Annotated in this window: 117 protein-coding genes and 1 tRNA gene (1 of these 118 only partly in view); 26 read left to right on the top strand and 92 right to left on the bottom strand. The window is 69.2% G+C overall.

Annotation, left to right across the window (positions count from 1 at the left end; translation table 11 throughout):
- Together ACZ45T_RS00590 and ACZ45T_RS00585 are read left to right on the top strand one after the other, a co-directional pair.
- Positions 1–262: the final stretch of a nucleotide sugar dehydrogenase gene (locus tag ACZ45T_RS00590; RefSeq protein WP_468435898.1), read on the top strand. 968 nt of this gene lie to the left of the window's left edge; 262 of the gene's 1230 nt are visible here — the last part of the coding sequence; its start codon lies off the left edge, out of view; its stop codon occupies positions 260–262.
- Positions 263–381: 119 nt separating this feature from the next.
- Positions 382–855, top strand: coding sequence for a hypothetical protein (locus tag ACZ45T_RS00585; RefSeq protein WP_468435896.1), 474 nt, complete (start codon positions 382–384; stop codon positions 853–855).
- Between the two features lie 85 nt (positions 856–940).
- Here the strand turns inward: ACZ45T_RS00585 and ACZ45T_RS00580 are convergent, their stop codons facing one another.
- The 4 genes from ACZ45T_RS00580 to ACZ45T_RS00565 all read right to left on the bottom strand — a co-directional run bounded on the left by ACZ45T_RS00580 (position 941) and on the right by ACZ45T_RS00565 (position 5529).
- A complete protein-coding gene (locus ACZ45T_RS00580; RefSeq protein ID WP_468435894.1) occupies positions 941–2065 on the bottom strand; it encodes a GuaB3 family IMP dehydrogenase-related protein in 1125 nt (374 codons plus the stop codon).
- A gap of 224 nt (positions 2066–2289) precedes the next feature.
- Positions 2290–3789 carry an IMP dehydrogenase gene (gene guaB / locus ACZ45T_RS00575; protein ID WP_468435892.1) on the bottom strand — a complete coding sequence of 500 codons (1500 nt, stop codon included), beginning with the start codon at positions 3787–3789 and terminating at the stop codon, positions 2290–2292.
- 150 nt (positions 3790–3939) lie between these two features.
- Entirely contained in the window at positions 3940–4569 is a 630-nt protein-coding gene (locus ACZ45T_RS00570) for a sigma-70 family RNA polymerase sigma factor (RefSeq protein ID WP_360891086.1), read from the bottom strand.
- A 348-nt stretch (positions 4570–4917) separates the two neighbouring features.
- A complete protein-coding gene (locus ACZ45T_RS00565) occupies positions 4918–5529 on the bottom strand; it encodes a response regulator transcription factor (RefSeq protein ID WP_003948568.1) in 612 nt (203 codons plus the stop codon).
- 379 nt (positions 5530–5908) lie between these two features.
- Between ACZ45T_RS00565 and ACZ45T_RS00560 the strand changes: the two genes are divergently transcribed.
- The gene (locus tag ACZ45T_RS00560) at positions 5909–6235 is read left to right on the top strand and encodes a WhiB family transcriptional regulator (RefSeq protein WP_031145825.1); all 327 of its coding nucleotides are present in this window, start codon (positions 5909–5911) and stop codon (positions 6233–6235) included.
- Between the two features lie 192 nt (positions 6236–6427).
- Here ACZ45T_RS00560 and ACZ45T_RS00555 read toward each other — a convergent pair whose 3' ends face one another.
- A complete protein-coding gene (locus ACZ45T_RS00555; RefSeq protein ID WP_468435889.1) occupies positions 6428–7327 on the bottom strand; it encodes a LysR family transcriptional regulator in 900 nt (299 codons plus the stop codon).
- Positions 7328–7418: 91 nt separating this feature from the next.
- Between ACZ45T_RS00555 and ACZ45T_RS00550 the strand changes: the two genes are divergently transcribed.
- From ACZ45T_RS00550 to ACZ45T_RS00540, 3 genes are all read left to right on the top strand, one after another.
- The gene (locus ACZ45T_RS00550) at positions 7419–8105 is read left to right on the top strand and encodes an MOSC domain-containing protein (protein WP_468436974.1); all 687 of its coding nucleotides are present in this window, start codon (positions 7419–7421) and stop codon (positions 8103–8105) included.
- A gap of 31 nt (positions 8106–8136) precedes the next feature.
- Positions 8137–8910 carry an SDR family NAD(P)-dependent oxidoreductase gene (locus ACZ45T_RS00545; protein ID WP_468435886.1) on the top strand — a complete coding sequence of 258 codons (774 nt, stop codon included), beginning with the start codon at positions 8137–8139 and terminating at the stop codon, positions 8908–8910.
- Positions 8911–8983: 73 nt separating this feature from the next.
- A complete protein-coding gene (locus ACZ45T_RS00540; protein ID WP_468435884.1) occupies positions 8984–9697 on the top strand; it encodes an ester cyclase in 714 nt (237 codons plus the stop codon).
- A gap of 90 nt (positions 9698–9787) precedes the next feature.
- Here the strand turns inward: ACZ45T_RS00540 and groL are convergent, their stop codons facing one another.
- Both groL and groES read right to left on the bottom strand, forming a co-directional pair.
- Positions 9788–11416 carry a chaperonin GroEL gene (gene groL / locus ACZ45T_RS00535; protein ID WP_468435882.1) on the bottom strand — a complete coding sequence of 543 codons (1629 nt, stop codon included), beginning with the start codon at positions 11414–11416 and terminating at the stop codon, positions 9788–9790.
- A 112-nt stretch (positions 11417–11528) separates the two neighbouring features.
- Positions 11529–11837, bottom strand: coding sequence for a co-chaperone GroES (gene groES, locus ACZ45T_RS00530; protein WP_007265952.1), 309 nt, complete (start codon positions 11835–11837; stop codon positions 11529–11531).
- A 347-nt stretch (positions 11838–12184) separates the two neighbouring features.
- On the opposite strand from groES, the gene ACZ45T_RS00525 reads away from it, so the two are divergent.
- The 4 genes from ACZ45T_RS00525 (at position 12185) to ACZ45T_RS00510 (ending at position 17054) form a co-directional block, all read left to right on the top strand.
- A complete protein-coding gene (locus ACZ45T_RS00525; protein WP_468435880.1) occupies positions 12185–12865 on the top strand; it encodes a response regulator transcription factor in 681 nt (226 codons plus the stop codon).
- Positions 12866–12911: 46 nt separating this feature from the next.
- The gene (locus ACZ45T_RS00520; RefSeq protein ID WP_468435878.1) at positions 12912–14255 is read left to right on the top strand and encodes a sensor histidine kinase; all 1344 of its coding nucleotides are present in this window, start codon (positions 12912–12914) and stop codon (positions 14253–14255) included.
- Between the two features lie 100 nt (positions 14256–14355).
- Positions 14356–15651, top strand: a complete 1296-nt coding sequence (locus tag ACZ45T_RS00515) for an LCP family protein (RefSeq protein ID WP_468435876.1) — start codon at positions 14356–14358, stop codon at positions 15649–15651.
- The gene (locus ACZ45T_RS00510; RefSeq protein ID WP_468435875.1) at positions 15639–17054 is read left to right on the top strand and encodes an FtsW/RodA/SpoVE family cell cycle protein; all 1416 of its coding nucleotides are present in this window, start codon (positions 15639–15641) and stop codon (positions 17052–17054) included. Before ACZ45T_RS00515 ends, ACZ45T_RS00510 begins: the two co-directional genes overlap by 13 nt.
- Positions 17055–17663: 609 nt before the next feature.
- Here ACZ45T_RS00510 and ACZ45T_RS00505 read toward each other — a convergent pair.
- Genes ACZ45T_RS00505 through ACZ45T_RS00495 form a run of 3 tightly spaced genes read right to left on the bottom strand, consistent with a single transcriptional unit; the run spans position 17664 to position 18583 of the window.
- Positions 17664–18188 carry a DUF6584 family protein gene (locus tag ACZ45T_RS00505; protein WP_468435874.1) on the bottom strand — a complete coding sequence of 175 codons (525 nt, stop codon included), beginning with the start codon at positions 18186–18188 and terminating at the stop codon, positions 17664–17666.
- Between the two features lie 37 nt (positions 18189–18225).
- The gene (locus ACZ45T_RS00500) at positions 18226–18435 is read right to left on the bottom strand and encodes a hypothetical protein (protein ID WP_468435873.1); all 210 of its coding nucleotides are present in this window, start codon (positions 18433–18435) and stop codon (positions 18226–18228) included.
- Entirely contained in the window at positions 18428–18583 is a 156-nt protein-coding gene (locus tag ACZ45T_RS00495) for a hypothetical protein (RefSeq protein ID WP_468435872.1), read from the bottom strand. The genes ACZ45T_RS00500 and ACZ45T_RS00495 overlap by 8 nt, the downstream gene beginning before the upstream one ends.
- A 179-nt stretch (positions 18584–18762) precedes the next feature.
- Here ACZ45T_RS00495 and ACZ45T_RS00490 point away from each other — a divergent pair, with 179 nt between their 5' ends.
- A complete protein-coding gene (locus ACZ45T_RS00490; protein WP_468435871.1) occupies positions 18763–19521 on the top strand; it encodes a GntR family transcriptional regulator in 759 nt (252 codons plus the stop codon).
- A 364-nt stretch (positions 19522–19885) separates the two neighbouring features.
- Here the strand turns inward: ACZ45T_RS00490 and ACZ45T_RS00485 are convergent, their stop codons facing one another.
- Positions 19886–20797, bottom strand: coding sequence for a polysaccharide deacetylase family protein (locus tag ACZ45T_RS00485; RefSeq protein WP_468435870.1), 912 nt, complete (start codon positions 20795–20797; stop codon positions 19886–19888).
- Entirely contained in the window at positions 20794–21750 is a 957-nt protein-coding gene (locus ACZ45T_RS00480; RefSeq protein WP_468435869.1) for a polysaccharide deacetylase family protein, read from the bottom strand. Before ACZ45T_RS00480 ends, ACZ45T_RS00485 begins: the two co-directional genes overlap by 4 nt.
- A 106-nt stretch (positions 21751–21856) precedes the next feature.
- On the opposite strand from ACZ45T_RS00480, the gene ACZ45T_RS00475 reads away from it, so the two are divergent.
- Positions 21857–23041: a class I SAM-dependent methyltransferase gene (locus ACZ45T_RS00475; protein WP_468435868.1), complete on the top strand. Its 1185-nt coding sequence runs from the start codon at positions 21857–21859 to the stop codon at positions 23039–23041.
- Here ACZ45T_RS00475 and ACZ45T_RS00470 read toward each other — a convergent pair.
- From ACZ45T_RS00470 to tsaB, 6 genes are read right to left on the bottom strand one after another with little or no spacing between them, the layout of a single operon-like run.
- A complete protein-coding gene (locus tag ACZ45T_RS00470) occupies positions 22941–23513 on the bottom strand; it encodes a DUF6193 family natural product biosynthesis protein (protein ID WP_468435867.1) in 573 nt (190 codons plus the stop codon). The genes ACZ45T_RS00475 and ACZ45T_RS00470 overlap by 101 nt on opposite strands.
- On the bottom strand, positions 23506–24189 hold the full coding sequence (locus ACZ45T_RS00465) for a hypothetical protein (RefSeq protein ID WP_468435866.1): 684 nt from the start codon (positions 24187–24189) through the stop codon (positions 23506–23508). Before ACZ45T_RS00465 ends, ACZ45T_RS00470 begins: the two co-directional genes overlap by 8 nt.
- Before the next feature lie 42 nt (positions 24190–24231).
- Positions 24232–24486 carry a hypothetical protein gene (locus ACZ45T_RS00460; RefSeq protein ID WP_468436972.1) on the bottom strand — a complete coding sequence of 85 codons (255 nt, stop codon included), beginning with the start codon at positions 24484–24486 and terminating at the stop codon, positions 24232–24234.
- 14 nt (positions 24487–24500) lie between these two features.
- Entirely contained in the window at positions 24501–25667 is a 1167-nt protein-coding gene (tsaD, locus tag ACZ45T_RS00455; protein ID WP_468435864.1) for a tRNA (adenosine(37)-N6)-threonylcarbamoyltransferase complex transferase subunit TsaD, read from the bottom strand.
- Entirely contained in the window at positions 25660–26139 is a 480-nt protein-coding gene (rimI, locus tag ACZ45T_RS00450; protein WP_202203724.1) for a ribosomal protein S18-alanine N-acetyltransferase, read from the bottom strand. The genes tsaD and rimI overlap by 8 nt, the downstream gene beginning before the upstream one ends.
- A 20-nt stretch (positions 26140–26159) precedes the next feature.
- Complete coding sequence (tsaB, locus tag ACZ45T_RS00445; RefSeq protein ID WP_468435862.1) at positions 26160–26822, bottom strand: tRNA (adenosine(37)-N6)-threonylcarbamoyltransferase complex dimerization subunit type 1 TsaB; 663 nt, start codon at positions 26820–26822, stop codon at positions 26160–26162.
- Between the two features lie 108 nt (positions 26823–26930).
- Between tsaB and ACZ45T_RS00440 the strand changes: the two genes are divergently transcribed.
- Positions 26931–27491, top strand: a complete 561-nt coding sequence (locus tag ACZ45T_RS00440) for a hypothetical protein (RefSeq protein ID WP_468435859.1) — start codon at positions 26931–26933, stop codon at positions 27489–27491.
- A gap of 45 nt (positions 27492–27536) precedes the next feature.
- Here ACZ45T_RS00440 and ACZ45T_RS00435 read toward each other — a convergent pair whose 3' ends face one another.
- The 8 genes from ACZ45T_RS00435 to ACZ45T_RS00400 form a co-directional block, all read right to left on the bottom strand.
- Positions 27537–27722 carry a hypothetical protein gene (locus tag ACZ45T_RS00435; protein ID WP_468435857.1) on the bottom strand — a complete coding sequence of 62 codons (186 nt, stop codon included), beginning with the start codon at positions 27720–27722 and terminating at the stop codon, positions 27537–27539.
- 116 nt (positions 27723–27838) lie between these two features.
- Positions 27839–28417 (bottom strand): tRNA (adenosine(37)-N6)-threonylcarbamoyltransferase complex ATPase subunit type 1 TsaE, encoded by a 579-nt coding sequence (tsaE, locus tag ACZ45T_RS00430; protein ID WP_468435855.1) that lies wholly within the window; start codon positions 28415–28417, stop codon positions 27839–27841.
- Positions 28365–29636, bottom strand: a complete 1272-nt coding sequence (locus tag ACZ45T_RS00425; protein ID WP_468435853.1) for an alpha/beta fold hydrolase — start codon at positions 29634–29636, stop codon at positions 28365–28367. The genes tsaE and ACZ45T_RS00425 overlap by 53 nt, the downstream gene beginning before the upstream one ends.
- Positions 29581–30717, bottom strand: coding sequence for an alanine racemase (alr, locus tag ACZ45T_RS00420; protein WP_468435850.1), 1137 nt, complete (start codon positions 30715–30717; stop codon positions 29581–29583). The genes ACZ45T_RS00425 and alr overlap by 56 nt, the downstream gene beginning before the upstream one ends.
- Positions 30718–30896: 179 nt before the next feature.
- Complete coding sequence (locus ACZ45T_RS00415) at positions 30897–32300, bottom strand: NAD(P)H-hydrate dehydratase (RefSeq protein ID WP_468435848.1); 1404 nt, start codon at positions 32298–32300, stop codon at positions 30897–30899.
- 35 nt (positions 32301–32335) lie between these two features.
- Positions 32336–32704, bottom strand: a complete 369-nt coding sequence (locus tag ACZ45T_RS00410; RefSeq protein ID WP_468435846.1) for a holo-ACP synthase — start codon at positions 32702–32704, stop codon at positions 32336–32338.
- Between the two features lie 22 nt (positions 32705–32726).
- Positions 32727–34574, bottom strand: a complete 1848-nt coding sequence (gene glmS / locus ACZ45T_RS00405; RefSeq protein ID WP_468435844.1) for a glutamine--fructose-6-phosphate transaminase (isomerizing) — start codon at positions 34572–34574, stop codon at positions 32727–32729.
- 120 nt (positions 34575–34694) lie between these two features.
- Positions 34695–35468: a hypothetical protein gene (locus ACZ45T_RS00400; protein WP_468435842.1), complete on the bottom strand. Its 774-nt coding sequence runs from the start codon at positions 35466–35468 to the stop codon at positions 34695–34697.
- Between the two features lie 302 nt (positions 35469–35770).
- Here ACZ45T_RS00400 and coaA point away from each other — a divergent pair, with 302 nt between their 5' ends.
- Together coaA and ACZ45T_RS00390 are read left to right on the top strand one after the other, a co-directional pair.
- Positions 35771–36820, top strand: a complete 1050-nt coding sequence (gene coaA, locus ACZ45T_RS00395) for a type I pantothenate kinase (RefSeq protein ID WP_468435840.1) — start codon at positions 35771–35773, stop codon at positions 36818–36820.
- 72 nt (positions 36821–36892) lie between these two features.
- Positions 36893–37858, top strand: coding sequence for a DUF389 domain-containing protein (locus ACZ45T_RS00390; protein WP_468435838.1), 966 nt, complete (start codon positions 36893–36895; stop codon positions 37856–37858).
- Positions 37859–37861: 3 nt separating this feature from the next.
- On the opposite strand, the gene glmM is transcribed toward ACZ45T_RS00390, so the two are convergent.
- From glmM to ACZ45T_RS00195, 39 genes are all read right to left on the bottom strand, one after another.
- Entirely contained in the window at positions 37862–39220 is a 1359-nt protein-coding gene (gene glmM, locus ACZ45T_RS00385; RefSeq protein WP_468435836.1) for a phosphoglucosamine mutase, read from the bottom strand.
- Positions 39221–39355: 135 nt separating this feature from the next.
- Positions 39356–39877 carry a 30S ribosomal protein S9 gene (gene rpsI, locus ACZ45T_RS00380; protein ID WP_189733342.1) on the bottom strand — a complete coding sequence of 174 codons (522 nt, stop codon included), beginning with the start codon at positions 39875–39877 and terminating at the stop codon, positions 39356–39358.
- A 42-nt stretch (positions 39878–39919) separates the two neighbouring features.
- Positions 39920–40363 carry a 50S ribosomal protein L13 gene (gene rplM / locus ACZ45T_RS00375; protein WP_073912858.1) on the bottom strand — a complete coding sequence of 148 codons (444 nt, stop codon included), beginning with the start codon at positions 40361–40363 and terminating at the stop codon, positions 39920–39922.
- 231 nt (positions 40364–40594) lie between these two features.
- Positions 40595–41890 carry a glycosyltransferase family 87 protein gene (locus ACZ45T_RS00370; RefSeq protein WP_468435833.1) on the bottom strand — a complete coding sequence of 432 codons (1296 nt, stop codon included), beginning with the start codon at positions 41888–41890 and terminating at the stop codon, positions 40595–40597.
- An 18-nt stretch (positions 41891–41908) separates the two neighbouring features.
- Entirely contained in the window at positions 41909–43537 is a 1629-nt protein-coding gene (locus ACZ45T_RS00365; RefSeq protein WP_468435831.1) for an ABC-F family ATP-binding cassette domain-containing protein, read from the bottom strand.
- Between the two features lie 92 nt (positions 43538–43629).
- A complete protein-coding gene (truA, locus tag ACZ45T_RS00360) occupies positions 43630–44481 on the bottom strand; it encodes a tRNA pseudouridine(38-40) synthase TruA (RefSeq protein ID WP_468435829.1) in 852 nt (283 codons plus the stop codon).
- 86 nt (positions 44482–44567) lie between these two features.
- Complete coding sequence (rplQ, locus tag ACZ45T_RS00355; protein ID WP_468435827.1) at positions 44568–45032, bottom strand: 50S ribosomal protein L17; 465 nt, start codon at positions 45030–45032, stop codon at positions 44568–44570.
- Positions 45033–45165: 133 nt separating this feature from the next.
- Positions 45166–46188: a DNA-directed RNA polymerase subunit alpha gene (locus tag ACZ45T_RS00350; protein ID WP_008739666.1), complete on the bottom strand. Its 1023-nt coding sequence runs from the start codon at positions 46186–46188 to the stop codon at positions 45166–45168.
- 150 nt (positions 46189–46338) lie between these two features.
- Positions 46339–46743 (bottom strand): 30S ribosomal protein S11, encoded by a 405-nt coding sequence (gene rpsK, locus ACZ45T_RS00345; protein ID WP_003956432.1) that lies wholly within the window; start codon positions 46741–46743, stop codon positions 46339–46341.
- Between the two features lie 54 nt (positions 46744–46797).
- Positions 46798–47178 (bottom strand): 30S ribosomal protein S13, encoded by a 381-nt coding sequence (rpsM, locus tag ACZ45T_RS00340; protein ID WP_007265919.1) that lies wholly within the window; start codon positions 47176–47178, stop codon positions 46798–46800.
- Between the two features lie 198 nt (positions 47179–47376).
- Positions 47377–47490: a 50S ribosomal protein L36 gene (rpmJ, locus tag ACZ45T_RS00335; RefSeq protein ID WP_003956441.1), complete on the bottom strand. Its 114-nt coding sequence runs from the start codon at positions 47488–47490 to the stop codon at positions 47377–47379.
- Between the two features lie 74 nt (positions 47491–47564).
- Positions 47565–47786 carry a translation initiation factor IF-1 gene (infA, locus tag ACZ45T_RS00330; RefSeq protein ID WP_003956442.1) on the bottom strand — a complete coding sequence of 74 codons (222 nt, stop codon included), beginning with the start codon at positions 47784–47786 and terminating at the stop codon, positions 47565–47567.
- Positions 47787–47924: 138 nt separating this feature from the next.
- Positions 47925–48776 (bottom strand): type I methionyl aminopeptidase, encoded by an 852-nt coding sequence (map, locus tag ACZ45T_RS00325; RefSeq protein WP_468435825.1) that lies wholly within the window; start codon positions 48774–48776, stop codon positions 47925–47927.
- Between the two features lie 168 nt (positions 48777–48944).
- Positions 48945–49592: an adenylate kinase gene (locus tag ACZ45T_RS00320; protein ID WP_319725412.1), complete on the bottom strand. Its 648-nt coding sequence runs from the start codon at positions 49590–49592 to the stop codon at positions 48945–48947.
- Positions 49592–50905: a preprotein translocase subunit SecY gene (secY, locus tag ACZ45T_RS00315; RefSeq protein ID WP_468435822.1), complete on the bottom strand. Its 1314-nt coding sequence runs from the start codon at positions 50903–50905 to the stop codon at positions 49592–49594. The genes ACZ45T_RS00320 and secY overlap by 1 nt, the downstream gene beginning before the upstream one ends.
- 186 nt (positions 50906–51091) lie before the next feature.
- Positions 51092–51547 (bottom strand): 50S ribosomal protein L15, encoded by a 456-nt coding sequence (gene rplO, locus ACZ45T_RS00310; protein ID WP_008739693.1) that lies wholly within the window; start codon positions 51545–51547, stop codon positions 51092–51094.
- 1 nt (position 51548) lies between these two features.
- Complete coding sequence (gene rpmD / locus ACZ45T_RS00305; RefSeq protein ID WP_053682614.1) at positions 51549–51731, bottom strand: 50S ribosomal protein L30; 183 nt, start codon at positions 51729–51731, stop codon at positions 51549–51551.
- Positions 51731–52336, bottom strand: a complete 606-nt coding sequence (gene rpsE / locus ACZ45T_RS00300; protein WP_030298218.1) for a 30S ribosomal protein S5 — start codon at positions 52334–52336, stop codon at positions 51731–51733. The genes rpmD and rpsE overlap by 1 nt, the downstream gene beginning before the upstream one ends.
- Before the next feature lie 45 nt (positions 52337–52381).
- Entirely contained in the window at positions 52382–52765 is a 384-nt protein-coding gene (gene rplR, locus ACZ45T_RS00295) for a 50S ribosomal protein L18 (RefSeq protein WP_030008471.1), read from the bottom strand.
- A gap of 2 nt (positions 52766–52767) precedes the next feature.
- Entirely contained in the window at positions 52768–53307 is a 540-nt protein-coding gene (rplF, locus tag ACZ45T_RS00290; RefSeq protein ID WP_327415808.1) for a 50S ribosomal protein L6, read from the bottom strand.
- A gap of 20 nt (positions 53308–53327) precedes the next feature.
- Positions 53328–53726, bottom strand: a complete 399-nt coding sequence (gene rpsH / locus ACZ45T_RS00285; RefSeq protein WP_007265911.1) for a 30S ribosomal protein S8 — start codon at positions 53724–53726, stop codon at positions 53328–53330.
- A gap of 223 nt (positions 53727–53949) precedes the next feature.
- On the bottom strand, positions 53950–54135 hold the full coding sequence (locus tag ACZ45T_RS00280) for a type Z 30S ribosomal protein S14 (RefSeq protein ID WP_003956452.1): 186 nt from the start codon (positions 54133–54135) through the stop codon (positions 53950–53952).
- A gap of 5 nt (positions 54136–54140) precedes the next feature.
- The gene (rplE, locus tag ACZ45T_RS00275) at positions 54141–54692 is read right to left on the bottom strand and encodes a 50S ribosomal protein L5 (RefSeq protein WP_030388859.1); all 552 of its coding nucleotides are present in this window, start codon (positions 54690–54692) and stop codon (positions 54141–54143) included.
- Positions 54692–55015: a 50S ribosomal protein L24 gene (rplX, locus tag ACZ45T_RS00270; protein WP_031146581.1), complete on the bottom strand. Its 324-nt coding sequence runs from the start codon at positions 55013–55015 to the stop codon at positions 54692–54694. Before rplX ends, rplE begins: the two co-directional genes overlap by 1 nt.
- A gap of 2 nt (positions 55016–55017) precedes the next feature.
- Positions 55018–55386, bottom strand: a complete 369-nt coding sequence (gene rplN / locus ACZ45T_RS00265) for a 50S ribosomal protein L14 (RefSeq protein WP_008739701.1) — start codon at positions 55384–55386, stop codon at positions 55018–55020.
- 106 nt (positions 55387–55492) lie between these two features.
- A complete protein-coding gene (gene rpsQ, locus ACZ45T_RS00260; RefSeq protein WP_030008467.1) occupies positions 55493–55774 on the bottom strand; it encodes a 30S ribosomal protein S17 in 282 nt (93 codons plus the stop codon).
- Positions 55774–55998, bottom strand: a complete 225-nt coding sequence (rpmC, locus tag ACZ45T_RS00255; RefSeq protein WP_008739703.1) for a 50S ribosomal protein L29 — start codon at positions 55996–55998, stop codon at positions 55774–55776. Before rpmC ends, rpsQ begins: the two co-directional genes overlap by 1 nt.
- On the bottom strand, positions 55998–56417 hold the full coding sequence (gene rplP, locus ACZ45T_RS00250) for a 50S ribosomal protein L16 (protein ID WP_008739704.1): 420 nt from the start codon (positions 56415–56417) through the stop codon (positions 55998–56000). The genes rpmC and rplP overlap by 1 nt, the downstream gene beginning before the upstream one ends.
- A gap of 5 nt (positions 56418–56422) precedes the next feature.
- Positions 56423–57265, bottom strand: a complete 843-nt coding sequence (gene rpsC, locus ACZ45T_RS00245) for a 30S ribosomal protein S3 (protein ID WP_008739710.1) — start codon at positions 57263–57265, stop codon at positions 56423–56425.
- Positions 57265–57612, bottom strand: a complete 348-nt coding sequence (rplV, locus tag ACZ45T_RS00240; RefSeq protein WP_266938741.1) for a 50S ribosomal protein L22 — start codon at positions 57610–57612, stop codon at positions 57265–57267. Before rplV ends, rpsC begins: the two co-directional genes overlap by 1 nt.
- Before the next feature lie 43 nt (positions 57613–57655).
- Positions 57656–57937, bottom strand: a complete 282-nt coding sequence (gene rpsS / locus ACZ45T_RS00235; RefSeq protein WP_008739713.1) for a 30S ribosomal protein S19 — start codon at positions 57935–57937, stop codon at positions 57656–57658.
- A gap of 12 nt (positions 57938–57949) precedes the next feature.
- Positions 57950–58786: a 50S ribosomal protein L2 gene (rplB, locus tag ACZ45T_RS00230; RefSeq protein ID WP_069921522.1), complete on the bottom strand. Its 837-nt coding sequence runs from the start codon at positions 58784–58786 to the stop codon at positions 57950–57952.
- Positions 58787–58825: 39 nt separating this feature from the next.
- The gene (gene rplW / locus ACZ45T_RS00225; protein WP_030154694.1) at positions 58826–59149 is read right to left on the bottom strand and encodes a 50S ribosomal protein L23; all 324 of its coding nucleotides are present in this window, start codon (positions 59147–59149) and stop codon (positions 58826–58828) included.
- Positions 59149–59799 carry a 50S ribosomal protein L4 gene (rplD, locus tag ACZ45T_RS00220; RefSeq protein WP_030725940.1) on the bottom strand — a complete coding sequence of 217 codons (651 nt, stop codon included), beginning with the start codon at positions 59797–59799 and terminating at the stop codon, positions 59149–59151. The genes rplW and rplD overlap by 1 nt, the downstream gene beginning before the upstream one ends.
- A gap of 4 nt (positions 59800–59803) precedes the next feature.
- Positions 59804–60448, bottom strand: coding sequence for a 50S ribosomal protein L3 (rplC, locus tag ACZ45T_RS00215; RefSeq protein ID WP_007265899.1), 645 nt, complete (start codon positions 60446–60448; stop codon positions 59804–59806).
- 14 nt (positions 60449–60462) lie between these two features.
- Complete coding sequence (gene rpsJ / locus ACZ45T_RS00210) at positions 60463–60771, bottom strand: 30S ribosomal protein S10 (RefSeq protein WP_003948644.1); 309 nt, start codon at positions 60769–60771, stop codon at positions 60463–60465.
- A 479-nt stretch (positions 60772–61250) separates the two neighbouring features.
- Positions 61251–62348 carry a hypothetical protein gene (locus ACZ45T_RS00205; RefSeq protein WP_468435813.1) on the bottom strand — a complete coding sequence of 366 codons (1098 nt, stop codon included), beginning with the start codon at positions 62346–62348 and terminating at the stop codon, positions 61251–61253.
- A gap of 117 nt (positions 62349–62465) precedes the next feature.
- On the bottom strand, positions 62466–65099 hold the full coding sequence (locus ACZ45T_RS00200) for an N-acetylmuramoyl-L-alanine amidase (protein ID WP_468435811.1): 2634 nt from the start codon (positions 65097–65099) through the stop codon (positions 62466–62468).
- A gap of 122 nt (positions 65100–65221) precedes the next feature.
- Entirely contained in the window at positions 65222–67027 is a 1806-nt protein-coding gene (locus tag ACZ45T_RS00195) for a hypothetical protein (protein ID WP_468435809.1), read from the bottom strand.
- 159 nt (positions 67028–67186) lie between these two features.
- Here ACZ45T_RS00195 and ACZ45T_RS00190 point away from each other — a divergent pair, with 159 nt between their 5' ends.
- Positions 67187–68890 (top strand): hypothetical protein, encoded by a 1704-nt coding sequence (locus tag ACZ45T_RS00190; RefSeq protein WP_468435807.1) that lies wholly within the window; start codon positions 67187–67189, stop codon positions 68888–68890.
- 93 nt (positions 68891–68983) lie between these two features.
- Here the strand turns inward: ACZ45T_RS00190 and ACZ45T_RS00185 are convergent, their stop codons facing one another.
- The 6 genes from ACZ45T_RS00185 to rfbB all read right to left on the bottom strand — a co-directional run bounded on the left by ACZ45T_RS00185 (position 68984) and on the right by rfbB (position 74322).
- On the bottom strand, positions 68984–69883 hold the full coding sequence (locus ACZ45T_RS00185; protein WP_468435804.1) for a glycosyltransferase family 2 protein: 900 nt from the start codon (positions 69881–69883) through the stop codon (positions 68984–68986).
- 6 nt (positions 69884–69889) lie between these two features.
- Complete coding sequence (locus ACZ45T_RS00180) at positions 69890–70342, bottom strand: DUF2304 family protein (protein ID WP_468435802.1); 453 nt, start codon at positions 70340–70342, stop codon at positions 69890–69892.
- Complete coding sequence (locus ACZ45T_RS00175) at positions 70339–71028, bottom strand: glycosyltransferase family 2 protein (RefSeq protein WP_468435800.1); 690 nt, start codon at positions 71026–71028, stop codon at positions 70339–70341. The genes ACZ45T_RS00180 and ACZ45T_RS00175 overlap by 4 nt, the downstream gene beginning before the upstream one ends.
- 68 nt (positions 71029–71096) lie before the next feature.
- Entirely contained in the window at positions 71097–72431 is a 1335-nt protein-coding gene (locus ACZ45T_RS00170; protein ID WP_468435798.1) for a lipopolysaccharide biosynthesis protein, read from the bottom strand.
- Positions 72428–73348, bottom strand: a complete 921-nt coding sequence (gene rfbD / locus ACZ45T_RS00165) for a dTDP-4-dehydrorhamnose reductase (RefSeq protein ID WP_468435796.1) — start codon at positions 73346–73348, stop codon at positions 72428–72430. Before rfbD ends, ACZ45T_RS00170 begins: the two co-directional genes overlap by 4 nt.
- A complete protein-coding gene (rfbB, locus tag ACZ45T_RS00160) occupies positions 73345–74322 on the bottom strand; it encodes a dTDP-glucose 4,6-dehydratase (protein WP_468435794.1) in 978 nt (325 codons plus the stop codon). The genes rfbD and rfbB overlap by 4 nt, the downstream gene beginning before the upstream one ends.
- A gap of 82 nt (positions 74323–74404) precedes the next feature.
- Here rfbB and rfbA point away from each other — a divergent pair, with 82 nt between their 5' ends.
- Both rfbA and rfbC read left to right on the top strand, forming a co-directional pair.
- The gene (rfbA, locus tag ACZ45T_RS00155) at positions 74405–75283 is read left to right on the top strand and encodes a glucose-1-phosphate thymidylyltransferase RfbA (RefSeq protein ID WP_468435792.1); all 879 of its coding nucleotides are present in this window, start codon (positions 74405–74407) and stop codon (positions 75281–75283) included.
- Positions 75280–75879 (top strand): dTDP-4-dehydrorhamnose 3,5-epimerase, encoded by a 600-nt coding sequence (rfbC, locus tag ACZ45T_RS00150; protein WP_468435790.1) that lies wholly within the window; start codon positions 75280–75282, stop codon positions 75877–75879. Before rfbA ends, rfbC begins: the two co-directional genes overlap by 4 nt.
- Positions 75880–75954: 75 nt before the next feature.
- On the opposite strand, the gene ACZ45T_RS00145 is transcribed toward rfbC, so the two are convergent.
- The 5 genes from ACZ45T_RS00145 to rpsL all read right to left on the bottom strand — a co-directional run bounded on the left by ACZ45T_RS00145 (position 75955) and on the right by rpsL (position 80891).
- Positions 75955–76314: a hypothetical protein gene (locus tag ACZ45T_RS00145; protein ID WP_468435788.1), complete on the bottom strand. Its 360-nt coding sequence runs from the start codon at positions 76312–76314 to the stop codon at positions 75955–75957.
- A gap of 218 nt (positions 76315–76532) precedes the next feature.
- Positions 76533–77726: an elongation factor Tu gene (tuf, locus tag ACZ45T_RS00140; protein ID WP_031146566.1), complete on the bottom strand. Its 1194-nt coding sequence runs from the start codon at positions 77724–77726 to the stop codon at positions 76533–76535.
- 148 nt (positions 77727–77874) lie between these two features.
- On the bottom strand, positions 77875–80007 hold the full coding sequence (gene fusA, locus ACZ45T_RS00135) for an elongation factor G (protein ID WP_468435785.1): 2133 nt from the start codon (positions 80005–80007) through the stop codon (positions 77875–77877).
- 39 nt (positions 80008–80046) lie between these two features.
- The gene (gene rpsG, locus ACZ45T_RS00130; RefSeq protein ID WP_007265894.1) at positions 80047–80517 is read right to left on the bottom strand and encodes a 30S ribosomal protein S7; all 471 of its coding nucleotides are present in this window, start codon (positions 80515–80517) and stop codon (positions 80047–80049) included.
- A gap of 2 nt (positions 80518–80519) precedes the next feature.
- On the bottom strand, positions 80520–80891 hold the full coding sequence (gene rpsL, locus ACZ45T_RS00125; protein WP_007265893.1) for a 30S ribosomal protein S12: 372 nt from the start codon (positions 80889–80891) through the stop codon (positions 80520–80522).
- A gap of 373 nt (positions 80892–81264) precedes the next feature.
- Between rpsL and ACZ45T_RS00120 the strand changes: the two genes are divergently transcribed.
- The 6 genes from ACZ45T_RS00120 (at position 81265) to ACZ45T_RS00095 (ending at position 89552) form a co-directional block, all read left to right on the top strand.
- Complete coding sequence (locus ACZ45T_RS00120; protein WP_468435783.1) at positions 81265–83772, top strand: YfhO family protein; 2508 nt, start codon at positions 81265–81267, stop codon at positions 83770–83772.
- A gap of 86 nt (positions 83773–83858) precedes the next feature.
- Positions 83859–84566, top strand: a complete 708-nt coding sequence (locus ACZ45T_RS00115; protein WP_468435781.1) for a Crp/Fnr family transcriptional regulator — start codon at positions 83859–83861, stop codon at positions 84564–84566.
- Between the two features lie 108 nt (positions 84567–84674).
- On the top strand, positions 84675–85424 hold the full coding sequence (locus tag ACZ45T_RS00110) for a hypothetical protein (protein WP_468435779.1): 750 nt from the start codon (positions 84675–84677) through the stop codon (positions 85422–85424).
- Positions 85421–87559 (top strand): hypothetical protein, encoded by a 2139-nt coding sequence (locus ACZ45T_RS00105; RefSeq protein WP_468435777.1) that lies wholly within the window; start codon positions 85421–85423, stop codon positions 87557–87559. Before ACZ45T_RS00110 ends, ACZ45T_RS00105 begins: the two co-directional genes overlap by 4 nt.
- Positions 87560–87576: 17 nt before the next feature.
- Entirely contained in the window at positions 87577–88608 is a 1032-nt protein-coding gene (locus tag ACZ45T_RS00100; RefSeq protein ID WP_468435775.1) for an SPFH domain-containing protein, read from the top strand.
- Positions 88605–89552 (top strand): M48 family metalloprotease, encoded by a 948-nt coding sequence (locus tag ACZ45T_RS00095; protein ID WP_468435773.1) that lies wholly within the window; start codon positions 88605–88607, stop codon positions 89550–89552. Before ACZ45T_RS00100 ends, ACZ45T_RS00095 begins: the two co-directional genes overlap by 4 nt.
- A 63-nt stretch (positions 89553–89615) precedes the next feature.
- Here ACZ45T_RS00095 and ACZ45T_RS00090 read toward each other — a convergent pair whose 3' ends face one another.
- The 11 genes from ACZ45T_RS00090 to ACZ45T_RS00040 all read right to left on the bottom strand — a co-directional run bounded on the left by ACZ45T_RS00090 (position 89616) and on the right by ACZ45T_RS00040 (position 104057).
- Positions 89616–93515, bottom strand: coding sequence for a DNA-directed RNA polymerase subunit beta' (locus tag ACZ45T_RS00090; protein ID WP_468435771.1), 3900 nt, complete (start codon positions 93513–93515; stop codon positions 89616–89618).
- Between the two features lie 97 nt (positions 93516–93612).
- A complete protein-coding gene (gene rpoB, locus ACZ45T_RS00085) occupies positions 93613–97095 on the bottom strand; it encodes a DNA-directed RNA polymerase subunit beta (RefSeq protein ID WP_468435769.1) in 3483 nt (1160 codons plus the stop codon).
- A gap of 585 nt (positions 97096–97680) precedes the next feature.
- The gene (gene rplL / locus ACZ45T_RS00080) at positions 97681–98064 is read right to left on the bottom strand and encodes a 50S ribosomal protein L7/L12 (RefSeq protein WP_468435767.1); all 384 of its coding nucleotides are present in this window, start codon (positions 98062–98064) and stop codon (positions 97681–97683) included.
- A 110-nt stretch (positions 98065–98174) separates the two neighbouring features.
- Positions 98175–98705 (bottom strand): 50S ribosomal protein L10, encoded by a 531-nt coding sequence (rplJ, locus tag ACZ45T_RS00075; RefSeq protein ID WP_008739730.1) that lies wholly within the window; start codon positions 98703–98705, stop codon positions 98175–98177.
- A gap of 341 nt (positions 98706–99046) precedes the next feature.
- Positions 99047–99985: an SCO4651 family lipoprotein gene (locus tag ACZ45T_RS00070; RefSeq protein ID WP_468435765.1), complete on the bottom strand. Its 939-nt coding sequence runs from the start codon at positions 99983–99985 to the stop codon at positions 99047–99049.
- Between the two features lie 36 nt (positions 99986–100021).
- The gene (locus tag ACZ45T_RS00065; RefSeq protein ID WP_468435763.1) at positions 100022–100984 is read right to left on the bottom strand and encodes an SCO4651 family lipoprotein; all 963 of its coding nucleotides are present in this window, start codon (positions 100982–100984) and stop codon (positions 100022–100024) included.
- A gap of 182 nt (positions 100985–101166) precedes the next feature.
- Positions 101167–101895, bottom strand: a complete 729-nt coding sequence (gene rplA, locus ACZ45T_RS00060) for a 50S ribosomal protein L1 (RefSeq protein WP_468435761.1) — start codon at positions 101893–101895, stop codon at positions 101167–101169.
- 89 nt (positions 101896–101984) lie between these two features.
- A complete protein-coding gene (rplK, locus tag ACZ45T_RS00055) occupies positions 101985–102419 on the bottom strand; it encodes a 50S ribosomal protein L11 (RefSeq protein WP_030710298.1) in 435 nt (144 codons plus the stop codon).
- 165 nt (positions 102420–102584) lie between these two features.
- Positions 102585–103511, bottom strand: coding sequence for a transcription termination/antitermination protein NusG (gene nusG, locus ACZ45T_RS00050; protein WP_468435759.1), 927 nt, complete (start codon positions 103509–103511; stop codon positions 102585–102587).
- A gap of 85 nt (positions 103512–103596) precedes the next feature.
- Positions 103597–103878 (bottom strand): preprotein translocase subunit SecE, encoded by a 282-nt coding sequence (gene secE / locus ACZ45T_RS00045; protein WP_030388883.1) that lies wholly within the window; start codon positions 103876–103878, stop codon positions 103597–103599.
- Positions 103879–103984: 106 nt separating this feature from the next.
- Positions 103985–104057, bottom strand: a tRNA-Trp gene (locus ACZ45T_RS00040).
- A 193-nt stretch (positions 104058–104250) separates the two neighbouring features.
- Here ACZ45T_RS00040 and ACZ45T_RS00035 point away from each other — a divergent pair.
- Positions 104251–105477 carry a pyridoxal phosphate-dependent aminotransferase gene (locus ACZ45T_RS00035; RefSeq protein WP_468435757.1) on the top strand — a complete coding sequence of 409 codons (1227 nt, stop codon included), beginning with the start codon at positions 104251–104253 and terminating at the stop codon, positions 105475–105477.
- A gap of 387 nt (positions 105478–105864) precedes the next feature.
- Complete coding sequence (locus ACZ45T_RS00030) at positions 105865–106884, top strand: adenosine deaminase (RefSeq protein ID WP_468435755.1); 1020 nt, start codon at positions 105865–105867, stop codon at positions 106882–106884.
- On the opposite strand, the gene ACZ45T_RS00025 is transcribed toward ACZ45T_RS00030, so the two are convergent.
- The 5 genes from ACZ45T_RS00025 to ACZ45T_RS00005 all read right to left on the bottom strand — a co-directional run bounded on the left by ACZ45T_RS00025 (position 106874) and on the right by ACZ45T_RS00005 (position 111015).
- Positions 106874–107290: a hypothetical protein gene (locus ACZ45T_RS00025; protein ID WP_360890908.1), complete on the bottom strand. Its 417-nt coding sequence runs from the start codon at positions 107288–107290 to the stop codon at positions 106874–106876. The genes ACZ45T_RS00030 and ACZ45T_RS00025 overlap by 11 nt on opposite strands.
- 16 nt (positions 107291–107306) lie before the next feature.
- A complete protein-coding gene (locus ACZ45T_RS00020; RefSeq protein ID WP_468436969.1) occupies positions 107307–108422 on the bottom strand; it encodes a UDP-N-acetylmuramate dehydrogenase in 1116 nt (371 codons plus the stop codon).
- Positions 108419–108820 carry a DUF3291 domain-containing protein gene (locus tag ACZ45T_RS00015; protein ID WP_468435753.1) on the bottom strand — a complete coding sequence of 134 codons (402 nt, stop codon included), beginning with the start codon at positions 108818–108820 and terminating at the stop codon, positions 108419–108421. Before ACZ45T_RS00015 ends, ACZ45T_RS00020 begins: the two co-directional genes overlap by 4 nt.
- A gap of 59 nt (positions 108821–108879) precedes the next feature.
- Complete coding sequence (locus ACZ45T_RS00010; RefSeq protein WP_468436967.1) at positions 108880–110313, bottom strand: MFS transporter; 1434 nt, start codon at positions 110311–110313, stop codon at positions 108880–108882.
- A gap of 132 nt (positions 110314–110445) precedes the next feature.
- Positions 110446–111015 carry a TetR/AcrR family transcriptional regulator gene (locus ACZ45T_RS00005; protein WP_468435751.1) on the bottom strand — a complete coding sequence of 190 codons (570 nt, stop codon included), beginning with the start codon at positions 111013–111015 and terminating at the stop codon, positions 110446–110448.
- Positions 111016–111501 lie beyond the last annotated feature (486 nt).

Here is a 111501-nt window from a genome sequence, read left to right as displayed (position 1 = left end):
CTCCCCGGCCCGCGAGATCGCCAGCCGCCTCCTCGACCTGGGGGCGCTGATCAGCTACCACGACCCGTACATCGCGGGCTGGCGGGTCAGGGACCAGCCGGTCCCCCGTGCCGAATCGTTGTACGAAGCCGCCGCCAACGCCGATCTGACGATCCTGCTCCAGCACCACCGCACGTACGACCTTCAAGGTCTGGCCGTGAAGGCCCAGTTGCTGCTGGACACCCGGGGCGCCAGCCCGGCGGGCGCGGCCCACCGGCTCTGAGCATCGAAAATCCCCCCTGTGAATGTCCGCCGCGGCTGCTAGCCTGCGTCGTCACTTATCTCGCACATACGTCCCCCTGGACAGATGTGCCCCACGCATCCCTGGGGGGGATTTCCCAAATGAGCCAGAACTTCACGCCGCCCGCGCCCGACTCCTTCACCGCGGCCCCCGCTCCGGCCCCGGCCCGCACCGGCAACATCGGCCTCGGCATCGTCGCGGCCGTCGTCGCGGCCCTGGTCGCGGCCGGTGCCTACGGCGGCATCATGAACGCCATCGACCGCGAGATCGGCTACGCCGCGATCGGCGTCGGCCTCCTCGTCGGCCTCGCCGCCGGCAAGGTCGGCGGCCGCAACCCGATCCTGCCCGTGGTCGCCGCCGCGCTCTCCGTCGGCGCCGTCTACCTCGGCCAGGTGTTCTTCATCGCCCTCGCGATCGCCGACTACGGCAAGGTCGGCGTGGGCGAGGTGTTCAGCGAGGTCGGCATCGGCGGCCTGAACGACCTCTGGAAGGAGAGCGTGGACTTCATGTCCTACGTCTTCCTCGGCATCGGCGGCTTCGCCGCCTTCGGTGCGGCCAAGAAGGTCGGCGACTGACGTTCGGCGAGCGAGCCGACGCCGGAGGGCCGGCACCCCGTGCGGGGTGCCGGCCCTCCGGCGTACTGACGTACGGGCGAAGCGGTCAGCGGCTGTGCTGCGAGTCCGCGATCGTGACCTCGACCCGCTGGAACTCCTTGAGCTCGCTGTAGCCGGTGGTGGCCATCGAGCGGCGCAGGGCGCCGAAGATGTTCATCGAGCCGTCCGGGGTGTGCGACGGGCCGGTGAGGATCTCCTCGGTCGTGCCGACCGTGCCGAGGTTCACCTTCTTGCCGCGCGGCACGTCCTCGTGGACGGCCTCCATGCCCCAGTGGTTGCCCTTGCCGGGCGCGTCGGTGGCACGGGCCAGCGGGGAGCCCATCATCACGGCGTCCGCGCCGCAGGCGACGGCCTTCGGGATGTCGCCCGACCAGCCCACGCCGCCGTCGGCGATGACGTGCACGTAGCGGCCGCCGGACTCGTCCATGTAGTCGCGGCGGGCCGCGGCCACGTCCGCGACGGCGGTCGCCATCGGGACCTGGATGCCGAGCACGTTGCGCGTGGTGTGCGCGGCGCCGCCGCCGAAGCCGACCAGGACACCCGCGGCGCCGGTGCGCATCAGGTGCAGGGCCGCCGTGTAGGTGGCGCAGCCGCCCACGATGACCGGGACGTCGAGCTCGTAGATGAACTGCTTGAGGTTCAGCGGCTCGGCGGCGCCGGAGACGTGCTCCGCCGACACGGTGGTGCCGCGGATCACGAAGATGTCCACGCCCGCGTCCACGACCGCCTTGGAGAACTCGGCGGTGCGCTGCGGGGAGAGCGCGGCGGCGGTGACGACGCCCGAGTCGCGCACCTCCTTGATGCGCTGGCGGATCAGGTCCGCCTGGATCGGCGCGGAGTAGATCTCCTGGAGGCGGCGGGTGGCGGCCTCCTCGTCCAGCTCCGTGATCTCGTCGAGCAGCGGCTGCGGGTCCTCGTAGCGGGTCCACAGGCCTTCGAGGTTCAGCACGCCGAGGCCGCCGAGCTCGCCGATGCGGATCGCGGTCTGCGGGGAGACGACCGAGTCCATGGGTGCGGCCAGGAAGGGGAGCTCGAAGCGGTACGCGTCGATCTGCCAGGCGATCGAGACCTCCTTCGGGTCCCGGGTACGCCGGCTCGGGACGATGGCGATGTCGTCGAACGCGTACGCCCTGCGGCCGCGCTTGCCGCGCCCGATCTCGATCTCAGTCACGTGTGGTGGCCTTTCCTCTGGGTCTGCCCGTCCAGTATCCCCGAACCCCGGCGGCCCGCGTTCCGGTGACCGCTGTACGGACGCCGATCCAGCCCCGCCACCACCCAGCCCCGCCACCACCCAGCCCCGCCGGCGTTTGAGGCGCGGGGGTCCGGGGGCGGAGCCCCCGGCAACGGCGAGAGGCGGGCCCGGAAACCCGGACCCGCCTCCTGCGCTAACCGCTGCTACCCCTTACGGGAGTAGTTCGGCGCTTCCACCGTCATCTGGATGTCGTGCGGGTGGCTCTCCTTGAGCCCCGCCGAGGTGATCCGCACGAAGCGGCCCCGGTCCTGCAGCTCCGGCACGGTGCGGCCGCCGACGTAGAACATCGACTGGCGCAGGCCCCCGACGAGCTGGTGCACGACCGCCGAGAGCGGGCCGCGGTACGGCACCTGGCCCTCGATGCCCTCGGGGATGAGCTTGTCGTCGCCGCCCACGCCCTCCTGGAAGTAGCGGTCCTTGGAGAAGGACTTCTGCTCCCCGCGGGACTGCATCGCGCCGAGCGAGCCCATGCCGCGGTAGGACTTGAACTGCTTGCCGTTGATGAAGAGCAGCTCGCCCGGGGACTCCTCGCAGCCCGCGAGCAGCGAGCCGAGCATCACCGTGTCGGCGCCCGCGACCAGGGCCTTCGCGATGTCGCCGGAGTACTGGAGGCCGCCGTCGCCGATGACCGGGACGCCGGCCGCCTTGGCGGCGAGCGAGGCCTCGTAGATCGCGGTGACCTGCGGGACGCCGATGCCGGCGACCACGCGGGTGGTGCAGATGGAGCCGGGGCCGACGCCGACCTTGATGCCGTCACAGCCGGCGTCGATCAGCGCCTGGGCGCCGTCGCGGGTGGCGACGTTGCCGCCGATGACGTCCACGCCGGAGTTCGACTTGATCTTCGCGACCATGTCGCCGACCAGGCGGGAGTGACCGTGGGCGGTGTCGACGACGATGAAGTCGGCGCCCGCCTCGATCAGGGCCTGGGCGCGGTCGTACGCGTCACCGGCGACGCCGACGGCGGCACCGACGAGCAGCCGGCCGTCCTTGTCCTTGGCGGCGTTCGGGTACTTCTCGGCCTTGACGAAGTCCTTGACCGTGATGAGGCCCTTGAGGATGCCCGCGTCGTCGACCAGCGGCAGCTTTTCGATCTTGTGGCGGCGCAGCAGCTCCATGGCGTCCACGCCGGAGATGCCGACCTTGCCGGTGACCAGCGGCATCGGGGTCATGACCTCGCGCACCTGGCGGCTGCGGTCCGACTCGAAGGCCATGTCGCGGTTGGTGACGATGCCCAGGAGCTTGCCCGCCTGGTCCGTCACCGGGACGCCGGAGATGCGGAACTTCGCGCAGAGCTGGTCGGCCTCGCGCAGGGTCGCGTCCGGGTGCACCGTGATCGGGTCGGTGACCATGCCGGACTCGGAGCGCTTGACCAGGTCGACCTGGTTGGCCTGGTCGGCGATGGAGAGGTTGCGGTGCAGTACGCCGACGCCGCCCTGGCGGGCCATCGCGATGGCCATGCGGGCCTCGGTGACCTTGTCCATGGCGGCGGACAGCAGCGGAACGTTCACGCGCACGTTGCGCGAGATGAGGGAAGAGGTGTCGATCGCATCAGGCGACATGTCCGACGCGCCCGGCAGCAGCAGCACGTCGTCGTAGGTCAGTCCGAGCGTGGCGAATTTGTCGGGCACTCCGTCGGCGGTCATGACACCTTCCCAAATGGTCTTGCTCAGCGCGGATGTCCATGCTAACGGGATACCGACGCGTCTCATTCCACGACCAAGGTCAACCACAAGATTCGTAGCTTCCTACGGCGATGGCGGCGGGGATCACTCCGGTTGTCGCCGCGAGGATTCCTACTGCTCGGCGAGCGCGCGCAGCCTGCTGAGCGCCCGGTGCTGGGCCACCCGCACGGCTCCGGGGGACATCCCGAGCATCTGCCCGGTCTCCTCCGCGGTCAGCCCGACAGCCACCCGCAGGACGAGCAGCTCGCGCTGGTTCTCCGGCAGGTTCGCCAGCAGCTTCTTGGCCCAGGCGGCGTCACTGCTGAGCAGCGCCCGTTCCTCGGGGCCCAGCGAGTCGTCGGGCCGTTCCGGCATCTCGTCGGACGGCACGGCCGTGCTGCCCGGATGCCGCATGGCGGCCCGCTGCAGGTCGGCGACCTTGTGCGCGGCGATGGCGAAGACGAAGGCCTCGAAGGGCCGCCCGGTGTCCCGGTAGCGCGGCAGCGCCATCAGGACGGCGACGCAGACTTCCTGCGCCAGGTCCTCCACGAAGTGACGAGCATCACCCGGAAGCCGCGACAGCCGGGTGCGGCAATAGCGGATCGCGAGGGGGTGCACGAAGGCGAGCAGGTCGTGCGTGGCCTGCTCGTCGCCCTCCACCGCCCGGCGTACGAGCGCGCTGACACCCCCGGCACTGCCGCCTTTGGCGGCGCCGGTCGGGCCTGTGGCCGCGGGGGACCCCTGGGCCTCGTCGTCGCGCATCAATCCATGGTGCCTTGGCGCGGGAGCATCCGCGGCACCGTGGTCCTTGTTGTGCATCGAAGCGTTATGAGCGGGTGCGCCGGAACCCATCATCTGCACCCTCCCCTCCCGCTCGGCCGAATAGTCCCCGAGAGACTCCACACCCTCAAGGATGCGGCATCGCGCACGAAGCGAGACGTCCCCCGGATTGTGCCCCGCCAACCCCCGGGTGCGCACCGGGTACGGCGGGACAGGGCTACACCGAAAACGAGGGCGGCGCGCCGCCCCGTCCGCCGCCGGCGGACGGGACCGCTCTCGACGGTCCGCTGTGGGCGGCGGACCGGGCCGGGCCCGGCCGCGACCCGGAGGTCAGCGGACCAGACCCCAGCGGAAGCCGAGCGCCACCGCGTGTGCGCGGTCCGAGGCGCCGAGCTTCTTGAACAGCCGGCGGGCGTGCGTCTTGACCGTGTCCTCGGAGAGGAAGAGCTCGCGCCCGATCTCCGCGTTGGACCGGCCGTGACTCATGCCCTCCAGGACCTGGATCTCGCGCGCGGTGAGGGTGGGCGCGGCGCCCATCTCGGCCGAGCGGAGCCGGCGCGGGGCCAGCCGCCAGGTCGGGTCGGCGAGTGCCTGGGTGACCGTGGCCCGCAGTTCGGCGCGCGAGGCGTCCTTGTGCAGATAGCCCCGGGCGCCGGCCGCGACCGCGAGGGCCACGCCGTCCAGGTCCTCGGCGACCGTCAGCATGATGATGCGGGCACCGGGGTCGGCCGAGAGCAGTCGACGGACCGTCTCCACACCGCCCAGCCCGGGCATCCGTACATCCATCAGAATCAGGTCGGAGCGGTCGGCACCCCAGCGGCGGAGGACTTCCTCGCCGTTGGCAGCCGTCGTCACACGCTCGACGCCGGGCACGGTGGCAACCGCGCGACGGAGCGCCTCTCGGGCAAGCGGGGAGTCGTCGCAGACGAGGACGGATGTCATGACCGCCCTCCGCAGCTGCTGATGCGCGTCACCTTGAGCCTCCAGGCTGGTACGTATCGTCACCTGTGCGGTCGATGCCCCCGGACACCTGTCCGAGAACTTATTGGTTCAACCGCCTTCGCACTCTCAACGATGGTCACTCGAAAGAGTTACGGGTCGGACGGACACCTTCGGCACTCTACGTGAGGAAGCGAACACGACGTCGGCGCCACAAGCCAGCTGTCCTTCATCTGGAGCTATGCCCTATTTGGCGGCTTTCCTTCCCTTTGGCGCATGTCTGAGGCTAGATTCCCAATGAGTCATATTTACATCTACTACGACAGTAGGTGTGGAGACATGGACCGTATCCGCCTCAGTACCGGCACCAAGAGGACTCCCCATGGCAGATTTCTCCCGCCTCCCCGGACCGAACGCCGACCTGTGGGACTGGCAGCTGCTGGCTGCCTGCCGCGGGGTCGACAGCTCCCTCTTCTTCCACCCGGAAGGCGAGCGGGGCGCGGCCAGGAGCGCGCGCGAGGCCTCGGCTAAAGAGGTCTGCATGCGATGCCCGGTGCGCGCGGAATGCGCCGCGCACGCACTCGCCGTCCGCGAGCCCTACGGGGTGTGGGGCGGCCTCACCGAGGACGAGCGCGAGGAACTGATGGGCCGCGCCCGGCATCGCCTGATCCCCGCGTCGAGTGCGATCGGACCGATCGCGCCGCACTGAGAGCTGTAGAAACGTCTGAAGGAACGTTTCTTCGAATCGACCGCAATCACCTGCACGCTCGGGCGTGTCGCCACCCGGCCCGGGATTTCACGCGTTCGGCCGTACGTAGCCCGTACGTGCGGCCGGCGCGCGGCCCGGGACGAGGTGTCGGCGCACCCGCCGCGTGCCGTCGGCGCACCCCGCCGCGTGCGGTCAGCGCCTGGCGGCCCGCTCCAGCTCGGCCAGGGTCGCGGCCACGGCCGGCACCCGGGCCAGGTCGGGCAGGGTCAGCGCCACGACCTCCCGCTCGACGGCGGGTTCCACGGCCACCGTGCTCACGCCCTTGGCCCGTACGGACTCCACCGCGAGCTCCGGCAGCACCGCGACGCCCAGCCCCGCGCCGACCAGGCCGACCACCGCCGGGTAGTCGTCGGTGGCGAAGTCGATGCGCGGGGTGAAGCCCGCGCCCTCGCACACCTCCACCAGATGGCGGCGGCAGCGCGGACAGCCCGCGATCCAGGGCTCGTCGGCCAGCTCCGCCATGCCCACGCGTTCGGCCCCGGCCAGCCGGTGACCCTCGGGGACCAGCCCCACGAGCCGGTCGGTCAGCAGCGGCCGCACCACGAGGTCGTCCCACTCCGCCGCGGAGCCGGCCGCCCCGCCGTAGCGGAAGGCCAGCGCCAGGTCGCAGTCGCCCTCGCGCAGCATCTCCACCGAGCGCGGCGGCTCCGCCTCGACCAGCGAGATGCGCGTCCCCGGATGCTCGGCGCGCATCGCCGCGAGCGCGGTGGGCACCAGCGTGGAGCTGCCGCTGGGGAAGGACACGAGCCGGACCCGGCCGGCGCGCAGCCCGGCGATGGCGGCGACCTCCTCCTCGGCCGCCGTCAGCCCGGCCAGGATCCCCGCGGCATGCCGGACCAGGGCCTCGCCGGCCTGGGTCAGCCGCATCTCGCGGCCGGTGCGGATGAGCAGCGGGGTTCCGGCCGATTGTTCGAGTGCCTTCATCTGCTGGGAGACGGCGGGCTGGGTGCAGCCGAGCTCTCGTGCGGCGGCTGAGAAGGATCCGGTCCCGGCGACAGCGCGCAGTACCCGGAGATGACGTGCCTCAATCACCCTTCGAGCATAAGGCCTACTTTGATTGTCGCGCGAATGTCTTCGTAACACTTTGGGTCGGAAAGCCCCTACCGTGGTCCTTATGGGCACCATGCATGTGATTTCCGTGAACCTCGGCCGCGCCACGGCCGTCGACTACACGGACGCGGAGGACGGGATGACGGGCATCGGCAAGCGCCCGGTCCCCGGCCCGGTCCGCGTCCTCGCCCCCGGGCTCAAGGCCACCGGCCTCGGCAGCGGCCTGGAGGGCGACGCCGTCTGCGACCGCCGCTTCCACGGCGGCGACCACCAGGCCGTCTACGCGTACGCCCGCGAGGACCTGGACCGGTGGGAGCGCGAGCTGGGCCGCGAGCTGCCCGGCGGGATCTTCGGCGAGAACTTCACCACCTCCGGCATCGACCTGAGCACCGCGCGGCTCGGCGACCGCTGGCGGGTCGGCGCGGACCTCGTCCTCGAAGTGGCCTCGGCCCGCATCCCGTGCCGCACCTTCCAGGGGGCCCTGGGCGAGGACGGCTGGGTCAAGCGGTTCACCCAGGAGGGCCGGCCGGGCGCGTACCTGCGGGTGATCCGGGAGGGCTCGGTCTCGGCCGGCGACCCCATCGAGATCATCCACCGGCCCGACCACGAGGTGACGGTGGCGTTCTGGTTCCGCGCCTTCACCACCGAGCGCTCGCTGCTGCCGCGCACCCTGGCGGCGGGTGCGGCGATGCGGCCGGAGGCCCACGAGCACGTGCACCAGTACATGGAGAAGTACGGGGCCGAGGCCGGGGCGAAGTAAGGCCGTTACCTCACTCGTCTAGGTTGCGCCTATGACGACTGCGTTGATTACGGGATCCACGGCGGGCATCGGCGCCGCCTTCGCCCGGCGGCTGGCCGCCCAGGGGCACAACCTGGTGCTGGTGGCGCGCGACACCAAGCGACTCGGCGAGCAGGCCACCGAGCTGCACGACCGGCACGGCATCGAGGCCGAGGTGCTGGCCGCCGACCTCTCCACGGAGGAGGGCATCGCGGCTGTCGAGCAGCGCCTCGACGACCGTACGCACCCCGTCGACCTGCTGGTCAACAACGCGGGCTTCGGCAACAAGGGCCGCTACCTCGAAGTCTCCATGGCCGACGAGCTGACCATGCTGAAGGTGCACATCGAGGCGGTCCTGCGGCTGACTTCGGCGGCCACGGCATCGATGCGCTCGCGCGGTCGCGGCGGCGTGATCAACGTGGCTTCGGTGGCCGCCTTCGTACCCCGCGGTACGTACGGGGCGAGCAAGGCCTGGGTCGTGCAGTTCACCCAGGGCGCGGCGCGGGACCTGTCCGGGTCCGGGGTGCGGCTGATGGCGCTGTGCCCCGGCTTCGTGCGGACGGAGTTCCACCAGCGCGCCGGCATGGGCACGGACAACATCCCCGGCTGGCTGTGGCTGGACGCCGACAAGCTGGTGGCCGCGGCCCTGGCCGATCTGGCGCGGGGGAAGACGGTGTCGGTCCCGGACCCGCGGTACAAGGCGCTGATGGGCGTGGTGAAGCTGACGCCGCGCGGGCTGCTGGGCGGGGTGTCCTCGCGTACGGGCCGCAAGTACGGGCCGCAGTAACCCGTCGGTACGACCAGCCGAACGGGCGAAATCTCCCTAAACTGGACATGTCCATCCAGCCCGGGAGACCGCCATGACATTCGTACAGATAATCGATTACAAGACCAGCCGGCAGGACGACCTCAACCAGCTGCTCGACCGGTACGTCTCGCAGAGCCAGGGCAAGCGCACCGTCACCCACAGCATCGTGGGCAAGGACCGCGAGAACGAGAACCACTTCGTGGACGTGGTCGAATTCCCCTCGTACGAAGAGGCCATGAAGAACTCTCACCTCCCTGAGACGGACAAGATGTTCCAGGAGATGGTGGCCCTCTGTGACGGGATGCCCAGCTTCACCAACCTGGACGTGGTCCGCGACGAGAACCTCAACAAGATGCTCGTGGACCGAATGTTCGACGAGTTGGCCGTCACCGGGGACCGCGCCATCGCCGAGGAGATCTTCTCCTCCGACTACGTCGACCACGACATCTTCAAAGCCGACCCCGACGCCCAGGGGATCGACGGCCTGATGGCGGACCTGAACATGTGGCGGTCCGCTTTCGAGATGTCCTTCACCAAGGACCAGCAAATCGCCGAAGGCGACTTCGTCACCACCCTGTGGACCTGGAACGCGACGCACACGGGTGAGTTCATGGGCCTCGCGCCGACCGGCAAGAAGGTCAGCGCGACCGGCTCGACGACCTTCCGCTGCAAGGACGGCATGATCGCCGAGACCTGGTGGCACTACGACATCATGGGCATGATGCGGCAGCTGGGGATGGACCCGATGAAGTCGATGGGTTCATGAGCCCCCGACCCTGAACCGGGGCAACGGGAAGGCCCCCGCCCCGCCGTACGAAACGGCGGGACGGGGGCCTCTCGTGTACCAGCGACAGCGTCAGTGGCTGTGGCCGTGACCGTGGCCGTGACCGGCGTCGCCCTCGTCCTCCGCCGGCTTCTCGACGACCAGGGTCTCGGTCGTGAGCAGCAGCGAGGCGATGGAAGCGGCGTTCTCCAGCGCGGAACGGGTGACCTTCACCGGGTCGATGACGCCGGCCTTGACCAGGTCGCCGTACTCGCCGGTGGCGGCGTTGAAGCCCTGGCCCTTGTCGAGCTCGGCGACCTTCGAGGTGATGACGTAACCCTCGAGACCGGCGTTCTCGGCGATCCAGCGCAGCGGCTCGACGGCGGCGCGGCGCACGACCGCGACACCGGTGGCCTCGTCGCCCGACAGGCCGAGGTTGCCCTCGAGGACCTTGACGGCGTGGACGAGAGCGGAGCCACCGCCGGAGACGATGCCCTCCTCGACCGCGGCGCGGGTCGCCGAGATGGCGTCCTCGAGACGGTGCTTCTTCTCCTTGAGCTCCACCTCGGTGGCGGCGCCGACCTTGATGACGCAGACGCCGCCGGCGAGCTTCGCCAGCCGCTCCTGCAGCTTCTCGCGGTCCCAGTCCGAGTCGGTGGACTCGATCTCGGCCTTGATCTGGTTGACGCGACCGACGACGTCCTCGTGGCTGCCGCCACCGTCGACGATGACCGTGTCGTCCTTGGTGATCGTGACGCGGCGGGCGGAGCCCAGTACGTCCAGACCGGCCTGGTCGAGCTTGAGGCCGACCTCCTCGGCGATGACGGTGGCACCGGTGAGGGTGGCCATGTCCTGCAGCATCGCCTTGCGGCGGTCACCGAAGCCCGGGGCCTTGACGGCGACCGCGTTGAAGGTGCCGCGGATCTTGTTGACGACGAGGGTGGAGAGCGCCTCGCCCTCCACGTCCTCGGCGATGATCAGCAGCGGCTTCGAGGCGCCGGCCTGGATGACCTTCTCGAGCAGCGGCAGGAGGTCCTGGATGGAGGAGATCTTGCCCTGGTTGATCAGGATGTACGGGTCGTCGAGGACGGCCTCCATACGCTCCTGGTCGGAGACCATGTACGGGGAGAGGTAGCCCTTGTCGAAGGCCATGCCCTCGGTGAACTCCAGCTCCAGGCCGAAGGCGTTGGACTCCTCGACGGTGATGACACCGTCCTTGCCGACCTTGTCCATCGCCTCGGCGATGAGCTCGCCGACCTGCGAGTCCTGCGCGGAGAGCGCGGCCACGGCGGCGATGTCGGACTTGTCCTCGATCGGGCGGGCGGTCGCGAGGAGCTCCTCGGACACGGCCTTGACCGCGGCGTCGATGCCCTTCTTCAGGGCGGCCGGGGACGCGCCCGCGGCGACGTTGCGCAGACCCTCGCGGACCAGCGCCTGGGCCAGCACGGTGGCGGTGGTGGTGCCGTCACCCGCGATGTCGTTGGTCTTGGTCGCCACCTCCTTCACGAGCTGCGCGCCCAGGTTCTCGTACGGGTCGTCCAGCTCGACCTCGCGAGCGATGGTGACACCGTCGTTGGTGATGGTGGGGGCGCCGAACTTCTTGTCGATGACGACGTTGCGGCCCTTGGGGCCGATCGTCACCTTCACCGTGTCGGCAAGCTTGTTGACGCCGCGCTCGAGGGCGCGACGGGCGTCCTCGTCGAACTTCAGGATCTTCGCCATGGGAGCGGTTCAGCCCTCTCGAAAACTCGGGTTTAACGAACTGCGCCCCTCGCCGCCCGGCAATCAGCGGGGTGACCAGGGGCGCAGCTCAAAGCAGTACTGATGAAGAGAATTACTTCTCGACGATCGCGAGCACGTCGCGAGCCGAGAGGACGAGGTACTCCTCGCCGCTGTACTTCACTTCGGTGCCGCCGTACTTGCTGTAGAGCACGATGTCGCCGACGTTGACGTCCAGCGGGAGACGCTGGCCGTCTTCGAAGCGACCCGGGCCCACCGCGAGGACGACGCCCTCCTGGGGCTTCTCCTTCGCGGTGTCCGGGATGACCAGGCCGGAGGCCGTGGTCTGCTCGGCGTCGAGCGGCTGGACCACAATGCGGTCCTCAAGCGGCTTGATGGCAACCTTGGAGCTGGCGGTCGTCACGATCCGACCTCCCCCTTCGGAGATCCGGGGTTAACTGTCTGAGGTGGCGACCAGGTCGATCCGTCGTCGCGGGTGCCGGATCTGCCTGTCGCTGTGTTGGCACTCACCGGGGGTGAGTGCCAGGTGCGACACTATTCCGGCGATTAGCACTCGGTCAAGCGGAGTGCCAATTCCCGAGCCCTGGGCGTTGCGCGGAGAAGGCCCTGAACCCCGAAAACACGGGCGTACGGACGTTCGGGATCACTGCTCCCCCTCCCATGACCAGGGCAAACCCAGGCGCACCCGGGCCGGAGCGACCCCCTCCGGTCCCGCGGCTGCTTCGTGCGCCGATATGTGAGGCTTGTGCCGTGCGCATCCTCGTGGTCGAAGACGAAGAAGGCCTCGCCGAGTCCCTACGGCGCGGCCTGTCCGGCGACGGGCACCTCGTCGAGGTCGCGCACGACGGCCACCACGGCCTGGACCTCGCCCTCGCCGGCGGCCCGTACGACGTCGTCCTCCTCGACCTGATGCTCCCGGGCATCAGCGGCTTCGAGATCTGCACCCGCATGCGCGCCCACGGCGACACCACCCCGGTCCTGATGCTCACCGCCCGCGACGGGGAGTACGACGAGGCCGAGGGCCTGGACTCCGGCGCCGACGACTACCTCACCAAGCCGTTCTCCTTCGTGGTCCTGGCCGCCCGCATCCGGGCGCTGGCCCGGCGCGCCGGCGCCGCCGACCGCGGCACCCTCCGGGCCGGCGACCTCTCCCTGGACCCGCAGGGCCGGCGCTGCCGCCGCGGCGACCGGGACATCGAGCTCACCGCCCGCGAACTGGGCGTCCTCGCCTGCCTGATGGAGCAGCCCGGCCGGGCCGTCGCCAAGCAGGACATCCTGGACGAGGTCTGGGACACCCCGCACGGCATCGACCCGAACATCGTCGAGGTGTACGTCTCCTCGCTGCGCAAGAAGATCGACGCGCCCTTCGGCCGCCGCTCGATCCTCACCGTCCACGGGACGGGCTACCGGCTGGCCCCCGACGGTGGCTGACCGCCCCGGGTCCGGTCCGGGACGCCGGCCGCCCGGCCTGATCCGCATGACGGGCCCCAGGGGCACCGTCCGCGCGCGCACCGCGGCGGCCGCCGCCCTCGCCATGGCCGCCGTCCTCGCCACCGGCGGGCTGTGGCTGCACGCCCTGCTGCGGGCCAACCTGCTCGACAACACCACCGACCGCACCGAGCTCGCCGCCCGCAAGGTCGCCGCCCAGCTCGACAACCGGACCCTGCCGCCCGACGGACGGCTGCCCGCGCCCGAGAACGGCGTGGACCTGGTCCTCGTACGGGACGCGGACGGCCGGACGGTGGCCACGACCGGCGACCCGGGGCACACCCCCGCCCGGGGGGACGAGCTGCGGCTCCTCCCCACGCCCGGGGAGGACTCCCGCTCGGCCGTGCTCCCGCCGACGCACCCCGGCGCGGCACGGCGCGCGGTGGTCGTGGTCGCCGCGCCCGGGGCGCACACCGTGTACGCGATGACCGTGCTCGGCGACGTCGACGGCGCGACCCGGGCCGTCGCGATCGGGCTGCTGGCCGGCGCGCCCCCGCTGATCGGCTTCGCGGCGGCCCTGGCCTGGTGGGTGACCGGCCATGCGCTGCGTCCGGTGAGCGCGATCCGGACCGAGCTGGCGGCGGTCACCGCGAGCGAGCTGGACCGGCGGGTGCCCGACCCGGGCGGGGCCGACGAGATCGCGCAACTGGCCCGGACCGTCAACGACACCCTTGACCGGCTGGAGCGCTCCGACGCCCGGCAGCGGCAGTTCACCGCGGACGCCTCGCACGAGCTGCGCAATCCGCTGGCCGCCGTCCGGTCCCGGCTGGAGGTGGCGCTGGCCATGGACCGCCCCGACCGGGAGTCGGTCGCGGCCGCGCTGGCCGATACCGAGCGGCTCCAGCGGATCGCGGCGGACCTGCTCCTGCTGGCCCGCCTCGACGGCGGTCCGGCGCCCCGGACCGAGCCCGTGGACCTGGCCCTGCTGGCCGCGGAGGACGTGGCGCGCCGGGGCGGGTCCCGGGTGACCGTACGGCTGGACGCGCGGGCGCCCGTACCGGCGGCGGGGGATCCGGCTCGGCTGGAGCGGGCGCTGGCCAACCTGGTGGACAACGCGCTGCGCCATGCCCGTACGGAGGTCGTCGTACGGGCGGACACGCGGGACGGCCGGCCGGTGCTGGAGGTCACGGACGACGGCCCGGGCATCCCGGAGGCGGACCGGGACCGGGTGTTCGAGCGGTTCGTACGGCTGGACGCGGACCGGGGCCGGGCCAGCGGCGGCACGGGGCTGGGCCTGGCCATCGCCCGGGAGATCGCGCGGGCGCACGGGGGCGACGTACGCGCGCTGGCGGCGCCCGCCGGGGGCGCGCGGCTGGTGCTGCGGATCCGGTAGGGCTCCTTCAGGACAGGGCCACGGCAGGGCTAGGACAGGGCCAGGACAGGGCCACGACCCTCAGGATTCCTTCAGCGCGGCTACCTCACCATCGACAGGCATGAGCGCGCACCGGAGGAAGACGACGACCCGACCACGCCGCCCGTCCCACCGGCTGTCCCGACGGCGGCGCCTCGCCCGCACCCTGCTGGTCACGAGCTGCGCGCTGCTGGTCCTGGCGGGCGGCGGCGCCTGGTACCTGTACCACGACCTCGCCTCCAGCATCGGCAGCTCGAAGGCCCTCGACGGCGCCGAGAAGTCGAAGTTCGGCGACACCAACATCCTGCTGATGGGCCTGGACAGCCGCCGTGACCAGAACGGCGAGGAGCTGCCGGAGGAGGTCCTCGACAAGCTGCACGCCGGCAGTTCGGACATCGGCGGCTACAACGCGAACACCCTGATCCTGCTGCACGTGCCCGGGGACGGCCGCCAGGCGAAGGCCTTCTCCGTCCCGCGCGACGACTACGTCAACATTCCCGGCCAGGGCAAGGACAAGATCAAGAAGGCGTACGGGCTCGCGAAGGAGAAGAAGCAGGAGCAGCTCGCCGCGCAGGGGGTCAAGGACCGCCGGCAGCTGGAACGGGACGGCCGGGAGGCGGGGCGCAAGGCCCAGATCGAGACGGTGCGGAACTTCCTGGGAGTCCCGATCGATCACTTCGCCGAGCTGAACCTGGCCGGTTTCTACCACCTCGCCGACGCGCTGGGCGGCGTACCGGTGTGTTTGAACAAGGCGGTGAAGGACAAGTATTCGGGAGCCGATTTCCCGGCGGGCCCGCAGACGCTCGACGGTCAGCAGTCGCTCGCCTTCGTCCGCCAGCGGCACGGCCTGGACATGGGCGACCTGGACCGGACGAAGCGGCAGCAGGCCTTCCTCGCGGGCGCGACGAAGAAGCTGAACTCGGCCGGGACCTTCACCGACCCGGTGAAGCTGGTCAAACTGATAGAGGCCGCGAAGAAGGACGTGGTGACGGACGAGGGCTGGGATCTGCTGGCGTTCGTGAAGCAGGCGAAGAACCTGTCCGGCGGCAAAGTGCAATTCACGACACTCCCCATCGAGGGCTTCGGAAGGAACCATGGGGAGGACATCAACGTCGTAGACGATATGAAGATAAAGCGCCTGATAGCCGAGCAGATCGGACCCAAGGCCTCCGCAAGCCCGAGCGCACCGGCCGACTCGTCGGGCTCGACGGGCTCCTCGGGTGCGTCGGGTGCGTCGGGTGCGTCTTCCGGCGGGGCCGGCTCATCGGGTGCATCCGGCTCGTCCGGGCCGGCGTCGGGCGCGCCTGCCGCCTCACCCCCGCCGCCTGCCTCGTCCTCCGCCCCCAAGGACGGTGGCGGCATCCCGTGCGTGGACTGAAACCCCTGACGGCGGCGGGCGCGCGCCGCCGCACCGAGGCGCTGCTCCTGGTCTTCGTCATCGCCATCGCCGTTTTCGGCCACGCCTCGGCGAGCCTCGCCATGAACGACCGGCTGCCGCCGAACCTCGCCGGCTTCACGGTCAGCATGACCCTGCTGTCGCTGGTCGGGCACCTGGGCGTGCGCCGCTTCGCGGCCTACGCGGATCCGCTGATCTTCCCGCTCGCCATGCTGCTGACCGGGCTCGGGCTGGTACTGCTGCACCGGCTCGACCAGGGCTACATCGAGCGCTACAACTCGGACGCGAACGCCCCCGGACAGCTGATGTGGACGGTGGTCGGGGTCGCCGCCTGCATCCTGGTGCTGGCGCTGCTGCGCGACCACCGGCTGCTGCAACGGTTCATCTACATCACGATGGCCGTCGCGCTGGTGCTGCTGATCGCACCGGCCTTCTTCGGCGCGGACACCTACGGCGCGAAGCGCTGGATCAAACTCTTCGGCTTCTCGCTCCAGCCCGGCGAGTTCGTGAAGATCATGATCGCGATCTTCTTCGCCGGGTACCTGGTCATCCACCGGGACTCGCTGGCACTGACGGGCCGCAAGTTCATGGGCATGCGCCTGCCCCCGATGCGCCAGCTCGGCCCGATCATCACCGTGTGGATCGTCTCGATGCTGGTGCTGGTCTTCGAACGCGACCTCGGCACCTCGCTGATCTTCTTCGGTGTTTTCGTGGTGATGCTGTACGTGGCCACCGAGCGCACCAGCTGGATCGTGTGCGGCGTGCTCATGGCCTCGGTGGGCGCCTTCGTGGTCGGCTCGACGGAACCGCACGTCAAGGCGCGCGTGGCGGCGTGGCTCAACCCGCTGTCGTACTACTGGGAGGTGCGGCCCCCCGGGGTCACCTCGGACCAGTCGGCGCAGGCCCTGTTCAGCTTCGGCACGGGCGGCATCTCGGGCACCGGCCTCGGCCTGGGCCACCCCGAACTGATCGCGTTCGCCGGGCGCAGCGACTTCATCCTGACCACGGTGGGCGAGGAACTCGGCCTGGCCGGGGTCATGGCCGTCCTGCTCCTGTACGCGCTCCTGGTGCAGCGGGGCCTGCGCATGGCACTCGGCGCGCGCGACCCCTTCGGCAAACTGCTGGCGGTGGGCCTGGCCTCGGCGCTGGCCCTGCAGGTCTTCGTGGTCGCGGGCGGCGTCACGGGCCTGATCCCCCTGACGGGCAAGGCCCTCCCCTTCCTGGCGAAGGGCGGCTCGTCCCTCCTGGCCAACTGGGTCATGATCGCCCTCCTCCTCCGCATCAGCGACAGCGCGGAACGCCAACGCGAGGCGGACGCCCACGGCCCGGCGGAAACTACGATCACGCCGATGGTGGGGGCGGGGGCGGGGGCGGGGCTTCGGTAGGCGGGAGCCTCGCGGGCGGGATCAGAGATCTGTATGGGGGTTTCCCGTCAGTCTCATCGTCTCTCCGTGTCGGGCCGGTCCCTCAAGGGCGCTCCCTACGGTCGCGTCGCTTCGCGATGGCCTTCGGCCACCCTTGACCGACCGTCCCGCCACGGACATACGAAGACTGCCGGGAAACCCCCAAAGGAACGGGCCGGGTGTTCTTTTTCAGGGACGGGCCGATCAGCGATGGGCGGGCGGGGTTCGGCGGGCAGATCCCCAGGAGCGGGCCCATTCACATCGGATCCGGGGTCTGGGGGTCGGGGCGCGTCAGATCGCTACGCGCTTCTCACGTATCAGCGTCCGACGGCCGTCCGGGGCTGGACATAGGCCGCCACCAATCACTACGCGCTCCTCGACGAAGGCGACTGCTGGCCGTCTGGGGCTGGTGGAGGGTCCGGAGGGGCGATTGCTCACCTCAGCCGAGCTCTACCCGCATCAGAGCGACCTCGTCACAACAAATGCAGGGACAGACAGGTGTAATTGGGGCAAACTGACGGCCCTTTCGGCCGCCTGCTCTCCCTGACCCGAGTACAGCTCGGTATAGCCGCTGTCTGACGCTTGTGACGCCTACCGCCACACCCAACGGACGAAAGTAACGAACCCGACCGCCCAGATGGCCAGGAACATCAGCGCCATCAGAACCACGGCAGCGACGAAGAGACGATCGGCGAGCGAGCTCGTTTCGTGGTCCGGCTCGTCGTCGGGGTCTGGAGAGAACGTGGCCCAGTCGGCGGGCCGGCCGACGTAGTCCGAAGTGGCGCTACGTACGGCCGCCAGCTGTTGTCTTGCGAATTCGGTGCTGGCGACGGATTCAGGCACGCGCCATGACAGTGCCCACATCCGCTGCGGCGACGTGGAGTAGCGCTTCTCGAAAGCGGAAGTCTCCACAGGGTCGCGATCTTCTTCGAGATACATCCACCGCCCCGCTTCCGCCGGCTCTCCGTACAGCCGGTACACCTCGGCCAGGCGGCGCCGCAATTGCAGGTCCTGCGGGTAGGAGGACACCAGACCGCGCAGACGCTGCCGCGCCATGGGGACCCGCCCCGCAGCAAGATCCGCGTCCACGCGCGCGAGGGTCTCGATGAGCGTCATGCGTGCATGATGGCCGACCGCGCCCCAGGGCGGGCTCTCAGCCTGCATCCTCGACGTTGGCAACCGAGGTGGTGAATTCGCGGCCGGATGCGCCACGGATGTAGGCCAGTTCCATCCAGCGCTCGATGCCTGTGCCCGAGACGTTCTCGTTGATCACGGCCATCAGCTCACCCTCGATTCCGGAAGCGATGTCGCGGACACGGCGGCGCAGTAGTCGGTGCGGCACGTACTCGTACTGCTCAGTCATCGGACGCTCCCTGCAAGGTCCTGAGGAAGCGCTCCCAGCCGACCAGCGCCCGGTCCAGCAGATCCGTGCCGGGCTCGCTTATGACCGCCACCCTGACGGGAGAGGCGTCTTCTGTGTCGACGCTGAACACGTCGCGGTGCTGCCGCATGCAGATCACTCCTCACGCGCGAGACAAACTCTCTAGAGATGTATCCACTACAGCCGACCCGGCCCCATCCGTCAATACATCTCTAGAGATCTCAGCCGAAGTAGGTCCCAATGCTGATGCATGCGGCGGCCTACCTCTGGCCCTAGGGTGTCTAGAGAGGGGAAGGAGTGATCGGTTTCGTGACCAGCGACGGCAGCACCCGCCAGCCGAAGTACCAGCGGATCGCTGATGCGCTGAGGACGGCCATCCAGTCGGGTGAGTACGGCCCGGGCGACCGGCTGCCGGGCGAGAACGACCTCATGGCCACTTACGAGGTCGCCCGGATGACCGCACGCCAGGCCCTCGGCGTACTCCAGAACGAAGGCCTCGCGGAGGCGCGGAAGGGTGCCGGCGTCTTCGTCCGAGCGTTCAGGCCCCTGCGGCGGCGCGGGATCCAGCGGCTGGCGCAGGAGCAGTGGGGTTCAGGCCGCTCCATCTGGTCCGCCGATGCCGAGGATCGCGAGCTCGTCGTCGATCAGATCGAAGTGCGCGAGGAAGAGGCGAGCAACCGCGTCTCCGACGCCCTTGGCATTGCCCCGGGGAGTCAGGTGTGGGCACGCAGCCGCCGCTTCGTGCTTGACGGCAAGCCGGTGCTCTTCGCGACCTCGTACCTGCCGTCGGACGTCGTTGCCGCCTCGGCCATCACTCAGATCGACACCGGTCCTGGCGGAACGTACGCGCGACTGGCCGAGCTGGGGCACGAGCCCGTTCACTTCCGAGAGGAAATCCGGTCTCGGATGCCTTCGGCCGGCGAGGCCGAGCGACTGTCGCTCTCCATGGGCACACCTGTCATCCAGATCGTCCGCACCGCGTACGCCGAGGGCGGACGGGCCGTTGAGGTCAACGACATGACTCTGGACTCCGCTTCCTACGTGCTGGAGTACGACTTCGACGCTTAGTCCGCCGCAGCGAGCCCGAGGACCGATCAGGTATCAGCGCCAAACGACCGTCGCCGCCGTCCCGGAGAAGCGCGTAGCGATCTGACGCGCCTACCGAACCGGGCCCGTCCGTCCCTGATCGACCCGTCTTTGAAAGCTCGGACCGGCCCGTTCCTTTGGGGGTTTCCCGACAGTCTTCGTATGTCCGTGGCGGGACGGTCGGTCAAGGGTGGCCGAAGGCCATCGCGTAGCGACGCGACCGTAGGGAGCGCCCTTGAGGGACCGGCCCGACACGGAGAGACGATGAGACTGACGGGAAACCCCCATACAGATCTCTGATTCCGCCTGAGGGACTCCCGCCCACCCCCGACCCCGCCCCGCCCCCCTACAGGTAATCCTCCAAGCGCCCTATCCGGTACCCCTGTTCCTGGATGCGCTGGAGCATGCGGGTCGTCATCTGGGTTTCCGTCGAGCCCTTGAGTTCGGACGGGCCGCGGAAGTGGGCCAGGATGATGTCGCCCGGTTTGAGGGCGGAGCCCTCGGCGTACTGGAAGTTGTTGATCTGCATCGAGACCCGCCACAGGACCAGGGACGAGACCCCGCACTCCGAGGCTGCCCGGAGGGTGTCGTCGTTGTAGTTGCCGAAAGGCGGGCGGAAAAGCGGCGGGCGTTGGCCGAAGCGCTTCTCCAGGCGGTCCTGCTGGCCGCATATCTCCTTCTTCTGCCCCTCGAAGGACAGGGTTCGGAGGTTCGGGTGCGTCAGCGTGTGGTTGTTTATCGTGCTCGCCGAGCCGTTGTCGCGGAGCTTCTCGAAGTGGCCGTAGTCCGGCGAGGCCACGCTGTCCGTCAGGAACATGCTGATCGGCAGCTTCAGGTCGGCCGCCATCTTCAGGAACTCGGGGTCCTTCTCCGCGCCGTCGTCGAAGGTCAGGAAGACGACCTTGTCCTCCGGCGCGACGGGTATTCGGTCTATCACCGGGACCTTGCCCGGGGCCGCCTTCGGGATCTGGGGCTTCTGGGCGGGCTTGGGCGCGTACGCGAGGGGGGCCGTCAGGCCCCACTTCTTGTACGCCTCGTCGGAGGCGGAGCCGGAGGCCGTGGCCGAGGCGGAGGCGGACCCCGGCGACGGCGTGGCGGCGCCCTTCGACTCCTTCGACTCCTTGGCCTCCGGCGGTTCCTGCGTCGCCTTGCGGCCCAGTCGTTCGATGGGCTCCACGCTGTCCCCACACCCCGTCAGGGACAGCGCGAGCGCGCCGGCCGCCAGCGTTCCGGCTACCAACCGGCGCGCGTACTTCACAAGTAGTCCTCCAGCCGAGCCACGGCATATCCCTTGTCCGTGACGGTCTTCATGACATGACGGATCATGTCAGGCATCGTGCCCTTCCAGTCCTCCTTGCCGCGGAAGTGCGTGAGGATGATGTCACCGGGGTGCAGATCGCGGTCCCACTCCCGGTAGTCCATCCGGTTCGTGAACGCCTCGGCGTTCCACAGCGGAACCGCCTTGATGCCGCAGGACTTCGCCGCGCGCAGCGTGTCCTGGTTGTAGTTGCCGTACGGCGGCCGGAAGAGGGTCGGCCGCTTGCCGAACTGCTTCTGGATCGTGTCCTGCTGGCCGCAGATCTCCTCGCGCTGCTTCTCGTACGACAGGCCCGGCATGTAGCGGTGGTTGAGCGTGTGGTTGTTCAGGGTGACGCCGGCGGCCTGCATCTCCTTGAAGTACGGGTAGTTGTCCCGCACGACGTAGTCGCTGAGGAAGGCCGTGTACGGGATCTTCAGCTCCTGCATCATCTTCAGGAACTCGGGATCCTTCTCCGAGCCGTCGTCGATCGTCAGGAAGACGACTTTGTCCTCCGTCGGAATGGTGGTGAAGACCGGCGGGTACTCCTCCTGGTCCTCCACCTCGAAGCCGTCGCGGGTGCTGATCGCGGGCTTCTCCTTCGGCGCCGCCGGAGCGGTGAGCGGCGGCTTGCGCAAGCCCCACTTCTTCGCCGCGGCGATGCGCGCCTGCTGAGCCGCCTTCAGCTTCTCCGCGTAGGAGCCGAGCGCGCCGGCCGCGCCGGCCGCCTCCGCGCCCTTGCCGGCCTTCGCCTTCTCCGCCTTGTCCGGCGTCGCGGACCCGCCGGAGCCGCACGCCGTCCCGAGGGCGGCGACCAGCAGGGCTGCCAGGGCCACCCCGAACCGGCCGCGCGGACCCGCCGCGTACCGGTGACCTTGTTGCGAGTTATCTTCCTTTTGTCCTACTAGCTGCATAGCTGCGCATCCTGGCATCCGACACACCGGCGCCCCGGAAGACACCGCGACAGGGCCCCCACCTTCCTTCGAGTGGCCCACACCGGCCGTCGCCGACAATGGACACGTGACCCCCGAAGACTTCGCCGCCCTCCTCACCCCCGAGGGCCGCGCCCTCCTCGACTCGCTCCGCGACTACGACCCCGCCCAGGAGCTGGCCGTAGCCACCCGGCTGCGCCGCGAGCATCCCGCCGGGCTGGTCTCCGCCGCGCTCGGGCAGGCCCGGCTGCGGCAGCGCGCGGTGGCGAAGTTCGGTGCGGAGGATGCCTTCCGGATGTACTTCACGTCCGGCGGCGGCGAGATGGCCACCCGCGCGTCCGTGGCCTCGTACCGGGCCGAGCGGCTCGCGGCCCTCGGCGTACGCAGCCTCGCCGACCTGTGCTGCGGCATCGGCGGGGACGCCCTCGCCCTGGCGCGGCTCGGCATCCGGGTGCTCGCGGTGGACCACGACCCGCTGACCGTCGCCGTCGCGCGGGCCAACGCCGAGGCGCTGGGGCTGGCGGACCTGATCGAGGTCCGGGAGGCGGATGTGACGGAGGTGGACACCTCCGGCTACGACGCCGTCTTCATCGACCCGGCGCGGCGCGGGGGGCGTGGGCGGATCTTCGATCCGGAGTCCTACTCGCCGCCGCTGTCGTGGGCCGTCGAGACGGCCCGGGCGGCGAAGTACGCCGCCATCAAGATCGCCCCCGGGATTCCGCACGAGGCCGTGCCCGCGGAGGCCGAGGCCGAGTGGATCTCCGACCAGGGTGACGTCAAGGAGGCCGTGCTCTGGTTCGGGACCGCCCCCGGCACCGTGCGCGCCACCCTGCTGCCCGGGCCGCGCGCCCTGCACACCACCGATCCGCTGCCCGATCCGGAGGCCGGCCCGGTGGGCCGCTGGCTCTACGAGCCCGATGGCGCCGTGATCCGCGCGCACCTGGTCGCCGAGGTCGCCGAGCAGCTGGACGGCCGGCTGATCGACCCGACCATCGCCTACATCACCGCCGACGAGCTGCGCGCGACGCCGTACGCGACCGCGTACGAGATCACCGACGTGCTGCCCTTCGGCCTGAAGAAGCTCAAGGCGCTGCTGCGCGAGCGCGGGGTCGGCATCCTGACGGTGAAGAAGCGCGGCTCGGCGATCGAGCCGGAGGAGCTGCGCAGGAAGGTCAAGCCGCAGGGACCGAACTCCGCGACGGTCTTCCTGACCCGGGTGGCGGGAGCCCCGTCGATGCTGATCGGCTCCCCCGCCAAGCCGGGCGGCGCCTAGTGCTGCCCGACACCGCGGGGCCGAAGTCCGGCGGGAGGTGCGCGGTGACGAGGGCGATGGCCTCCTCGGCGGTGTCGGTGTGGGCGATCGCGGTGGCGCTGCGGCGCGGGCGGACCTTGAACCGCCCGTCGTGCAGGGGCTCGATGGCCGACGCCCGCACCTCGTAGGGGAACTCGACACAGCAGCTGAAGAGCAGCGTCCAGTGGCTGGTGTACGGGTAGAGCCGCCCCAGAACGGGGTCGGCGCGCGCTGCCTCCAGGAGGGCGACGAGCGGCGGATACGGCCGGCCGGGCCTGCGGAGCTCGTGGCGGTCCCGCTGCCACCGCGCCGCCAGCACCCTGCTCTCCCAGGCGGCGTCGACCACCGCGGCCGGGCCGCGCAGACGCGCGGCGGACAGATCGGGAAGGTCCGGCTTCGCCCGGAGGGGCCCGTGTCCCCAGTCGGCACGGTGCCCCGCGCCCACCTCAGACATGCCGGTCCGCGAGTTCCGCACCACCGCCGGAAAGCCCCGTGCGCCCTGTGGGCGCAGAAGGCTCCGACGGCCGGAAGGCCCGTAGCGCCCAGCGGTAGTGCGCTCCCGCCTTGGCCAGCCCCAGCAGGCCGGTGATCCACAGGATCATGCCCAGGCCCATGACGTACGCGACCTCGCCGTACGTGTCGCTGCCCGGGCGGGCCGACAGCGCGACCCAGAAGGTCACCCACAGCCCGGTCGCGGCCAGCGCCAAGGAGGCCAGCAGCCAGGTCAGGCTCCGCCCCGGCGCGCGCACCCGGGAGTCGGCGGCCGGATCCCGGTCCACCTCGGCCCACGCGCACAGCAGCCTGCGCACCTGGCGGTCCCGCCGGGCGCCCCAGGCGAACCAGAACCCGGCCGGGATCAGCACGCCGGCGCCGAGGCCGGCGAAGACGAGCCCGAAGAAGACGAAGAACGGGTCGCGCGCCTCGTAGGCCATCAAGCCCATGCCGACGAAGGACCAGCCGAGGGCGAAGACCGCCGAGACGGCCCAGAGCAGCAGCAACCGCCCGATGCCCAGGCTGCGTCGGCTCAGCTCGCGCAGGAAGCGCGCACGGTCGGCCCGTACGACGTCCTGGTCCAGCCAGGCACGCAGGTGCGCGGGAGGCGGCGGAGGCGGCAGGTCACGGTTAGACATGCACATGACCATAACGAGCCGAAGCCCCCGGTCAGCCCCCGGTCAGCCCCCGTCGACCTCCACCGACTCGAACCGCCAGCGGTGCACCGCCCGCGTGATCAAGTCGGCCGCCGGCTCGGGCAGTTCGGGGAGCTCCGCCGCCACGCCCTCGGCCGCCTCCCACCAGGTGATGACCAGCACCCGGTCCTGCGGGGCCCGGAACACCTCGCGGCGCACCGGCTCCCGGGCGAGGACCTGGGCGCGGGCCCACTCCAGCAGCTCGTTGCCCCGGCCGGGGACCGCCCGGGCCTCCCACATCAGCGCGACGGTGCTCACGAGTACAGGTTGTCCTTGCTCAGCTCGTGCACGTGATCGTGGTCGTGGGAGTGGCCGTGGCCGTGAGAGTGGCCGTGTTCGTGGTCGTGGTCGTGGTCGTCGGAGTGCCCGTGCCCGTGGGCACCCGGCACGTGCGGGTCCGTCACCGGCAGCGAGGAGTCCGCCGACAGGTCCCAGTCGGAGGCCGCACGGTTCCGCTTGACCATCTCGGCGCCCAGCGCCGCCACCATCGCGCCGTTGTCCGTGCACAGCCCCGGCCGCGGCACCCGCAGGATGATCCCGGCGTCGTCGCACCGCTCCTGCGCCAGCGAGCGGAGCCGGGAATTGGCCGCCACACCGCCGCCGATCATCAGGTGGTCGACGCCCTCGTCCTTGCACGCCCGGATCGCCTTGCGCGTCAGCACGTCCACCACGGCCTCCTGGAAGGACGCCGCCACATCGCGCACCGGCACCTCCTCGCCCGCGTTCCGCTTCGCCTCGATCCAGCGGGCGACGGCCGTCTTCAGCCCGGAGAAGGAGAAGTCGTACGCCGCGTCGCGCGGCCCCGTCAGCCCGCGCGGGAAGCTGATCGCCTTCGGGTCGCCCTCGCGCGCGAGCCGGTCGATGACCGGACCGCCGGGGAAGCCCAGCTGGAGCACGCGCGCGATCTTGTCGAAGGCCTCGCCCGCCGCGTCGTCGATGGTCGCGCCGAGCGGCCGTACGTCGGAGGTGATGTCCGGCGCCAGCAGCAGCGAGGAGTGCCCGCCCGACACCAGCAGCGCCATCGTCGGCTCCGGCAGCGGCCCGTGCTCCAGCTGGTCCACGCAGATGTGCGAGGCGAGGTGGTTCACCCCGTACAGCGGCTTGCCCAGGGCGTACGCGTACGCCTTGGCCGCCGAGACGCCCACCAGCAGCGCCCCCGCGAGGCCCGGTCCGGCCGTGACCGCGATGCCGTCGAGGTCGCGGGCGCTGACCCCGGCCTCCTTCAGGGCGCGCTCGATGGTCGGGACCATCGCCTCCAGGTGAGCCCGCGAGGCCACCTCGGGCACGACGCCGCCGAAGCGCGCGTGCTCGTCGACGCTCGACGCGATCGCGTCCGCGAGCAGGGTGGTGCCGCGGACGACGCCGACGCCGGTCTCGTCGCAGGACGTCTCGATGCCGAGGACGAGCGGTTCGTCAGCCATTGCTCTCACTGCTCTCAGTTCGTGCTTGTGCGGGGTCGGTCAGTCGCATGACGAGCGCGTCGACGTTGCCGGGCTGGTAGTAGCCGCGCCGGAAGCCGATGGGCTCGAAGCCGAAGCGCTCGTAGAGCTTCTGGGCGCGGGTGTTGTCCACCCGCACCTCCAGCAGCACCTCGGCGCATTCGAAGGCGGTGGCGGCGCGCAGCAGGTCGGTCAGGAGCCGGGCGCCGAGCCCGGTCCCCCACTGGTCGCGGGCGGCCGCGATGGTCTGTACGTCGGCCAGGTCGCCCGCGGCGGCCAGCCCGGCGTAGCCCACCAGGCGGCCGGCCGCGTCTTCCGCGACGACGTATCTGCGCGTGGCCTGCGGGCCGCGGGCGTGGGCCAGCTCGGACCAGAACATCCCGGCGGACCAGGCGTCCTCGGGGAACAGCTCGTGCTCCAGCTCCAGCACGGGCCCGATGTCCCACCAGCGCATCTCGCGCAGCGTGTGGGGGGTCACTGCGGGGTGACCACCTTGTAGTTCTTGGGCACCTGCGCGTCGGGGCGGCGCAGGTAGAGCGGGACCGGCGGAAGGAACTCCTCCCCGGCCGCCAGTCGCTCCGCGGCCAGGGCGGCCAGTGCGGCGGCGGACTGGTGCTCGGGGCCCCGCGCGTCCGTGAAGACGTCCGGGTACAGGAGCGCGCCCTGGCCCACGGCGGGCATCCCCGCGACCTGCTCGGCGATGTCGGCCGGGCGGTCCACGGCGGGGTCGCCGACGCGCGTGCGCGGGTCCTCGTAGCGCGCCCAGTAGACCTCCTTGCGCCGTGCGTCGGTGGCGACGGTGAAGGGGCCCTCGATCCCGGCGGCGCCGGCGGCGTAGGCGAGTCCGTCGAGCGTGCACAGGCCGTGCACGGGCACGCCCAGCACGGCGGCGAAGGTGGAGGCGGTGACGAGGCCGACGCGCAGCCCCGTGTAGGGGCCCGGGCCGACCCCGACGACGATGCCGGTGACGGCGTCGAGCTTCAGTCCGGCCTCGGCGAGCACCTTGTCCACGGAGGGCAGCAGCAGCTCCCCGTGGCGGCGGGCGTCGACCTGGTTCGACTCGGCGAGGACGGACTCGCCGTCGTGCAGGGCGACGGTGACGGCGGGCGTGGCGGTATCTACAGCGAGCAAGAGCACGCGAACAGCCTACGACTCCTGGGGGCGGAGGCCTCGCGGCCGGTCCAACGGCGGCCCGGCTGCTACCTTTCGATCCAGGTGTCGGTCAGGTCGGAGAGGTGGAGCAAGGTGGCACGCAGCAGCTCGGGAATCGTGGCCGGGCTCACCGCCGCGGCAATCGCCGCCGTCGGCTTCCTCGGCTACCAGGCCTCCGCCACGGCCCCCGCGCATCCCCCGAAGGCGGTGCCCGCGCAGGGCCCGGCCCCCGCCCCGAGCCAGTCCGCCGCCAAGCAGGAGCCGGCGAAGGCGGTGCCCGTACCGGCGGGCTCCGGCACCGGAGTGCGCGTCGTGTACTCGGTGGGCCAGAAGCGGGTGTGGCTGGTGGGCGCGGAGGGGCAGGAGCCGAAGTCCTTCGCGGTGATGCCGAGCACGGTGCACCCGAAGCCGGGCAGCTACCTGGTCGGTTCGCGCTCGAACTCGGTCACCGGCTCGGACGGGGTGCCGATCGAGCACGTCGTGCGGTTCGCCAGCGCGGAGGGCGTCGCGATCGGCTTCAGCGCCCGCGCGGACGGCACGACGCCGGAGCCCGACCCGAACAAGAAGACCGGCGGCATCCGCATGACGCGCGCCGACGGCGACGCGATGTGGGCCTTCGCGACGATCAGCTCGAAGATCGTCGTCGTTCCCTGACGGGCCCGGCGGGACGCCGGGGGCATTCACCCGTACGTGTGCGACTCAGGCCGCTTCGGAACCCGGAGCGGCCTCTTCGCGTACGCCCTCCTCCGGTCCGGCCTCGTCCCCCGCGTCCGCACGCGCGGGCGGCGTCGAGACGGCGGTGGCGGCCACTCCGGCGGCGAGCAGCGTCCGCATGGAGACGACGGACGGGCGGGGATCGCGCTGTGCTCCTGCTGGTGCCGACATGGCTGCCTCCTGGACCCCGGGACACCGTACTTAGGCATACCTAAGAAACTCTCCGTACCATGTCACCACGAGCGCCACCAGCAGCGCAATATGTTGCCGACGAGTTGTCGGCACGTTTACTCCGTGGGGACCCCGGCCAGGGCGTCCAGCCCGGCGCCGGCACCCCAGCGCGCCCCGACCCCGCGCACCGAGACCTCCCGTACGTCGTCCAGGACCTCCTCGTGGCCGACCGCCCGCGCGATCACCACGTGCAGCCGGTCGTCGGAGAGCTCCTCCACCTTGCCGTCGCCCCACTCCACGACGACCACGGACTCGGGCAGCGAGACGTCGAGGTCCAGGTCCTCCATCTCGTCCAGCCCGCCGCCCAGGCGGTACGCGTCCACGTGCACCAGCGCCGGCCCGCCGGTCAGCGAGGGGTGGACGCGGGCGATCACGAAGGTCGGCGAGGTCACGGCCCCGCGCACGCCCAGGCCCTCGCCCAGGCCGCGGGTCAGCGTCGTCTTGCCCGCGCCCAGCTCACCGGTCAGCAGCACGAGGTCGCCGGGACGCAGCAGGCCGGCGATCCTGCGGCCCAACTCCTGCATCGCGTCCGGGGAGTCGACGGTGATCCGGGTCTCCGCGCCCTCGGGCCGCACGCCGGCCTCAGGTGCCGGTGCTGCCTGGCTGCGCTGTGCTTCCAGCGGTACTTCTTCCATGCAGGCCAACGTTAGTCGGTGCGGGGACCGGGACCGCCCCGGTGCGCACCAGCAGCCCGGTGAGCAACCGCGTCACGGTCTCCGGTCGCTCCAGCATCATCAGGTGCCCGGTGGACTCCAGGACCACGAGCTCGGCGCTCGGCAGCGCCTCCTTGATGGCCACGCTGTGCCCGGGCGGGGTGATCATGTCCTTGTCCCCCGCGATGACGGTCACGGGGATGTCCGCGAACAGCCGGAGCGCGGCGGTCTTGTCGTGGATCTGGAAGGCCGGGTAGAACTCGGCGACCACGTCGATCGGCGTGGCCTCGATGAGCCGCTCCGCGAAGCGCGCGACGGCCGGATCCACGTCCCGCGAGCCGAACGAGTACATCTTGATCATGCCGGCGAACAGGTCCGCGGTGGCCCGGCGGCCCTTCTCCACCAGCTCCACCTGCGACCCGAGCGCCTTGAGCACACCCGGCAGGACCTTGCGCACGGCGCCCATGCCGACGGCGGGCAGCCCGTACGTCACCTCGGCGAGTCGGCCGCTGGAGGTGCCGACCAGAACCACGCCGGCCACCCGCTCCCGCACGAGCTCGGGGAACTGCTCGGCGAATCCCATGATGGTCATTCCGCCCATCGAGTGACCCACCAGGATCAGCGGGCCCTCGGGCGCGGCGGCGTCGATGACGGCCTTGAGGTCGCGGCCGAGCTGCTCGATGCCCAGCGGCTCGCCGTCCGCCTGGGCCAGGCCGCGCGCGCTGCGGCCGTGGCTGCGCTGGTCCCAGTAGACCGCCCGGACCTGTCCGCGCAGCGCGGCGCGCTGGAAGTGCCAGGAGTCCTGGGACAGGCAGTAGCCGTGGCAGAAGACGACGGTGGCCGGGGGTTCGGCGGCCTTGCGCCGCAGCCGCGGGCGGGGCCGCTTCGGCTCCTCGGGGAGCTCGTCGACCTCGTAGTAGAGCTCGGTGGCGTCCTCGGCGCGGCAGGTTCCCGGGGCGCCGCGCAGGGACCCGTAGTCCCCGGCGGCGTCGAGTGCGAGGCGCGCCTTCATGCGCATGCCGCGCCCGACGGTGATCCGCTCGACCGCGACGCCGGCCGCCGCGCCCGCGGCGATCACACCGATGGCGGCGCCGGCCCAGCCGGCCTTGCGCCAGTTCTCGCTCACGCCGCCGCCCTCACTCCGCTCAGCCGCCCAGGTACACCCGGGGCACGCGTACACCGATACGGGTGACGATCTCATACGCGATCGTGCCCGCCGCTTGTGCCCAGTCCTCGGCGGTGGGTTCGCCGCGCTCCGCGTCCCCGAAGATGACGGCTTCGTCGCCGACGCGGGCGTGGTCTCCGTCCAAGTCGACCACGAACTGGTCCATGGCGACGCGCCCGGCGACGTGACGGACCTTGCCGCCGACGAGCACCGGGCCGGCCCCGGACGCATGGCGCGGAATGCCGTCGGCGTAGCCGGCCGGGATCAGCGCGAGGGTCGTCTCGGCGCCGGTGACGTAGTGGTGCCCGTAGCTGACCCCGTGCCCGGCCGGGACGGTCTTGACCAGCGCGAGGGAGGCCTTGAGGGTCATCGCGGGCCGCAGGCCGAGCTGGGCGGGGGTGCCGAGCTCGGGAGCGGGCGACACCCCGTAGATCGCCAGGCCGCAGCGCACCAGGTCGAAGTGGGACTCGGGGAGCGTGAGGGTGGCCGGCGAGTTCGCGATGTGCCGGACCTCGGGCTCGACGCCCTCCTTCTCGGCGTAGGCGAGCATGTCGCGGAAGGCGGCCAGCTGGAGCTGGATGGAGGGGTGGCCGGGCTCGTCCGCGCAGGCGAAGTGCGACCAGACGCCGGTGACCTGGACGATCCCCTCGGCCTGCGCGGCGACGGCCGCCCCGACGAGCGCCTCCCAGTCGGCGGGCTGGCAGCCGTTGCGGCCGAGGCCGGTGTCGGCCTTGAGCTGGATCCGGGCGGTCCGCCCGGCGGCGCGGGCGGCCTCCCGTACCTCGTCCAGGGCCCACATCCCGCTGACGGACACGTCGACGTCGGCCTCGACGGCCTCCCGCCAGGGCCCGCCGGGGGTCCAGAGCCAGCACATGATCCGCCCCTCGACCCCGGCGGCGCGCAGCGCGAGCGCCTCTTCGGGCGTGGCGGTCCCGAGCCAGGTGGCACCGGCCTCCCGGGCGGCCTTGGCGCACGCCAAAGCCCCGTGCCCGTAGGCATTCGACTTGACCACGGCCATCAATTCGGCCCGGGGCGCCCGCTCGCGCAGTGCGCGTACGTTGTCCCGTACGGCGTCAAGATCGATCTCGGCGTACACGCGCGTCGGTGTCTCGTTCATCCCCCCCAGTCTCTCAGAACCTCCACGGGGGCCTGCCGCTGCACTTGCTGTATTTCAGCCCCTCCGGCGTTTGAGGAGCGGGGTTCGGGGCGGAGCCCCGGTCTTTCAGCCCCGCCGGCCTTTGAGGCGCTGGGGGTCCGGGGGCAGCGCCCCCGGCAACGGCGCCGAGCCCGGCAGAGTCACGGCCGGCGGACGTCCCGCCAAGCTTCCGGCAAAGACTCGGCCACGTCCTGCGCGAGCAGCGGCCCGCCGCGGAGACGGGCCGCCAGGCCGTGGAGGTACGCCGCCACCGAGCCGGCGTCCGCCCCGGACAGCCCGCCCGCCAGCAGCGACCCGGCCAGCCCGGACAGCACGTCCCCGCTCCCGGCGGTGGCCAGCCACGCGGTCCCCGTCGGGTTCACCCGTACAGGGGACTCCCCGGAGGCGACCAGCGTCGTCGAGCCCTTCAGCAGCACCGCCGCCCCGTACCGCCCGGCCAGCTCCCGTACGGCGGCCAGCCGCCCGGCCTCCACCGACTCCCTCGGCACCCCCAGCAGCGCCGCCGCCTCCCCCGCGTGCGGGGTCAGCAGGGTCGGGGTCGTCCGGGCCCTCAGCACCTCCGGGTCCAGCCCGCGCAGCCCGTCCGCGTCGACCAGCACCGGCACCGGCTCCGGGTCCGCCAGGATCCGCGCGACCTCCCCGGCGCGCCCCTCCCCCAGCCCGGGCCCGACCACCCACGCCTGCACCCGGCCCCGCCCGATCAGCGTCTCCGGGAAGCGGGCCAGCACCGCGTCCGCCGCCGGACCCACGTACCGCACCGCGCCCGCGCCGCCCCGCAGGGCTCCCGCCACGGCCAGCACCGCCGCGCCCGGGTACTGCGCGGACCCGGCGACGATCCCGACCACGCCCCGCCGGTACTTGTCGCTCGACGCCGTCGGCACCGGCAGCAGCGCGGCCACATCGGCGTGCTGCAAGGCCTCCACCTGCGGCGTCGGCAGCTCCAGCCCGATGTCGACGAGGTGCACCACCCCCGCTCGCGAGGCCCCGGGGTCGATCAGCAGACCGGGCTTGTACGCCCCGAAGGTCACCGTCACATCGGCCGTGACGGCCGGCTCCCGGGCCTCCCCCGTGTCCGCGTCCACCCCGCTCGGCAGGTCCACGGCCACCACCACCGCACCCGCCGGGATCCGCTCCACGAGCGCGGCCGCCGCCGGCCGCAGCCCGCCCCGCCCGCCGATCCCGAGCAGCCCGTCCAGTACGAGGTCCGCCCGGGCGGGTACGGCGTCCGCCACTCGGCCCCCGGCGGCGCGCAGCGCGGCCAGCCCGCCCGGGTGCATCCGCGCCGGGTCCATGGGTACCGCCGTCACGCCGGCGCCGCGCCTCGCCAGCCGCGCGCCCGCGTACAGCGCGTCGCCGCCGTTGTCCCCGGGCCCGACCAGCAGCACCACCCGCGCCCCGTAGACCCGTCGCCGACGGGCCAGCAGCCCCGCGCAGACGGCGGCCAGCCCGGCCGCCGCCCGCTGCATCAGGGCACCCTCCGGCAGCCGGGCCATCAGCTCCCGCTCGGCGGCCCGTACGGTCTCCACGCTGTAAGCAGTACGCATGGCACCAGCGTGCCGGACGAGGGGCCCGTCGGGGCCTAACCCTCCGCGATCACCACGGCGGAGGCCACACCGGCGTCGTGGCTCAGCGAGATGTGCCAGGACTTCACGCCCAGCGCGAGCGCCCGCGCCTCGACCGTCCCTGACACCCGCAGCCGCGGTTGGCCGGAGTCCTCCACGTACACCTCGGCGTCGGTCCACAGCAGCCCGCCGGGCGCGCCCAGCGCCTTGGCCAGGGCCTCCTTGGCCGCGAAGCGGGCGGCGAGCGAGGCGATTCCGCGCCGCTCGCCGCTCGGCAGCATCAACTCGGAGTCCAGGAACAGGCGCTGCGCCATGTTCGGCGTCCGCTCCAGCGCCGCATCGAACCGCTCGATCTCCGCCACGTCGATCCCGACGCCGATAATCACAACAACAGCCCCGCTTACTCGCTCACTCCACCGTCACCGACTTTGCGAGGTTACGCGGCTGGTCCACCTCGTTGCCCCGGGCGGTCGCCAGCTCGCATGCGAACACCTGGAGCGGCACCGTCGCCACCAGCGGCTGGAGCAGCGTCGGCGTGGCCGGGATCCGGATCAGGTGGTCGGCGTACGGGACGACCGCCTCGTCGCCCTCCTCCGCGATCACGATGGTCCGCGCCCCGCGCGCCCGGATCTCCTGGATGTTCGACACGATCTTGTCGTGGAGCACCGACCGGCCGCGCGGCGACGGCACGACCACCACCACCGGCAGGTCCTTCTCGATCAGCGCGATCGGCCCGTGCTTGAGCTCGCCCGCCGCGAAGCCCTCGGCGTGCATGTACGCCAGCTCCTTGAGCTTGAGCGCGCCCTCCAGCGCCACCGGGTACCCGACGTGCCGCCCCAGGAAGAGCACGGTGTTCTTGTCGGCGAGGGAGCGCGCGAGCTCCCGTACCGGCTCCATGGTCTCCAGTACGGTGTCCACCGCCGCGGCGATGTCCGACAGCTCGCGGATCACCGCCTGGATCTCGTCGCCCCACTTCGTGCCCCGGACCTGCCCGAGGTACAGCGCGACCAGGTAGCAGGCCACCAGCTGCGTCAGGAACGCCTTCGTCGAGGCGACGGCGACCTCCGGACCGGCGTGCGTGTAGAGCACGGCATCCGATTCGCGCGGGATCGTCGACCCGTTCGTATTGCAGATGGCCAGCACCTTGGCCCCCTGCTCGCGCGCGTGCCGGAGCGCCATCAGGGTGTCCATGGTCTCGCCGGACTGCGAGATCGCGACCACCAGCGTCCGCTGGTCCAGGATCGGGTCGCGGTAGCGGAACTCGCTCGCCAGCTCCGTCTCGCACGGGATGCGGGTCCAGTGCTCGATGGCCAGCTTCGCGATCATGCCCGCGTGGTACGCCGTACCGCACGCCACGATCACGACCTTGTCGACCTCCCTGAGCACCGAGACGGGGATGCGCACCTCGTCCAGGGTCAGCGAGCCGCTCGCGTCGATCCTGCCCAGGAGGGTGTCGGCGACAGCCTTCGGCTGCTCGGCGATCTCCTTGAGCATGAAGTAGTCATAGCCCCCCTTCTCGGCCGCCGAGGCGTCCCAGTCCACGTGGTACGCCCGCACGGACGCGGGCGAACCGTCGAAGTTGGTCACCGAGACCCCTTGGCGGCGGAGCTCGACGACCTGGTCCTGCCCCAGCTCGATCGCGGACCGGGTGTGGGCGATGAACGCGGCCACGTCCGAGGCGAGGAAGTTCTCACCCTCTCCAACGCCCACCACCAGGGGCGAGTTCCGGCGCGCGCCGACCACCACGTCCGGCTCGTCGGCGTGCACCGCGACCAGCGTGAAGGCACCCTCCAGCTGCCTGCACACCTGCCGCATGGCCGCCGCGAGATCGCCCGTCGCCGCGAACCGCTCGGCCAGCAGATGCGCCACGACCTCGGTGTCCGTATCGGAATCCAGCCGGTGTCCGCGCTCGGCCAGCTCGGCCCGCAGGGCGGCGAAGTTCTCGATGATGCCGTTGTGCACGACGGCCACGCGCCCCGAATTGTCGAGGTGCGGGTGGGCGTTGACGTCGGTGGGCCCGCCGTGGGTCGCCCACCGGGTGTGCCCGAGCCCCGTGGAACCGGCCGGCAGCGGGTGCCCGACCAGCTCCTTCTCCAGATTGACGAGCTTCCCGGCCTTCTTGGCAGCGGCCAGGCCCCCGTCGGCGAGCACGGCGACCCCGGCCGAGTCGTAGCCCCGGTACTCCAGCCGCTTGAGTCCGGCGATGACCACATCGAGCGCCGACTGCGCTCCCACGTAACCCACAATTCCGCACATAGGCCGCAGCGTACGCCGTAGTTGGCCGTCTGCCCTGTACCTGAACAAGACGAAAAACCCCGCCCCGGCGAATGCGCCGGAGCGGGGTTGACGAACCGTTCGAACGGGCCCTCGGAAGCCTTAGCCGAGCTTCTTGACCTGCGCCTCGATGACCGGCTTCGGCTGCTCGGCGTTGCCGGTCAGGTTGACGCTGCTGAAGGTGGCCAGCGTGCCGCCCTTGCGCACCACCGCGTACTGCCAGGTGGCCTTCTCGCCTTCCTTCAGGTCCATGACGACGGCGAAGGTGAGGGACTCGTCGCCGCCCGCGACCGCGGCACCGGGCGTGACCTTGTCGATCTTCGTCTTCTCGCCCTCGGCGGTGACCGTGTAGCCGCCGGCGCAGGCCGTGGCCGCGGTCTTCAGCGCGGTGAAGGCCTCCTCGGCGCCCTTGCCGTCGTAGGAGTTCAGGGCGACCGAGGTCCTCGTCACGCTGAGGCCCTTCATGGCCGCGTCCAGCTTCTCCTCCATGGTGGCCCCCTCGGCGGCCGGCTTCGGCTTGGAGGTGGCGGCGACCCCCGCGGTGCCGGCGGGCTTGCCCTGCGCCGCGTACGACTGGAGCTGGACCAGCGGCTTGCACTCGGGCTTGTCGCTCTCGGCGGGCTTCTCCTTCGAGGCCGCGGCCGCGGCGGCGTCCTCCTCCACCTTGAACTCCGGCAGGTCGGCCTGCGTGACCAGCAGCGGAGTCAGCTCGGCGGCCGTCTTCCCCTTGGCGGCCGGGGCCGCGGAGGTCGCGGGGGCGGACGCCTTGGCGTCCGACTTGGTGTCGGCCTTGTCGGAGCCGCACGCGGTGGCCAGCAGGGACAGGGACACCGCGGACGCGGTCAGGACGGCACGACGGACAAGAGCGGTACGCACGAAAGATCTCCCCCATGGAGCGGAATGCAGCAGGGCAGCCCGGACGGCACCCCGCCGGAGCGGGGCGCAGGTCTGAACCGCGGTGATCGAAACAATGTACGGGCAGATGGATCACTCGCTCGACATCGGTCGCGGTCGCAACGAATCGTGACCCGGGCGAGACCTCAAGAGACTCCAATCGAAACCGACCGCCGTACAACCGCTCCCGTACCGGCCAGGTCCTGGCCGGTACGGGCCCGCGCCGCTCCACACGTGACCGACCACACCACCCACAACCGCCCCCGAGCGCCGACAATGGCGGTGTGATCACTTCGCCGCCACGAAGCAGCACGCCGGACAACGCAACGGAGCGCACCGGCCGGGACGGGCACCCCACGCGTCCCGCCCACCGCCGGAGCCCCGACGCCTCGCCGTACGTCGACCTCACCCGCGCCGAGTGGAGCGCCCTGCGCGAGCGGACCCCGCTGCCGCTGACCGCCGACGAGGTCGAGCGGCTGCGCGGCCTCGGCGACGTCATCGACCTCGACGAGGTCCGGGACGTCTACCTGCCGCTCTCCCGCCTCCTGAACCTCTACGTCGGCGCCACCAGCAACCTCCGCGGCACCCTCAACACCTTCCTCGGCGACGCGGGCAACGGCCACGGCGCCCAGCAGGGCACCCCCTTCGTCATAGGGGTCGCCGGTTCGGTCGCCGTCGGCAAGTCCACCGTGGCCCGCCTGCTCCAGGCCCTGCTCGCCCGCTGGCCCGAGCACCCGCGCGTGGAGCTGGTCACCACCGACGGCTTCCTCTACCCGATGAAGGAGCTCCAGCGGCGCGGGCTCACCTCCCGCAAGGGCTTCCCCGAGTCCTACGACCGCCGCGCGCTCACCCGTTTCGTAGCCGACATCAAGGCCGGCAAGGACGAGGTCCGGGCCCCGGTCTACTCGCACCTGATCTACGACATCGTGCCGGGCGAGGAGCTCGTCGTGCGCCGCCCGGACATCCTGATCGTCGAGGGCCTCAACGTGCTCCAGCCGGCGCTCCCCGGCACGGACGGCCGCACCCGCGTCGCGCTCGCCGACTACTTCGACTTCAGCGTGTACGTGGACGCGCGCCCCGAGGACATCGAGCGCTGGTACCTGGGCCGCTTCCGCAAGCTGCGCGAGACCGCGTTCCAGAATCCTTTCTCCTACTTCCGCAAGTACACCCAGGTCTCCGAGGAGGAGGCCATGGAGTACGCGCAGACGATGTGGCGGACCGTCAACAAGCCCAACCTGCTGGAGAACGTGGCGCCCACCCGCGGCCGGGCCACCCTCGTCGTGCGCAAGGGCCCGGACCACAAGGTGCAGAAGCTGAGCCTCCGCAAGCTCTAGCGGTTCCGGCGGTTCCGGCGGCTCCAGCGGCTCCGGCAGCTCCGGCGGCCCCGCAGTGGCTATGGTGCGGGAATGCTGCATCTGCGGATGATCACCCCGCGCCACCTCACGGACCAGGTGGTGGAGCTGATCGACCAAACGGTCGGAACCACCCACCTGGTCGTACTGACCGGTGCCGCCCGCGACCCCGAGGGCGATCTCGTGCTGTGCGACGTCGCCCGCGAGGCGGCCGACGAGCTGCTGCAGGAGATGCGCTCGCTCGGCATCGACAAGACCGGTTCGATCGCCGTCGAGAACATCGACCTGTCGATCTCCAAACGCGCCGACGACGCGGAGGAGGAGGCACCGGGCGAGGCCGCCGACGCGGTGGTCTGGGAACAGCTCGCCGAGTCGACGCACGAGGAATCCACCCTCACGATCACCTACAGCGCCTTCATGATCGTGGCGACGATGATCGCGGCCTGCGGCGTGGTCCTCGACAACGCGATCCTGATCGTGGGCGCCATGGCGGTCGGCCCGGAGTTCGGCCCGCTCGCCGGCATCTGCACGGGCCTGGTGCAGCGCCGGCCGAGGCTCGCCGGACGTTCCCTCTTCGCGCTGGTGGTCGGCTTCGCGGCGGCGATCGTGGCGACGACGGTCTTCAGCCTGGGGATGGACGCGCTCGACCTCTTCCACGAGGGAATGCTCGACAACCCCCGGCCGAACACCAGCTTCATCTGGCAGCCCGACCCGTTCTCCTTCGTCGTGGCGCTGCTCGCCGGCGTGGCCGGCATGCTGTCGCTGACGTCGGCGAAGGCCGGTGCGCTGGTCGGCGTGGCGATCTCCGTCACCACCGTCCCGGCGGGCGCCAACGCCGCCGTGGCCCTCAGCTACGGAGGTTTCGCCCAGATGTGGGGCTCGGCCGTCCAACTGGCGGTCAACCTGGGCGGCATCATCCTCTCCGGCACGCTCACCCTCATCGCCTGGAAACTGCTGTGGCGCACCCAGCACGACCGGATGTTCCGGAAGCCGGGTGCGCCACGGCGCACGAACGGTTAGCGCCTAGCCGAGCGCCGACTTCACGACGTCCGCGAGCCGCCCGGCGACCGCGCGGGCCTGCTCGATGTCGGCAGCCTCGACCATCACCCGTACGAGCGGCTCCGTACCGGAGGGGCGCAGCAGCACCCGCCCGGTGGTGCCCAGCTCGCGCTCGGCGTCGGCCACCGCCGCGGCCAGTTCCGCGGAGGTGGTGACGCGGGACTTGTCCACGTCGGGAACGTTGATCAGCACCTGCGGCAGCCGCTGCATCACGCCCGCCAGCTCGGCGAGGGACTTGCCGGTGGCCGCGACCCGCGCCGCCAGCAGCAGGCCGGTCAGCGTGCCGTCACCGGTCGTCGCGTGGTCGAGGATGATCACGTGGCCGGACTGCTCGCCGCCGAGCGCGTAACCGTGCTCCTTCATCGACTCCAGCACGTACCGGTCGCCGACGCCGGTCTGTACGACCTGGATGCCCTCGCCCTCCATGGCCAGCTTGAAGCCCAGGTTGGACATCACGGTGCCGACCACGGTGTTCTCGCGCAGCTGCCCGGCCTCGCGCATGGCCAGCGCCAGCACCGCGAGGATCTGGTCGCCGTCGACCTCCGCGCCGGTGCCGTCCACGGCCAGGCAGCGGTCCGCGTCACCGTCGTGCGCGATGCCGAAGTCGGCGCCGTGCTCGACCACGGCGGCCTTGAGCAGGCCGAGGTGGGTGGAGCCGCAGCCGTCGTTGATGTTCAGGCCGTCCGGCTCGGCGCCGATCGTGACGATCTCCGCGCCGGCCCGGGTGAAGGCCTCGGGCGAGACGAAGGCGGCCGCGCCGTGCGCCTCGTCCAGGACGACCTTCAGGCCGTCGAGGCGGTTCGGCAGCGCGCCCATCAGGTGGCCGACGTACTTCTCGAAGCCCTCGGTGTAGTCCGAGACCCGGCCGACGCCCGCGCCGGTGGGCCGGTCCCAGGGAGCGCCGGTGCGGTGCTCCTCGTAGACGGACTCGATGCGGTCCTCCAGCTCGTCGGCGAGCTTGTGGCCGCCGCGCGCGAAGAACTTGACGCCGTTGTCGGGCATGGCGTTGTGGCTGGCGGAGAGCATCACGCCGAGGTCGGCACCCAGCGCACCGGTGAGATACGCCACCGCCGGGGTGGGCAGCACACCGACGCGCAGGACGTCCACGCCCGCGCTCGCGAGGCCGGCCACGACCGCCGCCTCGAGGAATTCGCCGGAGGCCCGGGGATCCCGGCCGACCACGGCGGTGGCCCGGTGGCCCGCGAAGGTGCCCGCTTCGGCCAGTACGTGGGCAGCCGCCACGGAGAGGCCGAGCGCGAGCTCCGCCGTCAGATCCGCATTGGCGACGCCGCGTACACCGTCCGTCCCGAAGAGTCGTCCCACTGTTGTCCTCCCGAGTTTCCGCTTCGCGTGTGACCGCTTGTGACTGGTATTTGCCGCTTGTGGCGGTAAACGAACCGCCCCGGCAGCACAGAGAGTGCTGCCGGGGCGGTTTCGTTGCAGAACAGCAGGCGCAGATTAACGCTTGCTGTACTGCGGAGCCTTACGGGCCTTCTTGAGACCGGCCTTCTTGCGCTCGACCGCACGGTCGTCGCGGGAGAGGAAGCCGGCCTTCTTCAGCGCCGGGCGGTTGTTGTCCACGTCCGCCTCGTTCAGCGCACGGGCCACACCGAGGCGCAGGGCGCCGGCCTGGCCGGACACGCCGCCACCCGCGATGCGGGCGATGACGTCGTAGCGGCCGTCAAGCTCGAGGAGCTTGAAGGGCTCGTTGACTTCCTGCTGGTGCACCTTGTTGGGGAAGTAGTCCTCAAGGGTGCGACCGTTGATCTTCCACTTGCCGGTGCCCGGAACGATCCGGACGCGGGCGATGGCGTTCTTGCGACGGCCCAGGCCGGCAGCCGGCTGGGGGTCGCCGAAGCGACCGGCAAGGGACTCGGAGGTGTAGTCGCCCTCGACGACGACCTCAGACTCGCTGGTGTACTCCTCGACGTTGCCCTCGAACTCGTCGACGGGGGTCGTCTCGGCGGTGGTCTCGGCCACGATGCTCCTCAGAATTTTCTACGTCTTAGGGGGTGGCCGGAACTACTGCGCGACCTGGGTGATCTCGAACGGCACCGGCTGCTGGGCAGCGTGGGGGTGCTGGTCGCCCGAGTAGACCTTCAGCTTCGAGAGCATCTGACGGCCCAGGGTGTTCTTGGGGAGCATGCCCTTGATGGCCTTCTCGACGGCCTTCTCCGGGTTGTTCGCCAGGAGGTCGTCGTAGCGCACCGAGCGGAGACCACCCGGGTAGCCGGAGTGGCGGTACGCCATCTTCTGGGTCGCCTTGTTGCCGGACAGGTGAACCTTGTCGGCGTTGACGATGATGACGAAGTCGCCCATGTCCATGTGGGGGGCGTAGGTCGGCTTGTGCTTGCCCCGCAGGAGGGCAGCGGCCTGGGTCGCCAGACGGCCGAGGACAACGTCCTGGGCGTCGATGACGAGCCACTGGCGCGAGATGTCGCCGGGCTTGGGGCTGAACGTACGCACGCGTATGCCTTCGCTTCTTCAGTGGTGGTATCCCAAGGGCGCAAGCCCCACGGGAAGGTCCTGACAGGGTCACCACGGACGATCACGACAGCCCTCGCTCACATCGGGGACGCAACCCGTGTGAACCGCTGGTCATCGGTCCGGTGGACCGGCGCAAGGCCCTTTCACGTGAGAATGAGAAAGCCAATACGCATAACAAACCAGCAGGGTACCCAAGCAGACCCTTACGGGTCAAAACGCGGTCCGCGATGCCGATTCTGCTGGCGTCGCGGCGCACTCCGGTTCGGTCCTGGGTGGGGACTCCGCAGTTGTTACGGGTCCCAGAGTAACCCGACCGGAGCGCAGCGCACGACGCACCAGCAGACTCGCGAGCCCGCACAGGGTGGCGCAGTCCTTGAAGGCGCGCCGTTTGTGCGCCAGCTCCGAGGGCCACGGGATCAGGGCCACCTGCGGCGTCAGGGCCAGCCAGAACCAGGGCGAGCGGGGCATCGAGCCCGGCCGCACCGCCGAGGCCAGCAGCAGCGGGAGCACCACCAGGAGGTAGTGGTCGAAGGACGGCCGCGACACCAGGAATGCGGCGAGCATCACCATGCAGGCGGTCTCCACGAGCCGCAGTTCGCCCCGGTCGGCCCCGTCACCCTCGGCGGAGTCCGGCCGCCGCCAGCGCGCCCAGGCCCCCCACAGCCCCGCCGCGGCCCCGGCGAAGGCGACCAGCAACGCCAGCGGCTCCGGCACCCCCAGCCGCGGCAGCACCGCGATCGGCGAGGCGTCCCAGGGCAGCGCGTACGCGTCCTGCCCCTGGAGCAGGAACGGCAGGGTCTTGGTGAAGAACAGCATCGGGCTCGGCATCATCAGCGCCCCGGCCAGCGAGAGCCCCAGCGGCACCAGCACGGCCGCGGCCAGCCCCCGCCACTGCCGGGCGATGAGGAACAGCAGCCCGATCGGCACCAGCATCGGCTTGCACGCGATCGCCACCCCGACCACCACACCGGCCGCGACCCACGACCGCCGCTGCGCGAGCAGCAGCGCCACCGGCAGCGCGGCCGCCGAGATGGCGGTCCAGTTGCCGATCAGCACGAGGTTCACGTACGGCTTGTAGGCGAGGGCGAACACCGCGAAACCGCCGAACGCGAACCGCGAGCGCAGCGGCACCGAGAACATCCGCAGCGCGGCCAGCCAGCCGATGCCGATCAGCCCCGACATCCCGACCGGCAGCAGCCACCGCAGCACCTGGTGCGGCAGCAGCGCCTCCGGAATCGCCATGATCACGGCGCTGGGGAGGTACAGGAAGCGCTTGTCCTCGTACGGCGACCCGCCCGCCAGCAGCGTCTCCGCGGCCTTGACCACGAAGGCGTTGTCGGAGCCCCAGTTCGCCCGCAGGCTCGTGGAGACGCAGACCCCGAGGAGCACCGCGAGGGAGACGACCTGCCAGGACCGGGAGGCCGGCCGCAGCAGCCAGTCGACCAGCCGGTTCCCGGATCTCGGGTCCTCCTGCTTCATGAGCCAGATGCCAGGCCTCAGGCCCACGACGCCTCTCCTTCGGTGCTAGCGCTTGCGCTCGACTCTACGTTCGTCCCAGACGGGTTCCTGAGTCTCCCGCACAACACCGTCCGAACCGAAGACCAGGTAACGGTCAAATGTGCGCGCGAACCACCGGTCGTGCGTGACGCACAGCACAGTGCCCTCGTACGCCTCCAGGCCGTCCTGGAGCGCCTCCGCGGACTCCAGGTCCAGGTTGTCCGTCGGCTCGTCCAGCAGCAGCGCCGTGGTGCCGGCCAGCTCCAGCAGCAGGATCTGGAAACGCGCCTGCTGGCCGCCCGAGAGCTTCTCGAACGGCTGCTCGCCCTGGCGCTCCAGCTCGTACCGGCGCAGCACCCCCATCGCCGCGCCCAGGGGCTTGGCGGCCTCCGTCCACAGGATGTCGACGAGGGTGCGCCCGAAGAGCTCGGGATGGGCGTGGGTCTGCGCGAAGTGCCCGGGGACCACCCGCGCGCCCAGCTTCCACGTGCCCGTGTGCTTGACGTCCTCGCCCGCCAGCAGCCGCAGGAAGTGCGACTTGCCGGAGCCGTTCGAGCCGAGCACCGCGACCCGCTCGCCGTAGAAGACCTCCAGCGAGAAGGGCTTCATCAGGCCGGTGAGCTCCAGGTTCTCCACGGTGAGCGCGCGTACGCCCGTACGCCCGCCCTTGAGCCGCATCCGGATGTCCTGCTCGCGCGGCGGCTCCGGCGGCGGGCCGGCCTCCTCGAACTTCTGGAAGCGGGTCTGCATCGCCCGGTACCGCGAGGCCATGTCGGGGCTGCTCGCGGCCTGGTTGCGCAGCCGCAGCACCAGGGCCTTCAGCCGGGCGTGCTCCTCGTCCCAGCGCCGCTTGAGCTCCTCGAAGCGGGCGAAGCGCTCCTTGCGGGCCTGGTGGTACGTGTCGAAGCCCGCGCCGTGCACCCAGACGTCCGTGCCCATCGGGCTCGGCTCCAGGCTGATGATCTTCTCGGCGGCCCGGGACAGCAGCTCCCGGTCGTGCGACACGAACAGCACCGTCTTGCGGGTGGCCTTCAGCTGCTCCTCCAGCCACCGCTTGCCCGGGACGTCCAGGTAGTTGTCCGGCTCGTCGAGCAGCAGCACCTCGTCCGGCCCGCGCAGCAGCGCCTCCAGGACCAGCCGCTTCTGCTCACCGCCGGACAGCGTGCGCACCTCGCGGAACTGCGCCGAGTCGTACGGGATGGCCAGCGCGGCCATGGTGCAGACGTCCCACAGGGTCTCCGCCTCGTAGCCCTGGACGTCGGCCCAGTCGCTGAGCGCCTGCGCGTAAGCCATCTGCGCGGCCTCGTCGTCGACCGTCAGGATCAGCTGCTCGGCCCGGTCCACGGCCCTCGCCGCCTCCCGGATCCGCGGCTGCGCCACCGATACCAGCAGGTCACGCACGGTCGTTTCGTCGCGTACGGAGCCCACGAACTGCGACATCACGCCCAGGCCGCCGCTCACGGTGACCGCGCCGCCGTGCGGCTGGAGCTCGCCGGAGATCATCTTGAGCAGAGTGGTCTTGCCGGCCCCGTTCGCCCCGACCAGGGCGACGACCGACCCCTCCCCCACGCGGAAGGAGACGTCCGGGAGCAGTACCCGCCCGTCGGGAAGGTAGTACTCCAGGTGGCTGGCTTCGAGATGTCCCATGCCGGGCATTGTCCAGGTCCGCCGCCGATCCGCCCAAACGGATTAGCCGGACACCGCCCGACGGCCGACACCGCCCGCCGGCCGTCGGCAGCAGCCGGCGGTCAGCAGCAGCCGGCGCCCGGCAGGGTCCGCATGTTGCGCGCTTCCTTGCTGCGCGCGGCCAGCAGCTCGTCGGCCGGGTAGCCGACCTCCTCCAGGGTCAGCCCGTGCGGCTTGACGACGTGCACCGAGGAGTCCCGTACGGCGGCTTCCAGCACCTTGCCGGGCCAGTCGGTGGGCCGGTGCCCGTCCCCGACGTGCAGCAGGGCGCCCACCAGCGAGCGGACCATGTTGTGGCAGAAGGCGTCGGCGCGGACGGTCGCGGTGATGATCCCGTCCTCGGCGCGCTCCCAGCTGAGCTGCTGGAGCGTACGGATGGTCGTGGCGCCCTCGCGCTTCTTGCAGTACGCGGCGAAGTCGTGCTCGCCCAGCAACGGGGCGGCGGCCTCGTTCATGGCGTCCACGTCGAGCGGCCACTGGTGCCACAGCACGTGGCCGCGGCGCAGCGGGTCGACGCCGCCCTGGTGGTCGCCGACGCGGTAGGCGTAGCGGCGCCAGATGGCCGAGAAGCGCGCGTTGAAGCCCTGGGGGGCCTCGGCGACCTTCCACACCCGGATGTCGTGCGGCAGCCGGCCGGCGAGGCGGCGCAGCAGCTTGTCGTGGTGCTCGGCCCACACCTCCTCGGCCAGGTCGAACTGCGCGACCTGCCCGCGGGCGTGCACGCCCGCGTCGGTACGTCCGGCCACGGTCAGCTCGACCGGGTCGGGCAGCCGCATCACGGTCTGCAGGGCCGACTCCAGCTCGCCCTGCACGGTCCGCAGCACGCGCTGCTTCGCCCAGCCGGAGAAGTCCTTGCCGTCGTACGACAGGTCCAGCCGCACCCGGACGTGCCCGGGCTCCACCTCGTCACTCACGTGACAGATCCTCTCAGAATGGCAAACGGGCCCGCCCCGTGAGGGGCGGGCCCGTTCAGAGCCGTTCAGCGTGATCCCGGAGGGGATCAGGCCTCCTTGGTCTCCTCGGTGGCGGGAGCCTCGGCGGCCTCCGCCTCCTTGACCGCGCGCTTGGTGGCGGCCTCGGCCTCACCGGTGGCCTGCTGGGCGACCGTAAGGGCCTCGACCAGCTCGATCACGGCCATCGGGGCGTTGTCGCCACGACGGTTGCCGATCTTGGTGATGCGCGTGTAACCACCGGGGCGGTTCTCGTAGCGCGGGGCGATCTCGGTGAACAGCGTGTGCACGATGCTCTTGTCCGTGATCGTCTGCAGCACCAGGCGACGGTTGTGGATGTCGCCCTTCTTGGCCTTGGTGACCAGACGCTCGGCGTAGGGACGCAGGCGGCGGGCCTTGGCCTCGGTGGTGGTGATGCGGCCGTGCTCGAAGAGCGCCTTCGCGAGGTTCGCGAGGAGGTGCTTCTCGTGCGCGGCGCTGCCGCCCAGACGGGCACCCTTTGCGGGACGCGGCATGGTGTTACTCCTTCATATCTGCACCGGCCGTGTCAGGTACCGGTGTCAGTTCCCCCGAGGCGGATGCCGCGGGAAAGTTCACACCCGGCCGGCGGTCGGGGCCCAGGGCCCCAGCCGCCGGCGGCGGGGAAAATCAGTACTGCTCGGTCTCGACGAAACCGGCGTCCGCGTCGTCGTCGGCGCCGAAGGCGTCGGCGGCGGCGGTCGGGTCGAATCCGGGCGGGCTGTCCTTGAGGGCCAGGCCCATGCCGGCCAGCTTCGCCTTGACCTCGTCGATCGACTTCGCACCGAAGTTGCGGATGTCGAGCAGGTCGGCCTCGGAGCGGGCGACGAGCTCACCCACGGAGTGGATGCCCTCGCGCTTGAGGCAGTTGTACGACCGAACGGTGAGCTCGAGCTCCTCGATCGGCAGCGCCAGGTCGGCGGCCAGGGCGGCGTCCGTCGGGGACGGGCCCATGTCGATGCCCTCGGCGTCGATGTTGAGCTCGCGCGCCAGACCGAACAGCTCGACCAGGGTCTTACCGGCGGACGCCATGGCGTCGCGCGGGCGCATGGCCTGCTTGGTCTCGACGTCGACGATCAGCTTGTCGAAGTCGGTGCGCTGCTCGACTCGGGTCGCCTCGACCTTGTAGGTGACCTTGAGGACCGGGCTGTAGATGGAGTCGATCGGGATGCGACCGATCTCCTGGCCCAGCTGCTTGTTCTGGACGGCGGAGACGTAGCCGCGACCGCGCTCGACGGTCAGCTCCATCTCCAGCTTGCCCTTGCCGTTGAGCGTGGCGAGGACCAGGTCCGGGTTGTGCACCTCGACACCGGCCGGGGGCGCGATGTCGGCAGCGGTGACCAGGCCGGGACCCTGCTTGCGCAGGTACATCACGACCGGCTCGTCGTGCTCCGAGGAGACGACCAGCTGCTTGATGTTCAGGATGATGTCGGTGACGTCTTCCTTGACACCCGGCACGGTGGTGAACTCGTGCAGGACGCCGTCCACGCGGATGCTGGTGACAGCGGCACCCGGGATCGAGGACAGGAGCGTGCGGCGCAGGGAGTTGCCGAGGGTGTAGCCGAAGCCCGGCTCCAGCGGCTCGATCACGAACCGCGAGCGGTACTCGTCGACGACCTCTTCGGTCAGCGAAGGACGCTGAGCGATAAGCATGTCTGTGTTCCTTCATTCGTGGACGCCCACTATTTGACGCCCGACGGGATGCCGTACCGGAGTACGGCTACTGCAAGGGTACGGGCGGCACGCCCCCCGAAGGGGTCGTACCGCCCGGACACTCAAGAACGCACAGGTGCGTCCGCTGCGTCAGACGCGGCGGCGCTTCGGCGGGCGGCAGCCGTTGTGCGGGGTGGGGGTGACGTCCTGGATCGAGCCGACCTCGAGGCCAGTGGCCTGGAGGGAGCGGATCGCGGTCTCGCGGCCGGAGCCCGGACCCTTGACGAAGACGTCAACCTTGCGCATGCCGTGCTCCTGCGCGCGGCGGGCGGCCGACTCGGCGGCCATCTGCGCGGCGAAGGGGGTGGACTTGCGCGAGCCCTTGAAGCCGACGTGGCCGGCGGAGGCCCAGGAGATCACGTTGCCCGAGGGGTCCGTGATCGAAACGATGGTGTTGTTGAACGTGCTCTTGATGTGGGCGTGCCCGTGAGCGACGTTCTTCTTTTCCTTGCGGCGCACCTTCTTGGCAGCGCCCTGACGACCCTTGGGGGGCATCTAAATCTCCTACGGGAGGTGGTCGGTCCTACAGCGCAAGACCGCTGAACAGGACTACTTCTTGCCCGGCTTCTTCTTACCGGCGATCGCGCGACGCGGGCCCTTGCGGGTACGCGCGTTCGTGCTGGTGCGCTGACCGTGCACCGGCAGGCCACGACGGTGGCGGATGCCCTGGTAGCACTGGATCTCGATCTTGCGACGGATGTCGCCCTGGATCTCGCGGCGGAGGTCACCCTCGGTACGGAGGTTGGCGTCCACGTACTCGCGGATCTTGACGAGGTCCTCTTCGGCCAGGTCACGAACGCGGGTGTTCGGGTTCACGCCGGTGGAGGCGAGGATCTCCTTGGACCGGGTGCGCCCGATACCGAAGACGTAGGTGAGTGCGATCTCCACGCGCTTTTCGCGCGGGATGTCAACACCGGAAACGCGTGCCACAAATGGCTCCTGTGTGTTCGGGGGTCTTCCGCAGAACCACTCCCGACCGCCGACCGCCCTTGATGGATGGTGGTACGTCCGGGTCCCCGGCCCCCGCCGGAGGTACCGCCGGCCCTGGTGAGGGCTGGGCGGGTTCTGCGTATGTACGTTTTCTTACGTCGCGCGAAGAACTGCGGAAGGCAGGTCGGTCGGCGTGCGTCAGCCCTGGCGCTGCTTGTGGCGCAGGTTGTCGCAGATGACCATGACCCGACCGTGACGGCGGATCACCTTGCACTTGTCGCAGATCTTCTTGACGCTCGGCTTGACCTTCATGTTGGTGAGGTTCTCCGGGTCAGTGCCACCACCCGCGCCGGGACAAGTCGCCCAGGCGGGAGTGAAGACAAGATCTACTTGTATCGGTAGACGATCCGGCCACGCGTCAGGTCGTACGGAGACAGCTCCACGACGACCCGGTCATCAGGGAGGATGCGGATGTAGTGCATGCGCATCTTGCCGCTGATGTGCGCGAGGACCTTGTGACCGTTCTGGAGTTCCACCTTGAACATCGCGTTCGGGAGGGACTCGATCACGGTGCCCTCGATTTCGATGGCACCTTGCTTCTTGGCCACGCTTCGCCTTTCGAATCGGCTACCTTGATCGGCCTCGCGCGCCATGCAGGCATGGAAGTGCACGAGAGCCGACGAGTCAGTCTACGTCAGGGCACCCAGAAAGACGAATCCGGAAAGTTTGCCCCAGAGTGTAGATCATTACGCCAGAGGGTCCGGAGCCGTGGTGACTCCATACTCCGCCAGCTTCGCCTTGCCGCAGTCCGGGCTGGTCAGGACGATGGGGCCGTCCTCGGTCAGCGCGATGGAGTGCTCCCAGTGCGAGGACCAGGTGCCGTCCGTCGTGATGACCGTCCAGTCGTCCGCCAGGACCTCCGTCTGGGCGGTGCCCAGGGAGACCATGGGCTCGATCGCCAGGCAGAGGCCCGGGACCAGCTTGATCCCCTTGCCCCGCTTGCGCGAGACGTAGTTCAGCAGGTGGGGGTCCATGTGCATCTCGGACCCGATGCCGTGGCCGCCGTAGTCCTCGATGATCCCGAACTTGCCGAGGCTGTGCTCACCGGTGGTGGGGCGGGGCTGGCGCTTGATGTACGTCTCGATGGCCTTGGAGATGTCCACGAGGCGGTTGCCGAGCTTCATGGCGGCGATCCCGGCCCACATGGACTCCTCGGTCACCCGGGACAGCTCCAGGAGCTCAGGGGCGTGCCCGGTGCCCACGAAGGCGGTGTACGCGGCGTCGCCGTGCCAGCCGTCCACGATCGCGCCGGCGTCGATCGAGATGATGTCGCCGTCCTTGAGGACCGTCTTGTCGTCCGGGATGCCGTGGACCACGACCTCGTTCACCGAGGTGCAGATCGTCGCGGGGAAGCCGCCGTAGCCGAGGAAGTTCGACTTGGCCCCGGCGTCCGAGATGACCTTGCGGGCGACCATGTCCAGATCCCGCGTCGTGGCGCCCGGCACGGCCGCCTCACGGGTCGCCGCGTGGATCGCGGCGACGACCAGCCCCGCCTCGCGCATCTTCGCGATCTGCTCGGGGGTCTTGATCTGGACCATGTAGAACAGCCTTCCCTTTTTTGCGGCTAAACCGCCGCCGCTCTCGCGGAGGTGGTTGATCTCCGCTGTGCTACCTCAATTATTGGCTGATGGCGTACGAAGCCGCGTCATGCAGACGGCCGCGGCGCCCCGAGGGACACCGCGGCCGTACCTGCACACAAAGGGTTACTACTTCTTCAGGGCGTCCATCGCGCGCTTCGTGACGTCCGCGACCTCACCGAGGGCCGGGATGGTCACCAGCAGGCCCTGGGCCTTGTAGTAGTCGATGATCGGCTCGGTCTGCGTGTGGTAGACCTCGAGCCGGTTGCGCACCGTCGCCTCGGAGTCGTCTCCGCGCTGGTACAGCTCGCCGCCGCAGGTGTCGCAGACACCCTCGGCCTTCGGCGGGGCGTACGTCACGTGGAAGACGTGCGAGGAGTCGTTGCGGCAGATCCGGCGACCGGCGATCCGCTTGACGACCTCGTCCTCCTCGACCTCGAGGTCGAGGACGGCGTCGAGCTTCATGCCCTCGGCCTGGAGCATCACGTCGAGCGCCTCGGCCTGCGAGACGTTGCGCGGGAAGCCGTCGAGCAGGAAGCCGCCCACGGCGTCGGGCTGCTCCATCCGGTCCTTGGCCATGCCGATGGTCACCTCGTCGGGGACCAGGTCGCCGGCGTCCATGTACGCCTTCGCCTGCTTGCCCAGCTCGGTGCCCTGGCTGATGTTGGCCCGGAACAGGTCGCCCGTGGAGATGTGCGGGATCGACAGGTTCTTGGCAAGGAACGCGGCCTGCGTTCCCTTGCCCGCACCGGGCGGTCCGACGAGGACGATTCGCATCAGCGGAGGAACCCTTCGTAATTACGCTGCTGGAGCTGGCTCTCGATCTGCTTCACGGTTTCCAGACCCACACCCACGATGATCAGGATGCTCGTCCCGCCGAACGGGAAGTTCTGGTTCGCTCCGAAGCCGGCCAACGCCATCGTCGGCACAAGAGCGATGAGACCCAGGTACAGCGACCCCGGCCAGGTGATCCGGTTGAGTACGTAGCTGAGGTACTCGGCGGTGGGTCGACCGGCGCGGATGCCCGGGATGAACCCACCATACTTCTTCATGTTGTCTGCAACTTCCTCGGGGTTGAACGAGATCGCCACGTAGAAGAACGCGAAGAAGACGATCAGGAGGAAGTACACCGCGATGTAGTACGGGTGGTCGCCCTTGACGAAGTGCTTCTGGATCCAGGTGGCCCAGCCCGCGGTGGAACCGCTGAACTGTACGACCAGCGCCGGGATGTAGAGCAGCGACGAGGCGAAGATGACGGGGATGATGCCCGCCTGGTTCACCTTGAGCGGGATGTAGGTCGACGTACCGCCGTAGGCACGGCGGCCGATCATGCGCTTCGCGTACTGGACCGGGATCCGGCGCTGCGCCTGCTCGACGAAGACCACCAGGCCCACCATCGCGAGGCCCACCAGCATGACGACGCCGAACTCGACCCAACCGTCGGCGATCTTGCCCTGGAGCTTGATCTGCCAGAGGGCGCCGATGAAGCCGGCGGCGATCGAGATGAACATGAGGATCGACATGCCGTTGCCGATGCCGCGGTCGGTGACGAGCTCACCGAGCCACATGACGACGCAGGTACCAGCGGTCATGGTGACCACCATGACGACCGTGGTGAAGATCGACCGGTCGGGGACGATCTGGCTGGCGACCTGGCAACCCTGGAACAGGGCGCCGGTGCGGGCGGTGGCGACGAGGCCGGTGCCCTGCAGGATCGCGAGCGCGACCGTCAGATAGCGCGTGTACTGAGTGATCTTCGCCGTGCCGGACTGGCCCTCTTTTTTGAGGGTCTCCAGCTTCGGGATGACCACGGTCAGCAGCTGCAGAATGATGCTCGCCGTGATGTACGGCATGATGCCGAGCGCAAAGATCGTGATCTGCAGCAGCGCACCGCCGCTGAACATGTTGACGAGACCGAACAGCCCATTGCTGCTGCCTGCCTGGTCGACACAGATCTGAACGTTCTTGTAGCTCACGCCGGGAACCGGGATGTGGGACCCGAGCCGGAACAGCACGATGATGCCGAGCGTGAAGAGCAGCTTCTTGCGCAGGTCGGGCGTCTTGAACGCCCGGGCGAACGCGGTGAGCACGGTGCCTCCTGCGACCCCCGCGCTACTGCGTCAAGGGTGACGGTCTGAGGGATCGACGTATACGACAAAGCAAAGGTGCACGCCACCTTACCGGCGAGTGTGCCTTCCTTGGAACGACCAACCGGGGATGCCCCATATGTGAGGCATCCCCGGTCGGGTTTCGAGCTATTTAGTCACTTGATCGTCTTAGACGAGTTCGGTGACAGTGCCGCCGGCAGCGGCAATCTTCTCCTTGGCGGAGGCGGAAACGGCGTCAACCGAAACCTGCAGCGCCACGGAGAGCTCGCCCTGGCCCAGGACCTTGACGAGGCTGTTCTTGCGAACCGCGCCCTTGGCGACCAGGTCGGCCACCGTGACTTCTCCACCCTCGGGGTAGAGAGCGCCGAGCTTGTCCAGGTTCACGACCTGGAACTCGGTGCGGAACGGGTTCTTGAAGCCCTTGAGCTTCGGCAGACGCATGTGGAGGGGCATCTGCCCACCCTCGAAGCGCTGCGGGATCTGGTAACGGGCCTTCTGGCCCTTCGTACCACGACCGGCCGTCTTACCCTTCGACGCCTCACCACGACCGACACGGGTCTTCGCGGTCTTGGCGCCGGGGGCGGGACGGAGGTTGTGGGCCTTCAGCGGGCTGTTCTCAGCCATGTTAGTCAACCTCCTCAACCGTCACGAGGTGGCGGACGGTCTGCACCATTCCGCGGAACTCGGGGCGGTCCTCCTTGACGACCACGTCGTTCAGGCGCTTGAGCCCGAGCGAACGCAGAGTGTCGCGGTGGTTCTGCTTGCTACCGATGTACGACTTCGTCTGCGTGATCTTGAGGCGAGCCATTACGCAGCACCCGCCCCGGCACGTGCACGCAGCAGAGCCGCGGGCGCAACGTCCTCGAGGGGCAGACCACGGCGAGCCGCGATCTCCTCGGGACGCTGCAGGCCCTTGAGCGCTGCCACGGTCGCGTGCACGATGTTGATCGCGTTCGACGAGCCGAGCGACTTCGACAGGATGTCGTGAACGCCGGCGCACTCCAGAACGGCGCGCACCGGGCCACCGGCGATAACACCGGTACCGGGGGAAGCCGGCTTCAGCAGCACGACGCCCGCGGCACGCTCGCCCGTGATCGGGTGAGGGATGGTGCCCTGGATGCGCGGAACCTTGAAGAAGTTCTTCTTGGCTTCCTCGACACCCTTGGCGATGGCCGCGGGAACTTCCTTGGCCTTGCCGTAACCGACACCTACAGTGCCGTCACCGTCGCCCACCACGACCAGCGCGGTGAAGCTGAAGCGGCGACCACCCTTGACAACCTTGGCGACGCGGTTGATCGCGACAACGCGCTCAACGTAAGCGGTCTTCTCGGCGGCAGGGCCACCGTCGCGACCCTTCCGGTCCCGCCGCTCGCCGCCACCGGCACCGCTTCCGCGGCGCTGGGGTCCAGCCATTGGATTACCTCTCTCTGTTACGTCCGTGAGTCCCGGAACCGGGGCTTAGAACTTCAGCCCGGCTTCGCGGGCGGCGTCAGCCAGAGCGGCAATGCGCCCGGCGTATCGGTTGCCACCGCGGTCGAACACGACGGTCTCGACACCCGCAGCCTTGGCACGCTCGGCGACGAGCGCGCCGACAGCCTGGGCCTGCGAGCTCTTGTCGCCTTCGCCACCGCGGATCGAAGCGTCCAGGGTCGACGCCGACGCCAGGGTGTGACCCTGGAGGTCGTCGATGACCTGAGCAACGATGTTGCGGTTGGAACGCGTCACGACGAGGCGCGGACGCTCCGCCGTACCCGAGACGTTCTTGCGGATGCGGATGTGGCGGCGAGCCTTGGCAGCGCGCTTGTACGCGTCGCCCTTGGCGATCTTCACACCGTATGCCATGGCTACTTACCAGCCTTTCCGACCTTGCGGCGGATGACTTCGCCGGCGTACTTGACACCCTTGGCCTTGTACGGGTCGGGCTTCCGCAGCTTGCGGATGTTGGCGGCGACCTCGCCGACCTTCTGCTTGTCGATGCCCTCGACCGAGAACTTGGTCGGCGACTCGACCTTGAAGGAGATGCCCTCGGGCGCCTCCACCAGGATCGGGTGGCTGTAACCCAGCTGGAACTCCAGGTCGGAGCCCTTCGCCAGGACACGGTAACCGACACCGCTGATCTCGAGAGCCTTGACGTATCCCGTGGTCACACCGGTGATCATGTTCGCCACCAGCGTGCGGGACAGGCCGTGCAGGGCCTTGTTCTGACGCTCGTCGTTCGGGCGGGTGACGTTCAGAACGCCGTCCTCACCCTTCACGACCGCGATGGGAGCCTTGACGGTGTGCGAGAGGGAACCCTTGGGGCCCTTCACCGCGACCGTGCTGCCATCGATGGTGACGTCCACACCGGCGGGAACCTGGATGGGGAGCTTGCCGATTCGCGACATTGCTTTTCCTCCGTTCCCGACTACCAGACGTAGGCGAGGACTTCCCCACCTACGCCCTTCTTGCCTGCCTGCTGGCCGGTGAGGAGACCGTGGGACGTGGAGATGATCGCCACGCCCAGGCCGCCGAGCACCTTGGGCAGGTTGGTGGACTTCGCGTACACGCGCAGACCGGGCTTCGAGATCCGCTTGATGCCCGCAATGGAGCGCTCGCGGTTCGGCCCGAACTTCAGCTCGAGGACGAGGTTCTTGCCGACCTCGGCGTCCTCGACCTTCCAGCCGGTGATGAAACCCTCCTGCTTGAGGATCTCTGCGATGTGCGACTTGATCTTGCTGTGCGGCATCACGACGGTGTCGTGGTACGCCGAGTTAGCGTTACGCAGACGCGTGAGCATGTCTGCGATCGGGTCAGTCATGGTCATGAAGTGGCCTTCGGCCTCTCTCGCCGGGGTTTCCTGTATGCGCCATCCCTCTCCCCACTCAGTGGCGGGACGGGTGCGGTGCGGGGACCTACGGCGTAGTAAGTCGTTATGGGCGGCGGACGCCCAACCACACAAGCCTAAGGCATGCGCGGCCGGGCACCCACCGTCCAGATGCTTACCGAGAGTGCCTGGTAGCTCCCAAGTCCTTGCGGACGAGGGGGATTTACCAGGAGCTCTTGGTCACGCCCGGCAGCTCGCCACGGTGAGCCATCTCACGAAGGCACACGCGGCACAGGCCGAACTTGCGGTACACGGAGTGGGGGCGACCGCAGCGCTGGCAGCGGGTGTACGCACGCACACCGAACTTGGGCTTACGGGCAGCCTTCGCGATGAGAGCCTTCTTCGCCATCTCGCTTACGCCTCCTTGAAGGGGAAGCCGAGGTGACGAAGGAGGGCACGGCCCTCGTCGTCGTTGGTCGCCGTGGTGACCACGGTGATGTCCATACCCCGGGTACGGTCGATCTTGTCCTGGTCGATCTCGTGGAACATGACCTGCTCCGTGAGACCGAAGGTGTAGTTGCCACGGCCGTCGAACTGCTTCGGCGACAGACCACGGAAGTCACGGATACGCGGCAGCGCGAGCGACAGCGTACGGTCCAGGAACTCCCACATGCGGTCACCACGGAGGGTGACGTGGCAGCCGATCGGCTGACCCTCGCGCAGCTTGAACTGCGCGATGGACTTCCGGGCCTTCGTGACGGCCGGCTTCTGACCGGTGATCGTCGTCAGGTCCTTGATGGCGCCGTCGATCAGCTTGGAGTCGCGGGCGGCGTCGCCCACACCCATGTTGACCACGATCTTCACGAGACCGGGGATCTGCATGACGTTCTCGTAGGAGAACTCCTCACGCAGCTTGCCCGCGATGTCCTCGCGGTACTTCGTCTTGAGACGCGGAGTGGTAGCCATCAGATGTCCTCACCCGTCCGCTTGGCAACGCGGATCTTGTTGCCCTCGTCGTCGAAGCGGAAACCGACGCGGGTAACGACCTTCTGGCCGTCCTTCTCCACAACCAGCTGAACGTTGCTGACGTGGATCGGCGCCTCGGTGATCACGATGCCACCGGTCTGCGAGCCACCAGCGGTCTGGCCGGCCTTGGTGTGCTTCTTGACCCGGTTGACACCCTCGACGAGGACGCGGTTGTCAGCGGGGAAGGCGACGATGACCTTGCCCTGCTTGCCCTTGTCCTTACCGGTGATGACCTGAACCAGGTCGCCCTTCTTGATCTTCATGCTTACAGCACCTCCGGCGCGAGCGAGATGATCTTCATGAACTTCTTCTCGCGCAGCTCACGGCCCACCGGGCCGAAGATACGGGTGCCGCGAGGGTCGCCGTCGTTCTTCAGAATGACGGCGGCGTTCTCGTCAAAGCGGATGTACGAGCCGTCCTGGCGGCGGCGCTCCTTGACGGTGCGAACGATGACCGCCTTGACGACGTCACCCTTCTTCACGTTGCCACCGGGGATCGCATCCTTGACGGTGGCGACGATGACGTCACCGATGCCCGCGTAGCGGCGACCGGAACCACCGAGAACACGGATGCAAAGGATCTCCTTTGCACCAGTGTTGTCGGCGATACGCAGTCGCGACTCCTGCTGGATCACGTGTATCTCCTGTTTGTCTGCCGGTTCCCGGCGGGGGCCTCACTCCGAAGAGCTACCGCCCCCACCGAGCCTGGCGGAACGAACCTAAGGGAAACCCCTCAGGTGCTTACTTGGCCTTCTCGAGGATCTCGACGATGCGCCAGCGCTTGCTCGCCGACAGCGGACGCGTCTCCATGATGAGGACGCGGTCGCCGACGCCGGCAGCGTTCTGCTCGTCGTGCGCCTTGAGCTTGTTCGTACGGCGGATGACCTTGCCGTACAGGGCGTGCTTCACACGGTCCTCGACGGCGACGACGACGGTCTTGTCCATCTTGTCGCTGACGACCAGACCCTCACGGGTCTTGCGGAAACCGCGCTCGGTCTTCTCAGTCACGTTGTTCTCGCTCATCAGGCGCTCTCCACCGTCTCGATACCGAGCTCACGCTCGTGCATCAGGGTGTAGATGCGAGCGATGTCCTTACGGACGGACTTGAGCCGGCCGTTGTTCTCCAGCTGACCCGTGGCCGCCTGGAAGCGGAGCTTGAACAGCTCCTCCTTGGCCTCGCGCAGCTTGCCAACGAGCTCCTCGTTGCCGAGCTCACGCAGCTCGGACGCCTTGGTTCCCGTCGCCATCACGACTCACCTGCCTCGCGCCGAACAATCCGGCACTTCATCGGAAGCTTGTGAGCAGCGCGGGTGAGCGCCTCACGAGCAATCTTCTCGTTCGGGTAGGACAGCTCGAACATGACCCGACCCGGGTGCACGTTGGCGATCCACCACTCGGGAGAACCCTTACCGGAACCCATGCGGGTCTCGGCAGGCTTCTTCGTCAGCGGGCGGTCCGGGTAGATGTTGATCCAGACCTTGCCGCCACGCTTGATGTGGCGGGTCATCGCAATACGAGCCGCCTCGATCTGGCGGTTCGTCACGTACGCCGGGGTCAGCGCCTGGATGCCGTACTCGCCGAACGTGACCTCAGTACCGCCCTTCGCCATACCACTGCGCTTGGGGTGGTGCTGCTTGCGGTGCTTGACCCTACGAGGGATCAGCATGTCGGTCAGGCCTCCGTTCCGGTGCTCTCGGCCGGAGCGGCGGCGGGAGCGTCGGCCTTGGGGGCCTCGGCACCAGCAGCCTGCTGCGGCTTGCGGCCACCACGGCCGCCGCGCTCGCCACCACGGCCACCACGGCCGGCGGGACGGTCGCCTGCGCCCTGCGCGCCACGGGCCGGGCGGTTACCCGCACGGGCCGCAGCGTTCTCGGCGCGAACCTCGGCGATGTTCTTGACGTCGCCCTTGTAGATCCAGACCTTCACACCGATACGGCCGAAGGTGGTCTTGGCCTCGAAGAAGCCGTAGTCCACGTTCGCGCGCAGCGTGTGCAGCGGCACACGACCCTCGCGGTAGAACTCGGAGCGGGACATCTCGGCGCCGCCGAGACGACCGCCACACTGGATCTTGATGCCCTTGGCGCCGGCCTTCATCGTGCCCTGCATGCTCTTACGCATGGCGCGACGGAAGGAGACGCGGGAGGAGAGCTGCTCGGCAACGGCCTGGGCAACCAGCTGAGCGTCAAGCTCGGGGTTCTTGACCTCGAGGATGTTCAGCTGGACCTGCTTGCCCGTGAGCTTCTCGAGGTCACCGCGGATGCGGTCGGCCTCGGCGCCACGGCGGCCGATGACGATGCCCGGACGAGCGGTGTGGATGTCCACACGCACGCGGTCACGGGTGCGCTCGATCTCAACCTTCGAGATGCCGGCGCGCTCCATGCCGGACGTCATCATCCGACGGATGGCGACGTCTTCCTTGACGTAGTCCTTGTACAGCTTGTCGGCGTACCAACGCGACTTGAAGTCGGTGGTGATGCCGAGCCGGAACCCGTGCGGGTTTACCTTCTGGCCCATTACCGGGAACCTTCCTTGCTGCTGACGACCACGGTGATGTGGCTGGTCCGCTTGCGGATCCGGTAGGCACGGCCCTGCGCACGCGGACGGAACCGCTTCAGGGTCGGGCCCTCGTCCACGAACGCCTCGCTGATGAACAGCGAAGTGGCGTCCGGGTGGTTGTAGTTGTGTGCGGCATTGGCAATGGCGCTGTCAAGCACCTTGCCAACCGGCACGCTCGCGGCCTGCGGGGCGAAACGCAGGACCGCCTGAGCCTCCGTGGCATCCATGCCACGGATAAGGTCCACCACTCGGCGGGCCTTCATGGGCGTGACGCGGATGTACCGCGCCTGGGCCCTGGCTTCCATGGTTGTCCCTTCGGTGTAAGTCATAGTCGTAACCACCCCGCCTTTAGCGGCGCTTCGACTTCCGGTCGTCCTTGACGTGGCCGCGGAAGGTGCGAGTCGGCGAGAACTCGCCGAGCTTGTGGCCGACCATCGACTCGGTGACGAACACCGGGACGTGGGTCTTGCCGTTGTGCACCGCGATGGTGTGACCCAGCATGCTGGGGATGATCATCGAGCGACGGGACCAGGTCTTGATGACGTTCTTGGTGCCGGCTTCGTTCTGGACGTCCACCTTCTTTACGAGGTGGTCGTCGACGAAGGGCCCCTTCTTGAGACTGCGCGGCATCTAAACCCGCTCCTAGCGCTTCTTGTTCGTCTTGCGGCGGCGGACGATGTACTTGCTCGAAGCCTTCTTCGGCGAGCGAGTACGACCCTCCTTCTGACCCCACGGGGAGACCGGGTGGCGACCACCACTGGTCTTGCCCTCACCACCACCGTGCGGGTGGTCAACCGGGTTCATCGCGACACCGCGGACGGACGGGCGAACGCCCTTCCAGCGCATGCGGCCGGCCTTGCCCCAGTTGATGTTCGACTGCTCGGCGTTGCCGACCTCGCCGACCGTGGCGCGGCAGCGCGCGTCGACGAGACGGATCTCACCGGACGGCATACGAAGGTGGGCCATGGTGCCCTCCTTCGCCAGCAGCTGCACGGAGGCACCAGCGGAGCGGGCGAACTTCGCGCCGCCACCGGGACGGAGCTCGATCGCGTGGATCGTGGTACCGACCGGGATGTTGCGGAGCGCGAGGTTGTTGCCCGGCTTGATGTCGGCCGTGGGGCCGTTCTCAATCCGGTCGCCCTGCTTCAGGCTCTTCGGCGCGATGATGTAGCGCTTCTCGCCGTCCGCGTAGTGCAGGAGCGCGATGCGCGCGGTGCGGTTGGGGTCGTACTCGATGTGCGCGACCTTGGCCGGCACGCCGTCCTTGTCGTGACGACGGAAGTCGATCACGCGGTAGGCGCGCTTGTGTCCACCACCCTGGTGGCGAACGGTGATCCGGCCGGTGTTGTTACGGCCGCCCTTGCTGTGCAGAGGGCGAACCAGCGACTTCTCCGGCGTGGACCGCGTGATCTCGACAAAGTCGGCGACGCTGGAGCCACGACGGCCCGGGGTCGTCGGCTTGTACTTGCGGATACCCATTTCTCAGTCCTCGTCCGATTCCGGACGACTAGACCTCCGTTAGGAGGCCTGGCCGCCGAAGATGTCGATTCGGTCGCCCTCAGCGAGGGTCACGATGGCGCGCTTGGTGTCAGCGCGCTTGCCGAAACCGGTCTTGGTGCGCTTGCGCTTACCCTGACGGTTGATCGTGTTGACCCCGGTGACCTTGACCCCGAAGACCGCTTCCACGGCCTGCTTGATCTGGGTCTTGTTGGAGCCGGGCGCGACGATGAACGTGTACTTGTTCTCGTCCAGCAGCGCGTAGCTCTTCTCCGAGACAACCGGCTTGATCAGCAGGTCGCGCGGGTCAGTGAAGGTCTTGCTGGTAACGGTCGCCTCAGACATCAGGCGTCGCTCCCTTCGGTCTCATCGGCCTTGGGGCCAGACACGAAGGACTCGAAAGCGGCCTGAGTGAAGACCACGTCGTCAGAGACGATCACGTCGTACGTGTTCAGCTGGCCCGGCTCCAGGATGTGAACCTGGGGCAGGTTGCGGGCGGACAGCCACGCGGCCTCGTCGGCGCGGTCGACGACCAGGAGCAGGTTCTTGCGCTCCGAGATCTTGCCGAACAGCGTCTTGGCGGCCTTCGTGGAGGCGGCACCCTCGACCACGCCGGTGATGACGTGGATGCGGGAGTGACGCGCACGGTCCGAGAGGGCACCGCGGAGGGCGGCGGCCTTCATCTTCTTCGGGGTCCGCTGGGAGTAGTCACGCGGCTGCGGGCCGTGGACAACGCCACCGCCGACGAACTGCGGCGCACGGGTCGAACCCTGGCGCGCGCGGCCGGTGCCCTTCTGGCGGTACGGCTTGCGGCCACCACCACGGACTTCGCCACGACGCTTGGTCTTGTGCGTGCCCTGACGGGCAGCAGCCAGCTGAGCGACAACGACCTGGTGGATCAGCGGAACGCTGGTCTTCGCGTCGAAGATCTCCGCGGGGAGCTCGACGGTACCGGCCTTGTCGCCTGCCGGCGAAAGGATGTCAATGGTGCTCATTACCTCAAGCCCCCTTGGCCGCGGTACGGACCAGGACGAGGCCGCCGTTCGGACCGGGGACCGCACCCTTGATGAGGAGCAGACCCTTCTCCGCGTCAACCGCGTGGATGGTCAGGTTCTGGGTGGTGACACGCTCGTTACCCATGCGACCGGCCATGCGCATGCCCTTGAAGACACGCCCAGGGGTGGCACAGCCACCGATCGAACCGGGGGAGCGGTGCTTGCGCTGCACACCGTGACCGGCGCCGAGGCCCCGGAAGTTGTGCCGCTTCATGACACCGGCGAAGCCCTTGCCCTTGCTGTTGCCCGTGACGTCAACCTTGACGCCGGACTCGAACACCTCAGCAGTGATCTCCTGGCCGAGCGTGTACTCGCTGGCGTCGGAGGTGCGGAGCTCCACCAGGTGGCGGCGGGGGGTCACGTCGGCCTTGGCGAAGTGACCCTTGAGGGGCTTGTTCACCTTGCGCGGGTCGATCTCGCCGAAGGCGATCTGGACCGACTCGTAGCCGTCGATGTCGTTCGTACGGACCTGGGTAACGACGCAGGGTCCGGCCTTGACCACGGTCACCGGGACGACACGGTTGTTCTCGTCCCAGACCTGGGTCATGCCGAGCTTCTCGCCCAGGACGCCCTTGATCTGCTTTGCCATCTTCTCGACGCCTCTCAGAGCTTGATCTCGATGTCAACGCCGGCCGGAAGGTCCAGGCGCATCAGCGAGTCAACGGTCTTGGGAGTCGGGTCGAGGATGTCGATCAGGCGCTTGTGCGTGCGCATCTCGAAGTGCTCGCGCGAGTCCTTGTACTTGTGCGGCGACTTGATGACGCAGTACACGTTCTTCTCAGTGGGCAGCGGCACCGGGCCCGCGACCGACGCACCAGTGCGCGTCACCGTCTCGACGATCTTCTTCGCCGAGGAATCGATGACCTCGTGGTCGTAGGCCTTGAGCCGGATGCGGATCTTCTGTCCCGCCATGGCTACTCCGTAGTCCTGTCTGTATGTGGAAACGCTCTGGCTCCCGGTTGGCTGCGGGACGGATCCCGCGGCGCCTCCTCCGACCCACGCGGTCGGGCGTGTCGCACTCCCTCTACAGAAAATTCCCATACGGAAATTCCCTCATCCAAGGGGGTGCGGTCCCTGTGACCGCGTTTCGGGGGAGAAACACCCACCGAGTGCCTGGTGGGCACCGTGCTGACACTTCCCAGAAGATTCCCGTACGTCCGTCCCCATTGCTGCCCCGAAAGGCAGATTAAGGACGACGAGTACTGTGGGACTCGCTTCCGGTCCTCCCGGCGGGAGGCGCGCAGCATCGGCACTCAGCCGAGCAACTTGAGTAGTCTGCCATACGAGGCACGTACCTGGCTAATCGGGCCGAAGAGAATACCCCGCCACGCTGAGTGGTCAAACCGCACCACGCGCACAGCGCTCCCGCGCCGGCGGGGCCCCTCCCCCGGTCAGGACCGGCTGATGGTCCCGCACCCCTCGCCCTGGATTCCCTGGCTGCGGTCGTACGGGTCCGTGGCGGGCCCGCTGGGCGCCGGCCCGGGCGGCATGTCGTACGGGAAGTACGGGTGCAGGAAGCCGTCGGCCGCTTCGCAGTCCACGTTCGACCACTCCGCGGTGTAGCGGCGCGCCTGGAGCCGGCCCCGTGTGGTCTCCCAGCGTCCGGGGTCGAGCAGGGCCAGGGTGATCTGCCGGCGCACGATGCTCCGCTGCACGGTCCCGTCCCCCTTCGTCATGGGATGGACGAAGGTGTAGTCCGCTACCACGAGCAGCTCCCCGGGGTCCCCCGCCTCCGCGTGCATGCTGCCGCGCACCTTGACGACGTCGCCGACCGGCTTGACCTTGGCCGGGTCGAAGCGGGTGAAGAGCGTCACGGGGGTGTGCTCCGCGGTGGGAGCCGTCAGGGACTGCTCCAGCCGCTCCGGGACCTCGGGCTGCCGGGGATCGAGGATCGCCAGGGCGGCCGTCGGCCGCTCGCCGCGCAGGGTCGCCGGGTCCAGGTTGGAAGCGATCAGGAACTCCCTGGTCTTCGCCAGCGCGTCCGCGACCCGCTCCTTGGACATGCCGCCCACGGACGTGGCCTCCGGGACCTCTATCCCTGCGGCGCCGTCCGCCCACTGGAGGGCCGGTGAGCCGCGGAAAGGTTCCTTCAGGGTCGGCTGGTCCGGGCGCAACATCGCCGGCGGCGCGGTCGGGCGTACGGACTCCCCGGGCAGCGGAGCGGCCTCCTGCCGGTCCCCGCTCTTCCCGGTGAGCCTGTCGATCACCAGTTCCGGCCGTACGGCGATCAGCGCGAGCCCGGCGATGACCACGACGGCCAGGGCCGCCTTCAGCCGCTTGCGGCCCCTGCGTTCCTGCCACGCGGGCCCCGTGCGCCAGCCCGGCGGCTGCTGGCCCTGCGTGGCGCGCAGCCGCTCGGTCACCATCCGCGCCCGCGCGGAGGGTTCCCGCGGCACGGAGCCCGCTCCGGCGGCGGCCTGCTCCTGGAAGCGGGTCCACTCCTCGTCGGAGACGCCCGGTCTGTGGTCGTCGTTGCTGTCGTTCCCCATGTCCCCACCCTGAGACGTGCCGTGTGCCCTGCGCCCTGCGCCCTGTGCCCTGCATGGCAAAGAGGCTCCGCACCTTACGGTGCGGAGCCTCTCGGATCAAAGAAATGCCAGGTCAGATCACTTGCTGAAGTAACCCGTGATGTCCGCGATCAGGTCCACGGTGCCCGAGTTGTTGTAGAAGCTGACCTTCCCGTCCACGACCGGGACGATCACCAGGTTCGGGATCGTCTGGCCCGCGGAGAAGTTCAGGTTCGACGCGCTCGTGCGGGTGGTCCCGCTCGGGAACACCGACACGTAGCTGTTCGCCGTCGGGTTCGTCGCGGTCACGTTGAGCACGACCGCCTTGACCCCGGTCTCCGGGATCCCCTCGATGCCGGCCACCGGCAGGGTGACGACCTGGCCGCCGCCGACCTTGGCCTGCGGGACGCCCAGACCCTCACGGGTGTCCATCAGACGCTTGGGGCCGATGTTGGTGTGGGTCGCGCCCGCGGTGCTGTCGGAGAAGTAGCCGGTGATGTCGGCGATCAGGTCGACGCTGCCCGCGTTGTTGTAGAAGCTGACCTTCCCGTCCACGACGGGGACGACCACCAGGTTCGGGATCGTCTGACCGGCGGAGAAGTTCAGGTTCGACGCGCTGGTACGGGCGGTCCCGCTCGGGAACACCGAGACGTAGCTCGTCGCCGTCGGGTTCGTCGCGGTCACGTTGAGCACGACCGCCTTGACGCCGGTCGCCGGGATCCCGTCGACGCCCGCCACCGGCAGGCTGATGACGCTGCCGCCGCCGACCTTCGCCTGCGGGACGCCCAGACCCTCACGGGTGTCCATCAGACGCTTCGGGCCGAAGTTGCTGTGCGTGGCGCCCTCACCGCTCGAGGTGAAGTAGCCGGTGATGTCCGCGATCAGGTCGACGCTGCCCGCGTTGTTGTAGAAGCTGACCTTCCCGTCCACCACGGGGACGACCACCAGGTTCGGGATCGTCTGACCGGCGGAGAAGTTCAGGTTCGACGCGCTGGAGCGGATGGTCCCGCTCGGGAACACCGACACGTAGCTGTTCGCCGTCGGGTTCGTCGCCGTCACGTTCAGCACGACCGCGGTGACACCGCTCGCGGGGATCCCGCCGACGCCCGCCACCGGGAGGGTGACGACGCCGCCGCCGCCGACCTTCGCCTGCGGGACGCCCAGACCCTCACGGGTGTCCATCAGGCGCTTGGGGGTGACCGGGACGAACTTGATGTCCTTGACCTCCGCGACGACGGTCACCGGGAGGCTGGTGGCCACCTTGCCGTTCGTCGTGGTCGCCCGGACCTGGAGCTGGTGGCTGCCGAGGGCCAGCGTCGTCGCCGCCGAACGGGCCGTGCCCGCGGTGGTGGCGACCACCTTGTCGTCCACGAGCAGCTCGAACTTGCTCACCAGGGCGCTCGCCGTGCTGGTCTCCCAGCCGAGGGACACCGGACCCGGGGTCTGGAAGGAGGAACCCGGCTGCGCCGGGGCCCCGTTCACCGAGGAGACCTTCAGCTTGGCCGCGGGGCCCGACTGCCGGAGCGCGTCCAGCTGCGGGTAGAGCGAGTTGCCCGGGCACTGGGTGTTGAAGCCGTCCCGGTGACCCGAGAGCGTGTTGAACTCGTACTGCTGTCCCTGGACGAAGTCCTTGCCGAAGTAGTTCTTCTGCGAGGCGCCCGCGGTCAGCATCGTCTTGCCGCTCATGTCGGCGTCGTACTGGCCCAGCTTGTACGCGGCGACCTTGGAGATGGCTTCGAGGGCGGCGGCCGAGGCCCCCGCGCTCGTGTAGTCACCGAGGACGGAGACGCTCGTCGACTCGGAGTTCCAGCCGTAGGCGTGCGCGCCCATCACGGGCTGGTCGACGCCGCCCTGACGGCCCTCGAAGACCGTGCCGCACTTGTCGACGAGGAAGTTGTAGCCGAGGTCCCGCCACCCGTTGGTCTTCACGTGGTAGACGTGCAGGCCGCGGACGATGGCCGCGGACTCGCTGCACTCGTACGGCGCGGAGGCCGCCGTGTGGTGGACGAAGGCCGCCTTGATCTTCGCTCCGGGGAGGTAGACCGGGCCTTCGTTGTTCAGGCTCTCGTCCGCACCCCAGGCGACGCGCGAGACGATCTCGGGCTTGGGCGCCGTCGAGGCCGGTCCGGGAACCGTCGGGGGCTGGGCGGGCGTCGGAACGGGGTCCGCGGCCGGGGCGGCGAAGGCCGCCGGCCCGGCGTTCAGGTCGCCCTTCTTCGCGGCGGAGCTCGCCGAGCCCGGGTCCACCAGGTTCAGCTCCAGTCCGGCGGGGAGCGCGGTGGCGGCCGCGCCTCCACCCAGCCGGACCTCGGCCCCGTCGGACAGGCCGACCCAGACGGGCTCCGTGGAACCGCGGAGCCCCGGGCGCTTGCCGTCGAGGGTCGCCTTGGCCTGCTCCAGGGTGACCCACGCGGACCACTTGCCGGTCTTGGCGTTGCGGGTGCGGGCCTCGATGGCCCCTTCCTTCACCTCGGCGGCGGGGTCGGTCCAGGAGACGCCCAGAAGGCCGAAGGGCTTGGTGTCCTGCTGGGCGAGGACGGTCTTGCCGGTCCCCTTCGGCTTCAGCGCGAGCTTGTGGACCTTGCCCTCGACGGGGCCCCTGGCCTTGCCGGGAGCGCTGTAGCGCTGCAGGCCCTTGTCGTCCAGAGAATCCGAGCCGAAACCGTTGGCGGCTCCCTGGAAGCCCAGGACCGCCACGACTCCGAGCGCGGCAGCCAGTGCCGTACCGCGCACACGACCTAGTCTCAAGTTGTTACCCCAACCCCTGCGTTGCGAACTCACCAGGTGACACCACTGATCCGCCGGATGCTACTGGCACGGATATTCGAGTGGTTCACCGGGGTCCCCGGGCGCGGTCAGCGGTGGCGCCAGAGCACCCAGCCCTGCTGCTTGTTGACCTTGGCGACGTACCAGCCCGCGGGCGCGTGCGGCCATGTGTCCTCCGCCTTGGCGTCCTCGTTCGTCAGCTGGAGCACCGCCGCGTCCGCCTTCGCCGGCGGCTTGTCGCCGTTCTCCAGGTCCTTCGTCCAGACCCGTCCCTCGAACACCTGGTACGACTGGGCCATCCGCAGACCCCAGTCGACGTCCCAGTCCATCACCAGGTTCTCGCCCGGCTTGAGCCCGGAGGACTTGGTGAAACCGGTGGCCTGCGGTTTGCGGTGCTTCGCGTACGGCTCGGCGATGTTCGAGGTGACCGTGGCCGTCGCGTACGCCGCGAACAGGGCCAGCGACACCGCCACGGCCCAGATCACCCGGCGGCCGCCGGCCAGCTTGAAGAGGACGCAGGCGCCGAGCACCAGCAGGGCTCCGGCGATCGTCCGCCACATGTGCAGCTTCGACCACTCCGAGGCCAGGAACAGCGCGTCGGGCATGGCCCACTGGATGATGGCCAGCTTGTAGAGGCCCTTGCCGACCACGATGATCACGAACTCGGCGGTCAGCACGGTGAACACCACCCCGCCCAGCACCAGCCGCAGCAGCGCACCGGCCCGCGCGCGGTACAGCACGGCCATGCCCACCAGGAAGAACGCCGGGACGAGCGGGGCCAGGTAGCGGGCGTAGACCCAGTTGTCGATCCGCGCGTCCGTCGGCAGTCCGGCCGCCGCGGCGAGCGCGATCCCGTACAGCAGGGCGAGCATCACGAAGGAGACCACCCGCGAGGCCCGGGTGAAGCGGGGGCTGAACACGGCGAACACCATCAGCGCTATGGCGAGGGCGCCGAAGCCCCAGGAGGAGACGGAGAAGTACCAGAGCTGCCCGATCGAACGGGTGATCGTGCGGCGCAGCAGGTCGGGGTCCACGAGATTGTCGATGACCTGGGTACCCACCGAGCTCGGCGGCGTGTCCTTGAACTGCGCCTCCAGCCACATGGCGAGCAGCTTGGCGCCGGCCACGGAGACGGCGAGCCCGCCCCACGCGGCGAGCGTCGACCGCAGCGGCGCCCACTTGAAGACGAGCGCGCCCACCAGCACCGCCGCGGTGAGGGCGACGACCACGCCACCGCGGTCGTGCACCGCCATGGAGAAGCCGGCCAGCAGGCCGGTCCCGAGTCCGTACCGGAGGCGGCGGCGCGGCTCGCCCTCGCTCAGCCAGCCGTGCAGGGTGATCAGCCACCCGAGGAGGACCACGGGGAGCAGGGTGTCGGACATGACGAACTCGGAGTAGAAGACCACCGGCGGCATCAGGGCGGCCGCCATGGCGATCAGGACCGAGAGCCCCTTGGGCAGGTCGAGCCTGCGCAGGGCGACGTAGACCAGCGGGAAGACCAGCGCGTTGATCAGCGTGTTGATGCCCATGACCAGCTGGTACGCGGTGACCGGGTTGTCCGTGAACCACATGGACGGGGAGATCAGCAGCGGGTAGCCGCCGGGGATGACCGATCCGACCGGCATCTCCGTCGTCGGCCGTCCCGCGAGCACCCGGGCCAGCACGAGGTAGGAGGCCTCGTCCGCGTGCACCGAGGGATAGCTGTTGCCCCACACCAGGACGAGCCGGAACAGCACCTGCGTCAGGTACCCGGTGACGAGGGTCACCGGCCAGAACCACTTCCACCCGACGAGGGACTGCGCCCGGGCGAGCAGCCGCTCCGTCCTGGGCGACTCCCCGTCCCGTTCAGGGGCGGACGCGGCAGCCGCGTCCCTGGTCTCGGTTGCGGACTGCACCCCTGGCACTTCCTGTTCTGGTCGGGTTTTTCGAGGGCGCACCATCGGTTCTGCGCACGGCCTTCGTCGCGGCAACGGTACCAACTGCCCCGAAGCTCTGGCCCACCGTTGACGCAGAGCAGTCACGCGGGGTATGGGCGGCCAGGTAAATTGGCGGCCATGACTGTCACCGCTCCCGCGCCGGCATCCGTTCCGGCCCCGGCACGCGATCGCCGGGCCTCACGCCGACGTGGCGGCGGGCTTCCCCGCGCCTTCGCCCTCATAGGCGCGGAGATGGTCGCCTCCCTCGGCGCCGCCCTGCTGCTCATCGTCCTGTGCATGCGCATCCGGATCAACCCGATGACGCGGATCGGGCAGGTCAGCGGACTCGCCGGGATCCAGCTGCGGCTGGTGGTCCTGCTGACGGCGACGCTGCTCCTGTACTGGCTCGTCGCCCGGCTGATGCCGGGCGCCGCCGCCCGGATCGGCGCCGCCGCGGTGGCCGGCCTGGCCACGGGCGTGACCGCGTCCGGCAACATCGTGGGCCTGAGCGGGACGCCGTGGCCGATCTACGCGAACTGGGGCGACGTCGGCAACCTCCAGCAGTGGGCGTACGACGTCATCGACGGTGTGCCGCTGCCGCCGGAGTACCCGCCCGGCTTCCCGCACCTGCTCGCCTGGACCGCGGAGACCTTCTTCGACGGCGATGTGCCGAGGGCCTCGAAGTGGGTCATGATCGGCTTCCTCGCGATCACCGGCCCCGCCGCCTACCTGGCCTGGCGGATGCTGCTGCCCCCGCTGTGGGCGCTGGGCATCGGCGTGACGGCGACGCTGCCGCTGGTCGACCCGTACAAGCCGTACTCCCCGCTCGTCCTGATGATCGTGATCCCCGTCTTCGCCAAGCTGGTGCAGGTGGTGCAGCGGTCCGCGGTACTGGGGCGCAGGCGCGCGATCGCGATCGGCGCCGGGCTCGGGCTGCTGCTCGCCGTGCTGTTCCTGCTGTACGCGGGCTGGTTCGTCTGGTCCTCGATCGGCGTGGTCGTGCTCTTCTCGGTGCTGCTCGTCGGCCTGACCCGCTCGGGCGGGGTACGCGGTCTGCTGACCGGGCTGGTGCCGCTGGTGTCGGCCCTCGCGGTCTTCCTCGCGCTGGCCGGCAGCTACCTGGTGGACCTGCTCGGCGCGAGCGGCTCGACCAAGGACACGTACTTCTACTACGACACCGCCAGCGACCCGGGCTACTTCGCCACTTGGGCCGCCTCCACCCCCGGTCCGCTGCGCACCATCGCCTACTCGCCGATCGGGGAGCTCGGCGGTGTCGGTCTCTTCACCATCGTGCTGGTGGCCGGGCTGGGCGTGGCTCTGGGCCTCGGCCTGCGCCAGCCGCTGGTGCTGACCCTGGCGGCGTGCACGGGCAGCGCGTTCGTGCTGCGCTACTGGTACGCCTCGCACATGGAGCGCGACCAGATGGTCCAGCTCTACCCGCGCACGAGCCACCAGATCCTGTACTGCCTGATCGCGCTGACCGGGCTCGCCGTGTACCTCGCGTCCGGGCGGATCCAGGCCTGGATCCGCGCGCACGACGTCGAGGTGCCGCTGGCCGGGCGCGTCCGGCGGGCGTCGGCGAGCCGGCCCCGGTCGGTCGTACTGGGTGCGCTGTGCGCGCTGGGTCTGCTGTTCGGGCTGGCCGGCTCCGCCACGGCGGACGCCTTCATGCCGCGCGACCCCAGGGAGAACTCGGCGGGTCAGCTCGCCTGGTACTCGCACAACGTCCAGCTGCCGAACGGCAAGTGCCCCAAGTTCGCGCAGTGGGGCAAGTGCGAGCCGTACGTCCCGCCGTTCCGCGGCGACACGAGGCCCGAGAAGCCGAAGCCCGCGGAGGACTGACGGGAAGAGGCAACGCGAAACGGCCTGGCGCCGGTCCTGGGACCGGCGGCAGGCCGTTTCTCGTACGGCGGCGTACGCGCGGAGCGGAAGGGCTCAGCTCTGCCCGGAGGTGAAGGCGTGGCGGGCCAGCGTACGGGCGCCCTCGCGCTGCCCGCGGCGCAGCGCACCCGGGAGCATCGTGAGCGCGTGCAGGCGGGAGGCGCTGTGGAAGCGCGCCGCGCGGGCCGCCTTCGGCCAGCCGCGGGCGTCCATGCGCTCGGCCACCGCGGCGAAGTACCGCTCGGCCTCGGCGAAGCGGGTGCCGGAGAAGGCCTGCACCGAGGACTCGCTGACGGCGTGCCGGCGGTACTGGAAGACGGTCGTGGAGTTGTCGATGACCATCTGCTCACCGCCTTCGAGCAGGTCGACCACCAGCGCGAGGTCCTGGATCACCGAGTAGTCGTCCCGGAAGTTCACCTTGCGCAGCACCTCGCCGCGCCAGGCGATCGACGGGAAGTAGAGCCAGTTGCCGCGCAGCACGCTGGCGGCCAGCTCCTCGCCGGCCATCAGCCGGCGGCCCTTGACCTGCGGTGCGTAGAGCCGCTTCTTGGTGTTGTCCGCGAGGCCCTGGGTCACCTGGCCGTCGCCGTCGATCACCTCGACGCCGGGCTGGACCATGCCGATGCCCGGCTGGGCGCCGATGATCCCGCGGACGGTCTCCAGGTAGTGCGGGTGCAGCAGGTCGTCGCAGCCCATGATGACCACGTAGTCGGCCTCGGAGAGCTGTACGCACTTCTGGAAGTTCTTGGTGATGCCGAGGTTCTGCTCGTTGCGCGTGTAGTGGACGCGCTCGTCACCGAGCTGCTCGAACCAGCCGGGTACGTCCGGCTCCTTGCCGTCGTCGATGACGACGAGGCGGAAGTCCGGGTCCGTCTGCGCCAGGACGCTGCGGACTGCGTCCTGCATCAGCTGCACGTCCCCGTAGTAGGGGAGCATGAAGTCGAAGGTCGCCATGGAGCTTCAGGCCTTCACGGAGTCGGAGTCGGAGCCGGCCTTGGCGTTGGCGTCGTCGTCCGCCCCGGCGTTGGCGCCGGTCTGCGCCGGAACCGCGCCGTCCTGCCCGAGGCGCGCGTCGTTGTGCCGTACGCCCTCGTTGATGGCCACCGTCCGGGCGAGGTCGGTGATCTTCTTCTCCAGCGAGCGGAAGCGCAGGAAGGTGTTGAGCGTGAGGAAGCCCATCGCGAGCACCATCACGTACAGCACCAGGTCGGTGCCCCGGCCGACGCCGAGCTGCTGGGCGAGCCAGGTGACGTCGGTCGGGCGGAGCACCGCGTACACGTTGACGACGACGAACGCGGAGAACGCGATGCGCTTCCAGGCCCGGTTCTTCGCCTGGCTCCAGGTCCGGATGAACATCAGTGCCATGGACACCGAGCCGACGATCAGCAGCAGCTGAATCCAGAAGTACTTCATCGACGCCCACGCTCCCGCAGCGAAATGTCAAAAAGGATGTTGACGCCGTTGATCAGGGACTGACCCTTGGCGCGTGAGTAGTCGGTGTACAGGATGTCCACCGGTACCTCGGTGACGCGCAGCGTGGAGCCGGCGAGGAAGCCGACGAGCTCGGACGCGTGGGCCATGCCGTTCATCGTGATGTTCAGCTGCTCGGCGGCCTCCCGGCCCAGCACGCGCAGGCCGTTGTGCGCGTCGGTGAGCTTGAGCTTGCGCGCGGTCGGGCTGACGGCGGCGGCCGTGCGCAGCACGACCTGCTTGATCCACGGCACCTGGCCGTTCTGCTCGATGAAGCGGGAGCCGAGCACCACGTCGGCCTCGCCGCTGCGCAGCACCGCGACCATCGTCTCGACGTCCTTGGTCTGGTGCTGACCGTCGGCGTCGAAGGTGGCGAAGAACTTGGCGCCGGGCTGGGCGAGCGCGTACGTGAGGCCGGTCTGCAGGGCCGCGCCCTGGCCGAGGTTGACGGGGTGGCGGACCAGGTGGGCGCCGGTGGTCGCTATGTGCGCGGCCGAGTCGTCGGTGCTGCCGTCGTCGACGACGACGATGTTGGGGAACGTCTTGCGGGCCCCCTCGACCACGTCGGCGATCACCTGGCCCTCGTTATAGGCCGGTATGACCAGCCAGACATCGTCGTATTGGGACACGGTAGCTCCAGCGGAATGTGGCACATGCGAGTGCACGGTGATCGGTGTGACGTCTTGGGTCGGCATGGTCATCTTCCGACCGCGCCCACGCCCGGGCCGCTTGCGTCGGCCATCTGCCGGGGTCCTTCACCGGCTGCCGCGGCGGCTCCGGGGAAGCTCAGCCTCAGGGCTGCCAGCATAGCGAGCACGGTGGCGGTGGACCCGAGTGCGTAGGCAACGATCACGCGCATGGCCACGTCGCCCGGTGTCAGGGTGATGCCCACCAGGACCGCGGTACCGACGGCCCAGCAGAGCAGCTGCAGGTTGTGCCGCTTGAATACCATGAGCGCCTGTCCGAGCACCATCGCGAACATGTACGCCACGGTGCCGGCGGACAGCAGGAAGAAGTCGAAGCAGCCCAACACCGGCTCCTTGGCGCCGAAGAGCACCTCGATGAGCCAGGGGCCCAGGACCGTGGCGGGTACCCCGCCGAGCAGTCCGAGCGCTCCGACAACCACGCCGATGCGGCGAAGCATCGCCCAGAAGGCCACCCGGTCGCCGGCCGTGAAGGCGGCGCTGAGGCCGCTCAGCAGCGAGGCCTGGAGCGAGCCGAAGACGAAGAGCGGCACCCGCGCCAGGACCAGCGCGCTCATCAGCGCCGCGATCAGGGCGCTGTCGGTCGGAGCCAGCAGCTTGGTGCTCATCACGGCCGCGTTGACGACCAGCTGGGACAGCAGGGTCGCACAGACGAGCAGGCCGAGGCCGTTGCACAGCTCCCGCCAGGCGATCGGCTCGCCCGGTCCGACGGCGCGCAGCAGCGCGGGCAGTGTGACGAGGGTCGCGACGACGGGCGCGACGGCCAGGACCAGGCTGAAGGCCAGTGCCGACTGCAGCCCGGATATCGCGCAGCCGAAGGCGAGCACGATCCGCAGGCCGCCGTCGACGGCGAGCTGGGTGCCGTACGCGCCGAAGCGGCCGAGGCCGGCCAGCACGCCGCGGGTGAGGTAGCAGGCGGCCATGCCGGCGAAGGCACCGCCGAGCGCTGCCACCAGGGCGCGGTCGCCGTGGAAGAGGAGGTCCGCGAGGGGGTCCGCGCCGAGGCCGAGCACGAGCAGGGTGACGCCGAGGATCCCCGCGGTCAGCAGGGCCGCGCGGCGGAGCACCGGGGCGCTGCCCTGGCCCAGGACCGCACGGGCGGAGACGATCCGGGTGAGCTCCTGCTCGATGGGGAAGAAGACGCCGATGCCCACGGACATCACGATGGTCCACAGCACCGACACGTTGGCCATGGCCTCCGTGGACAGGCTGTGACCGGCCACGCCCAGGTGGACGTACGAGGCCGCGCCGAGCACGACGGTGCCGCCGGCCACCGCGACGGTGCCCGGCGGCAGCGCCGCGCTCAGCTTGTTCAGCAGGGCCTTCATCCCGCTCGGCCGTCCCGGGCCTGCTTGGCCAGTGCGGTGTAGCCGGGGGTGGCCAGCGCCTCGGCCAGCTGCTCCCGCCAGTCGGCGAGGGGGGCCAGGCCCGCCTCGTCCCAGCGGTCGTGCGCGAGCACGCTGAAGGCGGGGCGGACGGCGGGGCGTACGAACGCCTCGGAGGTGGTGGGCCGGATCCGCTCGGGGTCGAGCCCGCTCAGCCGGTAGGTCTCGCGGGCCAGTCCCATCCAGGTGGTCCGGCCGCTCGCGGTGCCGTGGTAGATCCCGCCCATGGCCCAGCCCTTCAGGGCGGCCTGGCCGAGCTCGACCAGGTGGCGGGCCAGCGCGTAGGACCAGGTGGGCTGGCCGTGCTGGTCGTCGACCACGTCGAGGGTGTCCCGCTGGGCGGCGAGCTTCAGCATGGTGGCGACGAAGTTCGGCCCGTGCTCGCCGTACAGCCAGGCGGTGCGGACCACGTAGCCGTCCTGCGGCAGCAGTTCGGTCACGGCCTGCTCGCCGACCAGCTTGCTGCGCCCGTAGGCGTTGACCGGGCCGGTCTCGGCGTCCTCCGGGTACGGCTCCGAGGCGTCGCCGGGCAGCACGTAGTCGGTGGAGACGTGGATCAGGCGCACGTGGGCGGCGGCGCAGGCCTCGGCGAGGACGCGTACGCCGGTGCCGTTGACGGCGGTGGCGGCTTCCTCGGCGGTCTCGGCGCCGTCCACGTCGGTCCAGGCGGCGCAGTTCACGACCACGGTGACGTCCTCGACCGCGGCCCGGACGGCGTCCGGGTCGGTGATGTCGAGGTCGCCGCGGCTCAGGCCCACGGCCTCGATCCGGGCGCGCTGCAGAACGGCCAGGACGTCCTGGCCGAGCATCCCGGCGGCGCCGGTGACGAGCCAGCGCCCGGCTCGCGGGTTGGTCCTCACTTCTGCAGGGCCGCCTTCGCCTTCAGCGGCTCCCACCAGGCACGGTTCTCGCGGTACCAGTCGATGGTGGCCTTGATGCCGTCCTCGAAGGTGACCTGCGGGGCGTAGCCCAGCTCGGCGCCGATCTTGCTGATGTCGATGGAGTAGCGGAGGTCGTGGCCCTTGCGGTCCTCGACCTGCTCGACCATCTCCCAGCCGAGGCCGGCGGCCTCCAGCAGGACGCCGGTGAGCTCCTTGTTGGTGAGCTCGGTGCCGCCGCCGATGTTGTAGACCTCGCCCGCGCGGCCCTTGCGCATGGCCAGGTCGATGCCGCGGCAGTGGTCGGAGACGTGCAGCCAGTCGCGGACGTTGCCGCCGTTGCCGTACAGCGGGACCTTCTTGCCGTCCATCAGGTTCGAGACGAACAGCGGGATGACCTTCTCCGGGAACTGGTAGTGCCCGTAGTTGTTGGAGCAGCGGGTGACCACCACGTCCATGCCGTGGGTGCGGTGGTAGGCCAGCGCCAGCAGGTCGGACGACGCCTTCGAGGCGGAGTACGGGGAGTTCGGCACCAGCGGCCACTCCTCGGTCCAGGAGCCCTCGCTGATCGAGCCGTAGACCTCGTCGGTGGAGATGTGGACGAAGCGGCCGACGCCGTGCTTGCGGGCGGAGTCCAGCAGCACCTGGGTGCCCACGACGTTCGTCATGACGAACGGACCCGCGCCGGCGATCGAGCGGTCCACGTGGGACTCGGCGGCGAAGTGCACGACGACGTCGTGGCCGGCCATGACCTGGTCCACGGCCTCGGCGTCGCAGATGTCGCCCTTGACGAAGGTGTATCCGGGGTGGTCCGCGACCGGAGCGAGATTCGCTTCGACACCGGAGTAGGTCAGCTTGTCGAAGACCGTGATCCGGGCCGAGGCATCTGCACCGAGCTGCTGGCGGACGAATTCTGAACCGATGAAGCCGGCGCCGCCGGTCACGAGGATGCGCATAATACGAAGAGTCTAGCCGCCCGCCGAACGTCACATGCCCTGAGCTCGGCTCGCCCATGCCCTCTCGCATAGGGTTCTCCCCATGCGTGGAATCCTCTTGGCCGGTGGCACCGGATCGCGACTCTGGCCGCTGACCCGGGCAGTCTCGAAGCAGCTGCTGCCCGTCTTCGACAAGCCGATGATCTATTACCCCCTGTCCACCCTGGTGATGGCCGGGATCAGCGAGATCCTGATCATCACCACCCCGGACGACCGCGACCAGTTCGAGCGGCTGCTCGGCGACGGCTCGCAGTTCGGCCTGCGGCTGGAGTACGCCGTCCAGGAGCGTCCGGAGGGCATCGCCCAGGCGTTCGTCCTCGGCGCCGACTTCATCGGTGACGAGTCCGTCGCCCTGATCCTCGGCGACAACATCTTCCACGGCAGTGGCCTCGGCACCCGCCTGGCCCAGCACACCGACGCCAAGGGCGGCCGGGTGTTCGCGTACCCGGTGGCGGACCCGACGGCGTACGGCGTGGTCGAGTTCGACGAGACGGGCCAGGCCATCTCCATCGAGGAGAAGCCGGTCAAGCCCAAGTCCCGCTACGCGGTGCCGGGCCTCTACTTCTACGACAACCAGGTCGTCGAGATCGCCCGCGGCCTGAAGCCCAGCGCCCGCGGCGAGCTGGAGATCACCGCCGTCAACGACGCGTACCTCCAGGCCGGTGAGCTGAACGTCACCATCCTCGACCGCGGTACCGCATGGCTGGACACCGGCACCTTCGTCTCGATGGTGCAGGCCTCGGAGTTCGTCCGCGTGATCGAGGAGCGTCAGGGCTTCAAGATCGGCTGCATCGAGGAGGCGGCCTGGCGGGCCGGCCTGATCGACTCCGCGCAGCTGCGCGAGCTGGCCCAGCCGCTGACGAAGAGCGGCTACGGCGACTACCTGCTGACGCTGCTCGACGAGGAGACCGACGCCCGATGAAGTTCCGCGAGCTCTCCATAGAGGGTGCCTTCGAGGTCACCCCGCAGCTGCACGGCGACCCGCGCGGCCTGTTCACCGAGTGGTACCGCTTCGACCGCCTCGCCGAGGTCGTCGGCCACCCGCTGAACCTGGCGCAGGCGAACCTCTCGGTCTCCTCCGCGGGCGTGGTCCGCGGCATCCACTTCGCCGACGTGCCGCGCGGCCAGGCCAAGTACGTGACCTGCGTACGCGGCGCCGTGCTCGACGTCATCGTGGACCTCCGGGTCGGCTCCCCCACGTTCGGCAAGTGGGAGGGCGTCCGCCTCGACGACGTGGACCGCCGCGCGGTCTACATCCCCGAGGGCCTCGGCCACGGCTTCTGCGCGCTGAGCGACGACGCCACGCTGTCGTACCTCTGCTCGGAGACGTTCAACCCGACCGGCGAGCACTCGGTTCACCCGCTCGACGCCGACCTGGGCATCGAGTGGCCGGCCGACGTCCCGCAGCTGTCCGCCCGCGACGAGGCCGCCCCGTCGCTGGCCGACGCCATCGCGACCGGGCTGCTGCCCGACTACGCCGCCTGCAAGGAGTTCACCGAGTCGCTCCGCGTGAGCTGACCCGACGCCTTTGCGCCCGAGGGCCGCATCCCGTTTCCCGGGGTGCGGCCCTCGGTCGTTCCGCGCCGGAACCGGTCAGTGGACGACGGAGAAGCTGCGCCACGGCTGGCTGCCGGGGGCGGTCACGTTCGACGTGGCCACCGGGATGTAGATCCCGTCGGCTTCCTCGGTCTTCTGGCACTTCGGTGTCCGGTACACGACGACGTCCACCAGGCTGTGGTTCTCCACGTGGGCCGCGCCGTGCGGAAGACGGATCTCGTGGCACCCCTGGACGGGAGTGTTCGAGTACCTGACCTCGACCGGGGAGTCGTGGGCGCGGAAGGCGAGTGTGCCCACGGTGGTCCTGCCGGCCGAGCAGGCCGTGACCGTGAGCAGCAGCGCCGCCCCGGTGATGACGCCGGCATGCCGGAGCTGGGCGCCGCCGTGTTCGAACATGGCTCGGTCCTCGTCTGTTCGGTGATATCCGCCGTTGACCGCAGCCTGGCGTGCCGCGCCCCGGGGGGCATCCGCTGCGCGCCCGACGGGATGACGGCCGAACGGGGGAGGACGCCCCGCACACGCCGAAGGGCCCCGCCCCACCGCCGAAGCGGTGGGCCGGGGCCCTTCAGTGCAACTTGGTGCCCGATGAACGAGCTACCAGGTCAGAACCCGAATTACTTCGAGATCTTGGTGACCTGGCCGGCGCCCACGGTACGACCACCCTCACGGATGGCGAACTTCAGGCCCTCCTCCATGGCGACCGGCTGGATCAGCGCGACCGTCATCTCGGTGTTGTCGCCCGGCATGACCATCTCCGTGCCGGCCGGCAGGGTGACGACACCCGTGACGTCCGTGGTACGGAAGTAGAACTGCGGACGGTAGTTGTTGAAGAACGGGGTGTGACGGCCACCCTCGTCCTTCGACAGGATGTAGGCCTGGGCCTCGAACTCGGTGTGCGGCGTGACCGAACCGGGCTTGATGATGACCTGGCCGCGCTCGACGTCCTCGCGCTTGATGCCACGGAGGAGCAGACCGACGTTCTCGCCGGCCTGGCCCTCGTCGAGCAGCTTGCGGAACATCTCGATACCGGTGACCGTGGTGGTGGTCTTCTCTTCCTTGATACCGATGATGTCGACGGTCTCGTTGACCTTCAGGACACCACGCTCGATACGGCCGGTGACGACCGTACCGCGACCGGTGATCGTGAAGACGTCCTCGACGGGCATGAGGAACGGCTTCTCGGTGTCACGCGGCGGGGTCGGGATGGCCTCGTCGACGGCAGCCATGAGGCCGAGAAGCTTCTCGCCCCACTCCTTGTCGCCCTCGAGGGCCTTCAGCGCGGAGACGCGGACGACCGGCAGGTCGTCGCCCGGGAACTCGTACTCGGAGAGCAGCTCACGGACCTCGAGCTCGACGAGCTCCAGGATCTCCTCGTCGTCCACCATGTCGGCCTTGTTCAGGGCGACGACGATGTAGGGGACGCCGACCTGGCGGGCCAGGAGCACGTGCTCCTTGGTCTGCGGCATCGGGCCGTCGGTGGCGGCGACCACGAGGATCGCGCCGTCCATCTGCGCGGCACCGGTGATCATGTTCTTGATGTAGTCCGCGTGACCCGGGCAGTCGACGTGGGCGTAGTGACGCGCCTCGGTCTGGTACTCGACGTGCGCGATGGAGATGGTGATACCGCGCTGGCGCTCCTCAGGAGCCTTGTCGATCTGGTCGAAGGCCGAGGCCTCGTTCAGGTCCGGGTACGCGTCGTGCAGCACCTTGGTAATGGCGGCCGTGAGGGTCGTCTTACCGTGGTCAATGTGACCGATGGTGCCGATGTTGACGTGCGGCTTAGTCCGCTCGAACTTCGCCTTCGCCACGGGGTCCTCCTGGAGAGTGGTTCTGTACGCCTTACTCATCGGCGCCAGGTGATCTTTGCTGGAAAGCCGGTCCCCCGGGGCAACGGGAGTGTTGCTCCTGTTGCCCCAGAGGTTCCGGTGACAAGCCTAAAGCGTGTACTCCGAAGAGTTACTCGCCCTTGGCCTTCGCGATGATCTCCTCAGCGACGTTCCGGGGAACCTCGGCGTAGGAGTCGAACTGCATCGAGTAGCTGGCGCGACCCGAGGTCTTGCTGCGGAGGTCTCCGACGTAGCCGAACATCTCCGAAAGGGGCACGAGGCCCTTCACGAGACGCGCGCCGTGACGCTCCTCCATGGCCTGGATCTGGCCACGGCGGGAGTTGATGTCACCGATGACGTCGCCCATGGACTCCTCGGGCGTGGTGACCTCAACGGACATCATCGGCTCGAGCAGTACGGGGGAAGCCTTGCGCGCGGCCTCCTTGAAGGCCTGCGAACCGGCGATCTTGAAGGCGAGCTCCGAGGAGTCGACCTCGTGGTAGCCACCGTCGAGAAGAATGACGCGGACGCCCGTCATCTCGTAGCCCGCGAGGATGCCGAACTGCATGGCCTCCTGCGCACCGGCGTCGACCGAGGGGATGTACTCCCTCGGGATGCGGCCACCGGTGACCTTGTTCACGAACTCGTACGCCGGACCGTCCGACTCGGTGATCGGCTCGATCGCGATCTGCACCTTGGCGAACTGACCGGTACCACCGGTCTGCTTCTTGTGGGTGTAGTCGTGACGCTCGACGGTCTTGCGGATCGTCTCGCGGTACGCGACCTGCGGCTTGCCGACGTTGGCCTCGACCTTGAACTCGCGCTTCATACGGTCGACCAGCACCTCGAGGTGCAGCTCGCCCATACCGCCGAGGATGGTCTGGCCGGTCTCCTCGTCCGAGTGAACGTGGAAGGAGGGGTCCTCCTCCGCGAGACTCTGGATGGCGACACCCAGCTTCTCCTGGTCACCCTTGGACTTGGGCTCGATGGCGACCTGGATGACCGGAGCCGGGAAGTCCATGGACTCCAGGATCACGGGTGCCTTGTCGTCACACAGCGTCTCACCGGTGGTGGTCTGCTTCAGGCCCATGACGGCGACGATGTCGCCGGCGCCGACCGCGGCGATCTCTTCACGCTTGTTCGCGTGCATGCGGTAGATCTTGCCGATGCGCTCCTTCTTGCCCTTGACGGAGTTCAGCACCGCAGTGCCGGCCTCCAGGCGGCCCGAGTAAACCCGGACGAAGGTGAGCTTCCCGAGGTGCGGGTCGCGCATGATCTTGAACGCCAGCGCCGCGAGGGGCTCCTCGTCGGAAGGCTTGCGCTTCACGACGACCTCGGCGTCGCGGACGTCGTGGCCCTCGATGGCCTCGATGTCCAGCGGCGACGGCAGGTAGCGGATGACAGCGTCGAGCAGGGGCTGAACGCCCTTGTTCTTGAACGCCGTGCCACAGAACACCGCGGTGATCGTGGGCTCGCCCTTGCCCTTGCCGGAGCCGAGGATGATGCGACGGACGGCGGCGTGCAGCTGCTCCACGGACGGCTCGTCGCCGTTCAGGAAGAGCTCCATGATCTCGTCGTCGTTCTCGGCGACGGTCTCGACCAGCTTGCCGCGCCACTCTTCAGCAGCTTCGGTGTGCGTGGCCGGGATGTCGACGATGTCGTACATCTCGCCCTTGGTCGCCTCGGCGGACCAGACGAACGCCTTCATCGTGACGAGGTCGACGACACCCTGGAAGTCAGCCTCGGCACCGATGGGGAGCTGCATGACGATCGGAACCGCACCGAGGCGGTCCTTGATCATGTCGACGCAGCGGTGGAACTCGGCGCCGGTGCGGTCCAGCTTGTTGACGAAGCAGATGCGCGGCACGCCGTAACGGTCGGCCTGACGCCAGACCGTCTCGGACTGCGGCTCCACACCGGCGACACCGTCGAAGACGGTGACGGCGCCGTCGAGGACGCGGAGCGAACGCTCCACCTCGACGGTGAAGTCGACGTGACCCGGGGTGTCGATGATGTTGATCGTGTGGTCAACGTCTTCGAGCGGCCAGTGGCAGGTCGTAGCGGCAGACGTGATGGTGATACCACGCTCCTGCTCCTGCTCCATCCAGTCCATCGTGGCAGCGCCGTCGTGGACCTCACCGATCTTGTACGACACACCGGTGTAGAACAGGATGCGCTCGGTGGTGGTCGTCTTGCCCGCGTCGATGTGGGCCATGATCCCGATGTTGCGGACCTTGGCCAGGTCAAGCGAAGTGGTAGCCATAAGGCTTCGGTCTTCTCTCGGTCTCGATGTGGGGTGGGACTACCAGCGGTAGTGCGCGAAGGCCTTGTTGGACTCGGCCATCTTGTGCGTGTCCTCGCGCTTCTTGACGGCAGCGCCAAGACCGTTGGAGGCGTCGAGCAGCTCGTTCATCAGGCGCTCGGTCATGGTCTTCTCACGACGGGCGCGGGAGTAACCCACGAGCCAGCGGAGGGCCAGGGTCGACTGACGACCCGGCTTGACCTCGACGGGAACCTGGTAGGTCGCGCCACCGACACGGCGGGACTTGACCTCGAGGGACGGCTTGACGTTCTCCAGCGCGCGCTTCAGCGTGATGACCGGGTCGTTGCCGGTCTTCTCGCGGAGGCCTTCCATGGCGCCGTAAACGATGCGCTCGGCGGTGGAGCGCTTGCCGTTCAGGAGGATCTTGTTGATGAGCGACGTCACCAGAGGAGATGCGTAGACCGGGTCGATGATGACCGGGCGCTTCGGGGCGGGGCCCTTACGAGGCATTCTTACTTCTCCTTCTTGGCGCCGTAGCGGCTGCGGGCCTGCTTGCGGTTCTTGACAGCCTGGGTGTCAAGCGCACCGCGGATGATCTTGTAACGAACACCCGGCAGGTCCTTCACACGGCCACCACGCACGAGCACGATCGAGTGCTCCTGCAGGTTGTGTCCCTCACCCGGAATGTAAGCGGTGACCTCGATGCCGGAGGTCAGACGCACACGCGCGACCTTACGGAGCGCCGAGTTCGGCTTCTTCGGGGTGGTCGTGAACACACGCGTGCAGACGCCGCGACGCTGGGGCGAAGCCTCGAGCGCGGGGGTCTTTGTCTTCTCGACCTTGTCCTGCCGGCCCTTACGGACCAGCTGCTGGATCGTAGGCACTACTTCTCCGGTTTCTGTGTGCCGTGTAGTGAAGCTAACCTGGAACATTTGCCGACCCACGCGGTCGGGTGTGTCGGATCCTGCACACCTTCACCAAGGTGAAAGAGGGCGCGGATCGCGGTGTGGTCTTCTCGGCTCTCCGCGGGGTCTTACGCACACGCGGGAGCCCAGGGCACACCCCAGGCACAAGGTCAGAGCGTACCTACCTCACAGAGGTAGGTCAAAACAAATGCCCAGCACGAAAACACGCCGGACGCAAGCGGGAAGTGCCCGCTCGGCGGGTTTGCCCGTCCCGGCGCCCTAAACTGGCGGCTTGCCCGGGCGCGGACACGCGCCAGTCGATCACGCGAGTCGATCAGCAGGGAGCAGGACATTGGGGACCGCGGCACCCGAGCCGGCCACAGTCGACGTCGACACCAGCCCCCCGGCCCCGGACCTGCCGGCCCCACGCAGAGCCGCGCGCAGGACCGCACGCCGGGCCGCCGTCCGCCTCTACGGGCCCCTGCTGGCCTTCCTCATCACCTCGGCCGCCTTCTGCTCGGCCTGGGTCGCCCGCGGCACCTTCCCCTTCGGCGACACCGGCCGCGCCCTCAACGACCAGGCCAACCAGTACGTGCCCTTCCACCGGGCCCTGTGGGACCTCGTCCACGGCCAGGCCGCGGGCGACCTGCTCTTCACCTGGCGCGGCGGATTCGGCCAGCAGTTCCTGTCCGACTACTACACGTACCTCGGCAACCCCTTCTCCTGGCTGGTCGTCCTCGTTCCGCGCGCCCACGTCGACCTGGCCGTCTTCGCGATCACCCCGATCACGATGGGCACCGCCGCCGCCCTGATGACGGTCTACCTGGGCAAGCTGCACCCCGGCCCGTGGTGGCAGCGGGGCGTGCTCGGAGCCACGTACGGCCTGTGCGGCTGGGCGCTCAGCGACGCCTCGTACATCCCGATGTGGCTGTGGGGCCTGGTCGCCCTCCCGATGCTCGGCATCGCCGTCGAGTGGTGCCTGGAGGAGCGCCGCTGGCCGGGCGCGGCCCTGCTCGTCGCGCTCGCCTGGTTCGGGAACTTCTACACCGCGATGATGGCCACGATGGCCGCCTGCGTCCTGCTGGCCATCCGCCTGATCACCCGCGACATGACGGGCAGGCATCGGCTGCGCGCCCTGTGGCGGGCCGGGACGGCCGCCGGGACCGGGATACTGCTCACCCTCCCCCTCCTCCTGCCGTCGTTCCTGTCCAGCGGCTCGGCGCAGCCGACCCAGGCCGCCGCCTTCGACCCCGTCCGCATCGAGATCTTCCTCTCGGGCATGCTCCCGGCGACGCACCTGTGGGGCGGCCGGCCCCGCCTCTACGTCGCCTCGCTCGGCCTGATCCTGGCCGGCGCCTTCGTCCTCAACACCGCCATCGCGAGGAAGACCCGCCTGGTGTGGGCGGCCGCGACCCTGCTCGTGGTCGCCTCCTTCCAGTTCCCGCCCACGCAGTACATGTGGCACGGGCTGGCGGTGCCGAACGGCAACCCGTACCGCGAGGCCTTCGTCTTCAGCGGCATGGTGGTGGTCGTCGCCTGGCTGGCGCTGGCCAACCGGCCGCGCCCGCTGCACCTGGCCCTGGTCGCCGCGCTGCTGGTCGCCGCCACCTTCGTACTGCGCCGCACCGACGACTTCGGCGGCTGGACCTGGCCCGCCGTGCTCGGCGGCGGTGGGGCCTCGCTGCTCGCGCTGGTCCTGCTCTCCCTCGGCGAGAAGCGCCGCCACCTCGTCCCGGTGGCCGCCGCCCTGATGATCGGCGTGGTCTTCGCCGAGTCCACCGTCGCCGCGGCCAACGCGGACGCCCGCCGGGCCCGCGAGCGCTGGGCGAAGCCGACCGTCACCTCGAACCGGTCGATCAACGACCACTTCGAGGCCGTCCGAGGCGTGGACGGCTGGCCCGCCTACCGGACGGATTCGGGCGCGCCGCAGACCTCGTACAACGACGCCCTGGCCCTGCGGGCCGAGGGCCCGCAGTACTACAGCAGCTACCTCCCCGAAGCCACCTACCAGGCCCTGGAGCCCCTCGGCTACGGCTTCAAGAACGACGGCCGGACCTTCTTCGGCGCCGACAACCCCGTGCTCGACGCGATCTTCTCGATCGGCGCACGAGTGCGCCCCGGGGCCGCCCCGGGCACCTGGACCGGCTCGAAGTTCCCGGCGCCCCCGCTGGTCACCGTCCGCACCGGCGGCCACACCTCCCCCAACCCGGCGGACAGCGTCTACGCCCGCCAGGAGAACGTCCTGGGCGCCACCGTCTACCAGGTCCCCCAGGTCACCCGCGGGGGCACCGCCTCCGAGCAGACGTACGCGGCCCGGTGCACCCCCGGCTCCGAGGCCTACTGGTACTCCCCCGCCCTGTACGGCACCGTCCGCGCCGGCGGCGCCGAGAAGCCGCTGGAGGACCTGATGACGGGCGTGACCCCCCTGGGCGCCGTCCCCGCCTCGGGACGGGTCGACGTCACCGTGCGGACCGGTACGCAGGGCGCCGACGCCGGAAACCACCCGCTCGGCTGCCTGGACCGCGCCGCCCTCGACACGGCCGTGTCCCGGCTCACCGCCACGGGGGCCACCTCGGTGGACGTCGGCGGCCACTCGATCAGGGCGACCCTGCCTCCCGGCGGGGAGCGCACCGCCGTCCTCGCGGTGACGGACGTCCCCGGCTGGCAGTGCTCCGCCCCGACGAAGAGCTTCCACGGCCTGCTCTCCGTGACCCTCCCCGCGGGCACGGACAAGGTCTCCTGCACCTTCACCCCGAAGGGCCTCACCCCGGGCCTGGCGGGCGGCGCCCTCGGCCTGATGGTCCTCATCGGCGTCACGGTGACGGGCCTGCGCCGGCGCCGCTCTGCTGGGACCGGCTGACCCCTCCGACGTCAATCCTGTCGTTTCCGCAGCCCGGAGCGCCCCCGGTCAGTACATTGACCGCCCGGAATGATCGGGGGGCTCGCATGGATTCGGCTTATCTCCCGGGCGACGGAGGACTGGACGACCGCGTCCCCTTCCTGGCCCGGCTGGAGATCGAGGACGCCACCGCGTTACGAAAGCTGGGGCGCGAACTGGCGTTCAGCCCCCGGGCTCCGCTGATCCAGCAGCACGAGCCATCGACGCACGTTCTGCTGATCCTCACGGGCTGGACCAAGGTGACCGCCTCCGCGCCCAGCGGCTACCAGGCCCTCCTGGCCCTGCGGGGCCCCGGCGACATCGTCGGCGAATCTGCCGCCGTCACTGGGCGGCCCCGGTCGGCAACCGTCACCGCCCTGGAACCGGTCCGGGCCGCGGCCATCGACCACAACACCTTCCGCGAGTTCCTCGCGCGCTGTCCTTCGGTCGCTCTCACCCTCCTCGGACTCTCCGCCGACCGCACCCGTTTCGCTGACCGGCGACAGCTGGAATTCGCCTCGATGAGCGTGCGCGAGCGCCTGGCAACCCTGCTGCTCGATCTCGTTCGCACACACGGCCGACGTATCGACGAAGGCGTGGAGATCACCGTCCCGCTGACCAAGCAGGAGCTCGCGGGTGCGGTCGGGGCCTCTCGCGAGATGGTGCAACGGCAGCTGAAGGAGCTCCGTGACCGGGGAGTCGTCAGCACGGGACGCCGGGCGCTGGTGATCGTACGACCGGACGTCCTGCGGCGGATCGGCCGCCCCGGCGCCTGAGCGGTCAGTGCACACGGTCACAGTTCCAGTGCGTCGTCTGCCCTCACACCTGCATGTCGCGTGCCCGCACGCTGTTTCCGCACGGCACACGACTCACGAGAGGCAGTCATGACCGACCCGCTCAATCGCAACCTGCTGCTGCTCGACATCGAGAGGTTCAGCGACCGGGACGACGTGGAGCAGGCGTACTTGCGGCGCATGCTCTACGACGTCGTGGAGCGCGTCCTTCAGTCCGCAGGCATTGACCAGACCCACCACCTGCGCGCCGACCGGGGTGATGGCGTACTGGTGATGATCGACGCGAATGCCCCACTGACGGCGCTGCTGCGCGTGCTGCTCACCGAGGCGCCGGCCCAGCTGCGGGCGGTGAACCGAATGGCCTCCAGCACAGCCCAGATCAAGCTGCGCGCGGTGGTGGCCACGGGCTTCGTCACCGTCGACGCCGTCGACGGCTGGGTCGGCTCCGACCTCAACTACGCGTGCCGACTGCTGGACGCCGACACGCTGCGTACTGCGTTGCGCCAGCGGACGGAGGACATCGCCCTGTGCGTCTCCGAGACGGTGTACGCGGGCATCGTGCGGCATGACCACACGGGCATCCCGGCCTCCGCGTTCCACGAGATCGCGGTGGACAGCAAGAACGGCCCGCTGAAGGCCTGGCTCCACGGACCACTGCCGACCGCCGCCCAACCGGCGCCGCCGATGCCCGCAGATTCCGTGGGCGGAGGAGGCGGCGCGGTCGATTTCCGGGGCACGAACAACGGCGTCGTCGCCCAGCAGATCAACGGGACCGTCATCCAGGGCGGTGTGATGCATGGGGGGATCGAGTTCCAGGACCGACCGGGTGAGGGTGCATGAGTTCACCCACGCCCGGAAAGCAACCGGATCAGCAACCGGTGGCGGAGGCAAAGCCGGACTCGGTCGAGGCCGATTCCAAGCAGGGCGGCGCGGAGGGCGCGGCGAAGGAGGAGCCGCGTCCGCAGAAGGCCTGGGACACCCGGCGCGAGCTGGACGCGCACCGCCCGAGATCGCTGGGCTTCGACGGTGTAAACCATGGCGTGGTGGCGGGCCGGATCGCAGGCGACGTGATCACCGGAGGCAAGACCGAGAACTATTTCCTGTTCGGCAGGTCGGGCCCCACCCACGCTTCCGGGGAGGTCCCCGCCGAGGCCTTGGACGATCTCGCCCGAAACTTCGTGAGCGAGGGAACACGCTTCGACGATCTTCTTGACCGTCTCAGGGAAGAACGGGTGTTGGTACTGACCGGTGTGCCGTCCAGCGGACGTCGCACCGCAGCCCTGATGCTGTTGCGCCGGCTCGGCGCCACACCGGTACATACGGTGGACCGGGACGTCTCGCCCGCCGAACTGCTCCCACAGATCCAGAAGGGGGAGGCCACCAGTTACGTCCTGTGCGATCTCGTGACGGGCCGAGCCCAGCCATTGCGCGAAGCGCACCTGCTTTCGCTCCGTGACCGTCTTCGGGATCGCGGTGGCTACCTCGTGATCACCACAGGGCTGCGCCCGTGGGTCGAGGATGATGTGCGCACCTGGCCATGGGACCCACCCTCGGCAGCGGCCTTGCTGCGGGCGCACCTGGAGTCCGAGACAGGCCCCGAGAAGGCCCGTCGGCTCATGGCCCTGCCTGCCGTCTCAGAATTCCTGCCGCGAGGTCATCAGCCGCGGGAAGTCGTTAAGTACGCCAAGGTGCTCGCGCAATTCGCCCTGGGCCAGGTCGATGAATCCGCCTTGCGGGACGCATCGCTGACGGCCCTGGAGGAGCAGGTCCAGGAATGGTTCGCCATGGACGAGGACGCTCTGCACCTGCGGGAGAAGTCGTTCCTGATCGCACTCGCCGCCTTCAACGACGGCCCGTACGCTCTCACAGCCGAACTCAGCGATCTCCTGTTCGACGCACTCCAGCAGACCGCCAACTCGTCGTTGCCACGAGCGGTCCCCGTATTCGGCACCCACATCGGTGACCGCCTGCGTCTGGCGCGGGCCCGCCACTATCCAGAAGAGGAGCTCACCGAGTGGGGCCCGGTCCTCCAGCGCAAGGCCGGGTTCCAGGACAGCCGCACAGCGCTGGTGCTGTTGGGCGAGGTGTGGACGGGGCATCCGTCTGCTCGCCCCGCTCTGGTGGCATGGCTGGGCAAGCTGGCCGTGGACGGACGGCCCTTCGTTCGCACCCGAGCCGCCGCGACGGTGGCGGCGCTGGCCTCGACTGATCTGCCGTCGGCGATGGCTCTCATCATCGAGCCGTGGGCAGTGTCCAAGCACGTCCAGCAACTGATCGGCGCGGTCAGTGCACTGGTTCTCTCCCACCGCGTCGGGGTCCCGCACATCCTGCGGATCATCGACCACTGGACGGCGGACGAGAACCGAAGGCGCTGCTGGGTGGGTGTGCGTGCCCAAGGCTTGGTGGGTGACGAACGGCCAGAGGACGCACTCGCTGCGCTGCGCGTGCAAGCCCGCAAGCAGCATGGCCAGGAAGATGACGACCTGCTGGGTAGCGAGCTGGCCCAGTCGGTGGAGCTCCTCTTGCTCTCGTCGGCCGCCCCCGGGGTATTGGCCGAGGTGCTGCGAACCCTGGACGATCACCGGTCGGTGTTCGAACTCTCGGTCAGAGGGTTCCTCGGTGCCTGCCGGCACGCGGAGGAAGGCGCCGGAGGCCATCCTCTGATCCTCCGCCAATACGCCCGGGCCCGCCTCGACGACGATCCCGCGGCCACCGGAATCCCCAGGCTGTGGAGGTCCGCTCTCGGCGACCGCGATTTCACCCTCGATGCCTTGTCCGTACTTGCCCGATGGGTGCTGACCGCCGACACGAACAGGGAAACGGAATGGGCACTCGCCGACCTGCTCCCGGCCCTGATCACGGGTGAGACCGAGGAGCGGCGCATCGTCCACCTCCTCCGGACGGTACGCGGGGACGACGGAGGCCCCCGGCCGGCTGTCGCCGACCGCCTGCTCGCAGCCCTGCATCTGCGCTGACCTCAAGGAGACCACGGATGTCCTCGACCGCGTTCGACTGGTTACAGCCCGCCGACAGGCACACCGAGCTGATCGACCCGGTGATCAGTGTCCGCCAGCTCGCCCGGCTCAGCCTGCGCCGCAAGCGGCTGACCCGCTTCGACCACTGTCTCGTCTACGCCACCAAGCAGGGCGAGTACACGGTGTTCCACCCGCCGCACCGCCCGAGAACGACCAGTCGCTTCAGCGCCGTGTACGAGGTGGACATGGGTGTCCACTTCGTCCGGGCCGAGCTGCAGCTCCCCAGCACCAACGACGCCCTGGAGTTCCGGGCGGACGTACAGCTGCGCTGGCGCGTGGCGGATCCGGTGCTGTTCGTCTCCAGCGGGCAACGGAACGTGCCGCGCCTCCTGCTCGAACAGCTGGAACGGTCTGCCCGCGGCATCGTGCGACGGCACGCCGTCACCGACAGTGCCTCCGCCGAGTCCGAGCTACTGACCACGGCAGCCGACTGGGCTCCCCTGGGGACGAGTGTCGGCCTGGACACCTCATGGACGCTGCGCCTGCACCGGAACAAGGAGGCGATCGAGCACGAGATCCGCATGCAGGGCATTCAGCACAAGACCAGCGAAGACATCCTCGGGCAAGTACTCGGGGAGCAGGCCGATGCCGCGGAGGAGCGGCGCAAGGCAGCCCTCGTGCGCCTGCGTGCCCAGAAGATCAAGCTGTACGAGAACTACCTGGAGCAGGGCGGCGTGCAGGCCTGGGCCTGGTATCTGAGTCAGCACCCTGAAGATACGAAGGTGGTGATGGCCAACCTCCGAGAGGACCAGAAGAGCCTGGTCGAAGCCCAGCTAGAGCTGGTCACCAAGTTGTTCGACACCTCCTCGGCAGAGAATCACGAGTTGGCCGAACCCCGACGGCACGCGTTCCGCGCACTCAGCGAAGTGCTCACCCAGCGACTACCGGGCAGCTCGGGTGCTGTCGATCCCGATGTCCTGGACGACTCCCCCTCTGGCGACCTGCCACCCGGCTATGGCCGGACCCCCGTCGCACCGGAGAAGGGATGACCGTGCGGCAGCCGTCCGAGCCCGACGACGATCTGGACTACAAGCACGCACCGGGCACCCGCATGCACTACCGGGCCCATCGCTACGCCACCGACCTCGCGACCGTCGGTGCCCTCGCCCTCCACCTGCCCGGCGTCGGGTTCAGCGTGCTGCTGGTCCTGCTGCTGAGCCGGGAGCTTCAATCCGCGACCGGGATTCCTTACGGGATACCGGTGGCGCTCTGGCTGGTAGCCGGTGCCCTCGGCTTCCATCGGCCCACCGAGGCACTCCTCGCCCGCTATCTGCTGCGCCTCCAGCATCCCGCGCCGCACGAGCTCGCCGTTCTGGCACCGGTATGGAGAGAGGTGACGGCCCGCGCCGGGGTGGACGGCAGCCGCTACGAGGTGTGGATCGAGGCGAGCGGGGAGGTCACCGCCACGTCGGCCGGCGGCCACCTCTTGATCGTCACCCGGCACTCCCTGGAGACACTGCCGACCTCGCAGCTGGCGGCCGTACTCGCGCACGAGCTGGGACACCACACCGCGGGCCATACGTGGGCACGACTTCTCAGCTGGTGGTACGCCCTCCCGGGGCGGCTTCTGTGGATGGCCCTGAGGCCGGTCGTACGCTCCGCGCTGCGCGGCACGAAACGGGTCTCCGCCCCAGCCGCGCTGGTGCTGGCGGCGGCTCTGGGATGGATCTCGTACTGGGCAGTGACCAGGACGTTCGGGCTGCCACTGCTGCTGGCGGCGCTCCCCTTCCTGATTGCCGCCGTGGGCCGGCGCGCGGAGCTACGGGCCGACCGCCATGCCGCGGAACTGGGGTTCGCTCCACAGCTCGCCCAGGTGCTCGCCGCACAGCCCGAGGAAGATGAGCCCAGCACACTGCGCCTGCTGCTCTCGTCCCATCCGCATCACCGCACCCGGCTGCACCACCTCCAGCCGCATCTCCGGTCAGCCGGGTAGCGGAACGCCGCAGGGCGGTCACCCTCTTGGGTGACCGCCCTGCGGTTACGTACTCTGCGCGACTCAGCCGTTGTACGGGCCGTAGTCGTAGTCCTCCAGGGGGACAGCCTGGCCGGAGCCGGTGCCGAAGGGCGAGTAGTCGATGTCGTCGTAACCGACGGCCGAGTACATCGCGGCCTTGGCTTCCTCGGTGGGCTCCACCCGGATGTTGCGGTAGCGGGCGAGACCCGTACCGGCCGGGATGAGCTTACCGATGATGACGTTCTCCTTGAGGCCGATCAGGGAGTCGGACTTGGCGTTGATCGCCGCGTCCGTCAGAACCCTGGTCGTCTCCTGGAAGGACGCCGCCGACAGCCAGGACTCGGTCGCGAGCGAGGCCTTGGTGATACCCATCAGCTGCGGACGGCCGGAGGCGGGGTGACCGCCCTCCGTGACCACACGACGGTTCTCGGTCTCGAACTTCGACCGCTCGACCAGCTCGCCCGGCAGGAGCTCCGCGTCGCCGGACTCGATGATCGTCACGCGGCGCAGCATCTGCCGGATGATGATCTCGATGTGCTTGTCGTGGATCGACACGCCCTGCGAGTTGTAGACCTTCTGGACTTCGCCGACCAGGTGGACCTGGACGGCACGCTGGCCGAGGATGCGCAGCACGTCGTGCGGGTTGGTGGCACCCATGGTGAGCTTCTGGCCCACCTCGACGTGGTCGCCCTCGTGCACGATGACCTTGGCGCGCTTCGAGATCGGGAACGCCGTCTCGTCGCTGCCGTCGTCGGGCGTGATGACGATCTTCTTCGTCTTCTCGGTCTCCTCGATCCGCACGCGGCCGGCGGCCTCGGAGATCGGGGCGACACCCTTCGGGGTACGGGCCTCGAAGAGCTCGACGACACGCGGCAGACCCTGCGTGATGTCGTCACCGGCCACACCACCGGTGTGGAAGGTACGCATCGTCAGCTGGGTACCGGGCTCACCGATGGACTGGGCGGCGATGATGCCGACCGCCTCACCGATGTCGACCAGCTTGCCGGTGGCGAGCGAGCGTCCGTAGCAGAAGGCACAGGTGCCGACCGCGGACTCACAGGTCAGGACCGAGCGGGTCTTGACCTCCTCGACGCCGTTGGCGACCAGGGCGTCGATGAGCACGTCACCGAGGTCGACGTTGGCCGGCGCGATGACCTTGCCGTCGATGACGACGTCCTCGGCCAGCATGCGGGCGTAGATCGAGGTCTCGACGTCGTCGGCCTTGCGCAGCACGCCGTCCTCGCCGCGAACGGCGATCTTCAGCTTCAGACCGCGCTCGGTGCCACAGTCCTCCTCGCGGATGATCACGTCCTGCGAGACGTCCACCAGACGACGGGTCAGGTAACCCGAGTCGGCGGTACGCAGGGCGGTGTCCGCCAGACCCTTACGGGCACCGTGCGTGGAGATGAAGTACTCCAGAACGGTGAGGCCCTCACGGAAGGACGCCTTGATCGGACGCGGGATGGTCTCGTTCTTCGCGTTCGACACCAGACCACGCATACCGGCGATCTGTCGCATCTGCATCATGTTTCCTCGGGCACCCGAGTCAACCATCATGAAGATGGGGTTCGTCTTGGGGAAGTTCGCGTTCATCGCCTCGGCAACCTCGTTGGTCGCCTTGGTCCAGATCGCGATGAGCTCCTGCGTGCGCTCGTCCTTGGTGATCAGACCGCGCTCGTACTGCTTCTGGACCTTCTCGTCCATCGCCTCGTAGCCCGCGACGATGGCCTTCTTGGCCTCGGGCACGACGACGTCGGAGATGGCCACGGTGACGCCCGAACGGGTCGCCCAGTGGAAGCCGGCCGCCTTCAGGTTGTCGAGCGTCGCCGCCACGATGACCTTGGGGTAGCGCTCCGCCAGGTCGTTGACGATCTCGGAGAGCTGCTTCTTGCCCACCGAGTAGTCGACGAACGGGTAGTCCTCGGGCAGCAGCTCGTTGAAGAGCGCGCGGCCCAGGGTGGTGCGCAGACGGAAGCTGTCGCCCGGCTGGAACTCCTGCTCGCCTTCCTCGGCGACCGGCGGCACCCAGCCACGCGGCGGGATGGTGCCCACCGGGAAGCGGATGTCGACGGACGACTGGAGCGCGAGCTCGCCGTTGTCGAACGCCATGGTCGCCTCGGCCGTGGAGCCGAACGCGCGGCCCTCGCCCTTGACGTCACGGAGCTCACCGTCGGTGGTCAGGAAGAACAGACCGAGGACCATGTCCTGGGTCGGCATCGTGACCGGACGGCCGTCGGCCGGCTTGAGGATGTTGTTCGAGGACAGCATCAGGATGCGGGCCTCGGCCTGCGCCTCCGCGGAGAGCGGCAGGTGCACGGCCATCTGGTCACCGTCGAAGTCCGCGTTGAACGCGGTGCAGACGAGCGGGTGGATCTGGATGGCCTTGCCTTCGACCAGCTGGGGCTCGAAGGCCTGGATGCCGAGGCGGTGCAGCGTGGGCGCACGGTTCAGCAGAACCGGGTGCTCGGCGATGACCTCTTCGAGCACGTCGTACACGACCGTGCGGCCGCGCTCGACCATGCGCTTCGCCGACTTGATGTTCTGCGCGTGGTTCAGGTCGACCAGGCGCTTCATCACGAACGGCTTGAAGAGCTCCAGCGCCATGGCCTTGGGCAGACCACACTGGTGCAGCTTCAGCTGGGGACCGACGACGATCACGGAACGCGCGGAGTAGTCCACGCGCTTACCGAGAAGGTTCTGACGGAATCGACCCTGCTTGCCCTTCAGCATGTCGCTGAGGGACTTCAGGGGACGGTTACCGGGACCGGTCACCGGACGACCACGACGACCGTTGTCGAAGAGGGCGTCCACGGCCTCCTGAAGCATGCGCTTCTCGTTGTTCACGATGATCTCGGGGGCACCGAGGTCGAGGAGACGCTTCAGACGGTTGTTGCGGTTGATCACGCGGCGGTACAGGTCGTTCAGGTCGGAGGTCGCGAAGCGGCCACCGTCCAGCTGCACCATCGGACGCAGGTCCGGCGGGATGACCGGCACGCAGTCGAGCACCATGCCCTTGGGCTTGTTGCTGGTCTGCAGGAACGCGGAGACGACCTTGAGGCGCTTGAGCGCACGGGTCTTCTTCTGGCCCTTGCCGGTACGGATGATCTCGCGGAGGCGCTCGGCCTCCTCCTCGAGGTCGAAGGACTCCAGACGCTTCTGCAGCGCGGCGGCGCCCATGCAGCCGTCGAAGTACGTGCCGAAGCGGTCACGCAGCTCGCGGTAGAGCAGCTCGTCGCCCTCCAGGTCCTGGACCTTGAGGTTCTTGAAGCGGGCCCACACCTCGTCGAGGCGGTCGATCTCGCGCTGGGCGCGGTCACGGAGCTGCTTCATCTCGCGCTCGGCACCTTCGCGCACCTTGCGGCGTACGTCGGCCTTCGCGCCCTCGGCCTCAAGCTCGCCCAGGTCGGTCTCGAGCTTCTTGGCACGGCCTTCGAGGTCCGCGTCGCGGCGGTTCTCGATCTGCTGGCGCTCGACGGAGACGTGCGCCTCCAGGGACGGGAGGTCGCGGGTGCGGCGCTCGTCGTCCACGAACGTGATCATGTACGCGGCGAAGTAGATGACCTTCTCGAGGTCCTTCGGCGCGAGGTCCAGCAGGTAGCCGAGGCGCGACGGGACGCCCTTGAAGTACCAGATGTGGGTGACGGGAGCGGCAAGCTCGATGTGGCCCATCCGCTCACGGCGCACCTTGGCGCGCGTGACTTCGACGCCACAACGCTCACAGATGATGCCCTTGAAGCGGACACGCTTGTACTTGCCGCAGTAGCACTCCCAGTCCCGGGTAGGACCGAAGATCTTCTCGCAGAAGAGTCCGTCCTTCTCGGGCTTGAGGGTGCGGTAGTTGATGGTCTCCGGCTTCTTGACCTCGCCGTGCGACCAGGTTCGGATGTCGTCCGCGGTGGCAAGGCCGATCCGCAGCTCGTCGAAGAAGTTGACGTCGAGCACTGTGCGTCAATCCCTCTTTCGGGGTCGAGTCTCAATCATGGTCTGAACGGTCCCGGGGATGACGGGGGGCTCTTGAGCGAGCCCCCCGTCAGGCCCGTCAGACCTCTTCGACGCTGCTCGGCTCGCGCCGGGACAGGTCGATACCGAGCTCCTCCGCCGCGCGGAAGACGTCCTCGTCGGTGTCGCGCATCTCGATGGACATGCCGTCCGAGGACAGCACCTCCACGTTGAGGCAGAGCGACTGCATTTCCTTGATGAGCACCTTGAAGGACTCGGGAATGCCCGGCTCGGGGATGTTCTCGCCCTTGACGATGGCCTCGTAGACCTTCACGCGGCCGGTGACGTCGTCGGACTTGATGGTCAGCAGCTCCTGGAGGGCGTAAGCGGCGCCATAAGCCTCGAGCGCCCACACCTCCATCTCACCGAAGCGCTGGCCACCGAACTGTGCCTTACCACCCAGCGGCTGCTGCGTGATCATCGAGTACGGACCGGTCGACCGAGCGTGGAGCTTGTCATCGACCAGGTGGTGGAGCTTGAGGATGTACATGTACCCGATCGAGATCGGGTCCGGGAACGGCTCACCGGAGCGGCCGTCGAACAGACGCGCCTTGCCGGACGGCAGGACCAGGCGGTCGCCGTCACGGTTCGGGATGGTGTGCTCGAACAGGCCCGCGAGCTCGTCCTCACGCGCACCGTCGAACACCGGGGTGGCGACGTTGGTACCCGGCGCGACCTTGTCGGCGCCGATGACCTTCAGCCGCTCGGCCCATTCCTCGCCGAGCCCGGAGACGTCCCAGCCGCGGCTGGCGAGCCAGCCGAGGTGGATCTCCAGGACCTGTCCCGGGTTCATTCGGGACGGGACACCCAGCGGGTTCAGGATGATGTCGACCGGCGTGCCGTCCTCAAGGAAGGGCATGTCCTCGATCGGAAGGATCTTGGAGATGACACCCTTGTTGCCGTGGCGGCCGGCGAGCTTGTCACCGTCGGTGATCTTGCGCTTCTGGGCGACGTAGACGCGGACCAGCTGGTTCACGCCCGGAGGAAGCTCGTCGCCCTCCTCGCGGTCGAAGACGCGGACACCGATGACCTTGCCGATCTCACCGTGAGGGACCTTGAGCGAGGTGTCACGCACCTCGCGGGCCTTCTCACCGAAGATCGCGCGGAGCAGGCGCTCCTCCGGGGTCAGCTCGGTCTCACCCTTGGGCGTGACCTTGCCGACCAGGATGTCGCCGGCGACTACGTCCGCACCGATGCGGATGATGCCGCGCTCGTCGAGGTCCGCGAGGACCTCCTCGGAGACGTTCGGGATGTCCCGGGTGATCTCCTCGGGGCCGAGCTTGGTGTCACGGGCATCGACCTCGTGCTCCTCGATGTGGATCGAGGAGAGGACGTCGTCCTGTACGAGGCGCTGCGACAGGATGATCGCGTCCTCGTAGTTGTGACCTTCCCACGGCATGAACGCGACGAGCAGGTTCTTGCCGAGGGCCATCTCGCCCTCTTCGGTCGCCGGTCCGTCGGCGAGGACCTGGGACTCGACGATCCGGTCACCCTCGTTGACGATGACCTTCTGGTTGACCGAGGTGCCCTGGTTCGAGCGGGAGAACTTGGCGACGCGGTACGTGGTGTACGTGCCGTCATCGTTGGCGACGGTGATGTAGTCGGCCGAGACCTCCTGGACGACACCGTCCTTCTCCGCACGGATCGAGTCACCGGCGTCGACCGCACAGCGGTACTCCATGCCGGTGCCGACGAGCGGGGCCTCCGCCTTGATGAGCGGAACGGCCTGGCGCATCATGTTCGCGCCCATGAGGGCACGGTTGGCGTCGTCGTGCTCCAGGAAGGGGATCATCGCGGTCGCGACGGACACCATCTGGCGCGGGGAGACGTCCATGTAGTCGACGTCGTCGCCGGCGATGTAGTCGATCTCGCCGCCACGACGACGAACCAGTACGCGGTTCTCGGTGAAGCGCATGTCCTCGGACAGGCCGGCGTTGGCCTGGGCGATGACGAAGCGGTCTTCCTCGTCGGCCGTCAGGTAGTCGACCTCGTCGGTGACGACACCGTCGATGACCTTGCGGTACGGGGTCTCGACGAAGCCGAACGCGTTGACGCGGCCGTAGGAGGCGAGCGAGCCGATCAGACCGATGTTCGGGCCTTCAGGGGTCTCGATCGGGCACATGCGGCCGTAGTGCGACGGGTGAACGTCACGGACCTCGAAGCCGGCCCGCTCACGGGACAGACCACCGGGACCCAGCGCCGAGAGACGACGCTTGTGCGTCAGACCCGACAGCGGGTTGTTCTGGTCCATGAACTGGGACAGCTGGCTGGTGCCGAAGAACTCCTTGATGGAGGCGACGACCGGCCGGATGTTGATCAGGGTCTGCGGCGTGATCGCCTCGACGTCCTGGGTGGTCATGCGCTCACGCACGACGCGCTCCATACGAGCCAGACCCGTGCGGACCTGGTTCTGGATGAGCTCGCCGACGTTGCGCAGACGACGGTTGCCGAAGTGGTCGATGTCATCGGTCTCGACCACGATCGAACGGCCGGACTCGCCGGTCGTCTCGGTCTCGCCGGCGTGCAGCTTGACCAGGTACTTGATCGTCGCGATGACGTCGTCGGTGGTGAGCACACCGGCGTCGAGCGGCTCGTCGGCGCCGAGCTTCTTGTTCACCTTGTAGCGGCCGACCTTGGCGAGGTCGTAGCGCTTCGGGTTGAAGTAGAGGTTCTCGAGCAGCGTCTGAGCGGCCTCGCGGGTCGGCGGCTCGCCCGGGCGCAGCTTGCGGTAGATGTCGAGCAGCGCGTCGTCCTGACCCTGGGTGTGGTCCTTCTCCAGGGTGGCGCGCATGGACTCGTACTCGCCGAACTCCTCGAGGATCTGCTCGGTGGTCCAGCCGAGAGCCTTCAGGAGGACGGTGACGGACTGCTTGCGCTTGCGGTCGATGCGGACACCGACCATGTCGCGCTTGTCGATCTCCATCTCCAGCCAGGCACCCCGGGACGGGATGATCTTGGCGGAGAAGATGTCCTTGTCGGACGTCTTGTCGATCGAGGAGTCGAAGTAGACACCGGGGGAACGGACAAGCTGCGACACGACGACACGCTCGGTGCCGTTGATGACGAAGGTGCCCTTGTTGGTCATGAGCGGGAAATCGCCCATGAAGACCGTCTGAGACTTGATCTCTCCGGTCTCGTTGTTCGTGAACTCGGCCGTGACGAACAGCGGAGCCGCGTACGTGAAGTCGCGCTCCTTGCACTCGTCGACAGAGTTCTTCGCCGGCTCGAAACGGTGGTCGCGGAAGGTCAGCGACATCGACCCGGAGAAGTCCTCGATCGGCGAGATCTCTTCGAAGATCTCTTCCAGACCGGACTTGGTGGGGACGTCCTGTCCACTCTCAAGCGCCGACTCGACGCGAGCCTTCCAGGCAGCATTGCCGAGCAGCCAGTCAAAGCTCTCGGTCTGCAGCGCCAGGAGGTTCGGAACCTCGAGGGGCTCCTTGATCTTTGCAAAGGAGATGCGCAGCGGGGCGGTGCTGGCACCGTTGTTCGTATTGGTCGAGGCGTTGCGCGAGGCGGCCAAGAGGGGGTCCTTCCGAGGGCTCGGACTCACTACGCGCGTACCGGTCCCAGCAGACACAGAAGACGGGCCCCCCAAATCTGGTTAAAAATCCAGGTCAGGGCGGTTCAATCAAGTGTGCTCAAGCGTGGGCATGTCCCTGGCGACGGGCAGGGGACAGCTAACAGGCAGCGCAAAGGGTCAGTGTAGCCACTTGGCTCACTGATGTCCAGACCAGGTTTCCGGAAACCGGCAACAGGCCTTCCCCACTCGTTCAACCAACACCGTGTTCAACCAACACTGCGTCCAACGCTGCGGCGCTCGCACACAGAGCGCGTATCAGTACTGCCCTCTTCGTAGTCGATCCATGCCTCGGATCTCGGATCCAGGTGGCCGACCTGTCGACGGGACTGAGAATTGCGCGCCGCGTCCCGTTCGTCAAGGCCCCGTGCTCCGAGCGGATCATCTTCGGACCCTGCTTCGAGACAACGATGATCACCCTACTCCCCAACGAGACCAGGGCAAGTCAGGCACTGCGAGTACGCCAAAGGGCGACCACCCTTACGGGTGATCGCCCTTGGTTGGAGCCTCGGAGAGGCTCCAGAGGTGTTACTTGACCTCGACCGAGGCGCCGGCGCCCTTGAGGGCCTCGGCGGCCTTGTCAGCGGCCTCCTTGGCGACCTTCTCGAGGACGGGCTTCGGCGCACCGTCGACGAGGTCCTTGGCCTCCTTGAGGCCCAGGGAGGTCAGCTCACGCACGACCTTGATGACCTGGATCTTCTTGTCACCGGCGGCGGTGAGGACGACGTCGAACTCGTCCTGCTCCTCGGCGACCTCGGCGGCCGGGCCACCGGCGGCGGGGCCGGCAACGGCGACGGCCGCGGCGGCGGTGACGTCGAACTTCTCCTCGAAGGCCTTCACGAACTCAGAGAGCTCGATGAGGGTCATCTCCTCGAACTGGGCGAGGAGGTCGTCCTGAGAGAGCTTCGCCATGATGGGCGATCCTTCCACTAATTCGGCAGGTGCCGGATGTATATAGAGGCGGGCGTAACGGCCCGCTACGACCCACGCACTAGGCGGCGTGGATCAGTGCGCGAGCCGAATTACTCGGCACCGCCCTGCTCGGCGAGCTTGACGCGAAGCGCTTCCGCGGTGCGGACGAACTTCGACGGCAGCGCCTGGAAGAGCGAGGCAGCCTGAGACTGCTTGCCCTTGAACGCGCCGGCCAGCTTGCTGAGCAGAACCTCGCGGGACTCGAGGTCCGCAAGCTTCTTGATCTCATCGGCGGTGAGCGCCTTACCATCAAGGACACCCGCCTTGATGATGAGGTTCGGGTTGTCCTTGGCGAAGTCACGCAGGCTCTTCGCCGACTCCACCGGGTCACCGGTGATGAAGGCGACCGCGGTCGGACCAGCGAAGTGCTCGTCCAGCGCGGTGATCCCGGCCTGGTTGGCCGCAATCTTGGTCAGCGTGTTCTTCACCACGGCGTACTGGGCGTTCTCACCGAGCGAACGACGCAGCGTCTTGAGCTGCGCGACAGTGAGACCCCGGTACTCGGTCAGCACGGCGGCGTTCGAGCTCTGGAACGCGTCCTTGAGCTCGGCTACCGCGGCAGCCTTGTTGGGCGTCGGCATAGTGCTTCGGCCTCCTTCCGGGTGATGAGGACCGCTCAGAAGGGGCTGGAACATACGAAACGCCCCGGCGCATGCGCACGGGGCGTAAGCTCAACCGAATTGCTCCGGGAGCCTTTCCACGAACACCTGCGCAGGACGTCCGCGCTCAGCGGATCCTTCGGCCGCCGCACCCTTGCGGGCACGGCAACGACCAGCGGTCTTTGGCTTCTGGGGAAGACTACGTGAAGGGGTCCAGCCGAGGCAAATCGCCTCAGGACCGGACCTTGGTGACCGACCTCAGGACCGCCTGAGGTCGGTCCGAGGTCGGCCGGAGGGCGGCCTCGGGTCGCCTCGGGACGGCCTCAGGAGCCGTCGAGGCCCCCCAGTCCGGCGTCCCGCAGCGTCTTGTCGGCCTCCTTCAGCGTTTCCCCGGCCTCCTCCAGCTTCTGGTCGGTCTCCTTCAGCTTCCGGTCGGTCTCCGCGAGGCTCGCGCTGAGGTCGACGACCTGATCGGCCGGCGGCGCCTGGACGGGAGCGGCCTTGCCGAAGTCGGAGAACTTCGCCGTGGTCTTCGTGGAGCCCTTCCCGTCCGTGCTGACGGAGTCGACGCGGACGGGGTAGCCGTCCTTGTCGATCCACAGGTCGACCTCGAGGGTCTTGACGTGCTTCAGGGACTCGTGGAGGTACTGGCGGTTCTTCTCCTCCATGACCTTGGTGGACTCGTCCGCCTTGAGCAGCTCATCGTTGGTGAAGCTGCCCTTGTAGTGCTGGGCGTCGATGCCGTCGGTCTTCTCGGCGCCGACGTGCGTGAGCTTCTCCTGGCCCAGCAGCATCGCGAGGTACTCGGCCGGGTCGTCGTTCAGCCGGACCCCCGGCTTGCCGTCCCTGGACAGGTTCATCCGCATCCAGGTCTTGCCTTCGAGAGGCTCGCCCAGGTGGGTGTAGATGATGTCGCCGATCATGATCGAGCGAGTGTCTTCCTTCTCGCCCTTCAGCGTCACGTCGTGGCTGGACGGGTACCAGCCCTTCGTGCCGGACTGGCCGCTGGTCTTGCCGTCGCTCCCGACGATGGACAGCTCCGCCTTGGCGAACTTGGCGGCCACCGTCTTCAGGTAGGACGCCTTCACCGCTTCCACGGACGAGTGCGCCTTGGCGTCGGCCCCCTTTCCGCCCGCCTTGCCGTCCCCCGCGCCGGCCTTGCCGTCGCCGCAGGCGGTGAGGCCGCCCACGAGCAGTGCGGCACCCGCCATCGCGATACCGGCCCGGTTCCGGACAGCCTTGTTCATCTGGTTCTCCCCCATGAATGGATCTTGTTACTCGTAAAACGCGCGGCTCGCTCAGGCCCCGGCGCCGGCGCCCGCACCGGCCGCGCCCAGCTCCTTGAGCATGCCGAAGAGGTCGAGCGTCTCGTTCTCCGGCGGGGCCTGCACGGTGGCCGCGGAGCCGTAGTCCGAGTAGTAGGCGTCGATGTTCATGGCCCCCTGGGGCATGCCCATGCTGACCTTCATGTGGACCGGGTAACCGTCCTTGTTGACCCAGACGTCCATGTCGTAGCCCTTGATGCCGGCCGTCTTCGTGGCATCGACCAGCTTCTTGCGGTCGGCCTCGGTCAGCGCCTTGGAGGACTCGTTCGCGGCGAGCATCTCCTCCAGGGTCAGGGTGCCCTTGTAGTGCTCGGCGTCCGTGCCCTCGACCTTCTCGGCCCCGAGGTGCTTCACGTTCGGCGAGCTGAGCAGCAGGGCGAGCTGCTTGGCCGGGTCCTGGCTCTGCTCCGCCCCGCCCAGGCCGCCGAACTTCTTCAGCGCCTCGGCGTCTCCCGAGCCCGCGGCGGCGGCGGCGTTCATGTCGAGCTTCATCCAGCGCTTGCCGTCCATGCCCGCGGACATCGGCGAGTCTGCCGGCATCTCCATGAACATGACGTCGTTCTTCATGATCATGCGCATCGAGTCGGCGCTGTCGGCGGCGGTGAGCCCGCCCTTCATGGTGATGTCCATGACGCTCGGGTCCCAGCCCTGGACGCCCGTCATCTCCACGGTGCTGCCGCCGCCGAGGGAGGCGGGCATCGACATGGTCATGCGGACCTTGGCCGACTTGGCGGCCGAGGTCTTCTTGTACGCCGCGGTCAGCGCCTCGGTGGCGTTGCCACCGTCCCCCGGCTTGCCCGGCTGCGCGGACGCACCGGCCGCGGCCTTGCCGGAGTCCTTCTTGTCGCCCTTGTCGTTCTCGCACGCCGTAGCGCCGCCCACGAGCAGTACGGCGGCCAGCGCGGCGCCGACGGTCTTGTTCCGGTACACGGACACGGAGGCCCCCACCCCTTGATTGATCGTTCGGTCAAAGGGACCCTACGTCGCCCCGGTGCCGGATCGCTCGGCCGACCGCCCCGCACCGGTCGATGTGTGGCCCGAAACACGGAAAACGGGCCCCCCGCCACCCCGTGAAGGGAGGCGAGGGGCCCGTTCAGCCACTCAGTGAGCCATCAGGCTCAGACAGCAGCCGGGTCTTCCTCGACGAGGAGGTTCCGGGTGCGGTTGGAGTCCAGCTGGATGCCGGGGCCCATCGTGGTGCTCAGGGCGGCCTTCTTGATGTAGCGGCCCTTCGCGGCGGACGGCTTCAGACGGAGGATCTCGTCCAGGGCCGCGCCGTAGTTCTCGACCAGCTGCTCATCGGAGAAGGAGACCTTGCCGATGATGAAGTGCAGGTTCGAGTGCTTGTCGACGCGGAACTCGATCTTGCCACCCTTGATCTCGGTGACAGCCTTCGCGACGTCCATGGTGACGGTGCCGGTCTTCGGGTTCGGCATGAGGCCACGGGGACCGAGCACGCGGCCGAGGCGGCCGACCTTGCCCATGAGGTCCGGGGTGGCCACAACGGCGTCGAACTCGTTGAGGCGGTTGCCCTTGGCGATCTCGTTGATCAGCTCGTCGTCGCCGACAATGTCGGCGCCGGCGGCTTCCGCGGCCGCAGCACGGTCACCGGTCGCGAAGACCAGGACCCGGGCGGTCTTGCCGGTGCCGTGCGGGAGGTTCACGGTGCCGCGGACCATCTGGTCGGCCTTGCGCGGGTCGACACCCAGGCGGAAGGCGACCTCGACGGTGCTGTCGAACTTGGTCGTGGTGGTCTCCTTGGCGAGACGGACGGCCTCGAGCGGGGCGTACAGCTTCTCCCGGTCGACCTTGGCGTCCGCAGCGCGGAGAGTCTTGCTGCGCTTCACTTCTGCTCCTGTGTTGTTTCTTCAGGCGTGGAGTCGTGGTGCGGACCAGCGCTTGGTCCTACCACTGGTGGTGCTGGAGGGTGGCTGGATCAGCCTTCGACGGTGATGCCCATCGAACGCGCGGTGCCGGAGATGATCTTCACGGCGGCGTCGATGTCGTTGGCGTTCAGGTCGGGCATCTTCAGCTCGGCGATCTCCTTGACCTGGGCGGCCGTGAGCTTCGCGACCTTGGTCTTGTGAGGCTCGCCGGAGCCCTTCTCCACGCCCGCGTGCTTCAGGATGAGGCGCGCGGCCGGCGGAGTCTTGGTGATGAAGGTGAAGGAACGGTCGTCGTAGACCGTGATCTCCACCGGCACGACCATGCCACGCTGCGACTCGGTCGCGGCGTTGTAGGCCTTGCAGAACTCCATGATGTTGACGCCGTGCTGACCGAGCGCGGGGCCGACCGGCGGAGCCGGGTTGGCCGCACCGGCCTTGATCTGGAGCTTGATGAGCCCCGTGATCTTCTTCTTCTTGGGAGGCATTGCTCTCTCCGGGTCCTAGTGAGAGTTTTTCGCCGCCAACCGGTCATCCGGATGGAGGCATACCGCACCACGATAACGGGTATCGGTGCGGGGCTAAAAACCGAGCAGGTCAGACCGCCCTTCACGGGGCGATCTGACCTGTCCGGAAGCGTTGTCTCAGAAGAGTCAGTTCTTCTGGATCTGGTCGAAGCTGAGCTCGACCGGGGTCTCGCGACCGAAGATCTCGACGAGGCCCTTGACCTTCTTCGAGTCGGGGTTGATCTCGTTGATCGTCGCCTGCAGCGTCGCGAACGGGCCGTCGGTGACGGTGACCGAGTCGCCGACCTCGAAGTCCAGGACCTCGATCGTCCGCTTGACGGCGGGCGCGGGCAGACCGGCCTCTTCCGCAGCGGCCTTCGCGGCCTTCTCCTGCGCCTCCGGGGCGAGCATCTTGACGATCTCGTCCAGGGTCAGCGGGTACGGGTCGTACGCGTTGCCGACGAAGCCGGTGACGCCAGGCGTGTTGCGGACGACGCCCCAGGACTCGTTCGTCAGATCCATGCGGACGAGAACGTAACCGGGCAGCTTGTTCTGCCGGACGTTCTTGCGCTCGCCGTTCTTGATCTGGACGATCTCTTCCTCGGGCACCTCGGCCTGGTAGATGAACTCCTCGACGTTCAGCGAGACGGCGCGCTGCTCCAGGTTGGCCTTCACGCGCTTCTCGTAGCCGGCGTAGGTGTGGATCACGTACCACTCGCCGGGGAGGAGACGCAGCTCCTCGCGCAGGGCCTGGATGGGGTCGACGGGCTCGGCGGGCTCGACCGGGGCGGCCTCTTCGGCCTCCTCGTCGACCTCGGCCTCGACCTCGGTCTCGGCGTCGTCGGCAGCCTCTTCGACCTCGGCGTCGTCCTCGACCTCGGCGTCAGCCTCGTCCGCGTCTTCGCCCTCGGCGGACTCGACGTGCATCGCGGCCTCTTCGGCGGCGACACCCGCCTTGGCGTCGGCGCGCTCGGCCTCGTCAGGGTCCACAGCGTCCGCCGCCTCGACGATGTCGAGCGCGTCCTCGACGGACTCGACGGAGTCGTGGCTCGCGTTCAGGTTCGGGTCAGACACGGTGGCTGCTTCTTCCTGGAATACAAAAGGTGGTGGAACATGCGAAAACGGGCGGCACCCATCAAGGCGCCGCCCCCCGCGGGGATCAGCCGAAGACGAACTTGATGGCTTTCTCGAACCCAAAGTCAATCACGGTCACCAGACCGATCATGATGACGACGAAGACAATCACCACAGTGGTGTACGTCGTGAGCTGGTTGCGAGTGGGCCAGACAACCTTGCGGAGTTCCGCGACGATCTGGCGGTAGAAAAGCGCGAGCCGGCCCAGAGGACCCTTCTTGCCGCGCTTGCCGCCCTTGCGGGCCTTCTTCTCGCGAGTCTCGTCCTCGGCGTCAGGCATGTCGATGGAGCCCAGGGCGTCCGTCACGTCTCTCACCTGAATCCGGGTCGTGGCCGTACCGCGCCCGGTTGCGCCGCACGGCGTTGCATCTAAGTACGTACCTGCGCACACACATCCGAGAAGGAGTGTGGAGCAGGGCCGGAGGGACTCGAACCCCCAACCGCTGGTTTTGGAGACCAGTGCTCTACCAATTGAGCTACGACCCTTTGCGTCCCCCAACCTACCGCATCCAAGCGAGTGCACGGAGTGCTCACGCTTTGCAGCGGCTGGCGAGGTCCAACGACAGGTGAGTGTACGTGAACCGGACCCTGACGTCGAACAGAAGCCATCCGGACATGCTCCGGTCCGTTGACTGAAACGGTGTGCGGCGCTTCTTGGCCGTCTGGGACGATTGCCCGCATGACCTCTGCAACGCCTTCCCCCGAGCGCCGGGTGTCCGCCCGTATCGGCGCCATTTCCGAGTCCGCCACCCTCGCCGTCGACGCCAAGGCCAAGGCTCTCAAGGCCGCCGGGCGCCCGGTGATCGGCTTCGGCGCCGGCGAGCCCGACTTCCCGACCCCGGACTACATCGTCGAGGCCGCGGTCGAGGCCTGCCGCAACCCGAAGTACCACCGCTACACGCCGGCCGGCGGCCTGCCCGAGCTGAAGGCCGCGATCGCCGCCAAGACGCTGCGCGACTCCGGTTACGAGGTCGACGCGTCGCAGGTCCTGGTGACCAACGGCGGCAAGCAGGCGATCTACGAGGCCTTCGCGGCCATCCTGGACCCGGGTGACGAGGTCATCGTCCCGGCTCCGTACTGGACCACCTACCCGGAGTCCATCCGTCTCGCCGGCGGTGTCCCGGTCGAGGTCGTCGCCGACGAGACCACGGGTTACCGCGTCTCCGTCGAGCAGCTCGAAGCGGCCCGCACCGAGCGCACGAAGGTCGTCCTCTTCGTCTCCCCGTCCAACCCCACGGGCGCCGTCTACAGCGAGGCCGACGCCGAGGCGATCGGCCGCTGGGCCGCCGAGAAGGGCCTGTGGGTCCTGACCGACGAGATCTACGAGCACCTCGTCTACGGCGACGCGAAGTTCGTCTCGCTCCCGGCGATCGTCCCCGAGCTGGCCGACAAGTGCATCGTCGTCAACGGCGTCGCCAAGACGTACGCGATGACCGGCTGGCGCGTGGGCTGGATCATCGGCCCCCGTGACGTCGTGAAGGCCGCGACCAACCTCCAGTCGCACGCCACCTCCAACGTCTCCAACGTGGCCCAGGTCGCGGCGCTCGCCGCCGTCTCCGGCAACCTGGACGCCGTCCACGAGATGCGCACCGCCTTCGACCGCCGCCGCCAGACGATCGTGCGGATGCTGAACGAGATCGACGGCGTCGTCTGCCCGACTCCCGAGGGCGCGTTCTACGTGTACCCCTCGGTCAAGGCCCTCCTCGGCAAGGAGATCCGCGGCAAGCGCCCCCAGAGCTCCGTCGAGCTCGCCGCCCTGATCCTGGACGAGGTCGAGGTCGCGGTCGTCCCGGGCGAGGCCTTCGGCACCCCCGGCTACCTGCGCCTGTCCTACGCCCTGGGCGACGAGGACCTGGTGGAGGGCGTGTCCCGCGTCCAGAAGCTCCTGGCCGAGGCCAAGTCCTAGCGCGGACGGCAGCACGAACCTGAGCGGCGCCTCCCCGGCCGGGGTAGCGCCGCTCAGGCACATCCAGCGCAGCCGCCCCATCGCACCATCCAGCCCCGACACACCCTCCTGCCCTGCCGCACCATCCAGCCCCGACACACCCTCCTGCCCTGCCGCACCATCCGGCCCAGTTGCCCCACCCAGCCCCGCCGCCCCATCCAGCCCCGCCGGCGTTTGAGGCGCGGGGTCTGGGGCGGAGCCCCAGGGGCTTTCAGCCCCGCCGGCGCTTGAGGCGCGGGTCCGGGCAGCGCCCGGAAGGCCCCCGCAGCGCCCACTCGCACGTTCGAGCAAGCCCCCGATCGGTAAAACCCCCTCCCGCCAAGCGCAGCGGTACGGCAGGATCACCAGATGGAGCACGCACGCGATCTCACGCTTCTGCCGAAAGCCCACCTCCACCTGCACTTCACCGGCTCGATGCGACCATCGACCCTCCTGGAGTTGGCCGACAAGTACGGCGTCCGCCTCCCGGACGCCCTCACCGCCGGCGAGCCCCCGAAGCTCCGCGCCACCGACGAGCGCGGCTGGTTCCGCTTCCAGCGGCTCTACGACGCCGCCCGCTCCTGCCTCCGCGAGCCCGACGACATCCGCCGCCTGGTCCGCGAGGCCGCGGAGGAGGACGTACGGGACGGCAGCGGCTGGCTGGAGATCCAGGTGGATCCCACCTCCTACGCGCCCCTGCTCGGCGGGATGATCCCGGCCGTCGAGATCATCCTCGACGCCGTCGACTCCGCGTCCCGCGAGACCGGCCTCGGCATGCGGGTCCTCATCGCCGCCAACCGCATGAAGCACCCCCTCGACGCCCGCACCCTCGCCCGCATCGCCGTCCGCTACGCCGACCGCGGCATCGTCGGCTTCGGGCTCTCCAACGACGAGCGCCGCGGCATGGCCCGTGACTTCGACCGGGCCTTCGCCATCGCCCGCGAGGGCGGCCTCCTCGCCGCCCCGCACGGCGGCGAGCTCACCGGCCCCTCCTCGGTCCGCGACTGCCTCGACGATCTGCACGCCGCCCGCATCGGGCACGGCGTACGGGCCGCCGAGGACCCCCGCCTCCTCAAGCGGCTCGCCGACCGGCAGATCACCTGCGAGGTCTGCCCGGCCTCCAACGTGGCGCTCGGCGTCTACGAGCGGCCCGAGGACGTGCCGCTGCGCACCCTCTTCGAGGCCGGGGTTCCCATGGCGCTGGGCGCCGACGACCCCCTGCTCTTCGGGTCCCGGCTCGCGGCCCAGTACGAGATCGCCCGCCGCCACCACGCCTTCACGGACGCGGAGCTCGCCGAGCTGGCCCGCCAGTCGGTGCGCGGTTCGGCCGCGCCCGAGGACGTACAGGCCAAGCTGCTGGCCGGGATCGACCACTGGCTCACCGGGTGAGCCGCAGGTCCCCCTCGTAGCAGTCGGCGCGCACCCGGCCGCCGTCCGGGAAGCCGATCTCCAGGTGGGTGCGGCCCTGCTCGGGCAGCGCGAACTCGGCGACCGAGGCGACGGTCTCGCCGAGGTGGCGCAGGAAGGGGTGGTCGCCGAGGTCCTCGCCGACCTCGATGCGGCCCCACTCCCCCATGTCGTACGGCTCGTGCGGTGCGGCCGACTCGACGATGAGGCACTGGTCGGACCCGGTGGTGATCCTGATGGAGTCGCCGACGCTGTCGATCAGCCAGACGTCGAGGGGCGCCTCGGAGCGTTCGCCGTCGCTGACGTGCCAGGACGCGACGACTCGGCTGAGCGTGCGGCCCACGAGCCGGGTGGGGTCCGTACCGGCCCCGTGCAGGGGACAGAGCATGGGCGGCCGGGGCTCCTCAGATGCTGACGCCGACCGTCACCGGCTCGTTGACCAGGGTGACGCCGAAGGCCGCGTGGACGCCCGCGACGACCTCGCGGGCCAGGGCGAGGAGGTCCTCGGTGGTGGCCTCGCCGCGGTTGGTGAGGGCGAGGGTGTGCTTGGTGGAGATGCGCGCGGGGCCGGTGCCGTAGCCCTTGGTGAAACCGGCCTTGTCGATCAGCCAGGCCGCGCTGGTCTTCGTACGGCCGTCGCCGGTGGGGTACGCGGGCGGCGCGGTGTCGGGGCCGAGGCGGTCCTGGACGCGGGCGAGGAAGGCGGCGTAGGCCTCGTCGGTCAGGATCGGGTTGTGGAAGAAGGAGCCGGCCGACCAGGTGTCGTGGTCGGTGGGGTCCAGGACCATGCCCTTGCCGGCGCGCAGGCGCAGCACGGTCTCGCGGGCGGTGGCGGCCGGGACGCGGTCGCCGGCCTCGACGCCGAGCGCGCGGGCGGTCTCGGGGTACTTGATCGGGGCGGACAGGCCGCCCGCGTCCTCCAGGGCGAAGCGCACGCGCAGGACGACGTACCGCTCGGGCTGGTGCTTGAAGAGGCTGTTTCGGTACGTGAACGCGCATTCGGCGGCGCTCAGCGTGACCGTCTCGCCGGTGGTGCGGTCGTAGGCGACGACCTCGGTGATGGTGTCGCAGACCTCCTGGCCGTACGCCCCCACGTTCTGGATGGGCGTCGCACCGGCGGAGCCGGGGATTCCGGCGAGGCACTCGATACCGGCGAGGCCGGCCTCGACGGTGCGGGCGACGGCGTCGCTCCAGTTCTCGCCGGCCGCGAGCTCCAGGGTGGTGCCGTCCAGGACGAAGCCGGTGGTCGCGATGCGCAGGGCGGTGCCGTCGAAGCCCCGGTCCCCGATGACCAGGTTGCTGCCGCCGCCGATGACCAGGAGCGGGGTGCCGCTCTCGTCCGCGGCGCGGACGGCGGCGACCACCTCGGCGTCGGTGGTCGCGGTGACCAGGCGGGCTGCGGGGCCACCGAGGCGGAAGGTGGTCAGCGGGGCGAGGGGGGCGTCGTGGAGTTCCTGCACGTGGACAAGAGTACGGTCCGTACCCCTCGCATCCCTGCGGGGCCACGGACCGTGGCTCAGTAGTTCGACGTCTGTTCGGCGAGGCGGCGCTCGGCCTCCTCCCAGCCGATGGGCAGCTCGGAGGCCCGTACGGTCCAGAAGGTGAAGGCCGATTCCTTCATGAAGGCGGCCGCGGCCCGGGAGCTGGAGCGGTGGGGCTCGCTCCGGGCGAAGCGGTAGAGCGCGTCCCGGTCCTCCCATGCGGAGAGGGTGAGGAAGGTCCGGCCGAGGACGCGCGCCCGCAGGGCGACGCCGTGGGCGCCGGGGGCCTTGCGGATCTGGCCGATGATGCCGGGGGTCTTGAGGAAGAACCTGACGGCGCCGGTGAGGGTGGCGGTCTCGAAACGGGAGGCCATGACGTAGACCTCGGCGTCGGCGGTGGCGGCCTGGGTGGGCGTGGACCAGGGAATGTCGGGCATGGCGGGCACTCCTTCGCTCGGATCACTTGACCGTAAGGGTCTGACTGGCCTTTCGATTGCTACATTGCCGCGGGGATCCGGTCCGGGACCTCGGCGGCGACGACGACCGGGGCGGGCTTCTCCTTGCGCGGGAGCAGCAGGGCCAGGGCGGCGGCCACGGCGACCGCGCCGGCTCCGATCCACAGGGCGGGGATCGTGCCGTCGGTGAAGGCCTGCGGGGACTCGTAGCCGCCCTGGGCGGAGAAGACCGAGGCCAGGACGGCCACACCGAGGGCTCCGCCGACCTCGCGGAGGGCGTTGTTGGTGCCGGAGGCCTTGCCCTGGTCGGCGGGGGTCACGGTGGACATCAGGACGTTGGAGGCGGGGGCGAAGTACATCCCCATGCCGATGCCGCTGATGATCAGCGCCGGGAGCTGGGCGGCGTACGAGAGGTCCGCGCTCAGGATCATCGCGAACCAGCCGAGGCCGAGGGCCTGCAGCGCGAGCCCGGCGGCGACGACCGGGCGGCCGCCGATCCGGTCGGAGAGGATGCCCGAGATCGGCGCGACGATCATCGGCATGCCGGTCCAGGGGAGCATGCGCAGTCCGGCCTCGGTGGGGGAGTAACCGGAGACGCCCTGGAGGAACTGGCTGAGCAGGAAGATCGAGCCGAACATCCCCAGGAACATCAGCAGGCTGGCCAGGTTGATCCCGAGGAAGCCGCGGTTGCGGAAGAGCCGCATGGGAAGCATGGGGTTGGCGCTGTTGTAGCCGTGGTGGATGAACCCGCCGACGAGGGCGGTGCCCGCGATCAGCCCGGTCAGCACGGGGGCACTGGTCCAGCCCTCGGCGTTGGCGTTCACCAGGGCGTAGACGATGCCGAAGAGGCCGCCGCTGATGAGCAGGGTGCCGGGGATGTCGAGGCGGGCGTTCGGGGCGGTGGACTCGGCGAGGCGCAGCCGGGCGAGCGGGATCAGGGCGAGGCCGATCGGGACGTTCAGCCAGAAGATCCACTGCCAGGAGATGTGCTCGGTGAGGCTGCCGCCGATGAGGGGGCCGCTGGCGACGGCGAGGCCGGTGACGGCGCCGTAGATGCCGAGGGCCATGCCACGACGGGCAGCGGGAACGGCAGCGGTGAGCAGGGTGAGGGTGAGCGGCATCATGATCGCGGCGCCGACGCCCTGGACGGCGCGGGCGGCGATGAGGGCGTCGATGCCGGGCGAGAGGGCGGCCGCGGCGGAGGCTCCGGTGAACACCGCCAGCCCGACTATGAACAGCTTCCGGCGCCCGAACCGGTCGCCGAGGGCGGCGCCGAACATGAGGAGGACGGCGAAGGTGAGCGTGTAGGCGTTCACCGTCCACTCCAGGTCCTCCAGCTTGCCGCCGAGGTCCTCCCGGATGGCGGGGAGCGCGGTCGTGACGACGAGGTTGTCGAGGGCGGCCATGAAGCTGGCGACGCCGGTGAGGATGAGGGCCCAGACGGCGGGCCCGCGGAGCTTGGTGTTCGTGCCCATGTCCGTGTCCGTGCCTTGCTGCGTGTTCACGATTCCCCCTGCGGGCTTGTTAGTTATTGCTGACTAACTTTCGCGCTCATGAGTACACCCGTGGGTGAGCGCGGTCGGGCGCGCCAGGCAGGCGGCGCGCTCTCACTTCTCCAGGCGGCCCTTGCTCTGGGCCTCGGGGTACAGCCCCTCCCAGACCCGGTGCTCGGGCGGGAAGCCCATGGCGGCGAGGGTGTTGATCAACATCCCGTACGCCATGAAGGTCGTGGTCTCCTTCACGTCGCCACCGAACGGCACGTGAACCGCGTCCCAGAGCTCCAGCCACCCCTTGCGGACGAGCTCGCCGAGCTCGTGATCCCCGGCCGCCTCGGCGGCGGCGACGGTGACGTACATCTGGAGCTGCATCTGGAGCTTGTCGGGATCCTCGGCGATGAGCCGGGTGTAGGCGTTCGCCATGGCTCGCGTGGCCTCCTCGCCGTACAGCCCTTCGGAGGCGGCGGTGAAGACCTCGCGGGTTTCCCGCAGGCAACGCTCGGCGGCGGCGAGAAAGATGGCGGGCTTGTTCGGAAACAACCGGAAGAGATACGGCTGCGAAACACCCACCCGCTTGGCGATCGCCTCGGTGGAGGTCCCGTAGTAACCACCCCGGGCGAACTCGTGCACCGCCGCACGAATGACGCTCTCCCGCCGCTCGTCTGCGCTCATCCTTGCCATGCGACTAAGTTAGTGCTCAATCACTAACTACGTCAAGGGGAGCGGGGGGCGGGGCGGGGCTTCGGGGGGCGGGATGCCGGCGGGCGGGGTCGGGTCGTGCGGCGGTGGTGCCGGTGGGCGGAGCCCGGGCGGGCGGCATCGGGCTGTGCGGGGGTGGCTTCGGGGGCGGGAGCCCGGCGGACGGCACTGGGCTGTGCGGCGGTGGCTTCGGTGGACCGGAGCTCGGCGGACGGCATTAGACGGTGCGGCGGTGGCTTCGGTGGACCGGAGCTCAGCGGATGCCATCAGGCCGTGCGGCGGTGGCTGCGAGTCGCGGGAGCCCCTCGACCGGGATCAGAGTGGGTTTGGGGGTTTCCCGTCAGTCTCATCGTCTCTCCGTGTCGGGCCGGTCCTGAGGTTGTTCCTGTTTGGCGGACAGGTTCTATGTGTTGCTCAGGCTGCGGTGTTTTCGTACTCGGCTGGGCTTTGGTAACCGAGGCTGCTGTG

Source organism: Streptomyces sp. NPDC030995, assembly GCF_055571215.1.
This window is presented reverse-complemented; position numbering and strand designations above follow the sequence as displayed.

What these genes read in the sequence shown, in the direction of transcription:
- rpsH (WP_007265911.1), bottom strand. Translation starts at nt 53,726, where the DNA reads ATGACCATGACTGACCCGATCGCAGACATGCTCACGCGTCTGCGTAAC.
- ACZ45T_RS00010 (WP_468436967.1), bottom strand. Translation starts at nt 110,313, where the DNA reads ATGGGCACGAACACCAAGCTCCGCGGGCCCGCCGTCTGGGCCCTCATC.
- ACZ45T_RS00115 (WP_468435781.1), top strand. Translation starts at nt 83,859, where the DNA reads ATGGATTCGGCTTATCTCCCGGGCGACGGAGGACTGGACGACCGCGTC.
- ACZ45T_RS00025 (WP_360890908.1), bottom strand. Translation starts at nt 107,290, where the DNA reads ATGCTCTGTCCCCTGCACGGGGCCGGTACGGACCCCACCCGGCTCGTG.
- ACZ45T_RS00495 (WP_468435872.1), bottom strand. Translation starts at nt 18,583, where the DNA reads ATGCGGCAGCACCGCGACGTGTTCAGCGTCGACACAGAAGACGCCTCT.
- ACZ45T_RS00190 (WP_468435807.1), top strand. Translation starts at nt 67,187, where the DNA reads ATGACTGTCACCGCTCCCGCGCCGGCATCCGTTCCGGCCCCGGCACGC.
- ACZ45T_RS00280 (WP_003956452.1), bottom strand. Translation starts at nt 54,135, where the DNA reads ATGGCGAAGAAGGCTCTCATCGCGAAGGCTGCCCGTAAGCCCAAGTTC.
- rplD (WP_030725940.1), bottom strand. Translation starts at nt 59,799, where the DNA reads ATGAGCACCATTGACATCCTTTCGCCGGCAGGCGACAAGGCCGGTACC.
- rplB (WP_069921522.1), bottom strand. Translation starts at nt 58,786, where the DNA reads ATGGGTATCCGCAAGTACAAGCCGACGACCCCGGGCCGTCGTGGCTCC.
- ACZ45T_RS00465 (WP_468435866.1), bottom strand. Translation starts at nt 24,189, where the DNA reads ATGTCTAACCGTGACCTGCCGCCTCCGCCGCCTCCCGCGCACCTGCGT.
- rfbA (WP_468435792.1), top strand. Translation starts at nt 74,405, where the DNA reads ATGCGTGGAATCCTCTTGGCCGGTGGCACCGGATCGCGACTCTGGCCG.
- ACZ45T_RS00035 (WP_468435757.1), top strand. Translation starts at nt 104,251, where the DNA reads ATGACCTCTGCAACGCCTTCCCCCGAGCGCCGGGTGTCCGCCCGTATC.
- ACZ45T_RS00585 (WP_468435896.1), top strand. Translation starts at nt 382, where the DNA reads ATGAGCCAGAACTTCACGCCGCCCGCGCCCGACTCCTTCACCGCGGCC.
- rpsQ (WP_030008467.1), bottom strand. Translation starts at nt 55,774, where the DNA reads ATGAGCGAGAACAACGTGACTGAGAAGACCGAGCGCGGTTTCCGCAAG.
- rplJ (WP_008739730.1), bottom strand. Translation starts at nt 98,705, where the DNA reads ATGCCGACGCCCAACAAGGCTGCCGCGGTAGCCGAGCTCAAGGACGCG.
- rplC (WP_007265899.1), bottom strand. Translation starts at nt 60,448, where the DNA reads ATGGCAAAGCAGATCAAGGGCGTCCTGGGCGAGAAGCTCGGCATGACC.
- ACZ45T_RS00415 (WP_468435848.1), bottom strand. Translation starts at nt 32,300, where the DNA reads ATGCGTACTGCTTACAGCGTGGAGACCGTACGGGCCGCCGAGCGGGAG.
- ACZ45T_RS00005 (WP_468435751.1), bottom strand. Translation starts at nt 111,015, where the DNA reads ATGGCAAGGATGAGCGCAGACGAGCGGCGGGAGAGCGTCATTCGTGCG.
- rplV (WP_266938741.1), bottom strand. Translation starts at nt 57,612, where the DNA reads ATGGAAGCCAGGGCCCAGGCGCGGTACATCCGCGTCACGCCCATGAAG.
- ACZ45T_RS00100 (WP_468435775.1), top strand. Translation starts at nt 87,577, where the DNA reads ATGTCCTCGACCGCGTTCGACTGGTTACAGCCCGCCGACAGGCACACC.
- ACZ45T_RS00110 (WP_468435779.1), top strand. Translation starts at nt 84,675, where the DNA reads ATGACCGACCCGCTCAATCGCAACCTGCTGCTGCTCGACATCGAGAGG.
- rpsG (WP_007265894.1), bottom strand. Translation starts at nt 80,517, where the DNA reads ATGCCTCGTAAGGGCCCCGCCCCGAAGCGCCCGGTCATCATCGACCCG.
- rplX (WP_031146581.1), bottom strand. Translation starts at nt 55,015, where the DNA reads ATGAAGATCAAGAAGGGCGACCTGGTTCAGGTCATCACCGGTAAGGAC.
- ACZ45T_RS00365 (WP_468435831.1), bottom strand. Translation starts at nt 43,537, where the DNA reads ATGCCCGGCATGGGACATCTCGAAGCCAGCCACCTGGAGTACTACCTT.
- rplP (WP_008739704.1), bottom strand. Translation starts at nt 56,417, where the DNA reads ATGCTGATCCCTCGTAGGGTCAAGCACCGCAAGCAGCACCACCCCAAG.
- rplK (WP_030710298.1), bottom strand. Translation starts at nt 102,419, where the DNA reads ATGCCTCCCAAGAAGAAGAAGATCACGGGGCTCATCAAGCTCCAGATC.
- groL (WP_468435882.1), bottom strand. Translation starts at nt 11,416, where the DNA reads ATGGCGAAGATCCTGAAGTTCGACGAGGACGCCCGTCGCGCCCTCGAG.
- rplR (WP_030008471.1), bottom strand. Translation starts at nt 52,765, where the DNA reads ATGGCATACGGTGTGAAGATCGCCAAGGGCGACGCGTACAAGCGCGCT.
- ACZ45T_RS00540 (WP_468435884.1), top strand. Translation starts at nt 8,984, where the DNA reads ATGACATTCGTACAGATAATCGATTACAAGACCAGCCGGCAGGACGAC.
- rpmD (WP_053682614.1), bottom strand. Translation starts at nt 51,731, where the DNA reads ATGGCTCGCCTCAAGATCACGCAGACGAAGTCGTACATCGGTAGCAAG.
- ACZ45T_RS00460 (WP_468436972.1), bottom strand. Translation starts at nt 24,486, where the DNA reads ATGTGGGAGGCCCGGGCGGTCCCCGGCCGGGGCAACGAGCTGCTGGAG.
- ACZ45T_RS00570 (WP_360891086.1), bottom strand. Translation starts at nt 4,569, where the DNA reads ATGCGCGACGACGAGGCCCAGGGGTCCCCCGCGGCCACAGGCCCGACC.
- rplF (WP_327415808.1), bottom strand. Translation starts at nt 53,307, where the DNA reads ATGTCGCGAATCGGCAAGCTCCCCATCCAGGTTCCCGCCGGTGTGGAC.
- fusA (WP_468435785.1), bottom strand. Translation starts at nt 80,007, where the DNA reads ATGGCTACCACTTCGCTTGACCTGGCCAAGGTCCGCAACATCGGGATC.
- rplQ (WP_468435827.1), bottom strand. Translation starts at nt 45,032, where the DNA reads ATGCCGCGTCCCGCAAAGGGTGCCCGTCTGGGCGGCAGCGCCGCGCAC.
- ACZ45T_RS00170 (WP_468435798.1), bottom strand. Translation starts at nt 72,431, where the DNA reads ATGAAGGCCCTGCTGAACAAGCTGAGCGCGGCGCTGCCGCCGGGCACC.
- ACZ45T_RS00480 (WP_468435869.1), bottom strand. Translation starts at nt 21,750, where the DNA reads ATGCAGCTAGTAGGACAAAAGGAAGATAACTCGCAACAAGGTCACCGG.
- ACZ45T_RS00015 (WP_468435753.1), bottom strand. Translation starts at nt 108,820, where the DNA reads ATGCCCGACATTCCCTGGTCCACGCCCACCCAGGCCGCCACCGCCGAC.
- ACZ45T_RS00565 (WP_003948568.1), bottom strand. Translation starts at nt 5,529, where the DNA reads ATGACATCCGTCCTCGTCTGCGACGACTCCCCGCTTGCCCGAGAGGCG.
- rpmC (WP_008739703.1), bottom strand. Translation starts at nt 55,998, where the DNA reads ATGGCGACGGGAACCAAGGCGTCCGAGCTGCGTGAGCTCGGCAACGAG.
- ACZ45T_RS00180 (WP_468435802.1), bottom strand. Translation starts at nt 70,342, where the DNA reads ATGAAGTACTTCTGGATTCAGCTGCTGCTGATCGTCGGCTCGGTGTCC.
- ACZ45T_RS00505 (WP_468435874.1), bottom strand. Translation starts at nt 18,188, where the DNA reads ATGACGCTCATCGAGACCCTCGCGCGCGTGGACGCGGATCTTGCTGCG.
- ACZ45T_RS00095 (WP_468435773.1), top strand. Translation starts at nt 88,605, where the DNA reads ATGACCGTGCGGCAGCCGTCCGAGCCCGACGACGATCTGGACTACAAG.
- ACZ45T_RS00320 (WP_319725412.1), bottom strand. Translation starts at nt 49,592, where the DNA reads ATGCGAATCGTCCTCGTCGGACCGCCCGGTGCGGGCAAGGGAACGCAG.
- rplE (WP_030388859.1), bottom strand. Translation starts at nt 54,692, where the DNA reads ATGGCTACCACTCCGCGTCTCAAGACGAAGTACCGCGAGGACATCGCG.
- ACZ45T_RS00030 (WP_468435755.1), top strand. Translation starts at nt 105,865, where the DNA reads ATGGAGCACGCACGCGATCTCACGCTTCTGCCGAAAGCCCACCTCCAC.
- ACZ45T_RS00550 (WP_468436974.1), top strand. Translation starts at nt 7,419, where the DNA reads ATGCATGTGATTTCCGTGAACCTCGGCCGCGCCACGGCCGTCGACTAC.
- rfbC (WP_468435790.1), top strand. Translation starts at nt 75,280, where the DNA reads ATGAAGTTCCGCGAGCTCTCCATAGAGGGTGCCTTCGAGGTCACCCCG.
- ACZ45T_RS00435 (WP_468435857.1), bottom strand. Translation starts at nt 27,722, where the DNA reads ATGTCGGCACCAGCAGGAGCACAGCGCGATCCCCGCCCGTCCGTCGTC.
- ACZ45T_RS00520 (WP_468435878.1), top strand. Translation starts at nt 12,912, where the DNA reads ATGACGGGCCCCAGGGGCACCGTCCGCGCGCGCACCGCGGCGGCCGCC.
- rpsS (WP_008739713.1), bottom strand. Translation starts at nt 57,937, where the DNA reads ATGCCGCGCAGTCTCAAGAAGGGGCCCTTCGTCGACGACCACCTCGTA.
- guaB (WP_468435892.1), bottom strand. Translation starts at nt 3,789, where the DNA reads ATGACCGCCGACGGAGTGCCCGACAAATTCGCCACGCTCGGACTGACC.
- ACZ45T_RS00145 (WP_468435788.1), bottom strand. Translation starts at nt 76,314, where the DNA reads ATGTTCGAACACGGCGGCGCCCAGCTCCGGCATGCCGGCGTCATCACC.
- ACZ45T_RS00205 (WP_468435813.1), bottom strand. Translation starts at nt 62,348, where the DNA reads ATGGGGAACGACAGCAACGACGACCACAGACCGGGCGTCTCCGACGAG.
- rplW (WP_030154694.1), bottom strand. Translation starts at nt 59,149, where the DNA reads ATGTCTGAGGCGACCGTTACCAGCAAGACCTTCACTGACCCGCGCGAC.
- ACZ45T_RS00350 (WP_008739666.1), bottom strand. Translation starts at nt 46,188, where the DNA reads ATGCTTATCGCTCAGCGTCCTTCGCTGACCGAAGAGGTCGTCGACGAG.
- alr (WP_468435850.1), bottom strand. Translation starts at nt 30,717, where the DNA reads ATGAACGAGACACCGACGCGCGTGTACGCCGAGATCGATCTTGACGCC.
- ACZ45T_RS00185 (WP_468435804.1), bottom strand. Translation starts at nt 69,883, where the DNA reads ATGGCGACCTTCGACTTCATGCTCCCCTACTACGGGGACGTGCAGCTG.
- ACZ45T_RS00470 (WP_468435867.1), bottom strand. Translation starts at nt 23,513, where the DNA reads ATGTCTGAGGTGGGCGCGGGGCACCGTGCCGACTGGGGACACGGGCCC.
- tsaD (WP_468435864.1), bottom strand. Translation starts at nt 25,667, where the DNA reads ATGGCTGACGAACCGCTCGTCCTCGGCATCGAGACGTCCTGCGACGAG.
- rplO (WP_008739693.1), bottom strand. Translation starts at nt 51,547, where the DNA reads ATGGCTGAGAACAGCCCGCTGAAGGCCCACAACCTCCGTCCCGCCCCC.
- rpsJ (WP_003948644.1), bottom strand. Translation starts at nt 60,771, where the DNA reads ATGGCGGGACAGAAGATCCGCATCCGGCTCAAGGCCTACGACCACGAG.
- rpsE (WP_030298218.1), bottom strand. Translation starts at nt 52,336, where the DNA reads ATGGCTGGACCCCAGCGCCGCGGAAGCGGTGCCGGTGGCGGCGAGCGG.
- ACZ45T_RS00560 (WP_031145825.1), top strand. Translation starts at nt 5,909, where the DNA reads ATGGCAGATTTCTCCCGCCTCCCCGGACCGAACGCCGACCTGTGGGAC.
- ACZ45T_RS00425 (WP_468435853.1), bottom strand. Translation starts at nt 29,636, where the DNA reads ATGAGATCGTCACCCGTATCGGTGTACGCGTGCCCCGGGTGTACCTGG.
- rplL (WP_468435767.1), bottom strand. Translation starts at nt 98,064, where the DNA reads ATGGCGAAGCTCTCTCAGGACGACCTCCTCGCCCAGTTCGAGGAGATG.
- ACZ45T_RS00500 (WP_468435873.1), bottom strand. Translation starts at nt 18,435, where the DNA reads ATGACTGAGCAGTACGAGTACGTGCCGCACCGACTACTGCGCCGCCGT.
- rimI (WP_202203724.1), bottom strand. Translation starts at nt 26,139, where the DNA reads ATGCGCTGGTGGGACATCGGGCCCGTGCTGGAGCTGGAGCACGAGCTG.
- ACZ45T_RS00105 (WP_468435777.1), top strand. Translation starts at nt 85,421, where the DNA reads ATGAGTTCACCCACGCCCGGAAAGCAACCGGATCAGCAACCGGTGGCG.
- glmS (WP_468435844.1), bottom strand. Translation starts at nt 34,574, where the DNA reads ATGTGCGGAATTGTGGGTTACGTGGGAGCGCAGTCGGCGCTCGATGTG.
- rpmJ (WP_003956441.1), bottom strand. Translation starts at nt 47,490, where the DNA reads ATGAAGGTCAAGCCGAGCGTCAAGAAGATCTGCGACAAGTGCAAGGTG.
- ACZ45T_RS00070 (WP_468435765.1), bottom strand. Translation starts at nt 99,985, where the DNA reads ATGGGGGAGAACCAGATGAACAAGGCTGTCCGGAACCGGGCCGGTATC.
- ACZ45T_RS00545 (WP_468435886.1), top strand. Translation starts at nt 8,137, where the DNA reads ATGACGACTGCGTTGATTACGGGATCCACGGCGGGCATCGGCGCCGCC.
- ACZ45T_RS00390 (WP_468435838.1), top strand. Translation starts at nt 36,893, where the DNA reads ATGCTGCATCTGCGGATGATCACCCCGCGCCACCTCACGGACCAGGTG.
- rpsC (WP_008739710.1), bottom strand. Translation starts at nt 57,265, where the DNA reads ATGGGCCAGAAGGTAAACCCGCACGGGTTCCGGCTCGGCATCACCACC.
- rpsK (WP_003956432.1), bottom strand. Translation starts at nt 46,743, where the DNA reads ATGCCCCCCAAGGGTCGTCAGGGCGCTGCCAAGAAGGTGCGCCGCAAG.
- rfbB (WP_468435794.1), bottom strand. Translation starts at nt 74,322, where the DNA reads ATGCGCATCCTCGTGACCGGCGGCGCCGGCTTCATCGGTTCAGAATTC.
- map (WP_468435825.1), bottom strand. Translation starts at nt 48,776, where the DNA reads ATGGTCCAGATCAAGACCCCCGAGCAGATCGCGAAGATGCGCGAGGCG.
- ACZ45T_RS00515 (WP_468435876.1), top strand. Translation starts at nt 14,356, where the DNA reads ATGAGCGCGCACCGGAGGAAGACGACGACCCGACCACGCCGCCCGTCC.
- tsaE (WP_468435855.1), bottom strand. Translation starts at nt 28,417, where the DNA reads ATGGAAGAAGTACCGCTGGAAGCACAGCGCAGCCAGGCAGCACCGGCA.